Source organism: Kitasatospora sp. NPDC096077 (genome assembly GCF_040303245.1).
Classification (GTDB): domain Bacteria; phylum Actinomycetota; class Actinomycetes; order Streptomycetales; family Streptomycetaceae; genus Kitasatospora.
This window is the reverse complement of sequence record NZ_JBEOSV010000017.1, coordinates 1-111,120: the sequence shown is the minus strand read 5'-3', so window position 1 is coordinate 111,120 and position 111,120 is coordinate 1. Positions and strand designations below refer to the sequence as shown.

General features: G+C 74.2%; 110 protein-coding genes (1 of these 110 only partly in view). 65 read left to right on the top strand and 45 right to left on the bottom strand.

The genetic code is table 11. From position 1 onward, the window contains the following. Positions 1-187: the 3' portion of a helix-turn-helix transcriptional regulator gene (locus ABTZ03_RS17505; RefSeq protein WP_350513848.1), read on the top strand. It extends 788 nt beyond the left edge of the window; 187 of the gene's 975 nt are visible here — the last part of the coding sequence; the start codon falls outside the window, past its left edge; it ends in the stop codon at positions 185-187. Between the two features lie 61 nt (positions 188-248). Here the strand turns inward: ABTZ03_RS17505 and ABTZ03_RS17500 are convergent, their stop codons facing one another. After that, the gene (locus ABTZ03_RS17500) at positions 249-620 is read right to left on the bottom strand and encodes a cupin domain-containing protein (protein WP_350513847.1); all 372 of its coding nucleotides are present in this window, start codon (positions 618-620) and stop codon (positions 249-251) included. Between the two features lie 71 nt (positions 621-691). Between ABTZ03_RS17500 and ABTZ03_RS17495 the strand changes: the two genes are divergently transcribed. Next, on the top strand, positions 692-1,678 hold the full coding sequence (locus ABTZ03_RS17495) for a helix-turn-helix domain-containing protein (RefSeq protein WP_350513846.1): 987 nt from the start codon (positions 692-694) through the stop codon (positions 1,676-1,678). Here the strand turns inward: ABTZ03_RS17495 and ABTZ03_RS17490 are convergent. Next, the gene (locus ABTZ03_RS17490; protein ID WP_350513845.1) at positions 1,675-2,310 is read right to left on the bottom strand and encodes a TetR/AcrR family transcriptional regulator C-terminal domain-containing protein; all 636 of its coding nucleotides are present in this window, start codon (positions 2,308-2,310) and stop codon (positions 1,675-1,677) included. The two genes, ABTZ03_RS17495 and ABTZ03_RS17490, sit on opposite strands and share 4 nt — an antisense overlap. A gap of 63 nt (positions 2,311-2,373) precedes the next feature. Here ABTZ03_RS17490 and ABTZ03_RS17485 point away from each other — a divergent pair, with 63 nt between their 5' ends. Next, entirely contained in the window at positions 2,374-3,861 is a 1,488-nt protein-coding gene (locus ABTZ03_RS17485; protein WP_350513844.1) for an FAD-dependent monooxygenase, read from the top strand. 30 nt (positions 3,862-3,891) lie between these two features. Here ABTZ03_RS17485 and ABTZ03_RS17480 read toward each other — a convergent pair whose 3' ends face one another. Next, on the bottom strand, positions 3,892-4,539 hold the full coding sequence (locus tag ABTZ03_RS17480; protein WP_350513843.1) for a D-alanyl-D-alanine carboxypeptidase family protein: 648 nt from the start codon (positions 4,537-4,539) through the stop codon (positions 3,892-3,894). A gap of 178 nt (positions 4,540-4,717) precedes the next feature. Between ABTZ03_RS17480 and ABTZ03_RS17475 the strand changes: the two genes are divergently transcribed. After that, the gene (locus ABTZ03_RS17475) at positions 4,718-5,389 is read left to right on the top strand and encodes a response regulator transcription factor (RefSeq protein WP_350513842.1); all 672 of its coding nucleotides are present in this window, start codon (positions 4,718-4,720) and stop codon (positions 5,387-5,389) included. Then, positions 5,386-6,507 (top strand): sensor histidine kinase, encoded by a 1,122-nt coding sequence (locus tag ABTZ03_RS17470; protein WP_350513841.1) that lies wholly within the window; start codon positions 5,386-5,388, stop codon positions 6,505-6,507. The genes ABTZ03_RS17475 and ABTZ03_RS17470 overlap by 4 nt, the downstream gene beginning before the upstream one ends. A gap of 61 nt (positions 6,508-6,568) precedes the next feature. Here ABTZ03_RS17470 and ABTZ03_RS17465 read toward each other — a convergent pair whose 3' ends face one another. After that, positions 6,569-7,528, bottom strand: coding sequence for an ADP-ribosylglycohydrolase family protein (locus tag ABTZ03_RS17465; protein WP_350513840.1), 960 nt, complete (start codon positions 7,526-7,528; stop codon positions 6,569-6,571). Between the two features lie 116 nt (positions 7,529-7,644). On the opposite strand from ABTZ03_RS17465, the gene ABTZ03_RS17460 reads away from it, so the two are divergent. Beyond that, positions 7,645-8,478, top strand: coding sequence for a hypothetical protein (locus ABTZ03_RS17460; RefSeq protein WP_350513839.1), 834 nt, complete (start codon positions 7,645-7,647; stop codon positions 8,476-8,478). Positions 8,479-8,499: 21 nt separating this feature from the next. Here the strand turns inward: ABTZ03_RS17460 and ABTZ03_RS17455 are convergent, their stop codons facing one another. Beyond that, on the bottom strand, positions 8,500-8,946 hold the full coding sequence (locus tag ABTZ03_RS17455) for a carboxymuconolactone decarboxylase family protein (RefSeq protein WP_350513838.1): 447 nt from the start codon (positions 8,944-8,946) through the stop codon (positions 8,500-8,502). A 385-nt stretch (positions 8,947-9,331) separates the two neighbouring features. On the opposite strand from ABTZ03_RS17455, the gene ABTZ03_RS17450 reads away from it, so the two are divergent. From ABTZ03_RS17450 to ABTZ03_RS17430, 5 genes are all read left to right on the top strand, one after another. Next, complete coding sequence (locus ABTZ03_RS17450) at positions 9,332-10,588, top strand: RNA-guided endonuclease InsQ/TnpB family protein (RefSeq protein WP_350513837.1); 1,257 nt, start codon at positions 9,332-9,334, stop codon at positions 10,586-10,588. A gap of 124 nt (positions 10,589-10,712) precedes the next feature. Continuing rightward, positions 10,713-11,606, top strand: coding sequence for a hypothetical protein (locus tag ABTZ03_RS17445; RefSeq protein WP_350513836.1), 894 nt, complete (start codon positions 10,713-10,715; stop codon positions 11,604-11,606). A 55-nt stretch (positions 11,607-11,661) separates the two neighbouring features. Beyond that, complete coding sequence (locus ABTZ03_RS17440) at positions 11,662-12,537, top strand: hypothetical protein (RefSeq protein WP_350513835.1); 876 nt, start codon at positions 11,662-11,664, stop codon at positions 12,535-12,537. Next, positions 12,534-13,421, top strand: a complete 888-nt coding sequence (locus ABTZ03_RS17435; RefSeq protein WP_350513834.1) for a hypothetical protein — start codon at positions 12,534-12,536, stop codon at positions 13,419-13,421. Before ABTZ03_RS17440 ends, ABTZ03_RS17435 begins: the two co-directional genes overlap by 4 nt. Then, complete coding sequence (locus tag ABTZ03_RS17430) at positions 13,418-14,530, top strand: hypothetical protein (RefSeq protein ID WP_350513833.1); 1,113 nt, start codon at positions 13,418-13,420, stop codon at positions 14,528-14,530. The genes ABTZ03_RS17435 and ABTZ03_RS17430 overlap by 4 nt, the downstream gene beginning before the upstream one ends. Positions 14,531-14,610: 80 nt before the next feature. On the opposite strand, the gene ABTZ03_RS17425 is transcribed toward ABTZ03_RS17430, so the two are convergent. Both ABTZ03_RS17425 and ABTZ03_RS17420 read right to left on the bottom strand, forming a co-directional pair. After that, a complete protein-coding gene (locus tag ABTZ03_RS17425; protein WP_350513832.1) occupies positions 14,611-15,858 on the bottom strand; it encodes a cytochrome P450 family protein in 1,248 nt (415 codons plus the stop codon). Positions 15,859-16,036: 178 nt separating this feature from the next. Beyond that, positions 16,037-17,293: an RNA-guided endonuclease InsQ/TnpB family protein gene (locus tag ABTZ03_RS17420; protein ID WP_350513831.1), complete on the bottom strand. Its 1,257-nt coding sequence runs from the start codon at positions 17,291-17,293 to the stop codon at positions 16,037-16,039. A 235-nt stretch (positions 17,294-17,528) separates the two neighbouring features. On the opposite strand from ABTZ03_RS17420, the gene ABTZ03_RS17415 reads away from it, so the two are divergent. Together ABTZ03_RS17415 and ABTZ03_RS17410 are read left to right on the top strand one after the other, a co-directional pair. After that, a complete protein-coding gene (locus ABTZ03_RS17415) occupies positions 17,529-17,840 on the top strand; it encodes a hypothetical protein (RefSeq protein ID WP_350513830.1) in 312 nt (103 codons plus the stop codon). A 2-nt stretch (positions 17,841-17,842) separates the two neighbouring features. Continuing rightward, complete coding sequence (locus ABTZ03_RS17410) at positions 17,843-20,041, top strand: DUF6571 family protein (RefSeq protein WP_350513829.1); 2,199 nt, start codon at positions 17,843-17,845, stop codon at positions 20,039-20,041. A gap of 84 nt (positions 20,042-20,125) precedes the next feature. Here the strand turns inward: ABTZ03_RS17410 and ABTZ03_RS17405 are convergent, their stop codons facing one another. Together ABTZ03_RS17405 and ABTZ03_RS17400 are read right to left on the bottom strand one after the other, a co-directional pair. Then, on the bottom strand, positions 20,126-21,229 hold the full coding sequence (locus tag ABTZ03_RS17405; protein WP_350513828.1) for an NADH:flavin oxidoreductase/NADH oxidase: 1,104 nt from the start codon (positions 21,227-21,229) through the stop codon (positions 20,126-20,128). Between the two features lie 201 nt (positions 21,230-21,430). Continuing rightward, positions 21,431-24,187, bottom strand: coding sequence for an ATP-binding protein (locus ABTZ03_RS17400; protein ID WP_350513827.1), 2,757 nt, complete (start codon positions 24,185-24,187; stop codon positions 21,431-21,433). Positions 24,188-24,404: 217 nt separating this feature from the next. Between ABTZ03_RS17400 and ABTZ03_RS17395 the strand changes: the two genes are divergently transcribed. Further along, positions 24,405-25,352 carry a hypothetical protein gene (locus ABTZ03_RS17395; RefSeq protein WP_350513826.1) on the top strand — a complete coding sequence of 316 codons (948 nt, stop codon included), beginning with the start codon at positions 24,405-24,407 and terminating at the stop codon, positions 25,350-25,352. A gap of 66 nt (positions 25,353-25,418) precedes the next feature. On the opposite strand, the gene ABTZ03_RS17390 is transcribed toward ABTZ03_RS17395, so the two are convergent. Both ABTZ03_RS17390 and ABTZ03_RS17385 read right to left on the bottom strand, forming a co-directional pair. Continuing rightward, the gene (locus ABTZ03_RS17390; protein WP_350513825.1) at positions 25,419-26,807 is read right to left on the bottom strand and encodes an MFS transporter; all 1,389 of its coding nucleotides are present in this window, start codon (positions 26,805-26,807) and stop codon (positions 25,419-25,421) included. Between the two features lie 400 nt (positions 26,808-27,207). Then, complete coding sequence (locus tag ABTZ03_RS17385) at positions 27,208-27,807, bottom strand: TetR/AcrR family transcriptional regulator (protein WP_350513824.1); 600 nt, start codon at positions 27,805-27,807, stop codon at positions 27,208-27,210. A gap of 151 nt (positions 27,808-27,958) precedes the next feature. Between ABTZ03_RS17385 and ABTZ03_RS17380 the strand changes: the two genes are divergently transcribed. After that, complete coding sequence (locus tag ABTZ03_RS17380) at positions 27,959-28,642, top strand: TetR/AcrR family transcriptional regulator (protein ID WP_350513823.1); 684 nt, start codon at positions 27,959-27,961, stop codon at positions 28,640-28,642. 10 nt (positions 28,643-28,652) lie between these two features. Here the strand turns inward: ABTZ03_RS17380 and ABTZ03_RS17375 are convergent, their stop codons facing one another. The 9 genes from ABTZ03_RS17375 to ABTZ03_RS17335 form a co-directional block, all read right to left on the bottom strand. Continuing rightward, positions 28,653-29,615: a quinone oxidoreductase family protein gene (locus ABTZ03_RS17375; RefSeq protein WP_350513822.1), complete on the bottom strand. Its 963-nt coding sequence runs from the start codon at positions 29,613-29,615 to the stop codon at positions 28,653-28,655. Between the two features lie 182 nt (positions 29,616-29,797). Continuing rightward, the gene (locus ABTZ03_RS17370) at positions 29,798-30,244 is read right to left on the bottom strand and encodes a hypothetical protein (RefSeq protein ID WP_350513821.1); all 447 of its coding nucleotides are present in this window, start codon (positions 30,242-30,244) and stop codon (positions 29,798-29,800) included. Positions 30,245-30,258: 14 nt separating this feature from the next. Then, positions 30,259-32,712 (bottom strand): putative T7SS-secreted protein, encoded by a 2,454-nt coding sequence (locus tag ABTZ03_RS17365; protein WP_350513820.1) that lies wholly within the window; start codon positions 32,710-32,712, stop codon positions 30,259-30,261. A 4-nt stretch (positions 32,713-32,716) separates the two neighbouring features. Beyond that, complete coding sequence (locus ABTZ03_RS17360; RefSeq protein ID WP_350513819.1) at positions 32,717-33,289, bottom strand: hypothetical protein; 573 nt, start codon at positions 33,287-33,289, stop codon at positions 32,717-32,719. Next, the gene (locus ABTZ03_RS17355) at positions 33,282-33,707 is read right to left on the bottom strand and encodes a hypothetical protein (protein WP_350513892.1); all 426 of its coding nucleotides are present in this window, start codon (positions 33,705-33,707) and stop codon (positions 33,282-33,284) included. The genes ABTZ03_RS17360 and ABTZ03_RS17355 overlap by 8 nt, the downstream gene beginning before the upstream one ends. An 88-nt stretch (positions 33,708-33,795) precedes the next feature. Continuing rightward, positions 33,796-34,758, bottom strand: coding sequence for a quinone oxidoreductase family protein (locus tag ABTZ03_RS17350; protein WP_350513818.1), 963 nt, complete (start codon positions 34,756-34,758; stop codon positions 33,796-33,798). 128 nt (positions 34,759-34,886) lie between these two features. Further along, complete coding sequence (locus tag ABTZ03_RS17345) at positions 34,887-36,332, bottom strand: TolB family protein (RefSeq protein ID WP_350513817.1); 1,446 nt, start codon at positions 36,330-36,332, stop codon at positions 34,887-34,889. A 243-nt stretch (positions 36,333-36,575) separates the two neighbouring features. Continuing rightward, positions 36,576-37,064 carry an NUDIX domain-containing protein gene (locus ABTZ03_RS17340; protein WP_350513816.1) on the bottom strand — a complete coding sequence of 163 codons (489 nt, stop codon included), beginning with the start codon at positions 37,062-37,064 and terminating at the stop codon, positions 36,576-36,578. A 53-nt stretch (positions 37,065-37,117) separates the two neighbouring features. Further along, positions 37,118-37,363: a hypothetical protein gene (locus ABTZ03_RS17335; RefSeq protein WP_350513815.1), complete on the bottom strand. Its 246-nt coding sequence runs from the start codon at positions 37,361-37,363 to the stop codon at positions 37,118-37,120. A gap of 138 nt (positions 37,364-37,501) precedes the next feature. Here ABTZ03_RS17335 and ABTZ03_RS17330 point away from each other — a divergent pair, with 138 nt between their 5' ends. Genes ABTZ03_RS17330 through ABTZ03_RS17305 form a run of 6 tightly spaced genes read left to right on the top strand, consistent with a single transcriptional unit; the run spans position 37,502 to position 39,436 of the window. Further along, positions 37,502-38,317 (top strand): helix-turn-helix domain-containing protein, encoded by an 816-nt coding sequence (locus ABTZ03_RS17330; protein ID WP_350513814.1) that lies wholly within the window; start codon positions 37,502-37,504, stop codon positions 38,315-38,317. A gap of 14 nt (positions 38,318-38,331) precedes the next feature. After that, a complete protein-coding gene (locus ABTZ03_RS17325) occupies positions 38,332-38,544 on the top strand; it encodes a DUF397 domain-containing protein (RefSeq protein WP_350513813.1) in 213 nt (70 codons plus the stop codon). 10 nt (positions 38,545-38,554) lie between these two features. Then, entirely contained in the window at positions 38,555-38,767 is a 213-nt protein-coding gene (locus ABTZ03_RS17320) for a DUF397 domain-containing protein (RefSeq protein WP_350513812.1), read from the top strand. A 25-nt stretch (positions 38,768-38,792) separates the two neighbouring features. Continuing rightward, on the top strand, positions 38,793-38,990 hold the full coding sequence (locus ABTZ03_RS17315; RefSeq protein WP_350513811.1) for a DUF397 domain-containing protein: 198 nt from the start codon (positions 38,793-38,795) through the stop codon (positions 38,988-38,990). A 10-nt stretch (positions 38,991-39,000) separates the two neighbouring features. Then, positions 39,001-39,213 carry a DUF397 domain-containing protein gene (locus ABTZ03_RS17310; RefSeq protein WP_350513810.1) on the top strand — a complete coding sequence of 71 codons (213 nt, stop codon included), beginning with the start codon at positions 39,001-39,003 and terminating at the stop codon, positions 39,211-39,213. A gap of 10 nt (positions 39,214-39,223) precedes the next feature. Further along, positions 39,224-39,436, top strand: a complete 213-nt coding sequence (locus tag ABTZ03_RS17305) for a DUF397 domain-containing protein (RefSeq protein WP_350513809.1) — start codon at positions 39,224-39,226, stop codon at positions 39,434-39,436. 59 nt (positions 39,437-39,495) lie between these two features. Here ABTZ03_RS17305 and ABTZ03_RS17300 read toward each other — a convergent pair whose 3' ends face one another. The 3 genes from ABTZ03_RS17300 to ABTZ03_RS17290 all read right to left on the bottom strand — a co-directional run bounded on the left by ABTZ03_RS17300 (position 39,496) and on the right by ABTZ03_RS17290 (position 42,570). Next, entirely contained in the window at positions 39,496-40,254 is a 759-nt protein-coding gene (locus ABTZ03_RS17300) for a heparin lyase I family protein (protein ID WP_350513808.1), read from the bottom strand. Positions 40,255-40,393: 139 nt separating this feature from the next. Continuing rightward, the gene (locus ABTZ03_RS17295) at positions 40,394-41,797 is read right to left on the bottom strand and encodes a uracil-xanthine permease family protein (RefSeq protein ID WP_350513807.1); all 1,404 of its coding nucleotides are present in this window, start codon (positions 41,795-41,797) and stop codon (positions 40,394-40,396) included. 152 nt (positions 41,798-41,949) lie between these two features. Continuing rightward, the gene (locus tag ABTZ03_RS17290) at positions 41,950-42,570 is read right to left on the bottom strand and encodes an SRPBCC family protein (protein ID WP_350513806.1); all 621 of its coding nucleotides are present in this window, start codon (positions 42,568-42,570) and stop codon (positions 41,950-41,952) included. Between the two features lie 156 nt (positions 42,571-42,726). Here ABTZ03_RS17290 and ABTZ03_RS17285 point away from each other — a divergent pair, with 156 nt between their 5' ends. Beyond that, positions 42,727-43,395: a TetR/AcrR family transcriptional regulator gene (locus ABTZ03_RS17285; protein WP_350513805.1), complete on the top strand. Its 669-nt coding sequence runs from the start codon at positions 42,727-42,729 to the stop codon at positions 43,393-43,395. Positions 43,396-43,398: 3 nt separating this feature from the next. Here the strand turns inward: ABTZ03_RS17285 and ABTZ03_RS17280 are convergent, their stop codons facing one another. Beyond that, entirely contained in the window at positions 43,399-44,352 is a 954-nt protein-coding gene (locus ABTZ03_RS17280) for a LuxR C-terminal-related transcriptional regulator (protein WP_350513804.1), read from the bottom strand. Positions 44,353-44,546: 194 nt separating this feature from the next. On the opposite strand from ABTZ03_RS17280, the gene ABTZ03_RS17275 reads away from it, so the two are divergent. Further along, positions 44,547-45,251 (top strand): G1 family glutamic endopeptidase, encoded by a 705-nt coding sequence (locus ABTZ03_RS17275; RefSeq protein ID WP_350513803.1) that lies wholly within the window; start codon positions 44,547-44,549, stop codon positions 45,249-45,251. Between the two features lie 308 nt (positions 45,252-45,559). Further along, positions 45,560-46,873, top strand: a complete 1,314-nt coding sequence (locus tag ABTZ03_RS17270; protein WP_350513802.1) for a cation:proton antiporter — start codon at positions 45,560-45,562, stop codon at positions 46,871-46,873. A 53-nt stretch (positions 46,874-46,926) separates the two neighbouring features. Here ABTZ03_RS17270 and ABTZ03_RS17265 read toward each other — a convergent pair whose 3' ends face one another. Further along, entirely contained in the window at positions 46,927-47,805 is an 879-nt protein-coding gene (locus ABTZ03_RS17265) for a PIG-L family deacetylase (RefSeq protein WP_350513801.1), read from the bottom strand. A gap of 68 nt (positions 47,806-47,873) precedes the next feature. After that, a complete protein-coding gene (locus ABTZ03_RS17260) occupies positions 47,874-48,551 on the bottom strand; it encodes a TetR/AcrR family transcriptional regulator (RefSeq protein WP_350513800.1) in 678 nt (225 codons plus the stop codon). A 95-nt stretch (positions 48,552-48,646) separates the two neighbouring features. Between ABTZ03_RS17260 and ABTZ03_RS17255 the strand changes: the two genes are divergently transcribed. From ABTZ03_RS17255 to ABTZ03_RS17205, 11 genes are all read left to right on the top strand, one after another. After that, positions 48,647-49,954, top strand: a complete 1,308-nt coding sequence (locus tag ABTZ03_RS17255; protein WP_350513799.1) for a CaiB/BaiF CoA transferase family protein — start codon at positions 48,647-48,649, stop codon at positions 49,952-49,954. After that, positions 49,955-50,848, top strand: a complete 894-nt coding sequence (locus ABTZ03_RS17250; RefSeq protein ID WP_350513798.1) for an HpcH/HpaI aldolase/citrate lyase family protein — start codon at positions 49,955-49,957, stop codon at positions 50,846-50,848. Positions 50,849-50,862: 14 nt separating this feature from the next. Then, the gene (locus ABTZ03_RS17245; protein ID WP_350513797.1) at positions 50,863-51,663 is read left to right on the top strand and encodes a cyclase family protein; all 801 of its coding nucleotides are present in this window, start codon (positions 50,863-50,865) and stop codon (positions 51,661-51,663) included. Position 51,664: 1 nt separating this feature from the next. Further along, a complete protein-coding gene (locus tag ABTZ03_RS17240; protein ID WP_350513796.1) occupies positions 51,665-53,074 on the top strand; it encodes an MmgE/PrpD family protein in 1,410 nt (469 codons plus the stop codon). A 124-nt stretch (positions 53,075-53,198) separates the two neighbouring features. Beyond that, positions 53,199-53,918, top strand: coding sequence for a ricin-type beta-trefoil lectin domain protein (locus ABTZ03_RS17235; RefSeq protein WP_350513795.1), 720 nt, complete (start codon positions 53,199-53,201; stop codon positions 53,916-53,918). A 161-nt stretch (positions 53,919-54,079) separates the two neighbouring features. After that, a complete protein-coding gene (locus tag ABTZ03_RS17230; protein WP_350513794.1) occupies positions 54,080-55,093 on the top strand; it encodes a 3-oxoacyl-ACP synthase III family protein in 1,014 nt (337 codons plus the stop codon). Further along, positions 55,090-55,830, top strand: coding sequence for a glycosyltransferase family A protein (locus ABTZ03_RS17225; protein ID WP_350513793.1), 741 nt, complete (start codon positions 55,090-55,092; stop codon positions 55,828-55,830). The genes ABTZ03_RS17230 and ABTZ03_RS17225 overlap by 4 nt, the downstream gene beginning before the upstream one ends. Positions 55,831-55,868: 38 nt before the next feature. Continuing rightward, complete coding sequence (locus tag ABTZ03_RS17220; protein ID WP_350513792.1) at positions 55,869-57,338, top strand: class I adenylate-forming enzyme family protein; 1,470 nt, start codon at positions 55,869-55,871, stop codon at positions 57,336-57,338. Next, complete coding sequence (locus ABTZ03_RS17215) at positions 57,335-58,414, top strand: cytochrome P450 family protein (protein ID WP_350513791.1); 1,080 nt, start codon at positions 57,335-57,337, stop codon at positions 58,412-58,414. Before ABTZ03_RS17220 ends, ABTZ03_RS17215 begins: the two co-directional genes overlap by 4 nt. After that, positions 58,411-59,304 (top strand): NAD-dependent epimerase/dehydratase family protein, encoded by an 894-nt coding sequence (locus tag ABTZ03_RS17210; protein WP_350513790.1) that lies wholly within the window; start codon positions 58,411-58,413, stop codon positions 59,302-59,304. The genes ABTZ03_RS17215 and ABTZ03_RS17210 overlap by 4 nt, the downstream gene beginning before the upstream one ends. Before the next feature lie 82 nt (positions 59,305-59,386). After that, positions 59,387-59,797, top strand: coding sequence for a hypothetical protein (locus tag ABTZ03_RS17205; RefSeq protein WP_350513789.1), 411 nt, complete (start codon positions 59,387-59,389; stop codon positions 59,795-59,797). On the opposite strand, the gene ABTZ03_RS17200 is transcribed toward ABTZ03_RS17205, so the two are convergent. Beyond that, positions 59,788-62,541: an AfsR/SARP family transcriptional regulator gene (locus ABTZ03_RS17200; protein ID WP_350513788.1), complete on the bottom strand. Its 2,754-nt coding sequence runs from the start codon at positions 62,539-62,541 to the stop codon at positions 59,788-59,790. The two genes, ABTZ03_RS17205 and ABTZ03_RS17200, sit on opposite strands and share 10 nt — an antisense overlap. 252 nt (positions 62,542-62,793) lie before the next feature. Here ABTZ03_RS17200 and ABTZ03_RS17195 point away from each other — a divergent pair, with 252 nt between their 5' ends. Beyond that, positions 62,794-64,140, top strand: a complete 1,347-nt coding sequence (locus tag ABTZ03_RS17195) for a M14 family zinc carboxypeptidase (RefSeq protein ID WP_350513787.1) — start codon at positions 62,794-62,796, stop codon at positions 64,138-64,140. A gap of 173 nt (positions 64,141-64,313) precedes the next feature. Here the strand turns inward: ABTZ03_RS17195 and ABTZ03_RS17190 are convergent, their stop codons facing one another. After that, the gene (locus tag ABTZ03_RS17190) at positions 64,314-64,931 is read right to left on the bottom strand and encodes a MarR family winged helix-turn-helix transcriptional regulator (RefSeq protein ID WP_350513786.1); all 618 of its coding nucleotides are present in this window, start codon (positions 64,929-64,931) and stop codon (positions 64,314-64,316) included. Between the two features lie 262 nt (positions 64,932-65,193). On the opposite strand from ABTZ03_RS17190, the gene ABTZ03_RS17185 reads away from it, so the two are divergent. The 3 genes from ABTZ03_RS17185 (at position 65,194) to ABTZ03_RS17175 (ending at position 67,965) form a co-directional block, all read left to right on the top strand. Further along, positions 65,194-66,396 (top strand): cytochrome P450, encoded by a 1,203-nt coding sequence (locus tag ABTZ03_RS17185; protein ID WP_350513785.1) that lies wholly within the window; start codon positions 65,194-65,196, stop codon positions 66,394-66,396. Between the two features lie 148 nt (positions 66,397-66,544). Further along, positions 66,545-66,742, top strand: a complete 198-nt coding sequence (locus ABTZ03_RS17180; RefSeq protein ID WP_350513784.1) for a ferredoxin — start codon at positions 66,545-66,547, stop codon at positions 66,740-66,742. Then, positions 66,739-67,965 (top strand): NAD(P)/FAD-dependent oxidoreductase, encoded by a 1,227-nt coding sequence (locus tag ABTZ03_RS17175; protein ID WP_350513783.1) that lies wholly within the window; start codon positions 66,739-66,741, stop codon positions 67,963-67,965. The genes ABTZ03_RS17180 and ABTZ03_RS17175 overlap by 4 nt, the downstream gene beginning before the upstream one ends. Here ABTZ03_RS17175 and ABTZ03_RS17170 read toward each other — a convergent pair. Next, positions 67,958-68,416, bottom strand: a complete 459-nt coding sequence (locus tag ABTZ03_RS17170) for a tautomerase family protein (protein ID WP_350513782.1) — start codon at positions 68,414-68,416, stop codon at positions 67,958-67,960. The two genes, ABTZ03_RS17175 and ABTZ03_RS17170, sit on opposite strands and share 8 nt — an antisense overlap. 182 nt (positions 68,417-68,598) lie before the next feature. Here ABTZ03_RS17170 and ABTZ03_RS17165 point away from each other — a divergent pair, with 182 nt between their 5' ends. After that, complete coding sequence (locus ABTZ03_RS17165; RefSeq protein WP_350513781.1) at positions 68,599-69,696, top strand: baeRF3 domain-containing protein; 1,098 nt, start codon at positions 68,599-68,601, stop codon at positions 69,694-69,696. A gap of 39 nt (positions 69,697-69,735) precedes the next feature. Here the strand turns inward: ABTZ03_RS17165 and ABTZ03_RS17160 are convergent, their stop codons facing one another. Continuing rightward, positions 69,736-70,380 (bottom strand): CatB-related O-acetyltransferase, encoded by a 645-nt coding sequence (locus tag ABTZ03_RS17160; protein ID WP_350513780.1) that lies wholly within the window; start codon positions 70,378-70,380, stop codon positions 69,736-69,738. Between the two features lie 125 nt (positions 70,381-70,505). Between ABTZ03_RS17160 and ABTZ03_RS17155 the strand changes: the two genes are divergently transcribed. The 3 genes from ABTZ03_RS17155 (at position 70,506) to infA (ending at position 72,388) form a co-directional block, all read left to right on the top strand. Further along, positions 70,506-71,108 carry a TlpA family protein disulfide reductase gene (locus ABTZ03_RS17155; RefSeq protein ID WP_350513779.1) on the top strand — a complete coding sequence of 201 codons (603 nt, stop codon included), beginning with the start codon at positions 70,506-70,508 and terminating at the stop codon, positions 71,106-71,108. Positions 71,109-71,288: 180 nt separating this feature from the next. Next, a complete protein-coding gene (locus ABTZ03_RS17150) occupies positions 71,289-72,080 on the top strand; it encodes a GNAT family N-acetyltransferase (RefSeq protein WP_350513778.1) in 792 nt (263 codons plus the stop codon). Between the two features lie 83 nt (positions 72,081-72,163). Then, positions 72,164-72,388, top strand: a complete 225-nt coding sequence (gene infA / locus ABTZ03_RS17145; protein ID WP_350513777.1) for a translation initiation factor IF-1 — start codon at positions 72,164-72,166, stop codon at positions 72,386-72,388. Positions 72,389-72,575: 187 nt separating this feature from the next. Here infA and ABTZ03_RS17140 read toward each other — a convergent pair whose 3' ends face one another. Then, a complete protein-coding gene (locus ABTZ03_RS17140) occupies positions 72,576-73,589 on the bottom strand; it encodes an AraC family transcriptional regulator (RefSeq protein ID WP_502894496.1) in 1,014 nt (337 codons plus the stop codon). Positions 73,590-73,809: 220 nt separating this feature from the next. On the opposite strand from ABTZ03_RS17140, the gene ABTZ03_RS17135 reads away from it, so the two are divergent. Next, positions 73,810-74,346, top strand: a complete 537-nt coding sequence (locus ABTZ03_RS17135; protein WP_350513775.1) for a YcxB family protein — start codon at positions 73,810-73,812, stop codon at positions 74,344-74,346. A 10-nt stretch (positions 74,347-74,356) separates the two neighbouring features. Here ABTZ03_RS17135 and ABTZ03_RS17130 read toward each other — a convergent pair whose 3' ends face one another. Continuing rightward, the gene (locus tag ABTZ03_RS17130) at positions 74,357-76,525 is read right to left on the bottom strand and encodes an MMPL family transporter (RefSeq protein WP_350513891.1); all 2,169 of its coding nucleotides are present in this window, start codon (positions 76,523-76,525) and stop codon (positions 74,357-74,359) included. Between the two features lie 215 nt (positions 76,526-76,740). Continuing rightward, positions 76,741-78,780, bottom strand: a complete 2,040-nt coding sequence (locus ABTZ03_RS17125) for an NHL repeat-containing protein (protein ID WP_350513774.1) — start codon at positions 78,778-78,780, stop codon at positions 76,741-76,743. A gap of 275 nt (positions 78,781-79,055) precedes the next feature. On the opposite strand from ABTZ03_RS17125, the gene ABTZ03_RS17120 reads away from it, so the two are divergent. After that, positions 79,056-79,904, top strand: coding sequence for an SAM-dependent methyltransferase (locus ABTZ03_RS17120; protein WP_350513890.1), 849 nt, complete (start codon positions 79,056-79,058; stop codon positions 79,902-79,904). 158 nt (positions 79,905-80,062) lie between these two features. Next, complete coding sequence (locus ABTZ03_RS17115; protein ID WP_350513773.1) at positions 80,063-80,602, top strand: hypothetical protein; 540 nt, start codon at positions 80,063-80,065, stop codon at positions 80,600-80,602. A 7-nt stretch (positions 80,603-80,609) separates the two neighbouring features. Here ABTZ03_RS17115 and ABTZ03_RS17110 read toward each other — a convergent pair whose 3' ends face one another. After that, the gene (locus ABTZ03_RS17110; protein ID WP_350513772.1) at positions 80,610-81,305 is read right to left on the bottom strand and encodes a hypothetical protein; all 696 of its coding nucleotides are present in this window, start codon (positions 81,303-81,305) and stop codon (positions 80,610-80,612) included. Between the two features lie 236 nt (positions 81,306-81,541). Here ABTZ03_RS17110 and ABTZ03_RS17105 point away from each other — a divergent pair, with 236 nt between their 5' ends. Continuing rightward, positions 81,542-82,633, top strand: a complete 1,092-nt coding sequence (locus ABTZ03_RS17105; protein WP_350513771.1) for a vWA domain-containing protein — start codon at positions 81,542-81,544, stop codon at positions 82,631-82,633. Positions 82,634-82,657: 24 nt separating this feature from the next. Here the strand turns inward: ABTZ03_RS17105 and ABTZ03_RS17100 are convergent, their stop codons facing one another. The 4 genes from ABTZ03_RS17100 to ABTZ03_RS17085 form a co-directional block, all read right to left on the bottom strand. Further along, on the bottom strand, positions 82,658-82,930 hold the full coding sequence (locus ABTZ03_RS17100; RefSeq protein WP_350513770.1) for a hypothetical protein: 273 nt from the start codon (positions 82,928-82,930) through the stop codon (positions 82,658-82,660). Between the two features lie 92 nt (positions 82,931-83,022). Further along, the gene (locus ABTZ03_RS17095) at positions 83,023-83,940 is read right to left on the bottom strand and encodes a hypothetical protein (RefSeq protein WP_350513769.1); all 918 of its coding nucleotides are present in this window, start codon (positions 83,938-83,940) and stop codon (positions 83,023-83,025) included. A 46-nt stretch (positions 83,941-83,986) separates the two neighbouring features. After that, the gene (locus tag ABTZ03_RS17090) at positions 83,987-84,313 is read right to left on the bottom strand and encodes a hypothetical protein (RefSeq protein ID WP_350513768.1); all 327 of its coding nucleotides are present in this window, start codon (positions 84,311-84,313) and stop codon (positions 83,987-83,989) included. A gap of 217 nt (positions 84,314-84,530) precedes the next feature. Further along, positions 84,531-84,938 (bottom strand): hypothetical protein, encoded by a 408-nt coding sequence (locus tag ABTZ03_RS17085; protein ID WP_350513767.1) that lies wholly within the window; start codon positions 84,936-84,938, stop codon positions 84,531-84,533. Between the two features lie 491 nt (positions 84,939-85,429). On the opposite strand from ABTZ03_RS17085, the gene ABTZ03_RS17080 reads away from it, so the two are divergent. The 4 genes from ABTZ03_RS17080 (at position 85,430) to ABTZ03_RS17065 (ending at position 88,679) form a co-directional block, all read left to right on the top strand. Next, positions 85,430-86,716, top strand: coding sequence for an RNA-guided endonuclease InsQ/TnpB family protein (locus ABTZ03_RS17080; protein WP_350513766.1), 1,287 nt, complete (start codon positions 85,430-85,432; stop codon positions 86,714-86,716). Between the two features lie 170 nt (positions 86,717-86,886). Continuing rightward, complete coding sequence (locus ABTZ03_RS17075) at positions 86,887-87,363, top strand: YncE family protein (RefSeq protein ID WP_350513765.1); 477 nt, start codon at positions 86,887-86,889, stop codon at positions 87,361-87,363. 118 nt (positions 87,364-87,481) lie between these two features. Further along, positions 87,482-88,300, top strand: coding sequence for a maleylpyruvate isomerase family mycothiol-dependent enzyme (locus ABTZ03_RS17070; protein WP_350513764.1), 819 nt, complete (start codon positions 87,482-87,484; stop codon positions 88,298-88,300). A gap of 73 nt (positions 88,301-88,373) precedes the next feature. Then, a complete protein-coding gene (locus ABTZ03_RS17065; RefSeq protein WP_350513763.1) occupies positions 88,374-88,679 on the top strand; it encodes an antibiotic biosynthesis monooxygenase family protein in 306 nt (101 codons plus the stop codon). Positions 88,680-88,701: 22 nt separating this feature from the next. On the opposite strand, the gene ABTZ03_RS17060 is transcribed toward ABTZ03_RS17065, so the two are convergent. Further along, a complete protein-coding gene (locus tag ABTZ03_RS17060) occupies positions 88,702-89,895 on the bottom strand; it encodes a lanthionine synthetase LanC family protein (protein WP_350513762.1) in 1,194 nt (397 codons plus the stop codon). Next, on the bottom strand, positions 89,892-93,179 hold the full coding sequence (locus ABTZ03_RS17055) for a lantibiotic dehydratase (RefSeq protein WP_350513761.1): 3,288 nt from the start codon (positions 93,177-93,179) through the stop codon (positions 89,892-89,894). Before ABTZ03_RS17055 ends, ABTZ03_RS17060 begins: the two co-directional genes overlap by 4 nt. Positions 93,180-93,382: 203 nt before the next feature. Between ABTZ03_RS17055 and ABTZ03_RS17050 the strand changes: the two genes are divergently transcribed. Beyond that, positions 93,383-93,514: a hypothetical protein gene (locus ABTZ03_RS17050; RefSeq protein ID WP_350513760.1), complete on the top strand. Its 132-nt coding sequence runs from the start codon at positions 93,383-93,385 to the stop codon at positions 93,512-93,514. 150 nt (positions 93,515-93,664) lie between these two features. On the opposite strand, the gene ABTZ03_RS17045 is transcribed toward ABTZ03_RS17050, so the two are convergent. Continuing rightward, on the bottom strand, positions 93,665-94,570 hold the full coding sequence (locus ABTZ03_RS17045) for a JmjC domain-containing protein (protein ID WP_350513759.1): 906 nt from the start codon (positions 94,568-94,570) through the stop codon (positions 93,665-93,667). A 397-nt stretch (positions 94,571-94,967) separates the two neighbouring features. Between ABTZ03_RS17045 and ABTZ03_RS17040 the strand changes: the two genes are divergently transcribed. The 5 genes from ABTZ03_RS17040 to ABTZ03_RS17020 all read left to right on the top strand — a co-directional run bounded on the left by ABTZ03_RS17040 (position 94,968) and on the right by ABTZ03_RS17020 (position 98,254). After that, positions 94,968-95,177: a hypothetical protein gene (locus tag ABTZ03_RS17040; protein WP_350513758.1), complete on the top strand. Its 210-nt coding sequence runs from the start codon at positions 94,968-94,970 to the stop codon at positions 95,175-95,177. Between the two features lie 262 nt (positions 95,178-95,439). Beyond that, positions 95,440-95,886 carry a DUF4231 domain-containing protein gene (locus tag ABTZ03_RS17035; protein ID WP_350513757.1) on the top strand — a complete coding sequence of 149 codons (447 nt, stop codon included), beginning with the start codon at positions 95,440-95,442 and terminating at the stop codon, positions 95,884-95,886. An 82-nt stretch (positions 95,887-95,968) separates the two neighbouring features. Beyond that, entirely contained in the window at positions 95,969-96,625 is a 657-nt protein-coding gene (gene thpR, locus ABTZ03_RS17030) for an RNA 2',3'-cyclic phosphodiesterase (protein ID WP_350513756.1), read from the top strand. Between the two features lie 196 nt (positions 96,626-96,821). After that, positions 96,822-98,039, top strand: coding sequence for a cytochrome P450 (locus tag ABTZ03_RS17025; protein WP_350513755.1), 1,218 nt, complete (start codon positions 96,822-96,824; stop codon positions 98,037-98,039). Next, the gene (locus ABTZ03_RS17020; protein ID WP_350513754.1) at positions 98,030-98,254 is read left to right on the top strand and encodes a ferredoxin; all 225 of its coding nucleotides are present in this window, start codon (positions 98,030-98,032) and stop codon (positions 98,252-98,254) included. The genes ABTZ03_RS17025 and ABTZ03_RS17020 overlap by 10 nt, the downstream gene beginning before the upstream one ends. A 112-nt stretch (positions 98,255-98,366) precedes the next feature. On the opposite strand, the gene ABTZ03_RS17015 is transcribed toward ABTZ03_RS17020, so the two are convergent. Together ABTZ03_RS17015 and ABTZ03_RS17010 are read right to left on the bottom strand one after the other, a co-directional pair. Then, the gene (locus tag ABTZ03_RS17015; protein WP_350513753.1) at positions 98,367-100,220 is read right to left on the bottom strand and encodes a DUF7927 domain-containing protein; all 1,854 of its coding nucleotides are present in this window, start codon (positions 100,218-100,220) and stop codon (positions 98,367-98,369) included. Between the two features lie 262 nt (positions 100,221-100,482). Then, positions 100,483-101,097, bottom strand: coding sequence for a TetR/AcrR family transcriptional regulator (locus tag ABTZ03_RS17010; protein WP_350513752.1), 615 nt, complete (start codon positions 101,095-101,097; stop codon positions 100,483-100,485). Positions 101,098-101,262: 165 nt separating this feature from the next. Here ABTZ03_RS17010 and ABTZ03_RS17005 point away from each other — a divergent pair, with 165 nt between their 5' ends. The 8 genes from ABTZ03_RS17005 (at position 101,263) to ABTZ03_RS16970 (ending at position 108,503) form a co-directional block, all read left to right on the top strand. Beyond that, on the top strand, positions 101,263-102,237 hold the full coding sequence (locus tag ABTZ03_RS17005) for a hypothetical protein (protein WP_350513751.1): 975 nt from the start codon (positions 101,263-101,265) through the stop codon (positions 102,235-102,237). Positions 102,238-102,321: 84 nt separating this feature from the next. Further along, a complete protein-coding gene (locus tag ABTZ03_RS17000) occupies positions 102,322-103,293 on the top strand; it encodes a LysR family transcriptional regulator (RefSeq protein ID WP_350513750.1) in 972 nt (323 codons plus the stop codon). Positions 103,294-103,303: 10 nt separating this feature from the next. Beyond that, positions 103,304-103,882 carry a TetR/AcrR family transcriptional regulator gene (locus tag ABTZ03_RS16995; RefSeq protein ID WP_350513749.1) on the top strand — a complete coding sequence of 193 codons (579 nt, stop codon included), beginning with the start codon at positions 103,304-103,306 and terminating at the stop codon, positions 103,880-103,882. A gap of 83 nt (positions 103,883-103,965) precedes the next feature. Further along, a complete protein-coding gene (locus tag ABTZ03_RS16990; RefSeq protein ID WP_350513748.1) occupies positions 103,966-105,198 on the top strand; it encodes an MFS transporter in 1,233 nt (410 codons plus the stop codon). Positions 105,199-105,253: 55 nt separating this feature from the next. Continuing rightward, positions 105,254-106,192 carry an MBL fold metallo-hydrolase gene (locus ABTZ03_RS16985; protein WP_350513747.1) on the top strand — a complete coding sequence of 313 codons (939 nt, stop codon included), beginning with the start codon at positions 105,254-105,256 and terminating at the stop codon, positions 106,190-106,192. Between the two features lie 71 nt (positions 106,193-106,263). Then, a complete protein-coding gene (locus ABTZ03_RS16980) occupies positions 106,264-106,503 on the top strand; it encodes a hypothetical protein (protein WP_350513746.1) in 240 nt (79 codons plus the stop codon). After that, positions 106,490-107,881, top strand: a complete 1,392-nt coding sequence (locus ABTZ03_RS16975) for an amidase (protein WP_350513745.1) — start codon at positions 106,490-106,492, stop codon at positions 107,879-107,881. The genes ABTZ03_RS16980 and ABTZ03_RS16975 overlap by 14 nt, the downstream gene beginning before the upstream one ends. 64 nt (positions 107,882-107,945) lie before the next feature. Then, the gene (locus tag ABTZ03_RS16970) at positions 107,946-108,503 is read left to right on the top strand and encodes a DUF2165 domain-containing protein (RefSeq protein WP_350513744.1); all 558 of its coding nucleotides are present in this window, start codon (positions 107,946-107,948) and stop codon (positions 108,501-108,503) included. Positions 108,504-108,756: 253 nt separating this feature from the next. Here the strand turns inward: ABTZ03_RS16970 and ABTZ03_RS16965 are convergent, their stop codons facing one another. After that, positions 108,757-109,623, bottom strand: a complete 867-nt coding sequence (locus tag ABTZ03_RS16965) for an alpha/beta fold hydrolase (RefSeq protein WP_502894495.1) — start codon at positions 109,621-109,623, stop codon at positions 108,757-108,759. A gap of 10 nt (positions 109,624-109,633) precedes the next feature. Continuing rightward, complete coding sequence (locus ABTZ03_RS16960) at positions 109,634-110,275, bottom strand: dihydrofolate reductase family protein (RefSeq protein ID WP_350513743.1); 642 nt, start codon at positions 110,273-110,275, stop codon at positions 109,634-109,636. Positions 110,276-111,120: the final 845 nt, after the last annotated feature.

Sequence of the window (111,120 nt, the reverse complement as noted above, 5' to 3'; positions counted from 1 at the left end):
CATCGACGAACGCGACCGCCGCATCCTCGCCCTGATGGCCTCCGGCGCCACCGACGACGCCATCGCCCGCCGCCTGGGCCTGGGCCGGCGCACCGTGGTGCGCCGGGTCTCCGCGCTGCTCGCCCACCTCGGTGCCACCACCCGCTTCCAGGCCGGCGTCCAGGCCGCCCGCCGCGGCTGGCTCTGACCCGGGCGGCCACGGACGGGCGACGGCGGCGGGGACGGACGACGACGGCGGGGCCGCGCGGTCAGCCGCCGGACAGGGTGATCCCGAGCATCCGGGCGCCGCTCTCGGAGCGCGGCCGGTGCCGGCTGCCCGGCGCGAACACCACGTAACTGCCCGCCGGGTGGCGCTCCTCGCCCTCGATCACCTCGCCGCTGAGCACGTAGTAGCGCTCCTCGGCGTGGTGCAGGTCGACCTCCGGCCACCGGCTGCCCGGCGCGAAGTCGATCAGCCAGGCGCGGGCGTGCTCGGTGGAGGTCAGTCGGCGCCGCACGATCCCCAGGCCCACCGGGACCGGCTCCACGTCGTCCACCAGCAGGACCGTCTTCAGGGGGTCGCTCTTCAGGGGGTCGTTCTTCGGGGTGCCGCCGGCACCCAGCGTGTCGTCGTTGCTCATGGCCCCACTGTGGCCGCCCGGACCGGGGCCGCCCCAGTGTCCGGAAAGACATCCTCAGGTACATTCCTGCCATGGACGCCCCCGCCCCCGCCGAGGCCGTGAGCCCGCCCCGCCACCGGGTGGTCGCCCTGCTCGGCGCACCCCAGGCACCGTTCGAACTGGCCTGCGCCGCCGAGGCCTTCGGCACCGAGTGGCCCGGACTGCCCGCCCACTACGAGCTCATCCTGTGCACCGAGCACCCCGGCCCGCTCCCCACCACCCTGGGCGTCCCGCTGCTGCTGGAGCACGACCTGACGGCCCTGGAGCGGGCGGACACCGTGGTCGTCCCCGGCTGGCAGCCGCCCGGCTCCCCGGCGCCGCCCGCCGTCCTGGACGCGCTGCGCGCCGCCCACGCCCGCGGCGCCCGGATCGTCTCCATCTGCACCGGCGCCTTCGTCCTGGCCCAGGCCGGACTGCTGGACGGGCGCCGCGCCACCACCCACTGGGCCCGCACCGCCCAACTCGCCGCCCAGTACCCGGCCCTGGAGGTCGAGCGGGACGTCCTGTACGTCGACCACGGCGACGTCGCCACCAGCGCCGGCTCCGGCGCCGGCATCGACCTGTGCCTGCACCTGCTGCGCCGCGACCACGGCGCGGCCTACGCCGCCCAGGTCGCCCGGCACATGGTGCTGCCCCCGCACCGCGAGGGCAGCCAGCTGCAGTACGCCGCCGCCCCGGTGCCCGCCCGCGCCGACGAGTCGCTGGCCCCGCTGCTGGACTGGGCCGAGCGGCACCTGGGGGAGCGGCTCACCCTGGAGGGCCTGGCCGCCCGCGCCGGACTCTCCGCCCGCACCCTGGCCCGGCGCTTCGCCGAACAGCTCGGCACCAGCCCCGGCCAGTGGCTGCTGGCCCGGCGCATCGACGCCGCCCGGGCCCTGCTGGAGCGGACCGACCTGCCGGTGGAGGCCGTCGCCGCCCGGGTGGGCCTGGCCTCCGCCGTCAACCTGCGCCGCCGCTTCCACGCCGCCCTCGGCACCACCCCCGGCGCCTACCGCCGCACCTTCGGAGGCGTCGACTAGCCTTCCTGGGACGGCTGTTCGAGGAGCCGGTCGAGGGCGAAGGCGAACCGCCCGTCGAAGTCCTCGCCCTCCATGTGCCGCACCGCCCGGGCCAGCGCCGGGTAGGTGCCGTCGGCCAGCGCCCCGGCCAGGGAGTGCTCGCCGTCCTGGGCGGCCAGCGCCTGCTGCTCCTGGGTCAGGCCGAGCGCCAGGTACTGGATGCTCCAGAACGTCCAGGCCGCGCGCCGCTCGTCCAGCCCGCCCTCCAGCAGGGCCGCCAGGACGGTGTCGGCGTAGTGCAGGGTGGCCGGTTCGGCGGCGTACGTCCCGGCGACGATCAGCGCGCCGTCGCGGCGGGCCAGCAGGGCGCGGCGGTAGCGGTGGGCCAGCTCCTCCACCCGCTCGCGCCAGGGTCCGGGCAGCGCGTCCAGCCGGGCCCCGGCGACGATCTCGTCGGCCATCAGCTCCAGCAGCCGGCCCTTGGTCTTGGCGTGCCACAGCACGGTGTTCATCCGTACGCCCAGGCGTTCGGCGACGCCGCGCACCGACACCGCGCCGGCGCCCTTGTCGTCGAGCAGGTCGAGGGCCGCGCGCACCACGGTGGCGGTGTCGAGTCCGGCCGGTGCGGTCGGGGCCGCTTGCTTCTTGGTCACTGACCTAGTCTACTGGAGACAACACCATTGGTCAGTGACCAAGAACTTGTGGAGGGGACACCCATGCACCAGGTCGTCATCGCCGGCGCCGGACCCGTCGGACTCTGGCTCGCCGCCGAACTGCGCCTGCACGGCACCGAAGTGACCGTCCTGGAGGAGCGCACCGCCCCCGACCCGCACTCCCGGGCCACCTCCCTGCACCCGCGCACCCTGGAGATGTTCGACTCCCGCGGCGTGGCCGCCCCCTTCCTCGCCGAAGGCGTCCACATCCCCGGCGGCCACTTCGCCGCCCTGCCCGCCCGCCTCGACTACAGCCGCCTCGACACCCCCCACCGCCTCACCCTCGCCCTGCCCCAGGCCCGCACCGAGGAACTGCTCGCCGACCACGCCCGCGCCGCCGGCGCCGACCTGCGCCGCGGCCACCGCGTCACCGGCCTGACCCAGGACGACGAAGCCGTCACCGTCCACGTCGACGGCCCCGACGGCCCCTACCGGCTGCGCACCGCCTACCTGGTCGGCTGCGACGGCACCCGCAGCGCCGTGCGCCGGGCCGCCGGCATCGACTTCCCCGGCACCGGCGCCACCTTCTGGGCCTGGATGGGCGACGTCGTCCTCGACAACCCGCCCCGCACCCCCGCGCTCACCAACGAGCACGGCAGCCTGATGGTCTTCCCGCTGCCCGGCGGCATTCACCGCGTCGTCGGCAACGACACCGCCACCAACCGCACCCGCCCCGACGGCCCGCCCACCTTCGAGCAACTGCGCACCAAGGTCCGCCACATCGCCGGCACCGACTACGGCATGCGCGACCCCGGCTGGCTCTCCACCTTCGGCAACTCCGCCCGCCAGGCCGCCCACTACCGCCTGGGCCGGGTCCTGCTGGCCGGCGACGCCGCCCACACCCACTTCCCGGCCGGCGGCCCCGGCCTCAACGTCGGCCTCCAGGACGCCTTCAACCTCGGCTGGAAGCTCGCCCGCGTCCTGCACGGCACCGCCCCCGACACCCTCCTCGACAGCTACCACGCCGAACGCCACCCCGTCGGCACCGACCTGCTGCGCAGCACCCGCGCCCAGAGCGGCCTGATGACCGACCACAGCCGCGAGACCCTCGCCCTGCGCGACCTGCTCGCCGAACTCATCGACGGCGTCCCCGACTTCTGCGACGCCCTGGCCGCCCGCTCGGCCGGCCTCGCCGTCCGCTACCCCGCCGCCGACCCCGACGCCCACCCGCTCACCGGCACCCGCGCCCCCGACCTCCACCCGGCGGGCACCACCCTGTTCACCCTGCTGCGCCCCGGCCACCCCGTCCTGCTCGACCTCACCGGCTCCACCCGCCTGGACCACCTCGCCCGCCCCGGCCTCACCCTGCACAGCGCCCCGCTCACCCGCCCCCACCCCGGCTGGGACACCGCCACCGCCGCCCTGGTCCGCCCCGACGGCCACCTCGCCTGGCGCACCGACGCCGACACCGACACCGGCGACGGGCTCGGCGACGCGGCGGCCGCCGCCCTGGCCGCCTCGGGCCTGGTCGCCGCGGCCCTGGCGGCCTGAGCACACCCCCGCCCGGCCGGACGCGGCGTCCTACCCCGCCGCGTCCGGCAGCAGCGCCGGACACGTCCCGCCCGGCGTGGTGCGCAGTTCGAAGTGCCATATCTCGTTGCCGTACACCTGGCACAGCCCGTACTTCGCGCCGTGCTGGATCAGCCAGTAGTCGGCGTTCGTCGGGCCCAGGTCCACCGCCTTGCCCGCGACGTGCGCCGACTTCTCCGGGGTGTTCACGAACCGCCGGGCCTGCTCCAGGCTCCCGTACGTGCCCACCGCCTTGTCCAGCAGCTGCTGCTGGTAGGCCTTGCTGCGCCAGCCGGAGGTCACGTGCATCTCGATGCCCTGCGCCCGCGCGTCACCGGCCGCGCTGCGCACCGCCGCCAGCAGGGCCGGGTCCAGGTTGCGCACCGCCGGGGCCTCGGTGTCGAAGGGGCTGAGCGTCACGCCGTCGGGCACCCGGCCGTCCGCCTCGGAAACCCGGGACGGGGCGGGGGAGAGGCCGTCCGCCTCGGAAGCCCGGGACGGGGCGGGGGAGAGGGCGTCCGCCTCGGAAGCCCGGGACGGGGCGGGGGAGAGGGCGTCCGCCAGACCGGTCGGCGTGGCCGCGCCGGCCAGCGCCAGCACCACCACCGCCCCGGCGCCCACCGCCAGCCGCCACTTCGCCGTGCTGCTCAACCCGCTCATCCGCTTCACCACTGCCTCCCGGCGTCCGTCCTGCCTTGCCGGACCATTGGAGGAAAGACGGTGTTGCGAGGACGTCTGCGCAGGTCGATACGTTTTCGATAGGCCCCATCGGGTCCAATGGAGACGGTCGGCGGCGTCCGGCGACGGCACACACGGACAAGGACAGGGAGAACAGCGCGTGCGGGTCCTGGTGGTGGAGGACGAGATCTACCTCGCCGAGGCGGTCCAGGCCGGCCTGCGGCTGGAGGCGATCGCCAGCGACATCGTCACCGACGGCGACGCCGCCCTGGAACGCCTCGCCGTCCACGACTACGACGTCGTCGTCCTGGACCGCGACATCCCCGGCACCCACGGCGACGACGTCTGCCGCGCCATCGTCGAACAGCGCCTGGGCTGCCGCGTCCTGATGCTCACCGCCGCCGCCCGCCTGGGCGACAAGGTCGCCGGCTTCGAACTCGGCGCCGACGACTACCTCACCAAACCCTTCGACCTGCCCGAACTCGTCGTCCGGCTGCGCTCCCTGGCCCGCCGCCCCGCCCAGAGCACCCCGCCCGTCCTGGAGCACGCCGGACTGCGCCTGGACCCCTTCCGCCGCGAGGTCTACCGCGACGGCCGCTACGTCGCCCTCTCCCGCAAGCAGTTCGCCGTCCTGGAAGTCCTGATGACCGCCCGCGGCGGCGTCATCAGCGCCGAACAGCTCCTGGAACGCGCCTGGGACGAGAACGCCGACCCCTTCACCAACGCCGTCCGCATCACCATCTCCGGCCTGCGCAAACGCCTCGGCGACCCCTGGCTGATCCACACCGTGCCCGGCGTCGGCTACCGCCTCGGCGACGGGACGCCCCGATGAGCCGCACCCCGCGCCCGCGCCGCCTCACCGCCCGCTGGCGCCTCACCCTCAGCTACGCCCTCTTCGCCCTCGCCGCCGGCACCCTCTCCCTCGCCGTCGTCTACGCCGGCATGAAGTACGTCCCCAACTACCCGCTCACCTCCGCCAACCCCCGCTACCGCTCCGACGCCCCCTCCCGGCAGGAGATCCTCGACTCCCTGCTCACCGCCGGCGGCTACGCCCTCGCCCTGCTCACCGCCGTCGGCCTGGCCGGCGGCTGGCTGATCGCCGGACGCGTCCTGCGCCCCCTCCAGGACATCACCCGCGCCGCCCACCGCGCCGCCGACGGCGCCCTCGGACACCGCGTCGCCCTCACCGGGCCCCGCGACGAGTTCACCGACCTCTCCGACGCCTTCGACGAGATGCTCGAACGCCTCCAGCACTCCTTCGAGGCCCAGCAGCGCTTCGCCGCCAACGCCTCCCACGAACTGCGCACCCCGCTCACCATCACCCGCACCATGCTCCAGGTCGCCGCCGCCGACCCGGCCGGCCAGGACTGGGCCACACTCGTCACCCGCCTCCAGGACACCAACCAGCGCGGCATCGAGATCAGCGAAGCCCTCCTCCAACTCGCCGACCTCGGCCACACCCCGCCCGAGACCGGCCCCACCGACCTCGCCACCACCACCGCCCAGGCCCTGGCCGCCGTCCACGACGAGGCCCGCACCCACGGCATCACCCTCACCACCGACCTGCGGCCCGCCCCCACCACCGGCAACCCCGTCCTGCTGCGCCAGGCCGCCGTCAACCTGCTGCACAACGCGCTGCGCCACAACCTGCCCGCCGGCGGCCACGCCACCGTCACCACCGGCACCGACCCCGCCACCGGCGCCGCCCGGCTGACCGTCACCAACACCGGCGCGCCGCTCACCCCCGAGGCCGTCGCCACCTTCACCGAACCGTTCCTGCGCGGCCGCGGCCGCACCGCCCAGCGCGACCCCGCCCGCCGCGGCCACGGACTGGGCCTGGCCATCGTCGCCGCCGTCGCCGAGGCCCACCACGGCGACCTGCACCTCACCCCCGCCCCGTCCGGCGGCCTGCGCGCCACCCTCACCCTCCCGGGCCCGCCCGCGCACTGAACGGCGGCGGCCCGCCCCGACCCCGGTGCGGGCCGCCCACCTGCCGGACAGGGCCCTCCGGTCACGGCTGCTTCGCGTGCCCTGGCCGGGTAGGGGCCTCGTCCTCGGCGACGGCCACCCACTCGGGCAGTGGTTCGCGCTTGGCGAGCCAGGGCGCGGCCGTCCCGCCGATCCCGGTGCGGGCCGCGACCACGCCGCCGGTGATGGCGCAGGTGGTGTCCACGTCGCCGAGGCCCTCGGCGGTGGTCCACAGCGCGTCGGTGAGGCTGTCCAGGTGGTGCGCGGCCGACCACAGGGCGAACGGCACGGTGTCGCCCGCCCGGACCTGCTGGCCGTTGCCCAGCAGGTCCGCGGCCCGCCAGGGCTCGGTGTCGGCCGGCAGGTCGGCGGCCCGCTCCAGCCCGTCGCGCACCGGGCCGTCCGGCGTGCGCCCGGCCACCTCGGCCAGCAGCCCGGCCCCGGCCGGCGCCGCGGCGCCGGCGCGCCCGCGGGCGGCGAGCGCGGCCGCCAGGGCCACCGCCACCGCCCCGGCCACCCCCTCCGGGTGGGCGTGGGTCACCTCGGCCGACAGCGCGGCCTGCTCCGCCGTCTCGTCCAGGTCCGCGTGGAACCAGGCCCCCAGCGGCGCCACCCGCATCGCCGCACCGTTGCCCAGGCTCCCCTGGCCGCCGAACAGCCCGCGCGACTCCTCGCGCCAACTCGACCGCCGCTCGGCCAACTTGGGCAGCAGCAGGCTCATTCCGTTGCCGTAGCCGCGGTAGGCGTCGGCCAGGTACGTCGCCCCGAAGGCCTGCGCCAGCCGCTCCTGGTGCACCGCCTCGTACGCGGTGAGGATCCCGTACACCGACAGCGCCATCGCGGTGTCGTCGGTCCAGTGCCACGGCGCCTCCGGCGGCACCTGCCGGGCCCGGATCTGAGTGAACGCCAACTTCGGCCTGCGGAAGAGCGGGAACCACCTCTCCCCGAAACCGTCCCCGAGCGCCAGGCCCTCCAACGCGTCACGTGCAGCGGAAAACGTCATGGCCGCATACTCGCACCGGCCCCGCCCCGGCGGAGCGCCCGGGCCGCCACAAGTTGATCAAGATGTGATCGTTCACGGACCGGATGTGTCAGTCCTGTTCACTACCGTACGTCGGTATGCGAAACGACGATCCGGGCCGAGGCCGGGACAAGTCCGATGACGAGCAGTGGGACGAGCTCGTGAAGACCATGACCGCGGAGCGGGAGGCGCAGCTGCGGGCCGACGAGCCGCAGCCCAGGCGGGTCTGGCCGCGCAACGCCGCGCTGGCCCTGGGCGCCGCCGCCGTGACCCTGGTCGGCGCCGAGCTCCTGCAGCCCGCCCCGGACACCACCGCCGCGCCGGCCGCCCCGGCCGTCTCGACCGCCGCGGCCTCCGACGCCGCCCGTACCGCCCCCGTCCCGACCGCGGGCACCCCGACCGCCTACAATCCCGCCGCCGGCCGTCCGCAGATCCCGCTGGACCAGGTCTTCCCCGCCGAGGTGAAGTCCGCCGACGGCGCCGTCTACACCAAGGTCGCCTCCGCCGCCCTGCCCTCCTGCACCGAGGCGGACTCGGTCGGCCCCGGGCTGATCGCCATGATCAAGGCGGGCAAGGGCTGCGTGGGCGAGGAGGTCGCCCTCTACAAGGACGCCCGGAACAACCAGTACAACCTGGCCCTGTTCACCATGCAGGACCCCCTGGAAGCCCTCCACATGGTCACCCAACTCACCATGGACTACCAGAACTTCGAGGTCGGCGCGCAGGCCCCGCCGCCCGCCTCCGGACTGCCGACCCTCCCGCCGGACAGCGGCATGGTCCAGGGCTTCACCGGCACCGGCCGCGCGATGCTCGTCGGCCTCGGCCAGTGGTCCGACGGCCGCGCCACCGACCGCCAGCAGCTCGTCGACCTCCTGACCCCGCTGCAGCAGGCCGTCGGCAAGTCCGTCCTCGGGTACGAGTCCAAGCCCTGACGCCGGTCGCGGCGGGGCGCCTCAGGCCGGCGTGACCGGGAGCAGGCCGCGCTCGGCGAAGACCTTCTTGGCGACGAAGGTCGCGTTCAGCGCCTTGGGGAAGCCGCAGTACACGGCCGCGTGCAGCAGCGCCTCGGTGATCTCGACGGGGGTGAGGCCGACGTTGAGGGCGGCGTTGAGGTGGACCTCCAGCTGCGGCTCGCAGCCGCCCAGCGCGGTGAGCATCCCCAGGGTCACCAACTGGCGGTCGCGCGGGGCGAGTTCGGGGCGGCTGTAGACGTCGCCGAAGCCCCAGGCGACGACCTGGTGGGCCAGCTCGGGGTTGATGTCCGCCAGCGCCTCGACCACCCGCTGCCCGCCCTCGCCGTCGACCCGGGTGAGCGTCTCCATGCCCCGGTCGAACCGCTCCTGCCGCAGCGCGGCCTCGGTGGCGGCGGTCGTCGTCGTCGCGGTCATGGTCATGGTCATGGTGTCGGTCCTCTCCTGGTGCCCGTTCACGTACCGTGGCCCCGCCGCCCGGCGGTGGCCACGACGAGAACCGTAGGACTTGGAGTGCACTCCAACTCAAGCCCGGGCCGGAACACTCCGCCGCACGATCCCGCGCCGCTACCTCTTGCGGTTGGGTCACGGAGTGTCCGAATCATCGGGTATTGGCGGGAGTGCGGTGATTGTTTTCGTTGGTGTGAAGTCATCGGACTCTCGTCGGAGACCTCCGTGGATACTCCTGGCTTTAGCCGGGGGAGGAAACGGACTGCCCGCGGGGCAGGGCAAGTGGTCGCATTTTGCCGTCAGGGCGGGCCGCTGTGCAGGTGGGCCACATCTGATTGTCAGTGCCCGCCGGTAGGTTGATTCCGTGCATCTCAGATACTCCTGTCGCATCTATCCAACGAAGAGTCAGCAGCAAGCGCTGGCCCGTACGTTCGGGTGCGCGCGGGTGGTTTACAACGATGCGCTTGCCCTGCGGAAGGCCGCGTGGAAGGCGGACAGGTCGAAGATCCCGACCGGTGCCCTGGCCAAGTCGGTGATCACCGATGCAAAGAAGACGGATGCCCGGTCGTGGCTGGGGTCGGTGTCGGTGGACGCGTTGCAGTCCTCCCTCCGCGATCTGGATACCGCGTATCGGAACTACTTCGACTCGAAATCCGGCAAGCGGGCTGGTCACCCGGTCGGGCTGCCGGTGTTCAAGTCGAGGAAGGACAGTCGGCAGTCGTTGCGGTTCTCTCGCAACGGGTTCCGGTTGCGGGGCAATGGAAAGCTGAACCTGGCCAGGATCGGCGACGTGCGGGTGCGGTGGTCCAGGCCACTGCCCGCCGATCCGTCGTCGGTGACGATCGTGCTGGACCCGTCCGGCCGGTACCACGCCAGCTTCGTCGTGGACGTCGAACCCGGGTACTTGCCCGAGCTGGACACCGAGATCGGCATCGACCTCGGTCTGACCACCTACGCCGTCGTGTCGGACGGCACGGTGATCGACAACCCGCGCTTCCTGCGGAAGGCGGAGCGCCGGTTGAAGGCCGCACAGCGGGAACTGTCCCGGAAGGCAATGGGGTCGAAGAACCGGGCGAAGGCCCGGCGGAAGGTTGCCAGGGCGCACGCGAGGGTGGCCGACAGTCGCATGGACTGGATGCACAAGCAGACCACCAGGTTGATCGGCGAAAACCAAGCCGTCTACCTGGAGGATCTGAACGTGCGCGGTCTTGGCCGTGGCCGTTTGGCCAAGTCCGTCCACGACGCCGGCTGGGCCACCTTCCGGCGCCTGATTGAGTACAAGGCGGCCCGGTACGGGCGCACCGTCGGCATCGTGCCCCGCGCGTTCCCGTCCTCTCAGCTCTGCTCGGAGTGCGGGCATCGCGACGGACCCAAACCACTTGCGATCCGCGAGTGGGCCTGTAGCGCCTGCGGTGTACTCCATGACCGTGACCTCAACGCCGCTCGGAACATCCTGGCCGCCGGACGGGCGGACAGGCTAAACGCCTGCGGAGGGCCGGTAAGACCCGGTGTGGCAATCCCACGCCGGGCACAGCCCGTTGAAACAGGAACCCACCGGAACGCCAGCCGGCCAGGGCGCAAGCCCCGTGCCGCAAACGTGACCGGAATCCCTGTGCAATAGCGCGGGGAGGATGTCAAAATGCCTGCTGAGACACGTGATGGACGGTCCGGGAAGGCCGCAGGGGGAGCGGATTCCGACGGTGGCTCGCGTGCGAAATTCCGATCATTCCCATGGGGGGAGTCCTTTGTCCGCGCCCGAGAACGAGAGCGCCGCGTTCACCGAACCGCCGCCGGAGCCGGTTGTCGCACCCGCGCCGGTCGCCGCACCGGAGCCGGTTGCCGCACCCGCGCCCGCCGCTGCGCCCGAGCCCGCGGCCGACCCGGCCCCGCGCCGGCTGCCGCGCGCCGTCGGCATCGCGCTGGCCACCGCCGGACTGCTCGCGGTCACGGCCGCCAGCGCCGCGGTGACCGTCGCGGTCGGCAAGCCGGACGGCCACCCGGCCGCCGCACCCGCCCCGCGTGCCGCCGCCACCGCCGCCGCCTCGACCGGTGCGAGCGCCACGCCCTCCGCCACGCCCGTCCCGGTGCCGACCGTCGTCCCGACCACGCCCGCCCCGGCCAGCACCGTCAAGGGCACGGTCAGCGGAGGCAAGCACGAGGGCGACCTGCGCTACTTCCTGCTCCCCATCCCGGCCGGCGGCGAGTCCTACGGACCCGCGGACGGGATGCCGATGACCCGCGACGACGTCGCCGAGATCTTCGGCAAGCCGGACGACATCGACACCATCCTCAACCGGCTCGGCTACCGCGACGGCGCCGTGCGCACCTACCGGACCGCCGACGGCAAGGCCCAAGTGACCGTCACCCTGCTGCACTTCGGCTCCACCGACATGGCGAGCCGGTTCGTCCAGGGCTACACGGTCAAGTCGGCGGAGCCGATCGACATCGACGGGGACCCGGGCGCCCACGGCTTCCGCCAGAAGCCCAAGCACGAGGCCTACACCGGCTCGATGACCGGCGTCTCCAGCCAGGGCGACGTCCAGTACACCGTCGACGTCGAGGTCAAGGGCACGCCGGACGCGGCGCTGCTGAGCGACCTGATGAAGCGCCAGCGCGAGTGGCTCGCCTCCGGCGGCTGAGCCCGCGCCCGTCCCACGCCGTCGTCCTCCTCCCTCCTCCTCAGGAGCCACTTCTGTGACCACCGAACCCGAGCAGCCGCCGTCCGCGGCCGCCGAGCCACCGCCGCCCCCGGCCCCGCCGACCCCGCCCGTGCCGTCCGCACCCCCGGTGCCGCCGGTGCCGTTCGCAGCGGTCGAGCAGGACCCGACCGCCGGGCCGACGCCGTACCAGAACCCCTACGCCGACGTCCTGTCGGCCGGCCCCGAGGCCGCCCCGCGCGCCCCGCGCCGCCCCCGCCCGGTGCTGCTGTCCGTCTGCGCCCTGGTCGCGGGCGCCGTGGCCGGCGCCGGCGTCGGCTACGGGATCCAGGCCCAGCGCCCGCCCACGCCGCTGCCGCCGCTGCAGGTGGCGCTGCCGGCCTACCCGGCCGCCGTGGTCGACCCCACCGCCTTCGCCGCCGGCCAGCCCGCGCCGCCCGCCATCGAGGGCGACCTGACCAAGCTGCTGGTCAGCGCCCCCGCGGGCAGCGCCGGCTGGGGCGACTACCCGGACAAGCCGAGCTGGATGTCGATCGGCGAACTCGCCGAGCGCAAGAGCGACGCGGCGTACGTCTTCAAGAACCTGGCCAGGACCGGCTTCCGGCGCGCCGCCGAGGTGGACTGGATGAAGGACGACATCCGCTGGCGGGTGACGCTCACCCAGTACACGCCCGACCACATCGACAAGGCCGAGGCCGCCTTTGGGAAGCCCTTCGCCGACGACGCCAACGGCGGCTACTGGGTGGAGAGCGAGCCCAGCCACTGGTCCGACACCAACGAGCCGTACTACTACGGGAAGGCGTCCGCCCAGCGCGGCACGGTGCTGATGACGGTGGAGGTCTTCAGCCCCAACCCGGTGGACTCCGGGGGCCTCAAGTCCCTCGCCAAGCAGCAGTGGGAGCGGCTGGTATGACCGACGACTCCATGACCGCGACGCCGTCCACCCCGGACGCCCCCGAGCCGGTCACCTCCGAACTCACCCAGCCCGCACCGGAGTTCACCAACGAGACCGGGGCCGAAGCCGAAGTCGGAACCGAGGGCGCACCCGCCGCGCCGCGCCCCGCCCCCCGCCGCCTGCTGCGCGCGGGTGCCGCGACGGTCGCCGCCGCACTGGTGGGCGTCGTCATCGGCGTCGGCATCATCAAGACCCAGTACGACGACCCCGCCCCGGCCACCGCCGCCGGCCCGGCCGGCGCCCCCGCCCCGAGCGCGACCCCCACGCCGTTCGGCGCCAAGTCCAACGGCAGCCACTTCGGCTCGCTGCGCGACCTGCTGCTGCCCGTCCCGGCCGGTTACGAACCCGGCCCCGACGAGGGCGGCTACGGCAACGACACCGAGCTCGGCGCCGGACAGATCTCCGACGAGCTGGACGCCGAACTCCAGCAGATCCCCAAGGACAAGCGCGACAAGCTGCGCTCCTACTGGGAGGGCATGCACGTCAAGGGCACCGGCGTGCGGACCTATCGCAACAGCGAGAACAACGTGGTGGTCGGGCTGCGGCTGCGCCAGTTCAACCAGCAGGAGGTGCAGCGGATCAACGAGTACACGGCGGTGTTCACCGGCGACACCGGCATCTTCCGCTCCGGCCCGCAGATCCCCAACCACCCCGAGGCGCACTGCTACCTGATGCCCGCGCCGCCGTCCGCGCCGATCGACTACCTGGAGTGCTCGGCCGCCGAGGGCGACCTCCTGGTGATCATGAGCGTCGAGGGCGTGGCCCCGCTGCCCAAGGACAAGATCGTCGCCCTCTACGCCATGCAGCTCGACCGCCTCGCCAGCCCCGGAGCGTCCGTATGACCGACCACGCCGCCGCGCCCCAGCCGCACGACCCGGCAGCCGGACCCGCACCCGACGAGGCTCCCGCGCCCGCCGGTGCTTCCGCGCCCGCCGCCGCGGAAGCCCCGGCCGCCCCGGCCGCCGACAGCCCCTGGGCCGCCGACGCCGCCGCGGAAGCCCCGGCCGCCCAGGCCGCCGTCCCGGCCGAGACCGAGGAGGAGCGGGCCGCCCGCCGCACCCGCCGCCGCAAGGCCGCGGTGCGCTGGAGCTGCGCCGTCCTGGTGTTCGCCCTGGCCGGCACCGGCACCGCGCTGGCCGTCACCGCCCCCGACCGCACCGACATCCCCGGCCTGGCCACCGCGAGCGACGGCCGCTACACCTTCCCGCCGCTGGCGCTGCCGCCGCTGCCCTCGGGCAAGGCCGCGCCGGACCTGAAGGACAAGAGCACGGACAAGGGCGCGGACCAGGGCAAGCACTCCCACCAGGCGGACCTGCGTCACCTGCTGCTGCCCGCCCCCAAGGAGGCCGGCGGCTCGCTCAACCCGCCGGTCTTCCCGGCCCCCACCGCGTCGGCCTCGGCCTCGGCGTCCGCCACGGCCGCGCCCTCCGACACCCCTTCGGCCGGCCCGACGGCCTCGGCCTCCGCCAGCGCCCCGGCGTCCGCCGCCCCGGCCGGGGCGGTCCCGGCCGACTGGGTGCCCTGCGACGCGATGACGGGGGAGCTGCAGAACCCGGCCCGGCTGCGCGAACTGCTGCTGCAGTACGTGTGCCGGGGCGCCACCGTCCGGGAGTGGACGGCCTCCGACGGCACCAGCACCCGGATCCGGCTGCTGCGCTTCGCTTCGTCGAGCGAGGCCTGGAGCACCTTCTCCCGGGTGCGCTCGGAGGTGCAGCTCAAGGTCGCGCCGGACGCCAGGACCGTGCAGTACGGCGACTGGGGCATCCCCGAGGGCGTCGAGCTGACCAGCAAGGAGTCCCGGGAGACCGTCGGCAAGGACGTGCCGACCACCCGGGTGGCGTATGTGTCGGCCTCCGACGTGATCGCGGTCGTCACCATGACCAACCCCCACGGCGTGCCCGCCGCGGCCTTCCGGCAGGTCGTCACCCTCCAGTCCGACCTGCTCGGCTGACCCCGCCCCACCCGGGCCCCTCACCCCCCACCGGAACTCGCGCCGGGGGTGAGGGGCCCTTGTCACGCCCTCCCGGACGTTCACGCCCTCCCGGACGCCGGGGCGGGCGTCGGGACGATCCAGAGCTCGGCGGGGCCGTTTATGATCACGGACTCCAGCCGGGCCGGCGGTGGGCCGTCGGGGTCCAGGGCGGTGTCGGGGTGGGCGCCGAAGAGGCAGGCCAGGGCGACCTCGGCCTCCAGCCGGGCCAGCGGCGCGCCGAGGCAGAAGTGCGGGCCGTGGCCGAAGGCGAGGTGGTCCTTGTCGGGGCGGGTCGGGTCGAAGTCGTCGGGGTGGTCGGGGTGGGCCTCGGGGTCGCGGCCGGCCGCGCCGAAGCCCATCAGGATCGGCTCGCCGCGTCGGATGACCACGCCCTCGCCGAGGTCGATGTCCTCCAGCGGGTAGCGCAGCGGGATGTGCATCACCGGGCTCTCGTGGCGCAGGGTCTCCTCGACGACGTCCGTCCAGCGCAGGGTGCCGGCGCGGACGGCGGCCAGGTGGTGGGGGTGGGTGAGCAGGGCGAGGACGGCGCTGGTGATGAGGTTGACGGCGGTCTCGTAGCCGGCGCCGAGCATCAGGAAGAGGATGTCGCGGGACTCCTGCTCGGTGCGGCCGCCGTCCCGGCCGGTGGGCAGGGCGGCCACGTCGCTGGCGAGGTCGGGGCCGGGCTCGTGGCGTTTGAGGGCCAGCAGTTCGGCCAGCACCGCGTCCATCTCCGTCCGGGAGGCCACCATCTGCTCGTTGGCCGCGGTGGTGGTCAGCAGGGCGTCCATCGCGGTGCCGATCCGGGGCCGCAGGCCGGCCGGGACGCCGAACAGGTCGCAGATCACCGTCATGGTCAGCGGGAGGGACAGGGCCCGGCGGACGTCGACGGCCTCGCCGGGGGCGAGCGTGCGGAAGGCGCCGACGAGGGCGGCGGCGGTCGCCTCGATCCCGGGGCGCAGCGCCAGGACCCGGCGGGGCGAGAACGAGGGCGCCATCAGCCGCCGGGCCGAGCGGTGCTCCTCGCCGTAGAGGTTGAAGAAGTTCTGCTGGAAGGCGATCGGGCCCATCGGCCAGCCGTCGGGCACCTCGGCGAGGCCGGGCCAGTGCTTGCGCGGGTCGCGGGAGACGCGGGGGTCGCCGGTGAGGGCGCGGATCACCGAGCTGCGGGTGACGGACCAGGCGAGGATGCCGTCGGGCAGTTCGACCCGGACGGCGGGTCCGGCGCAGCGCAGGTGGGCGTTCTGCTGGTGGAGGGTGCGGGCGGTCACGTCGAGCACGGGGCAGCGGGGTTCGTCCGGAGCCATGGGATTGCTCCTCGGGGTTCTCGGGGGCTCCGTTGTAAGACGGGGCCGGGGAGGGCGTCAACGGCGCACCAGTGCGTCCGCCGCGCGGCAGCCCGGATGGCCCACCAGCTTGCGCCGTACCCGAACGGCCTTTCGGGTTTCGGGCGGTGACGAATCCCTGTTGACATCCTCCCCGTGCTCAGAGCGCGGGAATCCCGGCCCTGCCGGCGGCACAGGGCTTGCGCCCGGCGCGGTCGACGTTGCGGTGGGTTCCTGTTTCGACGGGCCGTGCCCGGCGTGGGATTGCCACGCCCGGTCTCACCGGCCCTCCGCAGGCGTTTAGCCTGTCCGCCTGCCCGGCGGCCAGGATGTTCCGAGCGGCGTTGAGGTCGCGGTCATGGAGGACACCACAAGCGCCACAGGCCCACTCGCGTACCGCGAGAGGTTTGGGTCCGTCGCGGTGTCCGCACCCCGAGCAGAGCTGGGAGGACGGGAACGTGCGGTGGACGATGCCGACGTGCCGCCCGTACCGGGCCGCTTTTTCTTCGAGCAGGCGCCGGAAGGTGGACCATCCGGCGTCGTGGACGGACTTGGCCAGGCGGCCTCGGGCGAGGCCGCGCACGTTCAGGTCCTCCAGGTACACCGCTTGGGTTTCACGGATGATCCTGGTGGTCTGCTTGTGCAGCCAGTCCATGCGGGTGTCGGTCACCTTGGCGTGCGCCTTGGCGACCCTGTGTCGGGCCTTGGCCCGGTTCCTGCTGCCCTTGGCCTTGCGGGACAGCTCCCGCTGCGCGGCCTTGACCCGCCTCTCCGCCTTGCGGAGGAAGCGTGGGTTGTCGATCGCACTGCCATCGGACAGGACGGCGTAGGTGGTCAGCCCGAGGTCGATGCCGACCTCGGTGTCCAGCTCGGGCAGGTGGCTCGGTTCGATGTCCACCACGAACGAAGCGTGGTACCGCCCCGACGGGTCCAGCACGATCGTCACCGACGACGGATCGGCGGGCAGCGGCCTGGACCACTTCACCCGCACATTGCCGATCCTGGCCAGGTTGAGCTTCCCGTTGCCTCGCAGCCGGAACCCGTTGCGGGAGAACCGCAGTGACTGACGGCTGTCCTTGCGCGACTTGAAGACCGGCCGCCCCACCGAGTGACCGGCCCGCTTTCCGGACATCGAGTCGAAGAAGTTGCGGTACGCGGTGTCCAGGTCGCGCAGCGATGACTGCAACGCGTCCACCGAGACCGATCCCAGCCATGACCTGGCATCCGTCTTCTTCGCCTCCGTGATCACCGACTTGGCGAGGGCGCCGATCGGGATCCTCGACCCGTCCGCCCTCCACGCGGCCTCACGCAGGGCGAGCGCATCGTTGTACACCACTCGCGCGCATCCGAACGCACGTGCCAGCGAGCGTCGCTGGCCCTCCGTCGGATAGATGCGAAACGAGTACCTGAGATGCACGAAATCAACTTACCGGTCGGCACTGACAACCGGACGCGGTCAGTTCAACAGCGGTCCGTCTGGCGACGAACCGCCGCCAGACGGACCGCTGCTTAACAGGCAGTCCGTTTCTCCCCCGGCCGAAGCCGGGGGTATCCACTGATGAATCCTTGCGCAAACCGCGCTCTGCGGACTTACGATCATCGGCGCGCCCGGTGACCACACCATCGGGTCACCACACGTGAGGGATCGACGGATGAGCACACCGGCACCAGGCGGGTTCGGGGTCAACCATGACGCGCTGGACAAGGCCCACACCACGCTGACCAACCTGGCCCACGACTGTCCGGGCGCGGGCGGGGTCGCCAACGACGCCACCGGGACGGCCGTCGGCGCGCTCAAGGGCTGGGACAGCTCGGGGGCGCTGAAGGAGTCGCTGGACGAGTGGCACCAGCAGGTCCAGGCGCTGACCGGGCGGCTGAACGCCAACGCCGCCGCGATGCAGGGCACCGGCGCCAACTACCGCAGTACCAACCTGTCCGTCGTCCAGTCCCTCCAGGTGCCGTGACCATGCTCGGATACGAAGACGTCATCAACGCCAATCCGGACGCGCTGACCGCCGCCGCCACCCAGTGGCGGGCGATGGCCACCCGCTTCCACACGATGCAGACCACCATGGAGCAGGACGTCCTGGGCGGCAGCGGCACCACCACCGGCATCGGCGGCAACGGCCTGTTCCCGCCCGGCAACGGTCTGGGCGGCAACGGTCTGGGCGGCGGCCCCTGGTGGACCGGCACCACGGCGAACCTGGCGAACGCGGCGCTGCTGGGCACCAAGGGCCAGATCGTCGACGCCCAGACCGAGGCCAACGCGATGGCCTCGCTGCTGGACGAGGCGCACACCGACTTCGCGGCCGCGCAGAAGCAGACCCGGGACGCCGCCGACGGAGCGGTCAAGGACGGCTTCAAGGTCACCGGCACCGGCACCGCCGTCTTCGACGAGACCACCCTGGACCCGGCGACCCGCCAGGCGCTGCACCACGACCCGGAGGCCCGTCAGTCCTACCAGGACGCGGCCGACAAGTGGACCAAGGCGATCGCCGCGGGCGTCCAGGCCGCCACCCGCGCCGACCAGCGCATCGCCGCCGCCCTGCGCGGCGCCTCCAAGGCCGGCACCCCGCTGGACACCACCTTCAACGGCCAGGCCGTGGGCGGCGGTGACGGCGGGGACGCCCGGCGCGCCGCCGACCTGGCGCTCCACCTGGACGACCTCACCCCGGACCAGCTCACCCAGCTGCGGGACCTGATGACGGACAAGGCCGACCACCCGGCCTTCTCCCAGGCCATGCTGGACCGGCTCGGCCCGGACGGCCTGCTCAAACTCTCCCAGAAGCTCAGCAGCCCCGGCGACGACAAGAAGGCCGCCTACACCGACCTCCAGGGCGGCCTCACCCACGCCCTGGCCTCGGCGACCCAGGACACCAACACCGACTTCTACCGCAACTGGCGCAAGCGCGTGCAGGACGTCGGCTACAACAACTACGGCTCCAACACCGACCCGGTGTACGGCTACCAGGTCCTCACCACCCTGATGACCAAGGGCGACGCCAAGTACTCGGCCCCGATGCTCGGCGACCTCGCCGACGACATCACCAAGACCGAGCACGACCACCCCGACGCGTGGAGCTACAAGGCCGGCCACAACGGCGGCGCGCTGGGCGCCGACCCGCTGGACAACGTGCTCGCGATCATGGGCCGGGAGCCCGACGCCGCCACCGCCTACCTGGACCCGAACTCCGGCGGCGGCAACCAGCACCTGCACTACCTGCTCAAGGACCGCAAGTGGCCCGACGGTTGGATCGCCAACCCCTACGCCGGCGTGGTGAAGATGCCCGACCCGCTGTCCCAGAGCGGCCTGGGCGCCGCCCTGGAGGCCGCGACCACCGGCCAGCCGGCCGGCGCCCCGCACAGCGGCCACCACACCGAGGCCCAGGCCCGGATCATGCACGACACCGTCACCACCCTGGACGAGGGCCAGGGCGGCAACAAGATCAACGCCAATCTGCGCCAGCCGCTGGCCAACGCCCTGGCCGACTACACCGACGACAGCCACGAGATCTTCAACGGCCGCAACTCCCAGTACCTGGACCACGGCAGCGCGGTGTGGACGGACGCGGGCGGCACCGTGCACATGGGCGTCGGCGAGGACAGCCTGGTGCGGGTGATGCGCGGACTGTCCGACAACCCCGACGCCTACGCCACCCTGCACCAGGCGGAGAGCGCCAAGGTCGCCCAGGAGCTGTCCTCGCTGGGGCCCAACCCCTCGCAGAACGACATCCAGGACGTGATGAACAAGGGCGCCGCGGGCCTCGGCGTCTACGACGCGATCCGCGCCGACGTCTCGATGGACAAGCGCGACGACGCCAACACCCTGGCCGACTGGAAGTCCAAGGTCGCCGACCACATCATCGGCGCGCCGCTGACCCCCATCCCGTGGGTCGGCGACAGCGCCCAACGCCTGGTCGACACCTGGGCCTTCGACTGGGACAACCAGATGAAGAACGCCAACAACAGCGTCGCCAACGCCCAGATCTCCGACACCTACCTGGACGCCAACAACGAGATGACCCACCTGGTCAGCGGCTGGGCCAAGGACCGCGGCATGGACCCGGACAGCAGCATGATCCACGTCGTCGAGGACGGCTCGCACGACCGCCGCTCCACCAGCGCCACCACCGCCGGGCACTTCCTGGGCCGCGGCAATTCCTGACGTACCGTCAACAGCCGGACACCGCAGCCCTTTTACGGGGTGGCGGTGTCCGGCTGTCGCGGTTTCGGGGCGCCGTCAGGCGGCTCAGGCGCGGTGGTACTGGATCGGGGAGTGGACCTCGCCGCCCAGGGCGCCGGCCGCGTGGCGGGCCCAGAAGGGGTTGCGCAGCAGCTCGCGGCCGATCAGGACGGCGTCGGCGCGGCCGTCGGTGAGGATGGCCTGGGCCTGGGCGGGCTCGGTGATCAGGCCGACGGCCGCCACCGGCAGGCCGGCCTCGTTGCGCACGGCCTCGGCGAAGGGCACCTGGAAGCCGGGCGCGGCCTCGATCCGGGCGTCGGGCACCAGTCCGCCGGTGGAGACGTCCAGCAGGTCCACGCCGTGCGCCTGGAGCTCCTTGGCCAGCCGGACGGTGTCCTCGGAGGTCCAGCCCTCGCGGCCGTCCTCGGGGTTCTCGGTCAGCCAGTCGGTGGCCGAGACGCGGAAGAACAGCGGCAGCTCCTCGGGCCACACCGCGCGCACCGCGTCGACGACCTCCAGGGCGAAGCGGATCCGGCCCTCGAAGGAGCCGCCGTAGCCGTCGGTGCGGCGGTTGCTCTGCGGGGAGAGGAACTGGTGGATCAGGTAGCCGTGGGCGCCGTGCAGTTCGACGGCCTGGAAGCCCGCCTCCAGCGCCCGCCGGGCCGCGTCGGCGAACTGCCGCACGATGGACTGGATCTGATCGACCGTCAGCTCGTCCGGGGTGGTGTGGTCGGGGGAGAAGGCGACGGCGCTGGGGGAGACCGGGGTCCAGCCGTGCTCCTCCTCGGGGGCCAGGGCGCGCCCGCGCTCGACCCAGGGCCGCTCGGTGGAGGCCTTGCGACCGGCGTGGCCGAGCTGGATGGCGGGGACGGCGCCCTGCCCCTTGAGGAAGGCGGTGATCCGGCGGAAGGCGTCGCGCTGGGTGTCGTTCCACAGGCCGAGGTCGTACGGGCTGATCCGGCCCTCGGGGCTGACGGCGGTGGCCTCCACGATGATCAGCCCGGTGCCGCCGGCGGCCCGCGCCGCGAGGTGGGTGTAGTGCCACTCGTCGGGCACCCCGGCGTCCGGGCCGGCCGGCGCGGCGCTGTACTGGCACATCGGCGGCATCCAGACCCGGTTGGGGACGGTGAGCTCCCGCAGGGTGTACGGGGTGAAGAGGGTGGTGCTCATGTCGGACTCCCGTGGGTGGGCGGCGCCTGGGCGCAGGCGCTTGCTGATGCGCGTTATGTGTTCCCACAATAGTTGCACGGGACGATAAATTCAACGGGCGGGCGGTCGGGCGGGCGGTCGGGCGGCCGGTGGAGCGACGACGGCGCCGCCCGGGACACACCCCGGACGGCGCCGCCCTCACCTCGACCGGAAGCCGTCGCCTCAACCCGGCAGCGCATCCGCGCCCGGGCGCAGGAGGCCGCGGGCCCGGGCGGCCAGGCCGTCGGCGCCGCAGCGGACGGCCAGCTCCAGGCCCTCGGCGAGCACGGCGCGCGCCCGCGGGGCGCGGTCCAGCGCCGTGCCGAGATCGACCAGGGCCAAGGCGTGCTCATAACGGGCCGGTGAGCGCTCCAGGCGCTGGACCGCCTCCGTCAGCAGCCCGACCGCGCGCCCAGGCCCGTGCACCGCGGCGCACAGCCGCAAGGCGCTGCCGACCCCCGAGTCCGTCCGGGACTCCCGGGCCCGGCGCACCCCCTCCTCGGCGAGGTCACGGGCCCGCTCGGGGCGGTCGCCGGCCACCGCGCGGGCCAGGTGGCCCAGCCACGGCGCCCACACCGTGTTGCGCCACCCGCGCGCGTCCAGGGCCGCACCGGCGGCGGTCAGCACCTGCGCCGCGCCCGGCGCGTCGCCCCGGGCCAGCAGCAGACGGCCGTACAGCGTGGGGGCGTCGGGCAGCACCATCACCGTCGGGAACGGCGGGCCGAAGGCGTGCTCGCGGGCGAGTTCCAGGGCCTCCTCCAGCCGGCCGCGCGCGGCCAGGGTCTCCGCCAGCGCCCCGACCGCGTCCCAGTGCAGCGGATTGCCCGGGCCTATCCGCACCGCGCTGCGCAGGGCGCGGCGCAGGTAGTCCTCCGCCTCGACGAGCGCGCCGCAGCGGAACCGCAGCATGCCGGTCAGCAGGTAGGCGAAGCCGAGGTGGCCGCCGCTCCACCCGGCGACCTCGTAGGCGCGCACCGCCTCGGTGAACAACTCCTCCGCCCGGTCGACGCGGTCCGCGTAGAGGTAGCTGAGGCCCAGGACCCCCGGCAGCTCGAAGCCCCAGGTGGTGTTGGTCCAGCCGAGGCTGCGGGGCAGCCGGCCGTCCGGCAGCGCGGATTCGGCCAGCGCGAGCGCCGACGCGTGGTCGGCGCCGCGCAGCGTGAGGTCCCAGCAGCGCAGCACGGCCACCGCGTGGGCCAGGCCGTCGTGTTCGAACACGGCCCCGCCCGGAGCCCCCGCGTCCGCGTCGACGTCGGTGAAGGCCAGCCCCACGGTGTCCAGCATCCGGTGGAACTCCGCGAGCCGCCGGGAGCGGCCCGGGCCGTCCGCGTCCTCGGACTGGAACGTGGCGAACATGAAGTGGGCGACCTCCAGCCGCAGCCGCCCCGGACCGGGCACGGTGAGCGCGGCCTCCTCGGCGCACAGCGCGGCGGCCTCGCCCAGCCGGTTGCTGTGGGCGAGGGCCTGGGCGAGCCGGAAGGTCGCGTCCACCCGCAGCCCGGGATCCAGCCCGTACGGGTCGGCGAGCGCCAGGCGCAGCTGGTTGACGGTGGTCGCCGGGTCGGTGAGCAGGGCCGAGCAGCCGAGCTCGTAGAGCAACGAGGCCCGGTCCTCGTCGGCGGGCGGTTCGCTGATGGCCCGGCGCAGGCAGCGCTGCGCCGCCTCGGGTGCGCCGATGGCCAGGTGTTCGCGGGCCGCCAGGCGCAGCTTGGCGACGATGCGGCCGTCCCCTTCGGGCAGGATCTCCAGCAGGTGCCGGGAGGCCGCGAGCAGGCCGAGGCCGGCGTTCTCGATCTCCACGGCGGCCACTCCGTGCATCCCGGTGCGGGTGGCGGGCGGCATCGACTGGTAGACCGAGGTGGCGATCAGCGGGTGGACGAACTCCAGCCGGCCCGCCGGGGTGCCGGTCAGCACCCGGTGCCGGCGCAGTTCCCGGACCGACTGGGCGGCGGCCTCCGGTCCCTGCGCGCAGATGACGGCGGCGAGTTCGGGGCGGATGTCGGTGTCCAGCACCGACGCCGCCCAGGCGAAGCGCAGCGTGGTGGGCCCGAGCCGGTCCAGCCAGTGCCGCAGCGTCATCCCCCGGGCGGTGGCGGCGATCTCGCGCAGCAGGCCGGTGCTCTCCTCGACCGGGTCGAGCCGCTGGTCGGCCACCTCGCGCAGCAGGGCGGCGGTCTCGTACGGGTTCCCGGCGGTGACCGCCCAGACGTGACGGCAGAAGGCGTCCTCGGCCTGCGCGCCCAGCGCCGCGCGGACCAGGTGCGCGACCGAGTCGGGCTGGAGCGGGCGCAGTTCGTGCCGGCGGTCGGCCCGCTCGGTGAGGCCGCGCTGCAGGGCCAGCGCGTCGTCGGGGAACTCGTCGCGGCAGGCGAGCACCAGCAGGGCCGGCAGCTCCCGGGCGCGCACCGCGAAGCCGGCCAGCCAGCCGAGCGACTCCGGGTCGGCCCAGTGCAGGTCGTCGACCAGCACGGCCAGTGGCGAACGCAGCTGCACGAGACGGGTGAGGACGAAGTCCAGCCCGTCGCGCACCCCTTGCGGGTCCAGCTGTCCGCCGGGCGGCAGCAGGCCCGCCGCGGGGCCGACGACGTCCGCCCACGGCCCGAAGACCCACGCCCGCTCGTCGTCGGACAGCGCCGACAGCACCGGCCGCACCAACTGGCGCACCACGTGGAACGACTCGTGGCACTGCCGCTGCCCGCCCCGGGCGAACAGCACCGTGCAGCCCGCGCGCTTCGCCGCCCGCCGCACCTCGGTCAGCATCGCGGTCTTGCCCAGCCCGGCCGCGCCGGTGTAGAGCAGCAGTTCCCCCACGCCGGTGCCGGCGGGCCGGGTGAGTGCCCCGACCGCCCGCGCCGCGGAACGGAGTTCGGCCTCGCGTTCGTGCAGTGGCTCCCCGTCCCGCCCGGCCCCACCGCCGCTCCCGGCCTTCCCCTCGGCCACCGCCGCCTCCCGTTCGCCCGCCAGGGCCGTCGTTGCAGAGGGCCCGAGGCTACTGCCGATCAGCCGGTCCCGGTACGGACTTGACAACACCGCCCGGCAGCCCCGGGCGGGCGGGGCGGGCCGGGGGCGGCCCGGCCCGGAAAACCCGTTGGCCGCGGCCCCCGCGGACGGCGATACTCGCCGGTCGGCGGTGCGGACGAAGGGGGAACGGGCGGGCGTGGAGGTCTTCGAGTGCAGGGGGTGCGGCACGGCCCTCACCGCGCCGCTGTCGCGGGTCGCGTTCCCGCTCTACGCCGGCCTGCAGTACGGCAACGGGGTGGCCATGCCCGTCCTGATGGCCTCGGGCACCTACGGCGTCGACGAGGACCCCGACGGGCGGGCGCGCTCGATCGTGATCGCCCCCGGTGACGCCCACGGCACCGACCTGGTCCAGCGGCGTGAACTCGGCGCCTGCTGCGGCATCGACGGCCGCTACGGCCCGAACGTCACCTGCGCCGGCTGCGGCGGGAAGGTGGCCACCAGGATCGACGACTGCTCCCTGTGGCAGGCCACCTGGCTGGTGCCCGCGGCCGTGCGCCCCGTCCCGGCGGGCCCGGCCCGCCCGGTCGAGGACTGGGCCACCGTCACCGACCGCCGGCGCGCCGCCGGCCTGTCGGAAGCGGACGGACGCCGGAGCATCCGCTGGGACGTGGAGGCCGCCGTGACGCTGGCCCACCTGGTCTTCGCCGCCGGCGACGCACCCCTCGCCCCCGCGGCGGGCCCGCTCGCACAGGCCTTCCGTCCGCTCCTCGGCCAGCTGCCGCCCCCGGCGACCCTCCCGAGCGCGCCGGCCCGGCGCGCGGTCCTGGCCGGACCGGGCCGGCCGCTGTCCGACCCCCTGCCCGACATCGCCGTGGTCCCGCGCCACCCCCGCACCGGCGAGTCCTGGCCCACGCCCCCGGGCGTGGCGGTCGCGCCGCTGGCCGCCGAGTTCTGGACCTCCCTCGCCTTCCGCGACCAACGCGAACTCGCGCCCGCCACCGGCGGACTGCCCCCGGGCGTCGAACGCGACGACCCCCTCCCGCCCCACTCCCGGTACGCGCCGTACCTCGACCGATGGGTCTTCCGGTCCGTCCTGAACCGCCTGAACGGCGTCGCCGGCACCGCGGACGACTGCTGGTGGTGAGAAACGACGGCGGCGCCGCCCGGGAGTGGTCCCGGACGGCGCCGCCGTTCACGCGCCGGCCGTCGGTCAGCGCACCGCCTGCGGGACGCGCTGCGTCGGAACGCCCGGGCCCTGGGCGGCGCGGGGCGCGGCCGGGGCGGCGCCCAGCGCGGTGCCGCGGGTCTCCTCCGCCCACAGCACGCACACCAGCAGGCCCAGCGCCGTCACACCGGCGGCGATCAGCATGGTCGGGCCGGTGCCCAGGCCGGTCAGGGACAGCGGCAGCAGGTAGGTGCCGATGGCCGCGCCGATGCGGCTTACCGAGGTGGCCACCCCCACGGCGGTGGCCCGGATCTCGGTGGGGAACAGCTCGTTGGGGTAGGTCCAGTCGAGCACGTTCGGCCCGCCGCACAGGAAGGCGTACGCGCACAGCGCGGTCAGCGCGATCGCGGCCGGGGCGGTGGGCCACACGCCCAGCAGCGCCAGCGGGACGGTCATCAGCGCGAAGGACCAGATGATGACGGGCCGCCGGCCCCTGGTGTCGATCAGGCGCAGTGCCGGGTAGCAGCCGAGCAGGAAGACCAGGCTGATCAGGCCGGTGCCCAGGGTCTCCATCATGGTGCCGCCGGGCATGCCGAAGGAGGAGAGGATCTGCGGGCCGAAGGTGAGCATCGCGAACAGCGGGCCGACCTGGCAGAGGAAGAACAGGCCGCAGAACAGGGTGCGGCGCCGGTAGGGCGGGGTCATCAGCAGGCGCAGCCCGCCCGCGCTGCGGGCGCGTGCGGCCGGGTCGGGCATCAGCTCGCGGCCGTCGACCCGCACCCCGAGGTGCTTCTCCACCACGCGCACCGCGTCGCCGACCCGCCCGTTGGCGGCCAGCCAGCGCGGCGACTCCGGGGAGCCGCGGCGGATCACCAGGAACACCACGCACAGCACCGTCGAACTGGCCAGCATCCACCGCCAGCTGCCCGGTCCGGCCAGCTCCAGGAACAGGTAGCCCACGATGTAGGCGAGCACCGAGCCGGCGTACCAGGCGACGATCTGCTGACCGAGCAGCCGCCCGCGGTGCTTGGCGGGCAGCCACTCGGCGAGCAGGGAGGTGGCGATCGGGTAGTCGGCGGCGACGGCCATGCCGAGCACGAAGCGCAGCACGGTGATCGCCCACACCGAGTCGACCCAGAACGAGAGCACCGAGCAGGCGACCATCACCAGCAGGTCGGCGGTGTACATCACCTCCCGGCCGATCTTGTCGGTCAGCACGCCGAACAGGGCGCCGCCGACGAACATGCCCACCAGGGCGGCGGCGCCGATCAGGCTGACCTCCGCGGTGGACAGGCCGAGGTCGGGGCGCATCCCGATCAGCGCGACGCCGACGATGCTCAGGATGTAGCCGTCGAGCAGCGGGCCGCCGGAACAGGCGAGCGCCAGCCGGCGGTGGAAGGCGGTATACGGGGCGTTGTCGATCGTTTGGGACATGGGCTTCGGGGTCCTCCGGAGCGTACGGCCTCGCGCTCTTCACGCGCGCCGTGCGCCGGGTAGACGGCAGGGAACGACGCCGCCCACGCTGAGCGGCGCCATCGCCCGGTCACACCGGGCGACCGTCCACGGTTGCCCGGGGTCGAGGGGGTGGCCACGGGGGCGAAAGTCAGCCGGATTCATGACCAAGGTCCCGAAGCGGACAGGACCTCGGCCCGTGCCCGTCGGCGCCCTTCCCAGTTCTCACAGGCCGGGTCGCCGTTCGCCGCCGCGCGGGGCCGCCGGGGGTGACCCTGGTCACGTTCGGGGCTTTCGGGTGTGTGTCCCGCCACGTTTCGGCGTGCCGGTCCGGACCGCCGGCCCCGGTCCGGGGCGCCGGGTCAGGAGGCGGGCGGCGGGTTCAGGAGGTGGGGCGGGCCTCGTGCAGCCGGGCGATGCCCAGGTCCAGGGCGGCCTCCAGATGGGCGGTGGAGCCCGTGACCAGCAGGATCATCACACCGCCCTGGATGCCGGCCAGCAGCGCCGCGGCCTCCCGGTCGGCGTCCAGCTCCGGGGCGGTCAGGCCGGTGGCCTGCAGATGGCGGACACCCGCGGCGAGCTGCTCCTGCCACCGCTCCATCAACCGGACCGCCACCGTCCGCGCCGCGTCGGTGGCCGGGCTCAGCTGGGACAGCGCCGTCTGCAACGGGCAGTGCACCCCCTGGGCGCGGTAGCGGGCGACGACCGTGTCGCGCCACTGCCGCCAGGCCTCCCAGGAGGTCAGCGAGCCCAGCTCGGGCTGCTGGTCGGCGAGGATCCGGTCCGCCTCGTGCTGGGCCACGGCCAGCAGCAACTCGTCCTTGCCGCCGGGGAAGTAGTGGAACAGCTGGCTCTTGCTGGTCGCGGTGCGGGCCATGACGTCCTCCAGCCGCAGCGCGAAGACGCCCTCGTCGCGGATCTGTCCGGCCGTGCCCTCGACGATGCGCAGCCTGGTCGCGGCGCCCTTGCGGGTCAGCGTCATGAGTCCCTCCCCGGTACGGCTGACGGTGTCCGCCGACGCTACCCGGTGTCCGTGCGGCGGGTCGGCGGGGTACTTCCGGAGTGCTTCTGGCATGCTTCCGGCGAAACACTGTTGTGATAATAACGCAACTTGGTTGCGCTAGAATGGGCCGGTGACCCAGCCGAAGTTCGAACGCGCCCGCAGTGCCGAGGCCAAGCGCATCCGCGAGACCGCGATCCTTGAGGCCGCCGCCCGCCTGGCCACCGAGCACGGCGTCCGCGCGGTGACCCTCACCGACATCGCCGCCGCCGTCGGCATGCACAAATCGGCGATGCTGCGCTACTTCGAGACGCGGGAGGAGATCTTCCTGCGACTGGCCGCCAGTGGCTGGCAGGAGTGGTCCCGGGAGGCCCGCGACCGGCTCGGCCGACTGACGGAAGAGAGCGCGGACGACCCGGAAGGCCGGTTCGCCGCGGCCGCCGGCGTCCTCGCCGGGACCCTGGCCGCCCGCCCGCTCTTCTGCGACCTGCTCGCCCACACCCCCCTCAACCTCGAACGCGGCGTCTCCTTCGACGCCGTCCGCGCCTTCAAGGTCATCGCCGTGGCCGAGGTCGCCGCCGTCGCCGCCGCCCTGGGCGAGGCCCTCCCGCTCACCCCCCACCAGGGCGGCGACACCGTCGCCACCGCCACCGCCATGGCCGGCGCCCTGTGGCAGATGGCCGCGCCCGGCACCGAGCTGCGCCGCTTCTACCAGTCCACCCCCGAGCTCGCCCACGCCGTCGTCGACGTCGAACCCCGCCTCACCGGCATCCTGACCGCACTCCTGCGCGGCTACGCCGTCCGCGCCGAGGCCTGAGCGGCTCCGGTCACGGCAGGAGGAGCAGTTTGCCGGTGCTGCGGCGGGACTCCAGGTCGGCGTGTGCCCGGGCGGCCTCGGCGAGCGGGTAGCGGCCGGTGATCCGCGGGGTCAGCCGCCCGGCCAGGATCAGGTCGAACAGCTCGCCGGTGCGCCGCAGCAGGGCCTCGCGGGTGGGGACGTGGTGGTGGACCAGCGGGAAGGTCAGCAGGATGCTGTTGGGCAGGTCGGTGGGCCGCAGCGTCGGGACCCCGAGGACGGGGCCGTAGTAGGCGTGCACGCCGTGCGGGCGCAGGGCCAGCTGGGAGGAGGCGAAGGTCTCGGAACCACTGCCGTCGTAGACGACGTCGGCCCCGCGGCCGCCGGTCAACTCCCGTACCCGTTCCTCGAATCCGGGGCCGGAGTGGACCAGGACGTGGTCGGCGCCGGCCTCCTTCGCGGCGGCGGCCTTCTCCTCGCGCGAGACCAGGCCGATCACGCTGCCGCCGCGGGCCTTGACGAACTGGGTGAGCAGCAGGCCCACCCCGCCGGCCGCGGCGTGCACCACGGCGGTGTCACCCGGGCCGACCGGGTAGGTCTCGATGCTCAGATGACTGGCGGTCAGCCCCTGGAGCAGCACGGCGGCCGCCGTCCCGTCGTCGATCCCGTCGGGGACCGGCACCAGCTTCTCGGCCGGGATCGCCAGCAACTCGGTGTAGCTGCCCTGGTGGTAGAACCAGGCCACCCGGTCGCCCACCGCCAGGCCCGTCACCCCCGCGCCGAGGGCGGTGACCCGGCCGGCGCCCTCGACGCCCAGGACCGTGGGCGCCGCCCAGCCGAACCCGCCCCGCGCGCGGGCGCCGATGTCCAGGAAGTTCACCCCGGCCGCCGCCACCCGCACCACGGCCTCGCCGGGGCCGGGGACGGGGTCGGGCAGTTCGGTCCAGCGCATGACCTCGGGGCCGCCGTGCTCCTCGATCCGGATCGCGTGCATGTCGGATGCCACCTTCCTGCTGTACGGGCGGGGTTCGTTCGGAGGGAACGTCCAGCACGCTAGGCAGCCGAAAATGGACCCACAAGTCCAGAAATCCGCGGGCGACGCGGAAGCTGGATGGGAACGCGGCGGTGGCCGCCACCCCGCTCCTGGGGGTGGCGGCCACCGGGTGCACGCGGAACTCAGCGGCGACGACCACGAGGCGGTTCCGGTTGCGGGGGGGACGGCTCCCACCCTTCGAGACCCTTGTCCTGTAGTTCCTGAAGGCTCGCCGCAGTGCGTCGTGAAGCGGGAACAACCTGCCCGGCTCGTCCGCCGTCGGCGTCGGCGGACAACTCTTCAAGAGCCTGACTCGGAGGCACCGCACGAGACTTCGCACTTCGCATCTTCATAAGCCAATATCCGGCGGCCTGGGCTGCTGCGGGGCCAGCCGCACGGTGCTCCACCCAGCCGGCCGCGTCATCGGCATCAGATGCCCAGAGGTATCCGAGTACGCCACCGTCCCCTCCGGCCACCGAGACGTATACGACCGGCTTGTCTGTCGAATAGTTGTAGTCGACCGGACCGCCCTCCAGGAGACGCAACTGCATGTCCTCGGCGAGGCGCGGATTATCCTTGCTGCTGGCCATTAAACCAATCTCCCTCACGGCAGAATCTCGCCATAGATATCATACTTTCCATTATCGCGTACGACGACGCGATCAACGCGCCAATTGGTGCCACGCCCAAGCAGGATTTCTCGCTCGCCGTTCTCGTACTCCCCGACCTTCTCCACCCATAGTCCAGGCGTGCCCTCGGGAACCTTGAGATGCAGCATGGCATCCTTGTACGAGAAAGGGCTTTCGCCTAGCGACGCCGAAGTGAACCCATCCTCGGCAAATATCTTCCCAACCATCTGTGGAGGGCTCATTCCGATGTATCCAAGGTTGGTTCCGCGGCTTACCATGACAGTTTCGGGTATGGGGCGGCCGGCCAGGGCTGCGTCAATCTCCGAAATGCGATCCATATTTGCTGGACTGATGTATCCGCCGGATCGCAGGTAACCGTTTATGGGGGTGAAGTAATCTCCGGTGTAAGCATTCACTGCCTCCTTCTGGGATTCGGGGAGGCCCTCGACGTAGTGATTCCAGTAGTCGGCTCCGTAGCGTTCGGCTTCAAGGTTGTCCTTGAAAGTCTTCGCTCCTTGTGAGGTTTCGGACCAGGCAACCGTCATCTGATCTTCCGGTGCCAGTCGGCTGAAATCCTCCTGGGACATATGCGGTCCGGGAGTGCGATCGGCGGCGCCGTGAATGTCCTTGGTCGCAGAGGGATCGCCCGTGGATCCCGCATGATCGGAAGCCTGGCCGTCGTGCGAGCCTGCATCAGTTTCGGCGCCCGCGTGATCCTCGGGATGGGTGTGCTTCGGCGATTCGGTCGGTGTCGCATCACCCCCATGGCCAGCACCGGGCTCTGCGGGCGGATCAACCGACGGATGTGCGCCTTCGGGTTTTACCGGGCCCGTTGCGAAGTCGGAGTTCGGCGACGAGCCTGGCGTCTTCGAGGCTCCACCTGAATGGCTGTCGACATAGGTTTGCTTCGGCGATTCAGAGGGTGTCACATCGGTCTTGTGGACAGCGTCGGGCGCTGTGGCCTTTTCGAGCGGCGGGGGCGTGTTCTTCGGCTTGACCGGCCCCGTCGCAAAATCGGAGCGCGGGGACGGTTCCGATAGATGATTCGGTACAGGCTGAACCGGATGCGGGACCTTCTGGGAAGGAATATTCGCGGCGTGGCCAGCCGTCGCGTCGACTGTTTCCGGAGTGTAATTTTTGACCGGTGCGGCCTCAGCTGCGCCAGTCGGAGTAGTCGGTGAGGTGACAGGTGCTTTCGAAGATTTCTCGGCAGCTTCTTTCGCGGCGTTCTCGGCTGCTTCCTTGGCAGTGTTCCTGGCCGCGTTCTCGGCGACGGCCGTGGCTTCGCGTTCGGCGGCTCCGGCGGCGACGCTGCCGCCGCCGGTCTCGGGGGCGAGCAGCAGGTTGCCGAAGAGTCTGCCGCCTGCTTCGGCCGGGTCGGAGCCCCAGCCGCTGCCGACGAGACCCTTGACGGCTTCGGCCGGGTTATTGGCGGATCCCGACAGGCCGGCGAGGAGTCCGGACAGGCCTGTGGCGTACTCGGCGGGGTGGGTGGCGTTGTAGGGGTCGAGCGGGTTGACGCTGCGCAGGAGCTTGTTCAGGTCCACGGCGCTCTTGACGACGCCGCCGCCGAAGTGGACGGCGAACTGCGGGACGGAAGTGGCGGTGTCCATCAGGTCGGCTTTGAGGATCTCGGTGCGGCTCGGCATCGCCGGGGCGGACGCCACGAGGGTTTTGACAGCGGCCAGTGCCGTGCGGGCGGCCGCGTTCCGCTGGGTGCGGGCGGCGTTCAGCTTGCCCTCGGCCTCCTTGAACTGGGCGACCGCGTCCGCAGGCGGGGCGAACTCACCGGGCTTGGCCGGCGGGTTGCCCTGGCGCTGGTCGGCCGGCGTCGCGTTGTACGCCTTCAGCCGCAGGTCGTAGGTCATCGCGTCGCTCATGAAGGTCTTGGCGGCGGCGTCCGTCTTCTTCTGCGCCTCCTTCCAGATCCTGACGGCGTCCTTGGCCTGATCCTGCGCCCAGCCGACGGTGTGGGCGTAGGTGGTCAGGGCGGCGGACGCCTTCGCGAAGGCGTCCGCCGCCGCCAGCCACTGCTTGGGCTGGGGGTCGAAGTCCCGGCGGAAGTGGTCGGCTGCCTCGCCCTTCCAGTGGTCGGTGTCCAGGCGGGTCAGGCCCTGGCCCGCCTTCTCGAACGCGTCGTGGAACTTCTGCAAGTGTCCGGCGACTTCGTTCAGCCGCTTGGCGTCGCCGTGCAGCAGTTCCTTCGGGTCGTCGCTCTCATCGAGGTTGCGTTCAGCGACCTTGACGCCTGCGTCGTCGGCGATGTCGTCGCCCCAGCCGCTGACGGTTTGTCCGGCACCGTGCAGGCCGGCCGCGTCGAGCGCTTCCCCGGCCAGGTGGCCGCCCTTGCGCAAGCCCTTGGCGACGAACTTCGTCCCGCTGTCGACGGCATCGTCGACGAAGTCCAGGGCGTCCCCGAGGAATCCCATGCCGTCACTTCTCCGGGGTCGACGGGACGGGGCCGACCGTCGCGTTGATCGTCATGTTGACGAAGCCGGGCTTCTGGACCGCGTCCTGCGCTGCCTTCTGCCACTGCTGTTTGATGTCGGCTTCGGCCTTGTCGAACGACTCGCCGGAGTAGTCGGGATGCATGACGTCGTTGACCGGGTTGTCGGCCCACACCTGCGACCACGACTCGTGCTCGACCTGTTCCTCGGTCAGGTGGGGATTGCCGATGACACCGGACACGACGTCCTTCGTCAGCCCGCTCGCGTACTGCTCCTGCTCGTGGTAGGTGCCGGCCGCCAGACCGACCTTGTTCGCCAGGTCTGAGCCCTTCACCACCAGCGACCTGACCGCCCAACTCCACCGCTCGCAGAACTCCTTGAACGACTCCGACAGATCGAAGTCGCCGGCGTCCGTCCCGCCCAGCTCCAACTCGGTGAAACCGCGCCCGCCCTCCGCGATCCCGGCGACCCCGATCGACTTCAGCTCGGCGATCACCCCGTTGAGGCCGTCCGCCACCAGTTCCAACGCCTCCGGATCCGCTTGGTAGCCCTCACCCAACGCCCATGCCCCCCGTCATCCCCGGCCCATCCAGAGCCACCTCGTCCGGCACGATCCCCCGCAGCGGGGGAAGGAGCATCGGCTCCTTCCCAGCCGTATCCAGTGCGATCCCCCCGGGAACGCCCAGACCCGGCACGGCCACATCCAGCAAGCGGCTCCCCAGGACCGTCATGTACCGGAACCCGTCCAGTGGCAGCCCCTTCGACCGCACGAACGCGGCCAACTCCTGCTCGGACGAGAACGCGAAGATCCACCGCAGACCCCCCTGGTCCGCCGACCACACCGCTTCATCGCCCCACCGTGGCACCAGCACCGCACTCAAACGGAACTGAGCCAGCATCACCAACGGATCCCCGGCCCCCGCCCGCAACATCCGTACGTGGTGCACTAAGCCTGCGTTACGCACCGTGACCCCCATCTCACGCACCGATCGACACCTTAGCGCACGCACTTTCGAACAGAGCGTTACCGGCCCGAGAGGTCGTTCGTGAGGGGCGTGCGAGGGCTCAGGGAAGGAGGAGCAGCTTGCCGGTGGTGCGGCGGGACTCCAGGTCGGCGTGCGCCCGGGCGGCCTCGGCGAGCGGGTAGCGGCCGGTGATCCGCTGGGTCAGCCGCCCGGACCGGACCAGGTCGAACACCTCGGCGCCGCGCCGCAGCAGGGCCTCGCGGGTGGGGACGTGGTGGTGCACCACCGGGTAGGTCAGCAGGATGCTGTTGGGCAGGTCGATGGGCCGCAGCGTCGGCACGCCCATGAACGGGCCGTAGTAGGCGTGCACGCCGTGCGGGCGCAGGGCCAGCTGGGAGGACGTGAAGGTCTCCGCGCCGCCGCCGTCGTAGACGACGTCGGCCCCGCAGCCGCCGGTCAACTCCCGTACCTGTGCCTCGAATCCGGGCCCGGAGTGGACGAGCACGTGGTCGGCACCGGCCTCCTTCGCGGCGGCGGCCTTCTCCTCGCGCGAGACCAGGCCGATCACGCTGCCGCCGCGGGCCTTGACCAGCTGGGTGAGCAGCAGGCCCACCCCGCCGGCCGCGGCGTGCACCACGGCGGTGTCACCCGGGCCGACCGGGTAGGTCTCGGTGCTCAGGTGGTTGGCGGTCAGACCCTGCATCAGCACGGCGCCGGCCGTCTCGTCGTCCACGCCGTCCGGGACCGGGACCAGCTCGGCTGCCGGGATCGCCAGCAACTCGGCGTAGCTGCCGGGGTGGTAGAACCAGGCCACCCGGTCGCCGACGGCCAGGCCGGTCACCCCCGCGCCGAGGGCGGCGACGTACCCCATGCCCTCGGCGCCGAGCACGGTGGGCGCCGCCCAGCCGCCGCCGCCCTGCGAACGGGCGCCGACGTCCATGTAGTTGACGCCAGCCGCGCCGAGCCGCACCAGCGCCTCGCCGGGGCCGGGGACGGGGTCGGGCAGTTCGGTCCAGCGCATGACCTCGGGGCCGCCGTGCTCCTCGATCCGGATCGCGTGCATGGGGGTGCCACCTTCCTGCCGTACGGGCGGGGTTCGTTCGGAGGGAACGTCCAGCACGCTAGGCAGCCGAAAATGGACCCACAAGTCCAGAACCCGGGGGTGCGGATCGGGCGCGGGCGGAGCATGGGTCAGTGCGCCGGGACCCTGGCGAAGACCTGGTGGTCCGCCGGCTCGGGCGGGCCGCTCCGGCCCGCCACCAGGTTGCGGCTGGAGGACTCGAACAAGGCGGTCCGGCCGTGCGCGTCCACGTGCGGGATCATGGAGTCGCCGTTGCCGGGCGAGCCGTCCGCGGCGTCGGTGATCCGCTCGATCCGGCCGGTGTGCAGGTCGTAGCGGTACACGTCCCAGAGCGGGTGCTGGGCGCCGGGCACCAGGTTGGCGGCGGAGGAGTCGAAGTACACCCAGTGGTCGTCGCCGGTCACCTGGGGGTCGCCGGAGGTGGCGGTGGAGACCGTGCCGGGCAGGCCGGCGGTGAGCGGGAGCAGGGTGCCCTTGTGCAGGTCCCGGGCGAAGATCTGGTCCTGGTACTGGTTGCCGCCGGGGGCGCCGACGGGCACCGTCAACTCGTAGACCGCGTACCGCCCGCTCGGGCTGAGCGTCGCGTCCAGGCTCGCGTCGAAGGTGACGTGCCCGGTGAGGTCGTAGCTGACCGGGACGATGGTGCCGGAGCGCACGTCGTAGGTGTAGTAGGTGCCCGCGCGCATCTTCCCGCCGGGCAGCGGCGGGGCCGCGTCGGCCCGCTGCCCGGGGGTGTAGGTGACGCCCAGGTTGCTGGCGTCGGAGCTGAAGCCGACGGTGCGGCCGTCCGCGCTGATCGTCGGGTTGACGGACTGGCCCTGGGAGGCGGTGCCGTCGAAGGTGGCGGACACCACCCGGGTGGTGTGCGTCCACAGGTCGGTGAGGTAGATGTTCGAGTCGAAGTTCGGGCGGCTGAGCTGCTCGCCGCTGTTGGTGTCGTTGGCGGCGGGCGTGGCGGGTGCGACGAGGTCGGTGCGGTTGGAGATGTAGGCGATGTACCGGCCGTCGGCGCTCATGGACGGCGCCGAGGTGCTGTGGCTGGTGACGGGGTCGGGGGTGCCCTGCGGGGCGCTGACCAGCCGGGTGTGCCCGGTCAGGCGGTCACGGACGTAGATGTTCGCCCGGCCCGGGGCTGGGCCGCCGGGGACGACGTTCGCGGCGGTGCTGTCGAAGGCGACGTAGCGGCCGTCGGCGCTGACCGCCACGCCGACGGTGACGCCGTCGAGCGCGGAGCCGTCGTCGGCGAGGTCGACCCGTTCGGTGCGGCCGTCGCGGAGGTCCCGCAGGAACGCGTCGTAGCCCCCCTTCGAGGGCTGGGCGACCAGGTTGGTCGCCGGAGAGGTGAACACCGCGTAGCGGCCGTCGGCGCTGACGGCCCCGGACTGGGACTGGCTGTTCGCCTCGGCGCCGTTCGGTGCGAAGCTGACCGGGACGGTCTCGAAACGGCGGGCGTCCGGGCCGGCTTGGGCCTGCGCGGGGGCGGCGGTCAGGGCCAGCGCGGCGGCGGCCGCGAGGGCGGTGGCGGGGCCGGCGAAGCGGCGTTTGGCGGGATGCATGACGGAGTGTCCTCCCCGGGACGACCGCCCGCCGCTTCCGGACGGCGGGCACCGGGGAGAGCCAATCGCCGGGCGGTGCGGGCGGTCAACCGAGGGCCTGGGGAGGGGCGTAAATTACGCCAACTTCCTTGTTTTGCAAGGAAGTTGGATCTCGTTAGGGAGGGAATGACTCCCGTGCCGAGGGCCGGGGAACGCGGCGGAAAACCTTGGTGAGGGTGTTGTCGCCGCCCAGCGGTCAGGCCGTCAGCCGATTGGCACCGGGACGCCCCGGATGAGGAGCGGGAGGCCGGCGCCGTGCTCCCAGGCGTCCCAGGCGTCCTCGGCGCGGTGGTACTGGTCCTCCGCCATGACCTCGCGCAGCCCGGACCGGGGGATCCAGCGAAGGCCTCGGATGTCCGGCGGAGGCTGGTGGCGGTCGACGGCGTCGGCCTGGCGGTGGGTGAGCAGGCCGCCCGCGTAGACGAAGTTGACGCCCTCGGGGAACTCGGCGGCGGGGACGTAGTCGACGGTGAGGATCGTGCGCAGGGCGAGCACGAGCCCGGTCTCCGTTTCGAGGTGGCGCCGCGCGGCGAGGTGGGGGAGTTCGTCCTGCTCGGCGCTGCCGCCGGGCAGGGTCAGGCCCTCCCGGTAGGCGGGGTCGACCAGGAGGACGGCGAAGTCGTCCGCCCGGTCGGGGTCCTGGCGCAGGACGAGGGCTTGATGGCCCGAACGGCGGGCGGGGGGACGGGCCATGAGGCGGGTCCTGCTCAACTCTGCTCCTGGGGTGGGGGAGTGGGGACGGTCGGTCACAGCGGCCGCCGACGCGGCTGCCCGCAGGTGCCGGGCGCGGTCTCCCTCGGGTCGAGGGCTCGGAGGCGGGCCGGGTCGGCCCGCCACTCGGGCCCGGTCTCCCCGAGCGGCCGGAGTACCACCTTCCCGAGCATCAGCTCGACGAAGACACCTTCGCGGGGTTTCCCGTCCTCCAGGTGGCCGAAGTCACGGACGACTTCGTGGAGTTGGAAGGGGGGGAGGGGGGTCGGCGCGTCGGGCATGGGGTCTCCGCAGGTTGCGCTGTGCGTCTGGTGGATTACCAGGTGTAGCCATGGTGGGGCCGAAGGCCCTAGGATCGGAAGGCTTTCCCACTTGACAGTTTCCCTGAGTGGGATTCGTGTAGCGGCGGAGGTCTGACGATGCGTGAGACGCAGCTGGATCCATCGGCATCACCCCTCAAGGCATTCGGTGCCCAACTGCGCAGGCTGCGCAAGGCGGCAGGCCTGACGCAGATCGAACTCGGCGAGCGGACGCAGTTGAGTGACAGTCAGATTTCTAACCTCGAAAGAGGGACCCGCAATCCCACGCTTGACTGGGTTCGCAGCGCCGACAAGGCGCTCGATACCGGCGGGACGCTGGAGCTGACGTACTGGAGCCTCAGCGGCTCTTCCTTCTTGCCGGGTTACCCGGAGTACGTGGCCAAGGAGCGGGAGGCCAGGGTCATTCGACTCTTCGAGTTGGGTGTCATCCCTGGCCTGGTGCAGACTCGTGCTTATGCCGAAGCTCTGGAAGCCGGTTCTGTCGCACGAGGAAGCGTCACCGTCGAGCAGGGCGCCGAGCGGGTCCGGCTTCTCCTGAACCGCCAGGAACGAATCAACATGAATCCGGCTCCACTGATCCATGTGATCCTTGATGAAAGCTGCATTCGAACCGCCGTCGGGGACGACGGTGCTGTCATGGCCCAACAGTTGGCGCATCTGGAGAAGTTGGCTCAACGACCCAACTATGTGGTCCAAGTTGCCCCCTTCGAGCTGGGCGCACTCCGTCCGTTCATGCGGTCAATGTCGCTTCTCGAACTCGGAGATGGCACCTTGCTCGGGTACACCGAGACGCATCGACGGGGATACCTGGAGAACGACCGAGCAATCGTCTCTGCCTGGTCGAGGGAATACGATCTGCTCCAGGTGGAAGCGCTGCCGCAGGCGGCATCGCTCGCAAGGATCAGCAAGGCGTGAAGGGACTCTTCGGCATGAGCGAGAACATCGACCTTACGGGTGCTTCCTGGAGTAAGAGCAGCTACAGCGGCAACGGCGGACAGTGCGTCGAGGTGGCTCCCGACTTCCCCGGCCTGATGCCGGTGCGCGACTCGAAGGACCCTCAGGGTCCCGCGCTCGTCTTCCCGTCCGAGGCTTGGAAGTCGTTCGTCGTCGCTGTTCGCAGCGGCGAGTTCGGTGAGGTGTGAGAGGAGCATCATGGCTGACCGTGTAGACCTGGCTGACGCCCAGTGGTTCAAGTCCTCCCACAGCAATAACGGGGGCAACTGCGTCGAGGTGACAGCGGACTTCCCCGGCCTGGCGCCGGTGCGAGACTCGAAGGATCCTCAGGGGCCGGCTCTGGTCTTCTCGGTCGAGGCCTGGGGGGCGTTCGTCGCGGCAGTCCACGGCGGCGAGTTCGGCGAGGCCTGAGTCGAAGCCCGGAAGGAGCTGGACCATGGAGGGCCCGATGGGCGCGAAGTGGCGCAAGAGTAGCTATAGCAATGGTGGGGGCGGTTGCATCGAGGTCGATGATGCGCGCCCGGGCAAGGTCCGTGACTCCAAGGACCCCGGCGGCCCGGTCCTGATCTTTCCGCCCGAGGCTTGGAAGTCGTTCGTCGTCGCTGTCCGCGGTGGCGAGTTCGGTGAGGTGTGAGAGGAGCATCGTGGCTGAACATGTAGATCTGTCCGGCGCCCAGTGGTTCAAGTCCTCCTACAGCAACAACGGCGGTACTTGCGTCGAGGTGACAGCGGACTTCCCCGGCCTGGCGCCGGTGCGCGACTCGAAGGACCCCCAGGGCCCGGCTCTCGTCTTCTCGGTCGAGGCTTGGAGGTCGTTCGTTGCGGCTGTCCATGGTGGCGAGTTCGGTGAGGTGTGAGAGGAGCATCGTGGCTGATCACGTAGATCTGTCCGGCGCCCAGTGGTTCAAGTCCTCCCACAGCAACAACGGCGGGTCTTGCATCGAGGTGGCTCCTGACTTCCCCGGCCTGATGCCGGTGCGCGACTCGAAGGATCCTCAGGGTCCCGCGCTCGTCTTCCCGTCCGAGGCCTGGAAGTCGTTCGTCGCGGCCGTCCGCGGCGGGGAGTTCGGCGACGTCTGAGAACGCCAACAGGCCCGGACCGCAGTGGCTGCGGTCCGGGCCTGTTCTCATCCTGATCCCTACGAGCCGGCGGTGGCCGTTTCCAGGGTGGTCGCCATCACCGGGCTGGTGAACGTGTTGGTCGCGTCGCCCGGGTTCTGGTGGTAGGAGCCCCACTTGAGGTAGTCGGTGTCGCCGTCCCAGGTGGTGCCCTCGAAGGTGCCCTCACCCGTGTTGAACGTCTGCTTCTCGCCGTCGAACCAGAAGTCGATCGTCCCGTCGCTGCGCCCCAGGTGGATCTTCAGCGCGTACTTGTGCCACTCGCCGTTCTTCACCGGTGCCGTCCACAGCGGGTGCGCCACGTGGTCGGTGTCCCATTCCTGGAGCCGCACCCGTGCGTTGGTGATGTCGATCTCGATCGGGTGGTTCGCCGTGTCGGTGCTCGGCGAGCACTTGAGTTGGAAGACGTAGCGGTCCGCGTCGTCGCCGACCTCCACCTTCGACGACCAGCCCAGGTAGAACGTGTCGCCCTCGTCCAGCTCGGGGCCGACCGTCTCGCAGCGCTCCACCCCCGCCGCCTGGTACGCCTTCCACACGTCGCCCTTCACCGGGTCCTTGACGACGCCGAAGGTGCCGGGGGCGGCGCACTGGATGCCGCGGAAGGAGGAGGGGCCGGCCTTGGTGCTGGGGGTCCACAGCACCTTGCCCGCCTTCGCCGACGAGGCGGACGAGGCGGACGGGGTGTTGGTGCTGGCGGTGGCCGACGTGCAGGAGACCGAGGACAGGGCGAGGGCCAGGGTCACGAGGGCGAGCCTGCGGTGGTGGGGGAGGAGAGACATGCCGCTCCCAAATGAGAATCGGGTGGTCGGATCGCTGGGAGCGATTCGACCACCCGACGGTCTGTCTGGCCAGGCGGATCGACCGGCGGAAGTACCTTTAGGTCATGTGCAGGTCAAATCCGCCTGTTCTGAACCGTCCTCACGGAGCGGGCCGCTCCCCTTCGCCGGCCGACGGCTCGTCGTAGGAGGAGGTGCCCTCGTCCAGCAGCGGTTCCTGGGTCTTGAGGTGCTCGGGGGCCAGCGCGCGCAGCGTGTGGTAGCCGGTGATGACCACCAGCGTGCCCAGGGCGATGCCGCTGAGGCTGAAGGTGTCGGTGAACTTCAGCGTCACGTTGCCGATGCCGATGATGATGCCCGCGGCGGCCGGCACCAGGTTCAGCGGGTTGCGCAGGTCGACCCCGGACTTGATCCAGATCTGCGCGCCGAGCAGGCCGATCATGCCGTACAGGATGACGGTGATGCCGCCGAGCACCCCGCCGGGGATCGCCGCCACGACGGCGCCGAACTTCGGGCAGATGCCGAACAGCAGGGCGAAGCCGGCCGCGGCCCAGTAGGCGGCGGTGGAGTAGACCCGGGTGGCGGCCATGACGCCGATGTTCTCGGAGTAGGTGGTGTTGGGCGGGCCGCCGAGCGCGGTGGAGAGCATCGAGCCGACGCCGTCCGCCGAGATCGCGGTGCCCAGCTTGTCGTCCAGGTTCGCCCCGGTCATCTCGCCGACGGCCTTGACGTGGCCGGCGTTCTCCGCGACCAGCGCGATCACCACGGGCAGCGCGACCAGGATCGCGGACCACTGGAAGGACGGGCCGTGGAAGGCGGGCAGGCCGATCCAGTCCGCCTTGCCGACGCCGGACAGGTCCAGGCGCCAGTGGTCGGTCAGGTGCCCGCCGCCGTCCACCGAGTGGATCTTGCCGAAGACCCGGTCGAACAGGAAGGAGATCCCGTAGCCGAAGAGCAGGCCCAGGAAGATCGCCACCCGCGACCAGAACCCGCGCAGGCACACCACCGCGAGCCCGGTGAACAGCATCACCAGCAGCGCCGTCCACTGGTCCTGCGGCCAGTACGTCGAGGCGGTCACCGGGGCCAGGTTGAAGCCGATCAGCATGACGACGGCGCCGGTGACGATCGGGGGCATCGCCGCGTGGATGATCCGCGCCCCGAAGTACTGGACCGCCAGGCCCACCAGGAACAGCGCCGCGCCGACCACGAGCACCGCGCCGGTCACCGTCGCGCTGGTGCCGCCCTGGGCCCGGATCACCGCGGCGACCCCGACGAAGGACAGCGAGCAGCCGAGGTAGCTGGGGATCCGGCCGCGGGTGGCCAGCAGGAAGATCACGGTCGAGACGCCGGACATCATGATCGCCAGGTTGGGGTCCAGCCCCATCAGCACCGGGGCCACGAAGCTCGCCCCGAACATCGCGACCACGTGCTGGGCGCCGAGCCCCGCCGTCCGGGGCCAGGAGAGTCGTTCGTCGGGGCGGACGACCGCTCCCGGTGCGGGCGTCCGCCCGTCACCGTGCAGCTTCCAGCGCACGCCGAGATCCATGTGGGGGTTTCCTTCTTCTGAACTTTGGGGGGACTGTCCGCACCATTCTGGTGGTTTCAGGCCCTTGTATGCGCCACCGACCCCGCTCCTGACCTGCGCACTCGCGCGGGGGAACGGGGTCGGGGCGGGGCCCGACCGGGCCCGACGGACGGTCAGCCGCAGTCCTCGGCGGCGGCCTTGAGGTCGTGCAGCCACCCGTCCAGGCCCTGACGCAGGATCGCGGTCGCGGCCGGGACGTCCGCGTCGACCTGCGGCCCGCGGTGGGTCTCCTCGGTGCGCACCAGGACGCCGCCGGGCACCGGGGTGAAGGTCCACACGTGGACGCCGTCGATGTGCAGCCCCTCGGCCTCGGCGGGGCCGGTCCAGCGGATGCAGGAGCCCGGCTTGAGCTGCTGGACGGTTGAGGTGATGTCCAGGCTGGTGGCGGTGGTGGCGGGGTTGGGCGGCAGCGGGGTGGTCCAGTGGAAGGCCGAGCCGGCCCGCAGCGGGCCGTCGTCCAGGCGCTCGGCGCTCGCCACGGTGGCCTGCCAGGAGGGCCAGCGGGCCACGTCGGTCTGCAGCCGCCAGACGGTGGACAGCGGGGCGTGGATCACGGCCTCGGTGCGGTAGCGGATCTGGGCGGCGGGGTCGACGCCCTGGCCGCCGCAGGTCAGCGGGGCGGGGGAGTGGGATGCGGCCTGGGCGGGTGCGGCGACGGTGCCCAGCAGGGCGGCGGCGAGCGCGGCGGCGGACAGGGCGGTGCGGACGGCGCGGGTGCTGCGGATGCCGGACATGGTGGTCCCCTTCGACTCCGATGAAGAAAGCGCTAGATGCTCCTTCTTTCGTTAGAAGTTGTAACTCTTCGATCCGGTCCGGGTCAACAGGTTCAGTGATAGCCTCTAACTAATTCTTGAAGCTGTAGCCGAAGTGGTGCGGAAGGCGGTCGGAGCATGGCGCAGGCGGACGGCGGGACCCCGAGGGAGCGCTACCGCGCCCAGGTGCGGGAGGAGGTCAAGCGGCACGCCCGGGAGCAGATCGCCACGGCCGGGGCCTCCGCGCTCTCCCTCAACGCCATCGCCAAGCAGATGGGCCTGAGCGGGCCCGCGCTCTACCGCTACTACGCCGGCCGCGACGAGCTGATCACCGAACTCGTCCGGGACGCCTACCGCAGCCTCGCCGACGTCCTGGCGGTGGGCGCCGAGGGCGGCGCCGACCTGCCCGCCCTGGCCCACGCCCTGCGCCGGTGGGCCCTGGCCGACCCCCAGCGGTACTTCCTGATCTACGGCACCCCGGTGCCCGGCTACCACGCACCACCGGACACCACCGCGATCTCCGCCGAGATCATGACGATCCTGCTCGACGCCTGCGCCGCCGCCCTCGCCGACCGTCCCGCGCGGGAGCCGGCCCCCACAGCGCTCGCCGCCCACCTGGCCGACCACCGCGACTGGGCCTTCGGCAACCCCGCCCCGCCCGAGGCGCTGCACCTCTTCCTGACCCTGTGGACCCGTCTGCACGGCGTGCTGTCCCTGGAACTGGCCGGCCACTTCACCGGGATGGGCTTCGACCCCGCCCGGCTCTACGAAGCCGAGGTCGCCGACCTCACCACCCCGCGCGGCTAGGGGTCAGAGCAGCTCCGCCCGGGCCGCCTGGATGCCCGCCTGGAACCGGGTCCGGGCGCCGAAGCGGTCCATCAGCTCCCGCACCCAGCGCTGCACCGTACGCGTCGACACCCCCAGCTGCCGGGCGATCGACTCGTCCGTCAGCCCGGCGGCCAGCAGTGTCAGCAGCTGCCGGTGCCGGTCCTCCGGCGGCTCCTCGGACGGCTCCGGCAGCCGCATCGCGTGCGCCCAGTACAGCTCGAACAGTCCGGCCAGCGCGTCCAGCAGGGTCGAGGGCCGGATCAGCAGCACGCTCTCCAGCTCGGTGCCCGCGCTGACCGGCAGCAGCGCCCACCGGTCGTCCAGCAGGGCCAGCTTCAGCGGCACCTCGGTGTGCACCCGGGCCTGCTCCCCGGCCGCCGTGAAGGTGCGGATCTCCGCCAGCCGCTCCGGATCGCGCAGCACCCGGCTGTGGTACACCACCCGGGTCGTCACCCCCCGCCCCAGCAGCGCCAGTTCGGTCTGCGGGTCGGAACGCTGGACGTACGGCGGCCGGTCCAGCACCCGCAGCCGCTCGCGCACCCCCAGCTGCAGGGTGCGCCACAGGTCGGCGATCGAGCGGCGCCCGCTGATCACCTCCACCGGCCCGGCCGCCTCCGGGTCCGGGCGGCCCTGCCGGTAGGTGCGCATCAGCTCCCCGATCCGGCCCCGGGCGCGGCGCAGTTCCACCTCGCGCCGCAGCAGCAGCTCCTCCAGCGCCACGTCCGGCGGCACCGCCGTCCAGGCACCCGCCGCGCACGCCTCCACCAGCCCCAGTTCGGCCAGCACCGCCAGCGCGGCCACCACGATCGAGGCCCGCAGGTTCAACTGGCTCGCCAGCAGCTGCGGATCGGCCGCCGGGAGGCCCAGCAGCCGCAGGTAGAGCTGCTCCTCCAGCGCGCCGAGCCCGAGCCCGCCGAGCATGCCCGTCCCCGGCACGACACCCTCCTCGCGTCCCGCACCGGCAGCGGAACAGAGCGACTGTGCGCCACCGGGTGGCCGAAATCAAGGGGTTGACGCCTTGACATGTTTACGCCATGTCGGGTTCCTGCCCCCACGCTTCCCTTCCCGGCCCGGCCACGGCGCCCCCAAGCTGGGCGGCACCCCCACAACGCCCAACCAAGGAGCCCCCCATGGCCCTTTCCCGCACCGGCCGCCTCGTGCTCGCCGCCGTGCTGGCCCTGCCGGCCGCCGCGGTCGCCGCCCCCGCGGCCAGCGCCGCCCCCACCCACGCCACCCACGTCTACGGCGCCCACCACTACGGCCACGGCGCCCGCTACGACGGCGGCGTCTGGGGCGGCTACGTCGCCCAGGGCAACGGCTTCCAGAGCGTCTCCGGCTCCTGGACCATGCCCACCGTCCAGTGCAACACCTCCAACGACCTGTTCGCCCCCTGGGTCGGCATCGACGGCTACGGCTCGCAGACCGTCGAGCAGACCGGCGTCCAGGTCGACTGCTCCAGCGGCTCCCCGGTCTACTCCGCCTGGTACGAGATGTACCCGGCCCCGCCGCAGTACTTCAACGACCCGGTCGACGCCGGCGACAGCTTCACCGCCTCGGTGGTCAACAGCGGCGGCTCCAACTACACCCTGCAGATCACCGACACCACCAAGGGCTGGAGCGAGAACACCGTCCAGCAGCTCAACGGGCAGAACGTCAGCGCCGAGGCCGTCATAGAGTCCCCGAGCCAGAGCTACCCGTCCTTCAGCCGGCTGGACTTCTCCGGCGTCACCGTCAACGGCCAGGTCTTCGACAGCTACTCGCCGCAGTCCATCAACAGCGGCCCGTACACCCAGACCCCGCTCAGCAACGGCGCCTTCGCCATCGTCCCCGCCTGATCCGGCGGCACCCGCTCCACCCGCTCCACCCGTTCCACCCGCTCCAACTGGTCAGTCCCACCTGGCCAGTCGAGTACCCATGCGTGTGAACACCGCCCGCCCCGGACCGTACCCGTACGGACCGGGGCGGGCGCACGCCGGGGGCGTACGACCCCCGCCCCACCCCGACCCGCCCGCGTCGAACCCCCGCCGCCCGCACCGCCGTTGCGCACAATGCAACGGACCGTGTACGTGCGACAAGCCGCCCGGGGCCCGTCGCGATCCCCCCGCGAGCGCACCGCCCCCGGCACCGGAAAGGGGACGGCGCCATGGAAGGCACCTCCGCCACGACCGTGCTCGCCGACGTCGCGGTGGTCCTGCTCGCCGGGGTCGCCCTGACCCCGCTGCGCACCCGGCTGCGCCAGCCCGTGGTGATCGGCGAGGTCGCCGTCGGCGTGCTGCTCGGCCACGGCGTCCTCGGCCTGCTGCCCGGCGACCCCACCGAACGGCTCTTCCCGCCCGCGGCCCGCGCCCACCTGTCGGTCATCGCCCAACTGGGCATCGCACTCTTCATGTTCGCCGCCGGCTGGGAACTGGACCTGCGCCGGCTGGCCGGCCGGGTGCGCACCGTCCTCGCCGTCACCACCGCCTCGGTCGCCCTGCCCTTCGCCCTGGCCGCCGCCGTCGCCGCCGTCCTGCTCGCCCGCCACCCCGCCCTCGCCGGACCGGCCGCCACCCCGGCCCTGTTCACCGTCTTCCTCGGCATCGCGCTGTCCGCCAGCGCCCTGACCGTCCTGACCCGCATCGTCGAGGAGAACCGGCTGCAGGCCGACGGCACCGGAGCACTGGCCGTCGCCTGCGGAGCCCTCACCGAAACCGCCCTGTGGTGCGCCGTCGCCGCGCTCAGCGCCGCCACCCACGGAGCCGCCGACGGCGGCCTGCCGCTCGCCCTCGCCCGCATCGCCGGCTACGCCGCCGCCCTGGCCCTGGTCGTCCGCCCGCTGCTGCGCCGCCTGCTGCGCGGCCCGGCCCAACGCGCCCTCGCCCACCACCCCTTGCTCGTCCTGCTCGCCGTCGCCAGCGGCGCCCTGCTCTCCGCCTGGGCCGCCTCCCTGCTGGGCCTGCACGCGGTGATCGGCGCCTTCGCCTTCGGCCTGGCCATGCCCCGCGACACGGGGGAGGAGCTGCGCCAGGCCGTCCGACTGCCGCTGCGCAACGCGGGCGCCCTGCTCGTGCCGGTGTTCTTCGCCCTCACCGGCCTGTCCGTCGACCTGCACGGCCTCGGCACCGGCGGCCTGCTCGCCGCCGTGGTCCTGCTCGGCATCGCCTGGGGCGGCAAGTTCGCCGGTGCCCTGTTCGCCGCCCGCCTCACCGGCGTCCCGCGCCGCGAGGCCGCCACCGTGGCGGTGCTGCTCAACACCAAGGGCCTGGGGGAGGTGCTGATCCTGACCCTCGGCCGGGACCTGGGCATCATCGGCGAACGGTTCTTCACCATCCTGCTGTTGACCGCGCTCGCCGCGACCCTCCCGGTCAACCCCCTGATCCACCGCCTCACCGGCCGCGCCCCGGTCCCGGCGCCCCGCCCCCTCCTGGAAGCCCCGGCCTCCGCCCCGGCCCCGGCCCCGGGCACGCCCGGCGGCTGACCCGACGGGCGGCCGGGCGGCCCGGGGCCCAGGGGCGGGGCGCCGGGGACGGCTCAGCGCAGGCCGGCGAAGAGGTCCTTCTCCGGCAGGTCCGCGCCCGTGGTGTCGCGGACGCGGACGAAGGTCTCCGTGCCCATCAGGTCGGTGAAGCGCTCCTTGCCCATGCGCAGGAAGAAGATGTTCTCGCCCTGGCTGGCGTGGGCGGCCAGGGCGTCGAACTTCTGGCTTCCGTAGGCGTGGGTGTCCACCCAGGTGGTGACCTGGTCGTCCGGCAGGCCGATCGGCGGCAGTTCGGGGGCCGCGGGGGCCTCGCCCTCCGGCGCGGCGGACGCGGCGGAGGCGGTGGAGTCGGAGGGCTCGTCCCAGTCGGCGCCGAACTCCCGCATGGCCTCGCCGAAGCGCCGCATCGCCGAGTGCGGCGCGGTGGTCCAGTACACCTTGGGCGTCAGGCCGGGGGCCAGCTCCAGGGCGGCCATGGTGATGCGGTTGGCCTGGATGTGGTCGGGGTGGCCGTAGAAGCCGTTCTCGTCGTAGGTGACGACGACGTCGGGCCGGTAGTGGTGCAGCAGTTCGGCCAGCCGGGCGGCGCCGTCGGCGACCGGGGTGCTCCAGAACGAGCCGGGGGCGTCGTTGGCGGCCCAGCCCATCATCCCGGAGTCGCCGTACTCGAGGAGTTCGAGGTGGTCGACGCCGAGGACCCGGCAGCTGGCCTCCAGCTCCTTGCGGCGCAGCGCGGCCACCGCCGCCGGGTCGTGCCCGTCCTCGCCGGGCTTGACGCCGCCGGGGCCGTCGCCGCAGGCGCCGTCGGTGCAGGTGACCAGGACGGTGCGGATGCCCTCGGCGGCATAGCGGGCGAGGACGCCGCCGGTGCCGGTGGCCTCGTCGTCGGGGTGGGCGTGCACTGCCATCAGGGTCAGGGGCCGCTCGGCCATGGAGTCCGTCCTCGGTTCGCTCGGGTGTCCGCCCCCAGTGTGCCCGGGGGGTCCGACAGCCGGGTCGGTCAGGGGGTGCCCAGGCCGTCCAGCAGGGCGGTCAGGCCGGTGCGGAACCGGCTGTCGGCGGGGGCGCGGCCGAGGTGGTCCCCGGCGGCGTGCAGCAGCGGGTAGTCGTCGGCGGGCAGGTCGGCGAGGGTGTGGCGCCACCAGGCGGCGTACTCGGCCCGCTGGTCGGCGCCGGTGCGCGGGAGTTCGTAGAGCACCGCGCCGAGGGTGTGGGTGAGGACCAGGCGGTAGGCGGTCACGGCCTGTTCGAGGGTGCGGCCGTCGACGGTGAGTTCGGCGAGCACCCACTCGACGAGGTCGGCGACCTCCGGGCTCCACAGCTTGCGCTGGGTCAGCAGGTGGGCCAGGGCGGGGTGCTGCAGCATCCGCCCGTGCAGGGCGAGGGCGAAGCGGGTGAGCGCCTCGCGGCCGCCGATGCCGTCGGCGCGTTCGGCCTCCAGGCCGCCGAGGACGCGCGAGCACAGCAGGCCGAGCAGCTGGTCGCGGCCGTCGAGGTGGCCGTAGATGGTCATCACGCCGCAGCCGAGGTGCCGGGCCAGGCGGGGCATGGAGAGCGCCTCCAGGCCGTCCTGCCGGGTGATCTCCAGGGCGGCGGTGACGATCAGGTCGGCGGTCAGGGCGCCGCGGGCCCGCCTGCCCCCGGTGCGGCCGGCGGTCGCCGGATCTGTGGAGGCCATCGCCCGTCAACTCCCTTGCGTCGAGTGCGGCGCCAGCCTACCGTAAGGGCGACCGTAAGGCTTACGGTAAATCTTACGGAGAGAGGGGGCGCACCATGCCCGACGAGGAGAACGGCCCTGCGGACGGCTCCACGAGCAGCCCTGCGGACGGCCCTGCGGACGGCCTTGAGGGTGACCCCGGGCAGGACCCGGCGAACAGTCCCGGGAACGGCCCCGGCGGCGACGCGCCGCTGGCCGGCCTGCGCGTGCTGGACGCGGCCACCCTGTTCGCCGGCCCGCTCGCCGCGAGCCTGCTCGGCGACTTCGGCGCCGACGTCGTCAAGATCGAGCACCCGCGCGGCGACCCGGCCCGCGGCAACGGCGCCCAGGTGGACGGCGTGTCGCTGTGGTGGAAGACCGTCGCCCGCAACAAACGCGCCGTCACCCTGAACCTCGCCGCCGACCAGGGCCGCGAGCTGTTCCTCCGACTCGCCCGCGAGGCCGACGTCGTGGTGGAGAACTTCCGCCCCGGCACCTTCGAACGCTGGGGCCTGGACCCCGCGACCCTCGCCGCGGCCAACCCGCGCCTGGTCCTGCTGCGGGTGACCGGCTTCGGCCAGGTCGGCCCGATGCGCGAACGGGCCGGCTTCGGCACCCTCGCCGAGGCGATGAGCGGCTTCGCCTACAGCACGGGGCAGCCCGACGGCCCGCCGACCCTGCCCCCGTTCGGCCTGGCCGACGGCATCGCGGGCATCGCCGGGGCGTTCGCCGTGCTCGCCGCGCTGCGCGCCCGCGAGCGCACCGGGCGCGGCCAGGTGATCGACCTGTCGCTGCTGGAGCCGATCCTGGCCGTCCTCGGGCCCCAGCTGACGGTCTTCCAGCAGCTCGGCCTGGTCCAGGAGCGGGTCGGCAACCGCTCCGTCAACAACGCCCCGCGCAACACCTACCGCTGCCGGGACGGCCGCTGGGTGGCGGTGTCCACCAGCGCCCAGAACATCGCGGAGCGCGTCCTGCACCTGGTCGGCCGCCCCGACCTGGCCGCCCGGCCCTGGTTCGCCGACGGCCACGGCCGCGCCGCCCACGTCGAGGAGCTGGACGCCGCCGTCGGCGCCTGGATCGCCGAGCGCGACGGCCCCGAGGTGATCGCCGCCTTCGAGCGGGCCCGGGCCGCCGTCGCCCCCGTCCAGCACGCCGGCGACCTGCTCGCCGACCCCCAACTGCGGGCCCTCGGCGCGATCGTCCACCTGGACGACCCCGAACTCGGCGACCTCGCCCTCCAGGGCCCGCTCGCCCGGCTGTCCGAGACCCCCGGCCGGCTGCGCTGGGCCGGGCGCCCCAGCGGCGCCGACAACGCCGAGGTGTACGGGGCACTGGGGGTCGGCGCCGAGCGGCTGGCCGAACTGCGCCGGCTCGGGGTGGTCTGAATGCCCGCCCCGACGCCCGCCCCGACGCCCGCCCCGCTGCTCGGGCCGCGCAGTTGGCTGTTCGTGCCCGGCGACCGGCCCGAGCGCTACCCCAAGGCCCTGGCCGCCGGCGCCGACGCCGTCGTCATCGACCTGGAGGACGCCGTCGCGCCCGCGCGCAAGGAGTACGCCCGCCGCAGCGCCGCCGCCTTCCTGCGCGAGCAGCGCCCGCACGGCGTCCACGTGCGGATCAACCCGCTGGCGGACGGCGGCCGCGAGGACCTCGCCGCGCTGGCCGGACTCGCCGGTGAAGGCCTGGCCGGCCTGCGCCTGCCCAAGGTCGAGTCCGCCCGGCAGGTGCGGGCCGTCGCCGGGGCCGCCCCCGGGGTGGGCCTGTGGCCGACCGTGGAGAGCGCCCTCGGCCTCGAACACGCCTACCGGATCGCCACCGCCCACCCCCGGGTGCGCGGCCTGCTGTACGGCACCGGCGACCTCGCCGCCGACCTGGCCACCACCGACCCGGACGTGCTGGCCGCCTGCGCCGTACGGGTCCTGGTCGCGGCCCGCGCCGCCGGACTGCCCCGCCCGCCGCTGAGCGTCCACCCCGACCTGCACGACTTGGCCGGCCTGGCCGCCGACACCCGCCGGGGGCGCGAGCGCGGCTTCCACGGCCGCTCGGTGATCCACCCCGCCCACGTGCCCGTCGTGCACGCCGTCTTCGCCCCCACCGCCGCCGAACTGGCCGCCGCCCGCGCGGTGGTGGCCGACGCCGAGGCCCGCGGCACCGGCGCCCGCACCGGCCCCGACGGGCGGTTCACCGACGCCGCCGTGGTGCGCCGCGCCCGGACCGTCCTGGCCGCGGCCGCCGAGGACCGCGCCGACCGCATCGGCCACGCCGAGCCCCCGACCCGCTGAGAGGACCCCCGACCGTGCGACTGCTCGACGCCCTGACCGCCGGCACCCGCGTCTACGACCTGGCCCAGCCGCTGGAGAACGGCATGCCCTGCTCGCCCAGCCACCCCGGCTTCCACTTCGCCCTGATCCGCCGCCACGGCGACCGCCCCACCCCCGACGGCGGCTCCGGCTCCAACGAACTGATCACCCTGGGCGGCCACGTCGGCACCCACATCGACGCCCTCGCCCACGCCGCCCACGACGGCCGGCTGCACGGCGGCCTGGACGCCGCCGCGAACACCGTCGGCGGCCGGCACCGCGCGCTCGGCGTCGACACCGTCGCCCCGATGCTCTGCCGCGGCGTCCTGCTCGACATCCCCGCCCTGCACGGCGCCGGCCGCCTCGCACCCGGCTGCGGCATCACCCCCGACGACCTCGAAGCAGCCCTGGACGGAGGGGAGTTGAACCCCGGTGACGTCGCCCTGGTGCGCACCGGCTGGCCCCAGCTGTACGCCGACCCCGCCGCCTACGTCGGCCACACCACCGGCGTGCCCGGCCTCACCGGCGAGGCCGCCGACTGGCTCGCCGCCCGCGGCGTGCGCGCCGCCGGCACCGACACCATCGCCTTCGACCGCATCCTGCCGGGCCTGGGCCACACCCGGATGCCCGCCCACCGCAGCCTGCTGGTCGAGCACGGGGTGCACATCGTCGAGGTGCTCGACCTGGAGGAGCTGGCCGCCGACGGCGTGCGGGAGTTCCTCTTCGTCCTCGTCCCGCTGAAGATCCTCGGCGCCACCGGCTCCCCGGTCCGCCCGCTCGCCCTCGTGGAGGCGTGAAGTGCCCACCCTGGTCGCCGAGTTGGCGGACTTCGCGCACCACCAACACCACCGCGGCCTGCCCGCCGCAGTCGAGGGGCGCGCCGAGCTCGCCCTGCTCGACACCTACGGCTGCATCGTGGCCGGCGCGGCCACCGACCCCGCCCGGGCCGTCGCCGGCCACCTCGCCGAGCAGCACCCCGGCCGGCCCTTGCACGAACTGCCGCGCCAGGACGCCGCGTTGTGGCTGGGCACGGCCGCCCACGCACACGACTACGACGACGCCCAGCTGCCCACCATGGTCCACCCCAGCACCGTCGCCGTCCCCACCGCCCTCGCCAACTCCCGCTCCAACTCCCGCTCCAACTCCCTCTCCGCGGACTCCACTTCACTGCTGCGCGCGGCCGCCCTCGGCGCCGAGACCGCCCTGCGCACCGGCGCCGCCGCACTGGACGGCGCCGACTCCGCGCTCTTCGAACGCGGCCTGCACATGACCTCGCTGTGCGGGACGCTCGGCGCCGCCGTCACCGCCGGACTGCTGCGCGGCCTGGACCCCGAGCGCCTCGCCCACGCCCTGGCGATCGCCACCAGCCTGGCCTGCGGCCTGCTGGAGGCCAACCGCACCGGCGGCACCGTCAAGCCCGTGCACGCCGGCTGGGCCGCCGCCGCCGGAACCACCGCGGCCTCCCTCGCCGCCCACGGCCTGACCGGCGCCCCCACCGCCCTGGAGGGCCGCTTCGGCTACCTGGCCGCCTTCGTCGGCCCCACCGCCCGCCCCGAGGCGCTCACCGAGGGGCTCGGCGAGCGCTGGCACTACCTCGACACCGTCATCAAGCCCTACCCGACCAACGGCTTCACCCACCCCGCCGTCGAACTCGCCGTCCTGCTGCGGGCCGAGGGCATCGGCCCCGACCGGATCGACAGCATCCGCCTCGACCTGCCCGGACCGACCCTGCGCACCGTCGCCGAGCCGCCCGAGGCCAAGGCCGCGCCCCCCGGCGGCTACGCCGCCCGCTTCTCCGCCCCCTTCGCGGTGGCCGTCGCGCTGCGCGGCGGGGGAGGGCTCGGCGTCGCCCTGGAGGACTTCCCCGATGCCGCCGTCCACGACCCCGGCCTGCTCGCCCTCGCAGCCCGCGTCCACTGCCGCGCCGGCGCCCGGGAGAGCGCCGCCTTCCCCGGGCACCTCGGCGCCACCCTGCACGCCGTCCTGCGCGACGGCACCACCCGCACCCTGCACGTCGCCGACACCCTCGGCTCCCCGGCCCGCCCGCTGACCCGCGCCCAGGTCGAGGCCAAGTTCACCGCCAACACCGGCCTGCCGCCGCTGGCCCGGCCCGTCGACCCGGCCGCGCTGCTGGCCGCCCTGGAGCCCGCGTTCACGGCGGCCGCCGCCCCGGTCGCCGCCCCGACTGCCGGAGGTGAGCTGGTGTGAATTGTTTCAGGACAAGTCATTCACAACAGTTGACGTGTCCTCATATCATCACTCACGCTGGGCGACACCAACCACACCATCCACACATCCGGTTGGGCCCCGTCGATCCGAACGGACCCCTCGTATGCGCCTGCGACGAACCCTCGCCGCCCTCTTCACCGGCCTGATCGCCCTGGTGGGCGTCGCCGTCCTGCCCTCCGTCGCCCAGGCGGACTCCCCGGGCAACTGCTCCACCGGCCACGGCGGCCCGGTCGCCTCCGCCACCTGCAACAACGTGCCCAACGGCACCATCTGGCGCGCCCAGGCCGTCTGCTTCTACGCCATCGGCACCACGCCGGTGAACTACTGGGTCAACGGCAGCATCGTCACCGGCAACGGCACCTCCACCGCCTACTGCAACCCCGGGAACTACGCCACCAGCACCATCACCACGCAGGTCCTCGGCATGCAGGGCCAGCAGGGCCGCCTGGTCGGCTACGGCGGCAAGTGCGTGGACGTCGCCCACGGCAGCGACAACCGCGGCACCCCGGTGCAGATCTACGACTGCAACGGCACCGCCGCCCAGCAGTGGACCCTGGGCGTCGACAACTCCGTGCGCGCCCTCGGCGTGTGTCTCAACGTCACCTACGGCACCGCCGACAGCCCCAACGGCACCAAGGTCGAGGTCTACACCTGCGTCGGCAGCGCCGGCGAGCAGTGGCTGCCCCAGCCCGACGGCTCGCTGAAGAACGTGCTCACCGGCAAGTGCCTGGACGAGCTCGGCTTCGACACCTCCAACCGCGCCCAGCTGGGCATCTGGGACTGCAACGGCCTGGCCAACCAGAAGTGGGTCCTCACCCCCTGAGCGACCCCCGCGAGCAGGTGCCGGCCTCGACCCCCGTTCGGGACCGGCACCGTGGGACCCCGCACCGGGTGGCCCGCACCACCCGAACGGGTATCCGACCGGGGCCCACCTGAGTACCCGTACTCAGGTGGGCCCCGGCGTGCGCCCCGCAGCATGGGGCCATGCACCCAGCAGCGACCCCGAGGATCGGCATCACCGCCGTCGGCTCCCACCTGCCCGCCCGCCGCCTCACCTCCTGGCAACTCCAGGACGAGATCACCGCCGGCGCCGAACTCGCCCTGCCCGCACGGATGCTGGAGAAGGCCACCGGCATCCGCACCCGCCGCTTCGCCGCCGAGGACGAGTACGCCTCCACCCTCGCCGTCGGCGCCGCCCGCCGCGCCCTGGCCGCCGGTCGGCTGCACCCCGACGACATCGACCTGCTGCTCTTCGCCTCCGCCACCCGGGACCTCTGCGAACCCGCCACCGCCCACATCGTCCAGGCCGAACTCGGCACCCGCGCCCACGCGCTGGACGTCAGCAACGCCTGCAACAGCTTCCTCAACGGCATCGACCTGGCCCGCTCGATGATCCTGGCCGGCCGCGCCCGGCGCGCCCTGGTCGTCACCGGCGAGACCCCCAGCCGCGCCATGCGCCGCGACCCCGCCGACACCGCCGCCCTGCGCGAGGGCTTCGCCGGCTACACCTTCGGCGACGCGGGCGCCGCCGTCGTCGTCGAAGCGGTCGAACGCGGCGGCATCCTCGACATCGCCGCCCGCACCGCCTCCGAACACTGGCAGGCCGGCGGCATCCCCGGCGGCGGCTCCCGCCACCCGCGCGGCGACGAGTACAGCTACTTCCGCGGCGGCGGCAAGGAGTTGCGCGGCATCTTCGAACAGATCGGCCCCGCCGCACTGGCCGACCTCGCCCACCGCACCGGCCTCGGCTGGGACGACTACGCCCGGGTGCTGGTGCACCAGGTCACCGTCCCCTACCTGGAACGCTTCGTCGAACTCACCGGCGCCCCCGCCGACAAACTGGTGCTCACCGTGCCCGAACTCGGCAACATCGCCAGCGCCACCCTCGGCGTCCAACTCGACCGCGTGAAGCCGCAGCTGAGCCCGGGGGAGCGGGTCCTCATGATCGGCCTGGGCGGCGGCGTCAGCCTGATGACCATGGTCTGGGAGGCCTCATGACCGCGCTGTGGGTGATCATCCCCGCCTACCAGGAGGAAGCCCGCATCGACGGCGCCCTCAACGCCCTCGCCGCCCAGCACGACCGCGACTTCACCCTCCTGGTCGCCGACAACGGCTCCACCGACGCCACCCTCGCCACCGTCCACGCCTTCGCCGCCCGCGCCCCCTTCCCCGTCCACACCCTCACCGAACCCGAGAAGGGCGTCGGCAGCGCCGTCGACACCGCCTTCCGCCACGCCATCGCCCACGGTGCCACGCTGCTCGCCCGCACCGACGCCGACTGCCTGCCCGCACCCGGCTGGACCGCCGCCGCCCGCGCCGCCCTGCTCACCGGCGACGTACTGGTCTGCGGCCGCGTCACCGCCCGCCGCGACGAACACGGACCGGCCGGCCGCGCGCTCTTCCGTGCCCTGGTCGCCCTCGGCGCCCTCTTCGGCCGCATCCGCCCCGCCCACCACCGCCGCCACGGCTACCTCACCCCCTACCGGATGCACGCCGGAAACAACATGGCCATCACCGCCGCCCTCTACCAGGCCGTCGGCGGCATGCCCCGCCGCCCCTCACCCACCGACCGCGACTTCCTCAACCGGGTCCGCCGCCACACCACCGCCGTCGTGCGCAGCCCCGACATGGTCGTGCAGAACTCCACCCGCCGCATCCGCGCCTACGGCCTGCTCGGCACCGCCCGCTGGTACCTCGAACGCGGCCCCGGCCCCCGCCCCACCGACATCCGCTGACCCCCGCCCGTCACCGCGCCCCGGAAGGACGGCCCGCCGTGCTCGACCGCCTCACCCACGCCCTGCGCACCCACCACCCCGACCGCCCCGCCGTCCTGCACCACACCCGCACCGGCACCACCCGCACCCGCATCCGCCGCGGCGACCTCGCCGACCTCGCCGACGGCTACGCCGCCGCCCTGCACGCCCGCCGCCTCACCCCCGGCGCCACCCTCGGCCTCGCCCTGCGCCCCGGCCCCCGCGCCCTCGCCGCCCTGCTCGCCGCCCACCGCCTCGGCCTGCGCACCGCCGTCCTCGACCCCACCGTCGGCCCCGACGTCCTCGCCGCCCACCTCGCCCTCGCCCAACCCGCCCTGATCCTCGCCGACGCCACCGCCCAGGCCGCCGCCGGCTGGGCCGCCCCCCTCGCCCGCCGCGCCGACCTGCGCCTGCCCCCGCTGCGCACCCTCGGCCCGGTCGCCACCCTCGGCCCCCGCCTGCCCGGCTGCGCACCCCGCCTGCGTCCCGCCACCACCCCCGCACCCGCCCACCGCCCCGACCCCGACACCGACGCCGTCATCGTCTTCACCTCCGGCACCACCGCCCGCCCCCGCGCCGTCGTCCACACCCACGCCAGCCTCACCGCCGCCCTGCACACCGTCACCGAACTCGTCCGACCCCGACCCGACAGCACCGTCCTCGGCGGCACCTTCTTCGTCCTCGCCCCCGCCCTCGCCGCCGGCGCCACCGTCGCCCTGCCCGCCCGCACCCCCACCGCCCTCGCCCGCCAGCTCACCCGCCTCACCCCCGCCCACACCTACCTCACCCCACCCCAGCTGCGCGCCGCCCTCGCCGCCGGCGCCCACCTCACCGGCACCCTGTGGACCGGCTCCGCCCCCGCCGACGCCACCCTGCTGCGCCGCGCCAAAACCGCCGGCGCCCACCAGGCCTGGAGCGTCTACGCCCTCACCGAACTCTTCCCCGCCGCCGCCGTCGAAGAGGCCGACAAGAGCGCCCACACCGGCGACGGCGACCTCGTCGGCCACCCCCTGCCCGGCATCCGCACCCGCCTCGCCGACGACGGCGAACTCCACCTCACCGGCCCCGGCGCCCGCCACCGCTACCTCGGCCGCGAACCCGACCCCTGGATCCGCACCGGCGACCGCGCCACCCTCACCCCCGACGGCCGGATCGTCCTGGCCGGCCGCCTCAAGGACATGGTGCTGCGCGGCGCCCGCAACATCTACCCGGGCCTGTACGAACCCGCCCTGCACATCCCCGGCGTCGAACTCGCCCTGCTCGTCGGCGTCCCCGACGGCCACGGCGACGAACGCCTCGTCGCCCTCGTCCAACCCGCCGCCGGCACCGACCCGCACATCCTGCGCACCCGACTGGACGCCCCGCTGCAACGGATGGGCGCCGCCCGCCCCGACGCCCTGCTGTTCGGTACCGTCCCGCTCACCGGCCGCTCCCGCAAACCCGACCGGGCCGCCGCATCAGCCCACTGCGCCCGGGAGTTGACACGATGACCCCTCCGCCCGCCGCTTCGCTCGCCTCCTGCCGCCGGGCCCGGCGCCGCGACCGCACCGTCTACCTGCGCAGCCACCCCCTGCTGTTCGCCCTGCTCTGCGCCACCCGCCACCGCCCCGTACTGCGCCTGGGCCGCACCCTGCTCGTCCACCACCCCGACGCCTACCGCGAAGCCCTCACCCGCCTCCCGCTCGCCCGCACCGCACCCGGCACCACCGGCGGCACCGCCGCCCGACTCACCGGCGCCGGCCTGCTCTTCGACCAGGACGGCGACGAACACCGCACCGCCCGCCGCACCCTGGACCTCGGCACCACCGCCGTACGACGGCTGCGCCCGCACTGGCGGGCCCTGCTCGCCGAACGCGTCCCCGCCCTCGCCCACGGCCCGCTCGAACTCGTCGACCTCGCCACCGAGTTGGCCGGCACCGTGACAGCCGAGCTCACCGGCTGCACCGCCCCGCCGCGCCAACTCGCCCACGCCGCACGGCAAGCCGCCGCCGCCACCGCCCGCGACCACCTGCCCGGCCCGCACCGCCCCGCCCGCCCCGGCCGCACGGCGGCCGACGCCGTCGCCCGCCTCACCGCCCTGCTGCCCGACCCCGGCCAGGCCATGCTCGCCGTCGCCGCCGTCAACACCACCGTCGCCGCCCTGCCCAGAGCCGTCGCCTGGTGCGCCGACACCCGCGCCTGGCCCGCCGTCGACGAGGACTCCGCACCCGCCCTCGCCGCCGAACTCCTGCGCCTGACCGCCCCCTCCCCGCTGCTGCCCCGCGCGGCCGCCGCCGACGCCGTCCTCGCCGGACACCCCGTACGGGCCGGCGACCGGCTGATCCTGGTCGCCCGCCACGCCGCCCACGCCCACCGGCGCACCGCCCCCACCGACCCGGCCGCCACCCAGGCCGTCTTCGGCACCGGACCGCACGCCTGCCCCGGCGCCGCCCTCGCCCGCGCCCAACTCGCCGACCTGCTCCTCGCCTTGGCCCCGCACCACCCGCACGTCCTGCACTCCCGCGCGGACCGCCGCGCCGCCCTGCCCGGCTACGCCCACCTCACCCTGCGCCGAGGAACCCGGTGACCCCGCGCATCGCCGTCACCGGCGCCACCGGCTTCTGCGGCGCCCACCTCGCCCGCGCCGCCGCCCGGCTGGGCCTGGACGTCACCTGCCACGGCCGCCGCCCCGGCCCGGTCGGCCGCCACCTGCCCTGGGACGCCACCCGGGACGACCCCGACCTCACCGGCGCCGACCTCGTCGTCCACTGCGCCGCCGCCGTCACCGACCTGCCGCCCGGCCACCCCGCCGAGGCCCACCAGCACGCCGTCAACGTCACCGGCACCCGGCGCGTCCTGCGCGCCGCCGCCGGCCGCCCGCTCGTCCACGTCTCCAGCGCCAGCGTCTACGACCCGCGCACCACCGCCACCGTCCTCACCGAGGACCACCCCACCGACGCCGGCCACCTCAACGCCTACGGCCGCAGCAAAGCCGCCGCCGAACACCACGCCCTCGCCGCCGGCGCCGTCGTCCTGCGCCCCCGCGCCGTCTACGGCCCCGGCGACCCCCACCTGCTGCCGCCCCTGCTCGCCCGCGCCCGCCACGGCCTGCTGCCACTGCCCGGCCCGGACATCCCGCTCAGCCTCACCGCCGTCGCCAACCTCACCGACGCCTGCCTGGCCGCCCTCGGCCTCACCGGCACCCCGCCCTGGCCCCCCGGCGCCTACAACATCGCCGACCCCACCCCCTACCGCCGCGACACCGCCCTGCGCCACGTCCTCACCGCCCACCGCCTGCCCGCCCGCATCACCCACCTCCCCACCCCGCTCGCCCGCCTCGCCGCCCGCACCGGCCGCATCCCCGGCCTCACCCCGTACACGGTCGACCTGCTCACCCGCGGCGTCGTCCTCGACCTCACCCGCGCCCGCACCCAGGGCTTCCACCCCCGCCACACCCTGGCCGACTACCGCCCCTGAACCCGGCCCCGGTGCCGCGCCGGACGCCGGGACCCGGGAGGATGCGGGTAACCGGACGCAGTCCACGGGAGGGGAACCCGCCATGCTGATCGCCGACTTCGACCGGTACGGGCGGTGCGCCGACTTCGACCCGGCCACCGGGCGGCTCGGCCCCGGGCGGGCCGTCGCCCCCGGGGAGAGCACCCACGGCGAGTACGCACGGCTCGGCCGCACCCCGGTGGTGTTCTACCGGGGCGCGGACGGGCTGCGGCTGCGGGCGGGGGAGCACGACGTCCTACTGGACGCGGCCACCCCGGTCCGGCACCGGATCGCCGAACCGGAGTGCGTCCTGACCGTCGGCCAAGGCATCGAGCTGCGCTACCCGGTGCCGCCGGAGTGGTACGGCCTGGCCGACGACCCGACCCCGTTCGTCGAGCCCGACCACTTCGACCTCGGCCTCTTCGTCGCCAACGTCCTCGCCCACCCGGACCGGGGGGACCGGCTCTACCGCTGACGCCCGCCCGACGCCGCGCCCGCCCGCAGGGCGGCCAGGGCCGCGCGGGCCGCCGACTCGCCCTCGCCGTACTGGTGGAGGCGCGCCGCCCGCAGGGCCGCCTCCAGGTGGTGGGCGGCCTCCTCGGGCTGGCCGGTGGCGGCGAGGGCACGCCCGTAGAGGGTCTGGAGGACGACCCGGCGGGCGGCCGGGAACGGGGGTTCGGCGAGGGCGAGGCCGCGGGCCGCGTGCCGGGCGGCCTCCTCGGGGGCGCCGTCGGCCAGGCAGGAGTCGGCGAGGTGCTGGCGGGCGAGGGCGACCAGGTCGGCCCGGCCCGCCCGTTCGGCCAGGGCGAGCGCCCGGCCCAGCAGCTCCCGCGCCCGGGCCGGCGCACCGTCCCCGCCGTGCCGGGCGAGCGCGGCGGCCAGGTTGACCAGGGCGACGGCCTCGGCGCTGCGGTCACCGGCCAGGGCGGCCAGTCCGGGGGCCTGTTCCAGGTGGACCAGGGCCTCCTCCGGCCGGCCCTCCTCCAGCAGCACCCACCCCAGCAGCGCCCGGGCCCGGGACTGGGCACCGGGGGCGAGGTCGGCCTCGGCGGCCGCCAGCCCGTGCTCCAGCAGCGGCACCCAGCCGTCCCGAACCTGCCACACGATCAGCGGCCACTGCAGCAGCACCAGGCGCCACGCCCGGTCGTGCCGTCCGGCGGCGACCGCGGCCAGCGCCGCGCCGCGCAGGGTGTCGCGCTCGGCGGCGTACCAGGCCAGCGCGCCCGCCCGGTCCGGGAAGGGACGCACCCCGACCGGGCGCCGGGCGTCGGCGGGCAGCTCGCAGCAGGGCTCGCTGCCGGGCTCGGCGGCCGCGCTCGCGGCCAGCAGGGTGCGCAGCAGGTGGTCGAGCAGCCGCAGCAGCGCCTCGTCCCCGCCCGCCCCGGCGGGCAGGCTGCGGGCGTAGAGGCGGACCAGGTCGTGCAGGGTGTAGGCGTCCCGGCCGATCTCGACCACCAGGTGGGCCGTCGCCAACTGCTCCAACGCGCCCGCCGCCTGCGGCAGTGCGCAGTCGGCCAGCGCGGCGGCGGTACGGCTGTCCAGGGTGGTGCCGGTGTGGGTGCCCAGCTGGCGGAACAGCCGGCGGGCGGGCACGGACAGGTGCTGGACGGTCAGCGCCAGGGCCGCGGCGACACTGGTGTCCTCCACCTCCAGCAGACCCAACCGGCCCTGCTCGTCCGCGAGTTCGTCGGCCAGGGCGGCCAGGCCCAGGCTCGGGCAGGTGGCGATGCGGGCCGCCGCCAGCCGCAGGGCGAGCGGCAGCCCGTCGCACAGCCGGGCGAGCCGGGCCGCGGCCTCCGGTTCGGAACCGACCAGGTCGGGCCCCAGGTCCGGGCCCAGGGTGGTGGCGAGCAGGGTGACGGACTGCGGGGCGGACAGCTCGGCCAGCGGCACCGGCCGGGCGGCGTCCGTGGCGACCAGCCCGCCGAGCCGGTCGCGGCTGGTCACCAGGGTGACGCAGTCGTCCCCGTCGGGCAGCAGCGGACGGACCTGCTCGGACCGGCGGGCATTGTCCAGCACGATCAACATCCGCCGCCCGTACGTCAGTTCGCGGTAGCGGGCGGCCAGCGCCGCGGGGGAGGAGGGCATCTGCTCGGCGGGCAGGCCCAGGGCGAGCAGCAGCTCGCGCAGCACCGCACCGGTGGGGCGCTCGGGCAGCTGGCTGTGCCCGCACAGGTCGACGAACAGCTGGCCGTCGGGGAACTCCGCCCGGTGCAGGTGCGCCCAGTGCACGGCGAGGGCGGTCTTGCCGATCCCGGCCCCGCCGGTGACGACGGCGATCGCGCCGGGGGAGCGGGCGGCCCGGTCGAGCGCGGCCAGTTCGCCCTCCCGCCCGGAGAACCCGCGCGGCCGGCGCGGGAAGGGCCCCGGCGCGGGCGCCGCCACCGCCGGCCCGGCCGCCGTCGCCGGGGGCACCGGCGCCGACACCGGCGCCGACACCGGCGCCGGTACCGCTACCGGCCCGGCCTTCGGCGCCGTCTCGCTGCGCAGCAGCACCGCGTGGGCCTCGACCAGCTCCGCCCCGGGGTCGATCCCCAGCTGCTCGGCCAGCGTGCGGCGGGTGCGCCGGAACCACTCCAGCGCCTCCGAGCGCCGCCCGGCCCTCCCGAGCGCCAGCATCAGCGCGGCCACCAGCGACTCCCGCAACGGGTTCAGCGCGGCCTCGACCGCCAGCACCCCGGCGGCCGCCCCGTGGTCGCCGAGCCGGCCGTGGGCCCGGGCCAGCTCCTCCACGGCCGCCAGCCGCAGCTCCTCCAGCGACCGGGCGGCGCACAGCAGCGGCAGGCTGGGTTCCGTCCCGGCCAGCGCGGGCCCGTGCCACAGCGCGAGCGCCTCGCCCAGCGCCGCCACCGCGGCGCCCGGCTCCCGGGCGGCGCGGGCGGTGCGCAGGTACCGCTCGAACCGCCCGGCGTCCACCGCCGCCGCGGGCGCCCGCAGCAGGTAGCCGCTGCCGTCGGTGGCCAGTTCGACCCCGGCGGCGGCCGCCCCGTGCGCGGCGAGCAGCGCCCGCAGCCCGGAGACGTGGTTGTGGATGACGGTCCGGGCGTGCCGGGGCGGCCGCTCGTCCCACAGCGCCTCGGTCAGCCGGTCGACGCCCACCGGCAGGCCGGGGTGCAGCAGCAGCATCGCCAGCAGGCTCCGGCGCTTGGGCGATCCGACCGCGAGCTCCCGCCCGTCCGCGGCCACCACGGCCACCGAGCCCAACAACCGGAAATCCACCCGTTCCCCCACCCTGACCAGCCAATACGACAAGCATATGACAGTAGGCGACCTCTCCGTGACGCACGGTTCGCCCCCGCCGGGGAGCCCACCGGGAGCCCGCCCGGGAGTCCGTCGGGAGGCCCGCCAGGGACCCCGCCCGGGAACGTACCCCGCACCGCACCCCGGCGCGCACGCCGGAGCGGCCCCCTGGACGGACCCCCACCCGACCGGATCCAATACCACTTCCGGGCACCGAAGGAGGGAGAGCCGGTGCTGACCGACACCTCGACCAGTGCGGGCCGGGCGATCCTGCTCCACGACCGCTACCCCACCCTCGACGAACTCGCCGACACCGCCCGCCACCTGGCCGCCCGCCACCCCGACCGCTGCCGGCTGCGCACCCTCGGCACCTCCCGCGCCGGCCGCCCCCTGCAACTCCTGTCCATCGCCCCCGACGCCCGCACCCCCGACCCCCGCAACGTGCTGGTCGTCTCCGGCGCCCACGCCGACGAGTTCTCCGGCCGGGCCGGCATCGTCGAACTGGCCCACCGCGCCCTGGCCCGCCCCACCCCGTCGACCCCGGCCCCGCCCCGGCCGAGGACCTGGCACTTCCTGCTCTGCCTCGACCCCGACGGCGCCCACCTGGCCCGTGGCGGCCTGCTCGCCCGCACCCTGCCCGCCTACTTCGCCGGCTACTTCCGCCCCGCCGCCGACGAGCAGCCCGAATGGGCCCCGGCGATCGGCGGCCGCCTCCCGGAGAGCCGGATCCTGCTCGATCTGATCGACGAACTCCGCCCCTCCCTCCAACTCTCCCTGCACACCGCCGACGTGGGCGGCACCTTCCTCCAGGCCACCGCCGACCCGACCGCCCTGGCCGAGCCCTTCGCCCGCTCCGCCGCCGCCCTCGGCATCCCGATCGAGACCGGCTCCTTCGACACCCACCGGCTGCCCGCCGCCGGACCCGGCGTCTTCCTGATGGAACCGCACCACATCGACACCCAGGAGAACACCACCGGCATGCTCGACCCCGGGCGGCAGGCCCCGGCCGGCGCCCGGGCCGCCACCTGGTTCGCCCCCCGCCGCCACGGCGGCCGCACCGTCGTCGTCGAGGTGCCCGCCTGGACCAGCGACCGGCTCGGCGACCCCGCCCCCGCCGGCGACGACGCCCACCGGCACCTGCGCGCCGGCGCCGACCGGCTGCGCGAACGCGGCCGGCGGCTCGTCGACCTGACCGCCGCACTCCCGCCCCACGACACCCCGGTGCTGCGCGCCGTCCGCACCCAGCTGACCGCACTGCACCAACTCGCCGACGCCTGGGACCCGGCCGCCGCCGACCGGCCCCACCCGCCGCCGCCCCTGCCCACCCGCGCGCACCTGGCCGGCGTCGACCTGTGGTCCCACCGCATCCCGGTGCGCGCCGCCGCCCTGCTGCGCCGCGCGACCCCCGTCCCGGGCCCCGGCCCCACCGAGCTCCTGCACACCTGGTGCGCCCAGTACCGCCGCCGCTTCCGCCCCACCTGGCTCCCCGTCGCCCGCCAGGCCGCCCACCACGCCAACATCGCCGAGGCCGCGGTGGCGGTGGCGGTGGCGGCCGGGGTCGTCGACCGGCCCCGCTGACCCGTTCGGCCGGCCGGTGCTACGGCTACCGCGAACTCGTCGCCGCCCAGGTCATGTCGGCCCCCGCCCCGCTGCGCACCCCGCTGCCCGTCGGCTGACCGCCGCCCAGTCCCGCCCCGCACCGCCCCGTCCCGCGCGCCCCGCCCGCTCCGGCGACGGGGCGCGCGCGGGGTTCAGGACCCGCCGGCGGGCACCCGGCGCGCCGCGTCCGTCCTCACGCCCGCCGTCCCCTGCGCGCCCGCCGCCTCCGCCGGCCCGTCCGCCGCCGGGGGAGTGCCGTCCTCCGCGAGCATGGTGCTGCGCACCCGGTGGACGTACCGGTCGATCAGATGGTTCAGCACGCCGACCGTCGCGGCGACGTCCGGCTCCGGAACACCGTCCAACGCGCTGGAAAGACCGATGATGTTGGCCTGTTTGAATCGGTCGAGCATCGCCCGCCCGTCGGCCGTGAGCGCCACCTGACGGGCCCTGCGGTCCTGCGCGTCCGGGGTGCGCGCCACCAGCCGCTGGCTCTCCAGCCGGTCGATCTGCCGGGTGACGTGGGAGGGCTTGACCATCAGCCGGGCGGCCAGGTCGCCCACCCGGCTGGCCCCGTCCGCCTCGGCCAGCGCCCGCAGCAGGTACACGTCCGAGCGCGCGGCCGTGATGCCGGCCCGCGCGGTGCGGCGCTCGTGCTCCTGGGAGCGGGTCAGCAGGTAGGCCAGCGAGGCCAGGACGGCCTCCAGGTCTGCGGTGGCGGTCCGATCATCTGCGGTCCGATCGTCTGCGGAATCGTCTGCGGCGTCCGACATGGGGGAACTTTAGCGAGCCGGTGCGCACCGCCGCTGCGGGGCCGGGGGAGGGCCGGGTTTCGGACAGATTCGCCGTCCACCCGGTGGGGCCTTTCGCCGACACGGACCGAGAGTTAGCGTGACGGTGAGTTAGTTGCTTTTGGCACGTAAATTCCCCGGGCCTGCGCCACCACACCGCACGCCCGCACGGCACCGCACACCCGTACGGCACCCGGCAACCCCGGCACCGCCAGCACCCCCAGCTCCGCGAAGGGAGCCCCTGATGGCCACCGCCGCACAGACCCCCCGCTTCACCCACCCCGCCGACCGCGGCACCTGCCCGTTCGCCCCGCCGCCCGCCTACGAGCAGGCCCAGCGGGAGGAGCCGATCAGCCGCATCTCCCTCTGGGACGGCTCCACCACCTGGCTCCTCACCCGCCACCAGGACATCAAGGCCGTCCTGGCCGACCCCCGCTTCAGCTCCGACGCCACCCACCCCGGCTTCCCCTTCCTCAGCGCCGGCGCCCGCCAACTGGCCGCCGGTCAGCCCACCTTCATCCGGATGGACGACCCCGAGCACGCCCGGCTGCGCCGCATGCTCACCGGCGAATTCATGATCAAGAAGGTCGAGGCGCTGCGCCCCGAGATCCAGCGCATCGCCGACGAGCTGATCGACAAGATGACCGCCGACGGCCGCACCCACGCCGACCTGGTCCGCGACTTCGCCCTGCCGCTGCCCTCCCTGGTCATCTGCCTGCTGCTCGGCGTCCCCTACCAGGACCACGACTTCTTCCAGGAGTGCAGCCGCGTCCTGCTGCGCCGCGAGTCCCCGGCCGACGAGGTCGCCGCCGCGCAGGCCCGCCTGGTCGACTACCTGATCCGCCTCACCGAGACCAAGCGCACCCACCCCGACGACGGCATCCTCAGCCGCCTGGTCGAACGCGGCGAGCTCAACACCGAGGAGATCGGCGCGATGGGCCGGCTCCTGCTGGTCGCCGGACACGAGACCACCGCCAACATGACCGCGCTGTCCGTCCTCGCCCTGCTGCGCAACCCCGACCAGCTCGACCACCTGCGCCGCCACCCCGAGGCCGTCCCCGGCGCGGTCGAGGAACTGCTGCGCTACCTGACCATCATCCAGTCCGGCCTGACCCGGGTCGCCACCGAGGACCTCGACGTGGCCGGAACGACGATCCGGGCCGGCGAGGGCGTCATCTGCATGGTCAGCACCGCCAACCGGGACGAGAGCGAGTTCCCCGGCGGCGACGCACTCGACCTGACCCGCGACGCCCGCCGCCACCTGGCCTTCGGCTTCGGCGTCCACCAGTGCCTGGGCCAGCCCCTCGCCCGGCTGGAACTGCAGATCGCCCTCGACACCGTCCTGCGCCGACTGCCCGAACTGCGCCTGGCCGTACCGTTCGAGGAGATCCCCTTCCGCGGCGACATGCTCATCTACGGCGTCCACGAGCTGCCCCTCGCCTGGTGACCCCCGGGCCCGGCGCGGGCCCGCACCCGACCCACCACCGCGGGCCCGCGCCGCGCCCACCCCCCGGGCGTGCCCGACACGCCCCACCCGCCACCGGGTTCGCCCCACCACCGTCCGCCCCAACCGGCACCCTCCGAAGGGAACCCCCATGCTCGTCCGCATCGACCAGGACAAGTGCTGCGGCGCAGGATCCTGCGTGCTCGCCGCCCCCGACGTCTTCGACCAGCGCGACGAGGACGGCATCGTCGTCCTGCTCGACGCCCGCCCGCCCGCCGAACTCCACCAGGCCGTCCAGGACGCCGCCGCGGTCTGCCCCGCCGCCGCGATCACCCTGGAGCAGGTGTGACCGCTGTGCGCGAGGTCGCCGTCGTCGGCGCCGGCGCGGCCGGACTGCACGCCGCCGAGGCACTGCGCCGGGCCGGCTACGACGGCCGCCTCACCCTCATCGGCGCCGAGGACGAACTCCCGTACGACCGGCCGCCGTTGTCCAAGCAACTGCTCGACGGCCAGTGGCAGCCCGGGCAGCTGACGCTGCGCACCCCCGAGGCGCTCGCGGAGCTGCGGCTCGACCTGCGCCTGGGGGCGGCGGCCGAACGCCTGGACCGCGCCACCCGCACCGTGCACCTCGCCGACGGCGGCCGGGTGCGCTGCGAGGCCGTCGTCCTGGCCACCGGCGTCCGCCCGCGCCGGCTCCCCGGCGCCGAAACCCCCCTCCCCGGCGCCCACGTGCTGCGCACCCTGGCCGACGCCCTCGCCCTGCGCGCGGAACTGCGCCCCGGCGTACGGCTGTTGGTGGTCGGCGGCGGCCTGCTGGGCGCCGAGGCGGCGGCCACCGCCGTCGGCCTCGGGGCCGAGGTGACCTGGCTGGTCTCCGCCGCCCCGCTGGCCGCCGTGCTGGGCGCCGACACGGCCGCCCTGCTGACCGGCCTGCACCGCGACCACGGGGTCCGGATCCGCCGGGGCGCGGCCGCCGCGGTGGTCGAGCGGGGCGGCCGGGCGGTGGGCGTGCGGCTCGCCGACGGCTCCGAACTGGCCGCCGACGCCGTGCTGACGGCGATCGGCTCGCGGCCGGCCACCGAGTGGCTGGCCGGCAGCGGGGTGCCGCTGGAGGCGGACGGCGGCGTGGCCTGCGACGCCCACTGCGCCGCCGGCCCCGGCGTCTGGGCGGCCGGCGACGCGGCCGCCTGGCCCGACCCGCGCACCGGCCGCCGCCGGCGCCTGGAACAGCGCACCAACGCCACCGAGCAGGCCCTGTGCGCCGCCCGGAACCTGCTGGCCGGTCCGGACGGCGCCCGCCAGGTCTACGACCCGGTCCCGTACCTGTGGAGCGACCAGTACGGCCTGCGGGTGCAGGCCTTCGGCAGCCCCGGCGGCGCCGACCGGTTCGAGGTGGTCGACGGCAGCCTCGCCGAGCACCGCTTCGCCGCCGCCTGCGTACGGGAGGGCCGGGTCACCGGCGCGGTGGGCATCGCCGCCGCCCGGGCCCTGCGCGCCCTGCGCGCCCGGGTCGCGGCCCACGACCCGTGGCCGCCCGCCGACCGGCCGCAGCCCGCCGCGGCCCTCAGCTGACGGGCCGTACGCCCTCCCCGCCCCCGTCCGGGAGGGCGTACGACCCGTCCGGCCCGTCCGGCCCGTCGGCCGGGGCGTACTGGGCCAGTCCCTCGCCCAGCGACCAGTCCGCCGGGCCGTTCTCCGTCAGCACCACGAACACGTTGCGCGGCTCGGTGCCCGCGTACTCCTGCGCGAGCTCGGCGATCCGGCGGTACAGCGCCCGCTTCCGCGCGTCCGTGCGCCCGGCCCGCAGCGCGATCTGGACATAGACGATGCCCTCGTCGCGCCGCACCCCGAGGTAACCGCCGTAGCGCAGCGCGCCGTTGACGCCGTCGTGGTCGGTGAGCACCTGGAAGTGGTCGTCCGGCGGGATCCCGAGCGCCTCCACCAGGGCCTGGTGCACGGCGCGCCCCAGGGCGTCCAGCCGCCGCGGGCCGGCCCCCGACGTGTCGATGCGGACGAACGGCATGATCCGACTCCCTCCCGAGAACCCTGACTGTACCTACCAGTAGGTACAGTCTCGGGCGACCCCGGGGCAAGGGCTGGTCCGGCGAGCTGGTGTACAAATCGTTACATTGGGGACATTTGGCAGCTGTGCCAGGCACCGTGCGTCCACGCAAAGAAGGCCGACCGCCTTCGGAAAGGGTCCCCATGCACCCCGCCCTCAGCCCCGCCGTCCTCGCCGAACTGCGCCGGCCCCGGCCCTACCCGGCGGTGTCCATCCTGATGCCCACCCACCGCCGCGAACCGGACGACGCCCAGGACCCGGTGCGGCTGCGCAACCTGCTGGCCGAGGCGAAGGAGCGGATCCAGGCCGACCCCGAGGTCTCCCGTGCCGACCGGATCGACGTCGTCGGACAGCTCGACCGGGCCCTCGCGGAGGTCGACCTGGTGCACGCCGAGGACGGCCTCGCCATCCTCGCCGCGCCCGGCGAGCACCAGGTCTGGACCTTCGCCCGCACCGCCCCCGCCCGGGTGGTCCTGTCCGACACCTTCCTCACCCGCAACCTGGTCTCCGCCCAGGCCGCCGAACGCCCCTACTGGGTGCTCGCCGTCGCGGCCGACCGGGCCGTGCTGTGGGGCGGCAACCAGGAGCGGGTCACCGAGGAGAGGATCCACGGCTTCCCGCTGACGCGCACCTTCGACAACCCCGACCCCGAGCGCCGCGAGCGCATCGGCGACACCCCCAGCACCTTCCGCGACGAGGAGACCAAGACCTTCCTGCGCCAGGCAGACACCGCGATCGGCAAGGTGCTGGCCGCCGACCCCCGCCCGCTGTACGTGGTCGGCGAGGCGCCCGCCCTGGCCCTGCTGGACGCGGCCGGCCCGATCGCCAAGGAGGCCACCGCCCAGATCCCGCACGGCGGCCTCGCCCAGGCCGACGTCGAGACCGTCCGCAAGGTGGTCGACCCCGCCGTCCGCGCCCACGCCGAGCAGGAGGTCGCCGACACCCTCGCCCAGCTCGACAAGGCCCGCGGCCGCCAGGAGTTCGCGGCCGGCCTCGACGAGGTCTGGCAGGCCGTCGGCCAGGCCCGGATCGCCCGCCTGGTGGTCGAGGAGAACTTCCGCGCCACCGTCCGCGACGACGGCGAGCACCTCGTCCCCGCCGAGGCCGGCGAGACCGGCGCCCGGGAGGACATCGTCGACGAGGTCATCGAACGCGCCCTGGACACCGGCGCCAAGGTCACCTTCGTCCCCGACGGCACCCTCGCCGACACCCACGGCATCGCCGCCGTTCTGCGCCACTGACCCGACCCGCCCCGCTCCCGCCGTGCCCGGGCCGTCCGTTCACCGCCCGGGCGCGGCGGCCTCCAGCTCCGCGACGCTGCCGGACATCACGGTCCGCAGACGGCGCGTCAGGTGCTCCACCGGCCAGTCCCACCACGCGACGGCCAGCAGCCGCGCCACCTGCTCCCCGTCGTAGCGCATCCGGAGCACCCGGGCGGGGTTGCCGCCGACGATCGCGTAGTCGGGGACGTCGGAGGTGACGACCGACCCGGCCGCCACGATCGCCCCGTGGCCGATCCGCACCCCCGGCATCACCGTCGTCCGGTACCCCAGCCACACGTCGTGGCCCACCACCGTGTCCCCGCGCCCCGGCAGCCCGGTCAGCAGGTCGAGGTGCTCGGCCCAGGCGCCGCCCATGATCGGGAACGGGAAGGTCGACGGCCCGTCCATCCGGTGGTTGGCCCCGTTCATCACGAACCGCACCCCGGTGGCGAACGCGCAGAACTTCCCGATGACCAGCCGCTCCGGCCCGTAGTGGTAGAGCACGTTGCGGGTCTCGAACGCCGTCGGGTCGTCCGGGTCGTCGTAGTACGAGTACTCGCCCACCTCGATCAACGGGGAGGTCACCAGCGGCTTGAGCAGCACCACCCGCGGCTGCTCGGGAAACGGGTGCAGCACCCCCGGATCGGGCACGACGGGAACCACCGGGCCACCTCCTCCTGTGGGACGGGACGTCGGGACCGACGCCGGACCATGATCCACCATGCCCCGCGCGGAGCTTGACGGGCCCTCATGATCCACCGCTGCACCGCCCGTGCGAAGCTTCGTGCATGGCCGTCCACGAACCATGCCCCCGTCCCCGCCGCACCGCCCTGACCGCCGCCGTGCTCGCCGCCGCCGTGCTCCTCACGGGCTGCTCCACCGGCGGCTCCGCCGACACCGGCGCGCACTTCGTCACCGAGAAGGGCACCAGCATCGGGCGGGCCGGCGCCGCCGAGCGCCGGGGGGCGCCCGACGTGTCGGGGCGGACGCTGGGGGAGAGCCCGGCGAAGCTCTCCGACTACCGGGGCAAGGTCGTCGTCCTCAACATCTGGGGCTCCTGGTGCGGCCCGTGCCGTACCGAGGCGGGCTCCCTGGAACGGCTCTGGCAGAAGTACCAGGGCCAGGACGTGCAGTTCCTCGGCATCAACACCCGCGACCAGGACATCGTCAACGCCCAGCAGTTCGAACAGGAGCGGGGCGTGACCTTCCCCAGCATCTTCGACCCGGCCGGTACCCAGCTGCTGAAGTTCCCCCCGGGCACCCTCGACGCCCAGTTCCTCCCGACCACCCTGGTGGTCGACCGTCAGGGCCGCCTCGCGGCGCGCGCCTTCGGCGGCCAGAGCTACGACGCCCTGGAGTCCATGCTGCAGCCCGTCCTCGCCGAGCCGTAAACCGGTTGGGCCGGTGCGCCGGAGGCTGCTACGGTCTGCGCAGCCGTGAGAGAAACGCGAGGAGGTGAGACCCATGAAGGCTGGATCCGGGTGGGTGCTCCCCCTTGTCGTCACGGTGGGCGATTGACGTTGGTGTCGCCCGGGAGCGCCTCAGACAAGGCACTTCCGAAAGGCAACACCGTGAACTCCGCACATTCCCCCCGGGGCGACCACGCCCCCGCCGCCGTCACGCGCGTCTCGGACACCGAGTGGCGGGCCGTCGCGGACGGCCTGGTGGTCGGCCGCGGCGACGCGTCGCGCCGGCCCGACGGGCGGCTGTTCGTCAGCGTCGACGCATGGCAGGAGACGGTCTTCGACCGGCTCGCCGACGCGATGCGGGCCGACCTGCCCGAACCCCTGCACACCGTGGCCGACGAGGCCGACACCGAGGCGGTGTCCGCCTGGCGGCGGGCCGGCTTCACGGCCGCGCGCCGCGAGTGGGTCCACCTGGTGCCCACCGACCCGCAGGTCACCGGACTGGCCCGGACGCGGCCCCCGCAGGGCGTGGTGATCCTGCCCGCCGGCCTGGCCGAGGAGGGCCCGCTGCGGGAACTGGAGCGCGTCGTCCGGGCGGAGGTGGAGGCCGGCGCCGGCTGGCCGGCGATGCCGGCCCAGGTGCTGCCCCGCCCGGCCGGGGCCCTGGTGGCCGACCCCTCGAAGTACGCGGTGGCCCGTCAGGGCGGGCGCTACGTGGGCCTGATCCGGGTGTCACCGCCGCGCCGGCCGCGGATCGGCCTGCTCGCGGTGCGCGCCGAGCTGCACCGCCGCGGCATCGCCCGGGCGCTGCTGGCCCACGCGCTGGGGGAGCTGCACCGCGGCGGCACCGCGACGGCCTGGGCCGAGGCGGCGGAGTCCAACGGGGCCGCCCTGGCGCTCCTCGAAGGCATCCGCGCCCGCCGTACGGGCAGCATCCTGGAACTCGTCCGCCACTGACACCGGCCGCAGCCGACCGCCGCAACCGAGGCAACCGCAGCAACCGAAACAGCCGAAGCAACCGAACGAAGAGATTGAGGACCATGACCAAGACAGCGAACGGCATCGAAGTGGAGGGCACCGTCATCGAGTGCCTGCGCAACGCCAACTTCAAGGTGGAGCTCCCGAACGGGCACATCGTGCTCGCCCACATCAGCGGGAAGGTCCGCAAGAACCACATCAAGATCCTCCCGCACGACCGGGTGCTCGTGGAGCTCAGCCCCTACGACCTCAGCCGTGGCCGGATCCGCTACCGCTACCGCGGCTAGCGGTCGGCGGCTGACAGTCGGCCCGGTGGCCCGGCACGCTCCCCCGTGGCGTGCCGGGCCACCGGCATACCGCCGCGCCAGGTCGAACGGCCCGGGCGCATCGGTGTACCTCGTGGAGGATGCCAGGACGGCGACCCGCCGTGTTGGCACTGCGTCTCCGCTTCCTTGGCATTGCGTCCACGGCCCGTCACGCGCCGCCCGGACGGCCGCCGGCCAGGGCCTGTCGCCGGTGTTCGCGGGGTGAGAGGCCGTAGGCGGCGCGGAAGGCGCGGCTGAAGTCGTCGGCCCGGGCGAAGCCGCAGCGGGCGGCGACGGTCTGGACGGGGGTGGTGCGCCGGGCGGGGTCGGCGAGTTCGCGGTGGGCCTGTTCCAGGCGTCGTTCGCGGATCCAGGCGGCCAGGGTGCGGCCCTGCGACTGGCAGGTGAAGACCCGGTGCAGGTGGCTGACCGAGACGTGGTGGGCGGCGGCGATCACGGCCGGGGTCAGCTCGGGGTCGTGCAGGTTGCGGCGCACGAAGGCCCGGACCTCCTGGGCCAGGGCGAGGTGGCGGGCCTCCTCGGGCAGGACGGCCTCGGCCTCCAGCTCGCGGGCCAGCCAGGCGGCCACCAGGTCGACCGTCACCGCGCCCATCCGGGCCGCCTCGTCCGGCCCCAGCGCCGCGGCCTGCCGGTCCAGTCCGAGCAGGAACTGCGACAGCAGCGCCGCCGAGCCCGCCCGCACCGAGAACCCCAGACCCAGCACCTCGCGCAGCCGCTGCGGCGGCAGCGGCAGCAGCGCGGCGGGGAAGTCGATGCCCACGGCCTCGGTCCGGCGGTCCGGACGGCCCGGGGCCGGTACCCCGAGGGCCCGCACGTCGTACGGGGTCGAGCTGTCGACCAGGTACAGGTCGCCGCGCCCGAAGGTGCGGGTCCGGTCCCCGGCGCCGCGGGTCAGCGCCAGCCCGCCGTCCAGCGGCATCGTCAGGTGGTACACCTCCGGGTCCGTGCGCCGCACCAGGGCGGCGGTGCGCCGGAAGCGCGTCGGCGGGAACGAGGACCGCAGCAGGGTGACCGGCCCCAGTTCCAGGCGCCGCATCTCCGCCCGGAAGTCGTCGGCGTGGACGCTGGTCATGTCGCTGGCCCGGGTGCGCGCGAGCAGCTCCCGCCAGCAGTCGAACCGTTCCTTCACGGGCACGCCCTCGCCCCGGAACACGCTGCCGATCGTCGCGGCTCCCGTCGCTGCGGCCACCGTCCGGCCCTCCCTCGCACTGATCCCCTGCCCCGCCCCGGCACGGCCGGACCGTCGACCGTAACCGATCCCGCCGCGCGGCCCCCCGCCGGGCCCCCGGGGCGGGCCCGACGGCGGACGGGGGCCGACACGCCGCTTTGCGAACCCTTTGCTAGCATCCGCCGCACCGAAGAAGTGGATCAAGGGAGCAGCGGTGGAGCAGGACCGGACGGAGCTGGCGTACACGCCGACGGGGGAGGACTTCCGGGAGGCCTTCGCCGCCCAGGCGCGGCACACCACCGTGGGCCGCGCGGTGCGGATCGCCTGGTGGGCGGCGGCCGGCTTCGCCGTGCTCGGCTGCGCGACGGACCTGGCGGACGGCCGGGTGGAGGCGGCGAGCGCGCTGCCGGCGGTCGTACTGGTGACGCTCGCGGCGCTCGCCCCGCGGCTGCAGGTGCGGTCGGCGCAGCGGCGGGTCGCCCGGCGGGGGCCCCGCACGGTGCTGGTGGACGGCACCGGGGTGAGCGTCGTCGACGGGCGCGGCACCGTGGCCCTGCCCTGGGCCAGGGTGCCGCGCCTGCTGGAGACGGAGAACCTGTTCCTGGTGCTCAACCGCAGCGGCTCCTGCCTGATGGTGCTGCCCAAGCGCGCCGCCGCCGACCCCGACGCGCTGCGCGCCCTGCTCGCCCGGCACACGACCGCCGTCCGCCCGCCCGCGCACCCGGGTACGGACGGCGAGACGGTCCGCTGACACCGAGGGGCTACGCCCGCTCGCCGGTGCCCTCGGTGTCGATGTGCGGCAGGATCCGGTCCAGGAAGCGCGGGGTCCACCAGGCGGCCGGGCCGAGCAGCGTCAGCACCGCCGGGACCAGCAGCAGCCGCACGATCGTGGCGTCCACCAGGACGCTGACGGCCAGCCCCAGGCCCATCATCTTGATCACCACGTTGTCGCTGACGATGAACGCGGCGAACACGCTGACCATGATCAGCGCGGCGCAGGTGATCACCCGGGCGGTGATCTCCAGGGCGTGCGCCACGGAGTCCTGGCTGTGGCCGGTGCGCAGCCAGGCTTCGTGGACCCGCGAGAGCAGGAAGATCTCGTAGTCCATGCTCAGCCCGAAGACGATCGCGAACATCATCATCGGCACGTAGCTCTCGATCGGGACGGTGCCCGCCACGCCGAGCGCCGGCCCGCCCCAGCCCCACTGGAAGACCGCGACCACGACCCCGTACGAGGCCGCGATCGACAGCAGGTTGAGCACCGCGGCCTTGACGGCGACCAGCAGGCCGCGGAAGACCACGAGGATGATCAGGAACGCCAGCGCGACGACCACCGCGATGATCAGGACCAGCCGGCCGGAGACGATGTCCAGGAAGTCGACCTGGGCCGCGGTGGTGCCGGTGACGTAGGTCTTCGCGTCGGTGCCGGCCACCGCGTCCGGCAGCACGGTGTCCGACAGGCGGTCCACCAGCTCGGTGGTGGACCGGTCCTGCGGGGCGCCCGCCGGGATGACGGTGGCGAACAGCACCGCGCCGTCCGGGCTGGTCTGCACCGGCGTGGTGGAGGCGGCACCGGGCAGGTGGGCGAGGGCCTGCTGCACCGCGCCCTGCACGCCCGCCCGCGCCCCGGCGGGCACCGCGCTCTGGTCGACGACCGCGGTCAGCGGCGCGTTGGCGCCCGGGCCGAAGGCCTGGGAGACCAGGTCGTAGGCGCGCCGGTCGGTGAAGCCGGTGGGGTCGGCGCCGTCGCCGATGTGGCCCAGCTGGATCGAGAACAGCGGGATCGACAGCACCCCGAGCGCCACCACCCCGGCGACCAGGTACCGCCACGGGCTCGCCTCGACCCGCCGGGCGTAGCGGTGCCAGCTGCCGCCGCCCTCCCCGCCGCCCCCGGCCTCGGCGATCGGACGGCGCACCGCGAAGCGGTCCATCCGCGTCCCGATCAGCCCCATCAGCGCGGGCAGCAGGGTCAGCGCGCCGAGCACCGCCGAGACCACGGTGACGGCCGCCGCCGCACCGAGCTTGGCGATGAAGGAGATGCCCGACACCGACAGCCCGGACAGCGCGATGATCACCGTGCAGCCGGAGACCAGCACCGCCCGCCCGCTGGTGGCCACCGCCCGGCCGGCGGAGGCGACCGGGTCCACGCCGTCCATCAGGTTCTGCCGGTGCCGGGTCAGCAGGAACAGCGCGTAGTCGATGCCCACCCCGATGCCGATCATGGTCGCCAGGGTCGGCGCCACGGTGGCGAAGGTGGACAGCGCCGCGACCAGCCCCAGCACCCCCAGCCCCACCACCGCCGCGATCAGCGCCGTCAGGAGCGGCAGCCCGGCCGCGATCGCGCTGCCGAAGCCCACCAGCAGCACCACCACCGCCACCGCGAAGCCGATCACCTCGCTGGAACGGTCGTCCGCCGGCGGACGCGCCAACTCGCCCAGCGGGCCCCCGTACTCCACCTGCACCCCGGCCGCGCGCAGCGGGGCGACGGCGGCGTCCACCCCGCCCAGGTAGTCACGGCCCAGCAGGGCGGGCATGGTGTCGAAGCGCACCGTGATGTACCCGGTCAGCCCGTCGGGAGCCAGCGGCCCGCCCGGCACGGCCCCCTGCCCGGGCGGCGGCAGCGGGCTCTGCACCGACAGCACGTGCGGCAACTGCTGGAGCGAGGCCACCGCCTGGGCGATCTGCGGCTGGAACCCGCTCAGCTGCGCGGCGTCGTGCAGCACCACCTGCGAACTGGTGCCCGCGGCGGCCGGCTCGTGCGCCAGCAGCACGTCCCGGCCCTGCTGCGCCTGGGTGCCGGGCAGCGAGAAGTCGTCGGAGTAGGCGCCGCCGAAGGCCCGGTTCGCGGCCTGGACGCCGGCCAGGGCGACGATCCACAGCACGACGACGACCAGGCCGTGGCGCGCGCACCACTCGCCCAGCCGGCGCAGGCCCGAGCGCCGGGCGGGCGGCGGCGCGGAAGCCGGGGGACGCGGCGGGCGGACGGCGGCATGGACGGCTCCCGGGGTCTCCTGCGCGGCGGTGCGCCGAACCGGCGCAGTGTTCCCGCGGGCACGGGCCCGCCCGGCCGTACCGGCGGGTAGTCGCCCCGACGGCCCCGGACGCCGTCCCCGCCTCCGGGACGGGTCAGCCCCCCCGGGACGGGTCAGCCCCCGCCGAGCCGGGGCGCGGCCACCGGCGCGGCCGCCCCGACCAGGACGACCAGCTCGTGCCCGCCCGGATTGGCGGGAACGGGGACGGTGCGCCAGTTGTTGGCCAGCCAGACGTTGCCCGAAGGGTCGATCTGCACACCGGTGTTGCGTTCCAGCCCGTCGCTCGTGTACCCGGTGCCGGGCGGCGAGATCGGCTCACCGGTGCGCACCCCGGGCGGACACGCGGACAGGTCCACCCCGCACAGCCGGGCGACGCGGTGGCCGCCGAAGTTGGCCACCCACACGGTGTCGTCCCCGTCGACGGCCACGCCCCAGGGCAGGAACAGGCCGCCGCCGGTGAAGGGTTCGGCGGGCGTGCTCCCGTCCGGCCCGATCATGGTCACCGAGGCCCCCGGACGCGGGCCGTCCTCGCCGGCCAGCGCGGCCGCGAGGTCCGCCGCGGTGCTGTCGCCGCAGGGCACCGGCAGGATGCCGCTGTTGCCCACCCAGGCGTTGCCCCGGCTGTCGGTGGCCACCGCGAGCGGGCGGCGCAGACCGGCGCCGGTGACGGTGCGCTCCACGGTCCCGTCGGGGGCGAGGACCTGGACGCTGTCGCTGCCGTTGCCGGTGACCCACAGCCGCCCGGCCGGGTCGACGGCGGCGCCGAAGGGCTTGTGCAGCCCGGGAGTCGCGATCTCCCGGGCCCGGGCCGGGTCGCCGTCCGGGATCCGGGCCACGCCGTCCGTACCGCAGTTGGCGACCCACACGGTGCCCGCCCGGTCGGCGGCCATCCCCTGGGGCTGGACGATCCCGGCGCCGCGCCAGCCCCCGGGCGGGGACAACGGGGTGCCGTCCGGGGCGAACTGCGAGACGCTGCGCTCCAGCGGCTTCGGGTCGACCGGGCAACCCATGCCCTGGAAACCGAAGTTGGCGACCCAGGCGGTGCCCCGGGCGTCCACGGTGACGCCGAATCCGGCGCCGTACAGGCCGCCGCCCCGGTAGGGGGCGCCGGGGGCGTCCCGCCCGTCGGGGGTGAACCTGAGCACGGCGTCGCCGCCGCAGACCGGGACGCCCGGGTCCGGGCCGTAGCGGTAGTTGTTGCTGACCCAGGCGTTGCCGTCGGCGTCGAAGGCCAGGTTGCCGGGGCCGTCCAGCTCGTGGCCGTCGCCGTCGTAGCGCAGCGCCACCGTCCAGGCGTCGGGGGCGGCGGACAGCGCCGGCCGGTAGCGCTCGGCGGTGCCGGCCAGCGCGAACAGCGCGGCCACGTCGTGGCCCGGGTCGCGGGCGATGTCCACGGCGGCCCGCAGGGTGTCGCGCGGCCGCTCCCGGCCGGGGCGCCGGGCCAGGTCCAGCAGCCGGTCGCAGGAGTCGCCGGTGGTGTCGTCGACACAGGAGGCCAGCAGGTTCGCCAGGGTGTTGAACTCGGCCAGGGTGGAGGTGAGTCCACCGTTGGGCGGGGCGGCGAGCAGCGCGGCGACGCCGCCGGTGCCGGTGTCGGCCAGGTTGTGCGCGACGGCTGCCGCGTTCGGCAGCCCGGGGGAGGGGCCGGCCACCCCGTCCGGGCCGGTGAACCGGGCCAGGGCGTAGGCCGCGGCCACGGTGGTGCGCTCGTTGACGACGAGTTCGGGCGGGGCCCCGGCACCGCTGAGCACCGCCGCGAGCACCACCGGCCCGTCGGCCTCCCGCCCGCCCGCCCCGTCCGGAGTCCGCCGGTCGCCGCTCGCCCCGGCGCCGACGCCGCCCGCCCCAGGGCCGACGCCGGCCAGCACGTACAGCACCGTCTGCGGGTCGCGCGGACGCCGGTAGTCCAGGACGAACCGCCCGTCCGCCCCGCCGCGCGCCCGGGCCAGCACCCGCGGCCGCCCGCCCTCGCCCCGCCCGGCCTGGTACAGCGTCACCTCCGCCCCGCCGAGCGGGACCTCACCGCTGCGCACCACCCCGCACTGCCCCTGCGCCTCCCACCCGGCGGGGAGCGCCGGGGCGGCGCGCGAGGGCCCGGCGACGGGCAGGGCCAGCAGGGCGGCGGTCAGCAGGACACCGCGGCGTCGGCGCACGGGGACTCCGTTCGGCGAGGGGGGACCGAGGGGGAACTCCTGACTGCCACATCCCCGCGCCACCCGCACGCGACCTGCCGCCCGACGCGACGGAAGATGCCCGGTACGGCCGAGCCCCGCCCCCGTCCCCGGCCCCCGCCCCCGTCCCCCGTCCCGGAGGGGACCTCGGCCGTCTTCCCGCGCGCCACCGACGAGTTGGCTAGACTGCCCCGGTCCGATGATCTGATCACGAAGGGGCGCGGATGAGCACGGAAGATGCCGGGGCGCAGACCTGGATGACCGCGACCGGGCCCGACCCCGACGAGCCGCCCGCGCCGCAGATACGCCAGGACATCCCGCACAGCGCCCGGATGTACGACTACTTCCTCGGCGGCAAGGACAACTTCGCCGTCGACCGCGAAGCCGCCGAGCGGGTCCTGACCGTCTTCCCCACCATGCGCACCGCCGTGCGGGCCAACCGCACCTTCATGCACCGCGCCACCCGCGCCCTCGCCCGGCGCGGCCTGCGCCAGTGGCTGGACATCGGCACCGGCATCCCCACCTCGCCCAACCTCCACGAGGTCGCCCAGAGCGTCGAACCACGCGCCCGGGTCGTCTACGCCGACAACGACCCCGTCGTCCTGGCCCACTCCCGCGCCCTGATGACCAGCACCCCCCAGGGCCGCACCGCCTACGTCCACGGCGACGTCCGCGACCCCGCCTCGATCCTGGCCACCCCCCAGGTCGCCCGGACCCTCGACCTCACCCGCCCGGTCGTGCTGTCGATGGTCGCCCTGCTCCACTTCGTCCCGGACCTCGACGACGCCCACGCCATCGTCAAGCAGCTCCTGGACCCGCTGCCGGCCGGCTCCGCCCTGGTCCTCTCCCACGCCACCGCCGAACTCGACCCGCCCGGCGCCACCAAGGTCCAGGAGATCTACAACCAGGCCGGCACCTCCCTGAAGCTGCGCCACCAGGCCGAGTTCGCCACCTTCTTCGAAGGCCTCGACCTCCTCGACCCGGGCATCGTCCCCGCCCACCGCTGGCACCCGGACGGCACCGCCGACGACACCACCGGCCTGCTGCCGGACAGCGTCACCGACGCCCAGGTCTCCTTCTACGCCGGGGTCGCCCACAAACGCTGACCCGGCCACGGCACCCGGCCCCGCGTCAACACCCCGGCCGGCCCGGCCTCCCGTCCGGGTGACACGGGGGCGGTTCCGCCCCCGGACCCGGCCCCCGTCCGCTCTCCTGGAACGGCCGACGGAACCCGCCGTCGCCACGCCCCGGAGAAGGAGCCCCCGTGTCCTCGCCCTGCGACCCCCGGTACGCTCCCGCCGGCGACGTGAGCGCCGCGCTCATGGTCATCGACTCCCGGCTCAAGGCCCTCTACGACGGCCGCACCGGGACCGACCCCGAACACCGCGAGATGGTCGACCACCTCGTCGCGGCCACCGGCCCGGAGGAGTTCGCCGCCCTGCTGGAAGGCGCCTGCACCCTCGTCTACCTGTACATGAACTGGCTGCGGGCCGCCCACGAGGAACACGGCAAGGACGTCATCGAGTACGTGGTCCCCACCCTGGTCGCCACCATGCGGATGATGCCCAGGACCTTCCGCCCCGAGGTCGTCCCCACCATGGCCGGCCTGCTCGTCGCCGCCGGCACCGGCCTGAGCCCCAGCCTGTGGCGCGCCCAGTACGGGCCCTGGACCGAGGAGGAGATGAACCCCCTGGAAGCCACCGCCACCCTGGTCGCGGAGTACGTCAACCGGGTCGCCGGCGGCGACCAGGAGTTCGCCACCCGCCTGGTCACCGACGCCCTCTCCCTGGCCGACGAGCAGTGACCCCCGCTCAGCCCGCCGAGGGGTGAACCGCCCGGTACGCCGTCACGGCGGCGGGCAGGACGGCCTCCACACCGGCCAGCGGCTTCTGGTCGACCACCTTGTGGACCGTCAGGATCACATCGCCCTCCCGGACGAAGGCCACCTCACTGACGAACGGATCCGTACCGCCGGGGAAGAGTGAGGCGACCCGCAGCACCAGGCCCTCGTCCCCCGGCAGCCCCGGATCCTCCGTGGACAGGGTGCCCTGCTCCGAGGTGCCGTCCGGGAAATCCGTGGTGTAGGTGGGGCAGCGCCGCACCGCACCGCGCAGGTCGGCCATCGCGGCGGCCGCCTTGCCGGGGCCGTACCGGTCCAGTGTCTCCTCACCGAACCAGTCGATGCCGTCGGCGTCGGCGGCGGGGCCCTTCAGGCCGACCGACACGTGCTCCAGGCTCGGGGTGTGTGTCGGCAGCAACTGCGTCACCGTGAGCTCCGTGCACGGCATCGACGCGATCGGCTCGCCGGGCGCGCGGCGGCGGGGCGCGGGGGAGACGTCGGGCAGCAGCTCGAAGCCGGCCGGCAACCGGGCGGCCGTCAGCAGCGCATCGTGCAGCGTCGGCGCCGCACCCGCCGGACCGCCGCCCGCCGGAGCGCCGCCGGAACACCCCGCCAGGGCCGACCCCACCGCAAGACCCACCACCAGCGCGACAGCACGAAGACGCACCGGACACCCCCCTCGACCGTTCGTGAACCCGCGCATCCTCCCACACCGCGCACCGCCCGCCGTCGCCGGACGACCACCCGGTACGGACCGCCGCCCCGACGCATTGTCAGTGCCCGCCCGTAGAGTGGAAACACGCTGAAGGGAACGCCGAAAGGCGCCGCGGAATTACGCCGGGAAAGGCACCGCGAAATCAGCGTGGAATCACCGCGAATTGATGCCGGAACCAGGGGAGAGCCATGTCCGTGAACAGGATCAAGCACAAGGTCAACCACGTCTCCCTCGTGGTCGACAAGTCCGGCTCGATGCGCCAGCACCAGTCCCAACTCATCCGTGTCGTCGACGAGTTCGTCAAGGGACTGCAGGAGGAGTCGGACCGCCTCGGCCACGAGACCCGGATCAGCCTCTACGCGTTCGACCACGAAGTGCAGAACCTGGTTTGGGACATGGACGTCAAGCACCTGCCCTCGCTGCGCGGCCTCTACCAGGTCGACAACGGCGCCACCGCCCTCATCGAGGCGGCCGTCAAATCCGTCGACGACCTCAAGAACATCTGGGAGGGCTACGGAGAGCACTCCTTCCTCCAGGTCGTCGTCACCGACGGCGAGGAGAACGCCTCCGGCTTCTCCCAGACCGGCCAGATGCACACCCGGATGAACGGCGGCCGGGGCGCCACCGCCCTGCGCGGCTGGATCGACCGCATCCACGGCGCCATGGACGCCCTGCCCGACCACTGGACCTCCGCCATCCTGGTCCCCAACTCCCTGGCCAAGCGCACCGCCCAGGAGTACGGCTTCCCCGCCGGCAACATCGCGATCTGGGACGCCGACTCCAGCAAGGGCGTCGAAGAGGCCATCGGCACCGTCAAGTCCGCCGCCACCAGCTTCCTGCGCGGCCGCGAACAGGGCGTGCGCGGCACCAGGAACCTCTTCGCCATGGGTCAGGACCTCAGCACCGCCGACGTCAGCGCCAACCTCGACGCCCTCGACGCCGGCAAGTACATCCTGGTCCCGGTCGACCAGGCCACCCCCATCCGCGAGTTCGTCACCAGCGCCGGCCACCCCTACAAGACCGGCTGCGCCTTCTACGAGCTCTCCAAGCGGGAGAAGATCCAGGGCAACAAGCAACTCGCCGTCGCCGAGAAGGACCCGGCCACCGGCCGGATGACCGGCCGGGTCTACTCCGGGCCCGCCGCCCGCCGGCTCCTCGGCCTGCCCGCCGCCGAGGCCACCGTCAAGCCCGGCGACAACGCCGCCTACACCGTCTTCGTCCAGTCCACGTCCGTCAACCGCAAGCTCGTCCCCGGCACCAAGCTCCTCGTCATGCTGTGACCCGCGGTTGCGCCCGCGCGGCCCTCACCCGAGGTCCCGGCGCACCGCCGCCAGGACTTCGGGCGGCAGATGCGGCCCGCCCTCGGCGACCAGCCACCGTTCCAGGACCCGTCCCGGGTCGCGGAGACGGCGCGGCGGGCCGTCCGGGCGGCGGACGCTCACCAGTCCGCCGGCGACGGTGATCGCGGCGTCGGCCTCGTCCGGCGAGGTCCGCACCAGCAGCCCGCGGTAGCCGAGCCCGCCGTCCGCCGGCCCGCCGCCCGGCGCCGGGGCCAGGGAGGCGATCCGGCGCCCCAACTCCCGGGCCGCGGCGGGTGTCAGCGGGTAGCGGGGGTTGGGGCGCCCGCTGTAGAGGTCGACCTCGACGGTCGCGGCGGGCCGGCGGGCCGTCAGCGGATCCGCCGGCGCTGGCTGTCGCAGCCGTAGAAGTAGCCGCAGAAGATGGTGTACGGCCCCCGGTCGGCCTTCTCCGGGTCGTAGATCACGTGCCCGCTGTTGTCGACGTTGCGGGCCGGTGTCGAGCCCGGCTTGTGGCCCCAGAAGCCCTCCTTCTGCTTCCGGTACCAGTGGAAGTCCCCGCCGCCGGGGATCACCACCAGCGCGGTGAGGTAGCGCGGCTTCGCGGTGTCGGGGAAGCAGTCGAAGCGGTGGTGCATCCCGTCGCACAGCGAGGCGCGGGTCATCTCCTCGCAGGTGATCCGGCTGTACATGTGGCCGCAGCCGCGGCCGGGCTGGGCGAAGGTGTTGGTGCGCCAGTTGCTGGCGTAGTTGTAGCAGTTGTTGTGGGCGCGGACGTTGGCGTCGTCGTTCCAGAAGCCGGGGTTGAACGCCCCGAACTCGATCTGGCAGGTGATCTCGGGCTGTTCGGCCGCGGTCCCGCCCGCCGGCTCGGCCCGGTCCGCGGCCGAGACCTGGCCGCCGCCCGCCAGCTGCCCGAGCAGGAAGTCCCGGAAGGACTCCTCGACCGGCGGCGTCTGCCCGGCGAACCCCTCCTCGGGGGCTGCCCGCCAGGGCGCGAGGGTGATCAGCCGCTCGGCGACCTCGGCGGTGCGCCCGGCGGGCGCCTGCGCGCCCGCCGGGAGGTAGAGGCGGGAGCCCAGGCCGAAGTCGCGCGCGAGCTCGTCGTCGAAGGCCTCCAGCCAGAACCCGCGCAGGCCCAGTCCGCCCGTCGGCGCCTCGGCGGGGACGGTGAACAGCTCGCGGTCCCGGGTCAGTTCGCGCAGGGCCGCGCGGGCCCGGGCCTCGTCGGTGAGGTCCGCGACGGGGTCGGGCCGGCCGGAGAAGACGTCCGCGGTGATCCTCAGCATGGGTCCCGTTCTCCTTGTCTACCGGTACTGGTTCACGGCAACTCGCTTACAGGAACTCGACGAAGAACGGCCCGCCGTTGGTGGGGTAGCTCTTCGTCGTGTGGGGCTCCATCGAGTCGAAGAGGACGTGGCACCCGAAGGAGCGGTACAGGAACGCGGGGGTGTCCGTGTCGTTGTCGATGAACTTGGCGCCGTTGAAGATCGGCAGGCAGCGGCCGTTGGGCGGGTCGAAGATCTCGCCGTTGGTCCCGTCCTGCGAGACGAAGGTGAAAGCTCCGGTGGCGGCCTGGGCGTTGGTCGCCGTGCCGGTGAGCAGCAGGAAGGCCGCGGTGACGGTCACCGCCGCCCGGCCCACGTGGGTGAGTGCGCGCATCGGGCACTCCTCTCCGCCGCCGCGGTGCCCCCGGTTCCGGGGGCGGAGGACCGCTGCGGCCACCCCATGCTGGCGGCGGCCGGGGGAGGAGGGGGTTCCCGAACCGGCGGAAGCAGCGCAGAACCGCCTGAACAGCCGCCTGAACGGCCTCCTGAGCAGTCGCCCGCCGGCCCGCCCGCAGGCGCGGCCGGGCCGGCAGGGCGCGGGTGGGCGCGGGTCAGCGCACGGTCACGGTGAACACGGGCGAGGCCGTGGCGCCGCTGACGATGCGCAGCTCGTTGAGGCCCTTGATGCCGAGCTTGACGCGCAGCGCGTAGGAGCCGTTGTGGGCGGTGCGCACGGAGGCGGGCAGGCTGACCCACTTGCCGTGCTGTTTCTGCTGCAGGGTCACCGTGCTGCCGGCCTTGAGGCCGGTGGTGGTGCCGGTGACGTGGAAGTCCTGCCAGGCCCGGACGGAGGTGACCGAGGGCTTGGCGGTGATGGTGGCGTGCGCGGCGGCCTGCTGCCCGGCGGACGCGGAGACGGTGGGGGTGGCGGCCACGGCGGTGCCCGCCAGGCCGAGGGAGAGCACGCCGAGGGTGGCCACGGCGGCCAGACGCAGGGAGTTCCGCTTGGAGACGATCACAGGAGTACCTCTTCCACGGGGAGGTGCCTGCCCACGCGGCCCGGCCGGTGCCGTGTGGGCGCTGTCCCTCTCAAGGACGTTCTCATCCCGCCCTCAGGTTGTGGACGGATCGTCACCATCCTGTAACAGCAGGCGATCATCATACGGTCACCTGTTCGTCGATCGGATTGTCACCGGCGTCGGCTAGCCTGCCCCCCGCACCACACCCCGACGCCACAGCACGCGTTCCACCAAAGAGTCCGGAGGGTGCCCCGGCCTTCAGGCCGGGGGTGAATCCGGCTTCCCGCGGAGCGGGTCAGGGGTAGCTGAATCGCTGTCAAGGCGATCCGGCGTTCGGGAGTAACGATGGTGAGAGTGGCCTCAAGCAGGTGCGGCAGCTCTGAGTTGAGGTACCGCCTCTCGTGGCATCCTGCGCGGTCAGCGGGTAGCGGAGGTCCGGGATGCGTAGCGTGAACTTGCTTATGCCGTCGCGGTGCCGCCAGCATGGCGGCATGTCACGCTTCCGGATGTGCCCGACGCCCGCGCAGGAAGATCAGATGCTCGTGCACTGCGCGCACGCCCGGTACGTCTGGAACCTGGCTGTCGAGCAGCGCGCGCACTGGCGTCCGGGCCGGCAGTCCGCACCCGGCTTTGCCGAACAGAGCCGCCAGCTCACCGAGGCGCGCTGGGCCAGCGAATGGCTCGGCGCGGGCAACGCGGACGTGCAGCAGCAGGCGCTCAGGGACTTCGCCAAAGCCGTCGCTGCCCGGTACTCGTCCGGATTCGGCGAACCGACGTGGCGCAAGCGGTACCGGCATGAGGGCTTCCGCGTGATCGGCACCGACCGCGTCCCGGAACTCAACGCGGACGGCACGGCGAAGCTGAACCCGAAGACCGGCAAGCAGGTCATGGGCCGGTCGGTGGTCGTGCAAAAGCTCAACCGCAAGTGGGCTCAGGTCAAGGTGCCGGGCTGCGGCTGGGTTCGCTTCCGCAACACACGCCACGATCTACCGGACGCGAAGACGTTCCGCGTCACCTGGCGCAACGGCCGGTGGCACATCGCGTTCGCCGTCATCCCCGAGCCGATCGAGGCCCCCGGTGCCGGAAAGGTCATCGGTATCGACCGAGGCGTGACCGTCACCGCCGCGCTCTCGGACGGTCGAATCCTGAACTGCCCGAAACTGACCGTCAAGGAGCGGGCGCAAATCCGTAAGCACCAGCGCCGTGCCGCCCGCGCTCCCAAGGGCAGTGACCAGAAGACGGCCGAATACGCCAAGGTCGCCCGTCTCAAGGCCCGCGAGGCCGACAGGCGCAAGGACTGGTGCGATAAGACCAGCACCATGCTCGCCAGCTCCTACGACCTGGTGCGGTTCGAGAAACCGAACATCAAGAACATGACCGCCTCCGCGAAGGGAACGGCCGAACAGCCCGGCCGCAACGTCCGGGCCAAGGCTGGATTGAACCGGGCGATCCTCGCTCAGGGATGGGGACTTCTCCGGCAGCGCACCGAGCACAAGGCCCCCGGGCGGGTCGAAGACGTCCCCGCCCCGTACACCTCCCTGCGCTGTTCGCAGTGCGGCTGGATCGACAAGAACTCGCGCAAGAGTCAAGCCGAGTTCGTCTGCACCACCTGCGGATTCACCTGCAACGCCGACACCAACGCAGCAACCAACGTCGCGGTAGGACAGGCCGCAAGGCCCCGGAAGACACCTTCCGGTACCGGAGGGGCAACACCGCGTCAGCGGTCGAGTGCCCGTGAACCTCAACACCCCACCGGTGTTGGAATCCCCCAGCTTTAGCCGGGGGAGGATGTCAACCTGTACGTCTCCCAGAACGGGGCGACCGCCTACCGGCAGAACGGCCAGAGCCGGATCCTGGCCTTCGCCACCGCGCAGCAGGCGTCCACCACCACGGTGCAGATCCCGGCCCCTACGTCGGCGCCCCCGCGGCCCGCCCGGGCACCGGGGACGTGTACGTCGGCACCAGCCAGGGCGTGGTGCACGTGACCACGGCCGGCGCCGCGCCCGCCGTGGCCGCCACCGTCCGGGGCACCGCCACCAACCTGGACTACAACCTGGCGTTCACCCCCGACGGCAGGCGCCTGTTCGGCCTCGCCGAACTCGGCACCGGCGCCAGCACGATCATCGACCCGGCCACCGACACCGTCACCTCCACCTTCCAGGCCGCGGGCAGCGGCGACACCCTGGAGAACCCGCAGGTCAGCGCCGACGGCACCCGGCTCTACCTCGCCGACAGCAACTACGGCACGACCACCGCCTCGGTGCTCGCCCTCGACACCGCCACCGGCGCCCCCGTCCCCGCGGACGGCGCCGGCGACCTCGACGAGGACAGCCTCACCGGCCTGGCCCTGGGCCCCGACGGCCACACCTTCTACGTCGGCGGCACCGTCGGACAGACCGCCAACCTGCAGATCATCGCCCACTGACCGCCCCCCCGCCGGGCCCGCCCGCCCTCGCACGGGCGGGCCCGGCGGGGGCGGCCGCGACCCCCGGGCGTGCCGCAACCCTGGACAGCGGCGGGGGAGTCGGCCACTGTTCACCACCATGGACCTCCCCCTCCCGCAGCACCGGCCCGGCGCCCCGCGCACCGCGCTCCTCGAAGCGGTGACCGCGGTCGGCGACGAGGCCCTCGCCCTGCTCGCCGGCTGCCGCGGCGACACCCCGGTCCCCGGATCCGAGTGGACGGTCGCCGAGGCCGCCGCCCACCTGGCGATGGCCAACGAGCTGATGGCCGCCCTGGCCGCCGGCGAGCAACGGCCCTACGGGGACGGCACCCCGGCCTCGCTGGCCGCCGCGAACGCCGCCTCGCTGGCCGCCCGGCCCGAGCGCGACCCGGCCGTACTCGCCGCCCAGATCGCCGACCGGGCACGGGAGTTCACGACGGCGTCCGCCCGGCGCGAGGGCACCGAAGCGGTCCGGACCCCGCTCGGCCCGATGGACCTGGACACCCTCGGCGCCTACCTGCTCACCCACATGCTGGCCCACCTCTACGACATCGCCCGCGCCCTCGGCCGGCCGCACCCGCTGGACCGGCACCGGGTCGCGCTGACGACGCCGTTCCTGCGCACGGCCATGCCCTGGGTGGTCGACGCCCGCGCCGCGGCCGGCCACAACGCCTGCTACCGGGTGCGGCTGCGCGGCCTGGAGGAGTTCGCGGTGACCTTCACGGACGGCGCCGCCACGGTGGACCGGGAGCCGCCGCGCCGCCCGGACTGCACGATCCTGCTGGAGCCGGTGGCCTTCTTCCTCATCGCGCTGGGCCGCTTTGGCGCCACCGAGGCCCTGCTGCGCGGCAAGGTGCTCGCCTGGGGCCGCCGCCCCTGGCTGGCCCCGGCCTTCCCCAGGCTGTTCGTCGCCCCCTGACCCCGGCCCCGGCCCCTGACCCCGCCTCCGGGCCGCCCGCCCGCGCCGGCACCCGCCCCTAGGATGCGGTGCCATGATCCTTGAAAGCGCTCTGCTGGACGTCCGGCCCGGGCGGGAGGACGAGTTCCTCGCCGCCTTCGCGCGGGCCAGGCCGCTGATCTCGGTCCAGAAGGGCTTCCGCTCACTGGAGTTGCGCCGGTGCGTGGACGAGGGGGAGGGCTCCCGCTTCCTGCTGCAGGTGGCGTGGGAGACGCTGGCCGACCACACCGAGGGCTTCCGCCGCTCCGCCGAGTACGAGCGGTGGCGGGCGCTGCTGCACCACTTCTACGCGCCGTTCCCCACGGTCGAGCACTACGGGGAACCGCTCCTGACGGCGTGAGCGCCTTTCCCCTCGGCCGGGCTCAGCCGAGGAGCAGGAAGGCGTCCCAGTCCGGGGCGGTGGCGTCGGGGTGGAGGTGGGCGTGCAGGGCCAGGGCCGCGCCGGCGGTGCCCTCCAGGAGGGTGGCGGGCTCGTCGGCGGCGAGGGCGGCGGCGAGGTCGCGGGCGGTGGCCTCGGCGAGAGCGGGCAGGTGGGCGGCCAGGGCGGCGGAGCCGGAGTCCTCGGCGGTGCGCTGGACGATCCGCAGCAGGCCGCCGGTGCCGTGGCAGAGTCCGGGGCCGGCCAGGTGCCAGCCGGCGGGCTCGGCCAGGGCGTCGGCGAGCGCGGTGACGGCGGTGGCGCGCCAGTCCTGGCGGCCGAGCGCGGTGCCGGCCAGGAACAGGGCCCGGGCCGCGCCCGGGGTGCCGTAGCACCAGGCCGCCCGGGTCGGTGCGTCGGCGGGCGGGCGGCCCGCCTCCACGTCCTCGACGCGCAGGGTCATCGGCCAGCCGCCGCGGGGCAGCCGGTGGGTGGCGAGCCAGTGGGCCAGCGCCTCGATCGCCCCGTCCTGGCCGGGCACCCGTACGCCCTGCAGCCGGGCCAGGGCCAGCAGTGCGAGCGGGCCCGGGAACCCGTGCGCCAGACCGAGGTTGACGTGACCGCGGGGGTGGTCCGGGGCCGCGCCGGGCAGCCCCGGCCCGCCCGCCGTCCACCAGCGCGGCAGCGCCCCGCCGCCGGGTGCGGCCAGTTCCACCAGGGCGGCCAGCAGGTCGGCCAGCGCCGCTCCCCCCGGCTCCAGGGCCAGCAGGAGCCGGCCCAGGCCGGCGGCCCCCGAGACCGCGTCGAAGGTGTGGGCCCGCAGTCCGGCGCCGGCCGCCAGATCGGCCCGCAGCGCGGCCGTGCGCCCGGCGGCGGCCTCGCCCACCCGGGGCGTCAGCGCGTCCAGCAGCCCGCGGTACTCGCCGGGGGCCCGCGCCATGGTGCGGGCGGCGAAGGCCACCGCGGCGGCGCCGGAGTGGAGGCCGCCGGTGCGCATCGCGCCGGGGGCGCGGACGGCGGCGGCGAGCCGGGCGTGGGCGGCCCGGCGCGGCTCCGGGTCCGGCCCGGCCAGCACGGCGAGGGTGAGCGCGGTGCCGCTGAGTCCGGCGCCGAGCCCGGGGGAGGGGGCGGCGGCGGGGTCGGCCTCGGGCCGGGTGAGGCGGGCGGTGACGGCCAGGAGGGCTTCGGTGGGGGTCATCGGCCCTCGCTCGGGGTGGTGGGGCGGGTGCGGTGGGCTTCCACGGTGCGGTGGGCTGCCAGGGCGCGGTGGGCTTCGAGGGCGCCGCGGGCGAGGGCGTAGGCGCGGCGTTCGGACTCGCGGTCGATGCCGATGAGGCGGTTGTGGCCCATGTGGAGGACGGAGGCCAGGGCCGGACCGGCCGAGGGCGCGGTGAGGTGGGGCGCGTAGTCGGCGAGCCGGGCGGCGCGCCGGTGCCAGGCGGCGGTGAGGGCGGGGTCGGCGGGCAGCAGGCCGCCGGCGGGGGTGGTGGGGCCGTCGGGGCCGATGGCGCGCAGCGCGGCGGCGCGGTGGGTGCGGAAGGCCTGGTGGTGGGGTTCGGACTTGGGGTAGGCGGCGGCGATCCAGGCGCCGACGGTCGGCGGGGCGGGGCGGGCGGTGAGGAAGGCCCGGGCGGTGGCGGTGAGGTTGACGGCGGCGAGCAGGTCACCGGGCGCGGTGCGGGCGGCCCGGGCCAGCCGCAGGGCGGCGAGGGCGACCAGGCTGTCGGCGTGGAAGACGCGTTCGGCGTGGGCGAGCGCGTCCGGGCCGCCGTAGCGGTCGGTCTCGGGGAGGTAGCCGTCCAGCCGCAGGTCGGCGGCGAGCCCGGCCCGGCGCAGCTCGTGGGCCCAGTCGTGGAGGAGGGGCAGCAGGTCGGTGGCGAGGACGGACGGGGTGCCGTGGAAGCGCAGCCGCAGGTGCGGGGCGGGGTCGCGGTAGCGGATGAAGAACCAGCGGTCGACGTCGCCGGGCAGGGCGGCGAGCAGCCGGGGCAGGTGGTCGGCGAGGATCTCGTCGTGGCGGGCCTCGGTGGCGGCGAGGCGGGCGAACAGCCAGGGGCCGCCGGGGAGTTCGGGGGTGCGGGGGTGCGCGGCGGGCAGCGGCCGGCGCACCGCCGGGGCGGCCGGGGCGGCCGGGTGGGCGGCGCGGCGCAGCGGGACGACGATCTCGGTGGCGTGGGCGCCGCCGGGGCCGTGCAGCCAGCCGCCGTCGCCGTCCCCGTCGCCGGTGAGGTCCTCCTGGAGCACGGCGGGCCGCTCGGAGCGGGAGCGGCTGTGCAGCAGGCGGCGGTGCCAGGGGTCGTCCAGGTCGAGGCTGATCCGCTGGTCGCCGCTGAGCAGTTGCACGGCGGCGGGGACGCCCCAGCGGCGGCGCCAGCGGTCGAGGCCCTCGGCCCACTGCCCGTACGGGGCGTCGGCGCCGGGGACGGGGGCGGTGAGCCGCCAGGTGGCGGGGGCGAGGACGACCCGGCCGCGGCGGACCCGGGGCAGGGCGGGGGCGCTGCCGGCGGCGCCCCAGTCCCAGGGCTGCCAGGGGCGCCGTCCGGTGAGCGCGACCTCCTGGAGGAAGCGGGCCGCGTTGGGGGCGCCGGTGCGCAGGTTGAGCGCGTGGTGGGCGGTGGCGCGGACCTCGCGGCCGAGGCTGCGGGAGTGGACGCTGAGGCGCTCGGCGTCGGCGAGGACGACGAGGTCCTCCAGCGGGAGGGCGGCGGGGCCGCCGGGGTCGGGGAAGGCGCTGACGGCGACGCGGTGGCCGAGCCAGCGGGGGGTGAGGGCGATGTTGGCGTGGCGGGGGCGGTAGGGGGTGAACTCCAGGTGGGCGTCCAGGACTTCACCGTCGCCGAACCCCTCGCCGGCGCCGGTGGCGGCGGCGAGCAGGGCCCCGCCGTCCGGCCCGGCGAGGTGGGCGGCGAAGCGGCCGAAGGTGGCGCCGGCGCGGTCGCTGCCGTTGGTGGGGGAGAGCACGAGGCGGAACCGCCCGGCGTCCAGGGCCTCGACGGAGTCGGCGGCGAGTTCGGCGTACAGCTCCAGGGAGTCGGGCGGGGTGTCGGCGGCGTCACCGAACCCCTCCCGCGCCTCCCGCGGTTCCTGCGCCGGGACCAGGCGGGCGAGCAGCTCGTCGTCCAGGACGACCTCGGGCAGCGGGGCGCCGGGTTCGCGGTCGGCGAGGGCGCCGGCGGCGAGTTCGGCCAGCACCCGGTCGCGGGCAGCCTCGGCGTCGGTGCGGGCCCGGGCGGGCTGGGGGTTGGCCGCGCCGCGGGGACCGGCCGGGCGCCGGTAGCCGGCCGGCGGGCCGAGGCCGGTGTCGGGGTCGAGCAGTTCGGCGAGCGGGACGGGGCTGTCGGTGCCGTACCGTTCGAGGAACTCCAGGTGGTAGGCGCGCAGGTGCTCGGGGGCGGTGGCCGGCGGGGAGAGCCGCCACAGCAGGGTGGCGGTGTGCTCCAGCTCGGTGCGGACCTGTTCGGGCAGGACCACCTCGGCCGTCAGCGCGAGGTCGGCGTGCAGCGGGCGGTCGGCGGGCGCCAGGCGGGTCATCCGGCGGCGGGTCTCGCCCAGCACGGCGGTGGCCCGCCCGCGCGGCAGGGCGGCGGCCTGCGCCAACAGGTCCCGTACGGTGGCGAGTTCGGCCCGTACCGGGTGGCCGTCGGGCAGCCGGTCCAGGACGTGGCCGAGCAGGTCGGTGCTGTCCGGCGGGGGCGTCAGGTCGGTGAGCAGGAAGCCCTGGGCGACCAGCGTGCGCACGAGCGCGGCGATCGCCTCGGCCGGGGCGGCGGGGAAGTCGGCGGCCAGGGCGGCGAGCAACTCGGCGTGGCGCAGCGGGCGCTCGGCGTGCCGGACGGCGGCGCGGACCACGGCGGTGGCGCGGACGGTCCGCTCGGTGACGGGCTGCGCGCCCGCCTCCCCGGCGCCGGTCCCGGGGCCGGCCGGGGCGGTGCGCGGTTCGGGCAGGTAGGGCAGGACCAGCCGGTCGCCGCGCGGCACGATCTGCTGGTCGGCGGCCAGCCGCAGGGCGGGCAGCACCCGCGGGTCGGTGCGCAGCCGCTCCAGCAGCGGGAGGAGCCAGCCGAGGTCGGGGCGCAGGGCGCGGCGTTCGCCGCCGTCCCAGCGGACCTCGGCCCGGGGGCCGAAGCGGGCCGGTGCGACGGCGGCCATCAGGCCGAAGGGGGTGGGGCGGGTGGCCATCCGCAGCCGGTAGCGGCCGACGGCCTCGACCGCGCGGCGCAGCGCGGCCGGGCGGGGGGCGTCGCCGGCGGCGGCCGCGGCCACGGCCTGGTCGAGCTGGTCGGCCAGCGAGGGGCTGGAGACCTCGATCGCCTCGCGCAGGACCGGATCGGCGGCGGCCCCGGCGAGGTAGGCCAGGGGATCGCCGCTCCCTGGCCCGTCGGCGTGGCGCTCCTTGCGGGCCAGCGCGGGTGCGCGCAGCAGGACGGGGCCGGTCGCGGTGAAGAGCGCCTCCCGGTGTGCCGCGTGCGTCTTCTTCCCCACCGTGCCCCCCGTGCCGCCGTGTCGCCGTGTCGGGTCGTTCTATCCCGGTGACCGAAAGCTGTCCATGTTTGATCAGAAGTCATCAATAGTTGGCCGAATCCGTCTATCCGTCCGCGCACAGTCGTTGTCGGGCCCCGAGCGGGTGCCTAACCCTTGCAGCAGTCCGCCGCGGCCAGTCGCGGCACCGACGAAAGGAGGCCCCCATGGCCACCGACATGCAGGAGCTGTTCGACCTCGACGTGCAGGACCTCGTCGCCGCCGAGACCGGCGAGCAGGAGGACGCCGCGTTCAGCATCTCGTGCGAGGGGTCCTGCACCCGTCCGTGGTGCATCTGACCGTAGGGCCGGACCGGCCGCTCGGATCGTTCTGATCCGGCACCGGTACGGGTACGACCGGGCGCGGTTGCCCGGACCGTGTGAACGGTCCGGGCAACCGCGCCCGCTGTGCGTCCGCCCCGCCGCCCCGCCGCCCTGCCGCTCGGCTGTTCAGCCGCCCAGCGGCCCCGGCCCCGGCGGGGTCCCCGGCGCGGGTTCGGGCAGCGGCCCCCGCGCCAGGCGCAGCAGTTCCTGCGGGGTCAGTGCGGCCAGGCGCTCGCGGCCGACCCGCAGCACCTCCGCGGCCGCGGCCAGCAACTCGGCGGCCGTCCCGGGGTGTTCGGGCAGGCCGTGGTCCAGGCCGGAGGCGGCCAGGAACTCGCCGACCGCCGCGTGCAGCTGACCGGTGCCGGCCTCCCGGACGGTGAACGACAGGTGCACCGACAGCCCCTGACGGCCGGTCGCGGCGTGCGGGGCGCCGCGCGGCACGTACAGCACCTCGCCCGGTGCGAGCACGGTGTGCAGCGCCACCGGCCCCGGCTCCGGGGCGGGTCCCGGGCGCCAGCGCCCGTCGGCGGGCGCCTCGTGGACCGTCCACTCCTTCTCCCCGGCGAGCTGGACGACCAGCACGTCCGCACCGTCGCGGTGCACGTCCAGGCCGCGCCGCCCGGCGCCGGTCGCGAAGCAGAACGCCTCGGTGCGGCGGCCCAGTTGGCGGGCGATGTCGGCGGCCAGCGCCCGTACCGGGGCGTGCCACTGGTCCAGCTGCGGCAGCAGCAGGGTGGCGCCCCCGGCCAGCAGCGCGCCGATCCGCGCGGGGTCGGCCCAGCCGTCCTCGCGGCGCCCGGCCACCGTGCGGGTGGTGCAGAAGCGCTCGGGTGCCACGACCGCGCCGTCCTGCACCATCTCCACGTACGGCACCCGCAGCAGGCCTCCGTGCAGCACGGCGTCCAGCTCGTCCGGCCGGGGCAGCCCGGCGGGCCACTCCCCGGTGCGGAAGACCTGCGGCCGCTGCTCCTCCAGCGTCCTGGTGAAGGCGTCCGCGTCCCCCACCAGGCGGGCCAGTGCTCGTCCCATCGGCTGTCCCCTCTCGTCCGGTCCCGGCCGGCGCCCACGCTCCGGCGTCCGGCCCGGTACTGCGGTCGGCGGCTCACCGGCAGCCGACCGTCCCATGACAAACGGATGAACGGGGGAGACCGGTTGAATCACGACTTCCGCCGGAGCGGGGAACCGGCCAGCTTGCCCAGCCCGGCCCCCGCCCACCGGACGCGCCACGACCGCGCAGGTCACCGCGGTCCCCGACCGGCCGTCACCCCGCCCGCCCCGGGCCGGGGGAGGGGCCGCGGCGGGCGGAATCCGGCGGGTGTGGGATGGATCACACCCGCCCCGCCGGCCCGTCCACCGCCGGCCCCGATTGGGCCGTTCGGGTGAGCGCGGGGTTCGGCGGTGCGGCACGGTGGGCAGAGCCAGCGACATGACGACACCCGTGACCAGGCGCCGCCACCGCGGCCGTTCCGCCACGCCCGCCTCCGCCGCCCAGGCCCGGACGGCGCGGCAGCCGGGCCCGGCCGCGCCGGGCGGCCGCTGCTGCCGGACCTGGTCCAGCGAGCACCTCACCCGCAGCGGCGCGGCCGTCCGCACCACCTGGCACGAGCCCGCCTGCCCGGCCCGGGCCCGCCAGTGACCCCCGCCGGCCGGCCGGCCGACGCCGTCACCGCCCGGCACTGATCCCGCACCGGACGCCCGCCGTGGCCTCCACCCCCTCCGCAGGGGCCGAGGCCACCGCCGCCCGGCCGGACATGCGAGAGGATGCGCGGGTGGCCCGGGCACCGGGCCCGGCAGCCGCGGGAACCCGCACCGCTGCCGACGGACGCACGGCCGCCCGATCCGCGGGCGGGGCAGGCGTGGAGGCGGGGGCCGGGATGCAAGCGAACGGTGGGCCGGGCGTGGGACTCGCCCCGGCGGAGACGGCCGCCCTCCTGCTGGGGCGGATCCGCCGGGGCAACGACTACGCCCGCACGAGGAAGCAGCGCTTCCGCCGCCGCGCCTCGGCGATCAAACTGCTGACCCTGGCGCTGTCCGCGGCCTCCACCATCCTCCTGGGGCTGCGCCTGTGGGCGAACCTGGCCTTCGCGCTGGTCGCCCTGGTGACCACACTGGGCGCCGTCGAACCCTTCTTCAACTGGCGCTCCCGATGGGTGCTGATGGAGGAGACGCAGTACCGCTTCCAACGCCTCGCCGACGACCTGGAGTACCTCCTCGCCTCCACACCCGCAGCCGAGCTGACGCACAGCCGGCTCGACGCCGTCTTCGCCAGGTACCAGGCCGTCTGGGACGACCTGGGCTGCACCTGGCTGGAGCACCGCCGCGACCCGGCGCCGTCCCCGAACTAGGGCGTATCCGACAATTCGCACCGGATCAGCACGCGGCGCCCGTCCCCGGGGCCACCGACGGCCGGGATGCTAGAAAACCCCCGTGGACGATCACCCCGAACCCTCGACCCGGCGCGTCTTCGTGGCGCTCGCCCCGCCCGACGACGCCAAGGACGAACTCGCCCGGGCCCTGCGCTCCGCCTACGCCGACCACCCCCGGCTGCGCTGGAACCGCATCGAGGACTGGCACATCACCCTGGCCTTCCTCGGCGAACTGCCCGTCGCCGCGATCCCGTCGCTGCGCCCCGCCCTGGCCGCCCTGGCCGCCGCGCACCCCGCCCCGCGACTGGTCCTGCGCGGCGGCGACCACTTCGACGACCGGCTGCTGTGGACCGGCGTCGACGGCGACCTCGACGGCCTCCACCACCTCGCCGCCGACGTCCGCGACCTCGCCCGCTCCTGCGGCATCGCGTTCCGCGACCGCCCGCTGCGCCCCCACCTGACCCTGGCCCGCGCCCGCCGCGACGACCCCATCAGCGTGCCGCTCGCCGCGGACGGGCTGGCCGCCTTCGCGGGCCGCCCGTGGCGGGCCGAGCGCCTCCACCTGGTCGGCAGCAACACCGGCCGCGGTCCCGGGCCGATCCACTACCGGGACATCGAGTCCTGGCGGCTCGGCACCGCGGTCCCGGCGGGCGGCGCCGCCGGGGCACCGCCGCCCCACCCCGGCCCCGGTGCCGAACGGGCCGACGGCGCCCGGTAGCTGACGGTGCGTGCCGACGGTGTTACGCTCGCAGAAAGGAGAGTCAGCTCTCACTTGTCGGCCGGGACGGGCACACCGTCCGCCACGGGCGGCCCGCGAACGCGGCCGCCCACGGCCGCGGCCCGGACGGCCGGGAGGGGGAGCGGCTCCGCCGAGCGCGCACCGCCCCGTGGCCTTCGGCCGGTGAGGAGAGACCATGACCGCCCCCGCCCCCGCCCCCCGGTTACCCTTCGAGCGCCCCAACGCCCTGGACCTGGCGCCCCTGCTCGCGCGGCTGCGCGAACAGGGCCCGATCACGAGGGTGACGACCCCCGCCGGCGACCCGGCCTGGCTGGTGACCCGCTACGAGGAGGCCCGGGAGGTCCTGAGCGACACCCGCTTCTCCCGGCAGCGCCCCGACACCGAGGACGGGCCGCGGATCTCCACCTCGGCCCTGCACACCCGCCCGGCCGGCACCCCCGAGGAGGAGGACCGCGAACACGCGCGGATGCGGCGGATGCTGGCGCCCGCGTTCAGCGCGCCGCGGATGCGCCGCCTGGGCGAGCGGATCGGCGAACTCGCCGAGTCCTGCCTGGACTCGATGGAGGCGGAGCACGCGCGGCACCCGGACCGCGCCGTCGACCTGCACGAGCACCTGTCGTTCCGGCTGCCGGTGATGGTGATCTGCGAACTGCTGGGCGTGCCGATCGCCGACCGGGACCTGCTGCGCGGCTGGTCGGAGCGGATCGCCGCCCTGTACGGCGGGGAGGACGCGGCGGCGGCGATGGCTGAGTTCGAGGCCTACGTGGCCGCCGTCGCCGAGGACAAGCGCGGGCGGCCGGGGCAGGACGTGTTCAGCGACATCCTGGCCGTGCAGGCGCAGGACCCCTCGTTCACCGAACAGGAGATGACCCGCCTGGCGGTGGGCCTGCTGTTCGCGGGCCACGAGACCACCTCGGCCCGGATCGACCTGGGCGTGCTGTTCCTGCTGGGCGACACCGCCCGGCGGGACCGCTTCGCCGCCGACCCGCAGGGGACGGCCCGCGCGACCGTGGAGGAGATCCTGCGGATGGCCGCGCCCGGCGGGCTGGGCCTGACCCGCTTCGCCCGCGAGGACCTCACCGTCGCCGGGACGGCGATCGCCCGGGGCGAGGCGGTGCTGGTGGCGATCAACGCCGCGAACCGGGACGCCCGGGCCTTCGAGGAGCCGGACGCCTTCGACCCGTCGCGTTCCCCCAACGCCCACCTCGCCTTCGGCCACGGCGGCCACTACTGCATCGGCAACTCGCTGGCCCGCACCGAGCTGCAGACCGCGCTGACCGCGCTGTTCCGCCGCTTCCCCGGCCTGCGGACGGCGGTGGACCCGCACAGCCTGCGCGACCACTCCGAACGGCTGGCGGGCGGCCTCGGCGAGGTCCCGGTCCGGTGGTGGTGAACGGGGGACGGCGCCACGAGCGGGTGGAGGCGGACGCCGCGCGCTGCGTGGCCTCGGGGCAGTGCGCGGTGACCGCGCCGCTGGTGTTCGACCAGGACGAGGACGGGCAGGTCGTGGTGCTCACCGCCGAGCCCGTCGGGGCGGCCGCGCAGCAGGCCCGCGAGGCGGCCGCCAGGTGCCCGGTCTCGGCGCTGCGGCTGCGCCCGGCGGGCTGACGGGGACGCCCGTACCGCAACGGCGGCGGCCGGACCCCCGGTGAGCAGTGGGGGTCCGGCCGTCATCGTGGTGCTGTCGGGTCATGCCCGGGAGGGTGTCCCGGGTCGGGGGTCAGTGCTTGCCGTGACGCCGGGAGAGCCAGAAGAGCCCGCCACCGGCGGCCAGCAGGAGCGTCACCAGGGCGATCTCGCCGATGGTGCCGGCACCGGTGTGCGGCAGCACGCCTCCGGGCGGGCGACCGTGTCCCGGGTGCCCGCCCGAGGGGCTCGGGCTGCCACCGGGCGACGGCGAGCCGCTGGGGCTACCGCTCGGGCTGCCGCTGGGGCTGCCGCTCGGGGAGGGCGACCCGCTGGGGGACGGCGAGCCGCTCGGAGAGGGCGAACCGCTGGGCGAGGGCGAACCACTGGGGGACGGCGAGCCGCTCGGCAGGATGATGACGACGTGCGCGCGGCACCGGGCGTCGGTGGAACCCGCCTGGCAGTCGGTCGACTTGGCCGAGACGATCGGGTTGTCCAGGAACTGGTCGCCCGAGTACGGGCTGTTGACCTTCACCTGGTAGGTGAAGCTGCCGTGCTGCCCCGAGGTGAGCTGTCCGGTCCAGGTGATCGTCCTGGCCACCGGGTCGAAGGTCGCCGTGGGCACCGTCGAGCTCAGCGAGCCGTCCACGAAGCTGCTGTGCTGCAGCACCTGGCTCAGGTCGTCGGTGACCGAGGGGAGTTCACCGTCCGGGAACTGGTCGTTGCCGGTGTTGGCGTAGGAGACCGTGTAGGTGACGACGTCGCCCGGGCTGGCCGTGGCGCGGTCCACCGACTTGGCGACCACGAAGCTGGGCTCGTCGGCGTCGACGAAGCAGGCGTCGGTCGCCGGGTCGATGGTGCAGGCCGTGATCTGCCCGTTGCCGGCCCGGTGCCGCGCCACGTCGGGGCGGGGCAGGTCGCGCAGGTAGGAGTCCGGGATCAGCGCGGAGCGGTTCGCCGGGGGCAGCGGGTTGCTCAGGTCGGTGCCGCCGTGGTGCGGGTAGAGCGCCCGGACGATGTTCACCAGCTCGGTGTTGCCGGGCTTGAGGCCCTCGGCGGTGATCGACAGGTGGATGGTCACCGTCGCGCCGGCCGGCAGGTCGCCGCGCCAGACCACGAAGGAGGGCGCCACGTAGCTGATGGTGCCGATGTCCGCCTGCGCGTCCGCGTCGTACTTGGACTCGCCGACGATCTGGGACATGTCGTCCTCGAGGCCGGCCTGGCGGGCGCCGACGAAGTCGACCGTGCCGTCGTTGGTCGCGGTGATCGTGTAGTGGATGGTGTCGCCGATCTCGACGTCACTGCGGTCCTCGACCTTGGAGACCGTCCAGTGCGGCGAGCCGAGCTCGACGTGGCAGCCCGGCTCGGTGCCGGTCGGGCAGTTGCTGAACTTCGGGCCGGTGACCGCGTCGCGCAGCATCTTCGGGCCGTTGTCGGGGTCGTTGGCCGTCAGGGTGTAGACGATCTTCGTGCTGTCGCCGGGGTTCAGGTCGCCGACCCAGGTCAGGATGGGCTGGACGTAGGACAGCTTGCCGGTGCCGACCGTCGCGTCGTTGTCGTAGACGGCGTCGGCGAGGTCGCCGCCCAGGTCGTCGGTCACCACCGCGCCGGTGATCGGCACGTTGCCGTCGTTGGTGAGGGTGATCGTGTAGGTGATCTTCTGGCCCGGGAGGTAGTAGTCCCGGTCCGCGGTCTTGACGATCTGCAGGTGGCAGTACTGCGGATCGTTGTTGTCGCCCCTGGGGGCGGCGAGGGCCTTCGTGGCCGGGCGCGCCGGCGCGGGCGCCGCGGCCGGGGCGGCGGGCGCCACGGCGGCGGGCGGGTTCGCGGCCGCCGCGCGGGCGGGCGGGTCCACCTGCGCGCTGGACGGCAGCGCGGCGGCCAGCAGGCCGCCGCCCGACAGACAGAGTGCGATGAGCGGGACGACCCAGCGGCGTGCGCCTCTCATCGGCGTACCTCGCCGGTCGGGGCGGGCACTCCCAAGGTTCTGGTCACTGCATCTCCTTCGTGATGCCGGGTGGTTAGGCCGAGAATAAATAAGGGAATGCCGAAAGAATTGGACCAACGCGAAGTCGCTGGCCATTCTGATTAAAACTCAGTTTTTATACAGATCGGCCTTTTGTGGCAGGTCGGGGGCCGTGAAATCGAACCGGTCGTCACCATGGGAAAACCCGTTCGCATTCGCCCCCGCATCGCGGTGCGGCAGTGCGTCAGGGCGTGCGGGTGCGCAGCGCGGGGGCGGGGCAGGGCAGCGGGCGGGCCCCGGCGGGGGAGAGGCCGTCCAGGACCAGGGCCAGGTACCGGCGCCAGCCGTCCTCGCGCGGGTCCATCGTCCACAGCACCGAGATCAGCATGACGACGACGCGGTGCAGGTCGTCGGGGACCAGGTCGGCGCGGAGCACGCCCGCCTCCTGGCCGCGCGCCAGCAGGTCGTCGAGGGCGGCGAAGAACTCCTCGCCGGTCGCCGGGGTCAGCACCCCGGCGGCCCGGGCGGCGGCCAGCACGTTGTGGTCGCCGGCCACCGACTCCAGGGCCGTCCCCAGCACCCGGGCCAGCGCGGCCGCGGGGTCGGGGTCCAGGGCGGCCGCCTCGATGACGGGCCGGACGTTCTCGGCGAAGCGGGCGTCCAGCACGGCCCGCAGCAGCGCGGCCTTGTCGGGGAAGCGGCGGAACAGCGTGGCGGCCCCGACACCGGCCCGGCGCGCCACGTCGTCCAGGTGGGCGTCGGGCCCCTGCTCGGTGAAGACCTCCCAGGCGGCCCGGATGATCTTCTCCGCGTTGCGGGCGGCGTCGGCGCGCAGCAGCCGGGGGGAGTCGGTGGCCATCCCGGCAGCCTATCCAAGCGCCGCCGCGGCGGGCCTGCGGACCGTCAGCCGGGGGAGGGTCAGAGGCCCGGGCTATGACCCCATAGGGGGCCGCCCACTACCCGGAGTTGGTGGGTGCACGGAGGATTCCCTGCGTACCCACTCAGCAACGGACGAGGGAAACACGTGCAGTTGAGAAGAATGGCCGCCGCCACCGTCGTCACCGCCGGGGTCACCGGAATCGTCGCGGTGGCGCCCGCCCCCGCCGCGCCGGCCACGGCGGGGGAGCGTCGCCCGTCGCCCTCCGCCCCGCGCGCGTCCGGCCCGGCGGCGGAGCCGTCCCCGAGCGCCACCCCGACCGCCTCCCGGAAGCCGGCCGCGGCGGATGCGGCGCTGGAACTGCGCGGCCTGCCCGGCGAGTTCGTCCCCGGCGCCGACTGGCGGGAGTTCACCGCCGTCCTGCACTACGCGGATCCGGCCGAGCAGTTCAGCCGCATCTTCTTCCAGGTGCACGACACCCAGGGGGCGGGGCTCAAGGTCGACCAGATCGAGGTCAAGTACTTCCTGGACGGCCACTGGCGGTCCGCCAGGTCCTTCAACGATCCGACGGACGACTGGCAGGACTTCCCGATCCCGGAGGAAGAGGACCCGCTCCCGGCGGACGTCACCGAGATACCGATCCAGCTGAGGTTCGGCGCGGGCGCCCCGCTCACCGACCGGATCGACATCGGCCTCATCGGCTACTACGGCCCCACCCGGATCGTGAAGATCCAGCCCCTGAAGGTCATCCGGCTGGTCCGCGGCACCCCCACCCCGACCGCCACCCCCACAATCACTCCCACCCCGACCGGCACTCCCACCCCGACCGGCACTCCCACCCCGACCGGAACCCCCACTGCCACCCCCACCGCCACCGGCAGCCCGGAGCCGTCCCCCACCGCCACCGCCACCGGCAGCCCGGGAACCCCCGGCCCCTCCGAAACCCCGGGCCCCGGGCCCGCCGACCCCGAACCCGCCACCCCGGCGCCGGGCGGCGAACTGGCCCGCACCGGTGCGGACTCCGTCGGCACGCCACTGAAGGCCGGCCTCGTCGCGCTCGGCGCGGGCGCGGCACTGGCCCTCGCCGCCCGGGCCGCCCGCGCGCGACGACGACGGCACTGACGGTCCCGCCGACGCCCGAACCCGCCCGGACGGCAGGGCACTCGGCCCACCCGTCCCAACCGCCACGACGTCTGCGAAGCCACCATGCCGCTGTCCCACCGTGTGCCCGACCTGTCCAGCCTGGAGATGCTGCTCGCGGTCGCCCGGCTCGGCAGCCTCGGCAAGGCCGCCGGGGAGGCCGGCATCAGCCAGCCGGCCGCCTCCGCCCGGATCCGGGTCATGGAGACGCAGATCGGGGCCGCTCTGCTGGAGCGTTCGCCCAACGGCTCCCGTCTCACGGCGGCCGGAGCCCTGGTCGCCGGCTGGGCGGCCCGGGTGCTGGAGGCCGCGGAGGCCCTGGACACGGGCATCGAGGTGCTGCGCGGCGAGCGCGAGGACCGGCTTCGGGTCGCGGCGGGCCAGACGGTGGCCGAGTGCCTGCTGCCCGGCTGGCTGGTCGGACTGCGGGCCGAACGCCCGGACACCTTCGTCTCGTTGAGCGCCGACAACTCCCGCGCCGTGGCCGAGAAGGTGCTCCGCGGCGAGGTCGACCTCGGGTTCGTCGAGAGCGCCACCGTCCCGCCGGGGCTGGCCGCGGCCGTGGTGGCCCGGGACGAACTGGTGGTGGTGGCCGCCCCGCAGCACGCCTGGGCGCGCCGCAGCCGGGTCCGTCCCGCGGAGCTGGCGGCCGCCCGGCTGGTCCTGCGGGAGCCGGGGTCGGGCGCCCGGCAGGTCCTGGCCGGCGTCCTGGCGCCGTACGGCGGCCTGGCCGGCCCGCTGCTGGAGCTGTCCTCCTCGACGGCGGTGAAGGCCGCCGCGGTCTGCGGGGCCGGGCCGGCGGTGCTCAGCCGGCTCGTGGTCGAGGAGGAACTGCGGGCCCGGCGGCTGGTGGCCGTCGACATCGCCGGGGTCGACCTGGGCCGGGCCCTGCGGGCGGTCTGGCCCACCGGCCACCGGCCCCGGGGCCCGGCCCGCGACCTGCTGTCGACGGCCCGCCGCGCGGCCCGCGCCGATCCCGGCCGCCCGGCACGGGCGCTCCGGGCCGGCACCCGGCCAGACGCAACTCCTTCGCGTTAAGCTGTGGTCCATGAGTGCCAAACCGACCACACGCCCCGGCGGGCGCAGCGCCCGCGTCCAGCAGTCCGTGCACCAGGCCGTCCGCGATCTGGAGGCGGAGGCGGGGCGGGACGCGCTCACCGTGCCGCTGATCGCCGCCCGCGCCGGGGTGACGCCCTCCACCGTCTACCGGCGCTGGGGCGACCTGCGGGAGCTGCTGTCCGACGTGGCCGTGGAGCGGCTGCGCCCCGACGCCCCGCCGGCCGACCACGGCAGCCTGAGGGAGGACCTGGAGGCCTGGGCCCTGCAGTTCGCGGAGGAGATGGACTCGACGGCGGGCCGCACGTACATCCGCGACGCCCTGCTGGGCGACCCCGAGCAGGGCAACGCGGTGCGCTGCTCCGACTACGCCGCCGATCAGCTGAAGGCCCTCGGGGTGCGGGCGGCCGGGCGCGGGGAGGCCGTGCCGGGGGTGGAGACCCTGCTGGACGCCGTCGTCGCCCCGCTGATGTACCGGATCCTGTTCCGCCCCTCCGACCTGTCCCAGGCCTACGTCGACCGCCTGGTCGCGGCGGCGCTCGGCAGCACCCCGCCCCCACCGGCCGCCTAAAAGCTAAATATTTGCGTCATGGGAGCCCGAGTGCCTAGAGTGCTTAATGCAAAGCATTCGCCTTAACGGTTCGAGGTGCTCCCATGACCAGCGTCACCGCCCTACCCACCCACCCCCACCCGCGTTCCCGCCGGCTGCCCCTGCTGAGCCGTCAGGGCGCCTTCCGGCTGCACGCCTCGGTCCTGGTGACCCTGCTCGCCGCCTCCAGCGCACCGACCCCCCTCTACGCCCTCTACCAGAGCGCCTGGCACTTCTCCGCCCTCACCCTCACCGTCGTCTTCAGCGCCTACGCACTCGCCCTGCTCGCGGCCCTGCTGACCGCCGGCACGCTCTCCGACCACCTGGGCCGACGCCCCGTCCTCGCCGGAGCACTGCTGGCCGAAGCCACCGCGATGGCCCTCTTCGCCACCGCCCAGTCAGTACCCGCGCTGATCGCCGCCCGGATCCTCCAGGGCCTGGCCACCGGCGTGGCCACCAGCGCCGCCGGAGCCGCCCTGCTCGACTTCGAGGACCCCGACCGCCCCGGCCGGGCCACCCTCGTCAACGGCATCACCCCCGTCGCCGGCATGGCGGCCGGCGTCCTGGCCGCCACCGCCCTCACCCAGTACGCCCCCGCCCCCACCCACACCGTCTACCTCCTCCTGCTCCTGCTCCTCACCACCCAGGCCGCCGCCGTCCTGCGCACCCCCGAAACAGCCCACCCCCACCCCGGCGCCCGACGCTCACTGCGCCCCACCATCACCCTCGCCCCCGCCTCCCGCCCGGCCCTGGCCCTCGCCGCACCCGGCATCGTCGCCGCCTGGGCACTCGGCGGCTTCTACTCTTCCCTCGGCCCCTCACTCGCCCGCCTCATCGACCCGCACACCACCCCCGCCACCGGCGGACTGATTTTTTTCACCCTGACCGCCGCAGCCGGCCTGGCCGGCCACGCCGCCCGGGCACTGCCCGCCCGCACCGTGACCGCGGCCGGCACCGCGCTCCTGATCCCGGGCACCCTGCTCACCCTGAGCGCCCCCCAACTGCACAGCCTCCCCGCGCTGTTCACCGGCACCGCGCTGGCCGGCGCGGGCTTCGGCACCGTCACCCAGGGCGCCCTACGACTCCTGCTGACCCCGGCCGCCCCACAGGAACGCGCCGCCACCCTCGCCGCCTACTACGTCCTCAGCTACCTGGCCATGAGCCTCCCCGCCGTCCTGGCCGGCCTGCTGACCACCCGGTACGGCCTGCGGACCGCCCTCTCGCCCTACGCCGCGACCGTCCTCCTGCTGGCCCTGACCGGCCTCACCCGCACCCTCCACCGGCCGCGCACCGCCTGAGCACGCCCCACCCCCCCCGCACCACGGCACCCAGCACCACCGAAAGGACCCACCGATGACCAGCACCGCCACCTCCCACCCGGCCGCCCCCCACACCAGCACGGGCTGGAACCTCGGCGACATCACCGTCCACCGCATCGACGAGATCGAACTACCCCGACAGACCGGCCCCTGGCTGCTCCCGGCCGCCACCCCGGAGGTCCTCGACCAGGCACCCTGGCTGCGCCCCGACTTCGCCGACGCCGAGGTCCCCCGCCTGGCCAGCCACGCCTTCGCGATCGAGGCCGGCGGACTGCGGATCATCGTGGACACCGGCATCGGCAACGACAAGCCCCGCGCGAACCCGGCCTGGAACGGCCTGGACACCGACTTCCCGCAGCGCCTGGCGGCGGCCGGCTTCGCGCCCGAGTCCGTGGACCTGGTGATCACCACCCACCTGCACACCGACCACGTCGGCTGGAACACCCGCCTCACCGACGGCAACTGGGTCCCCACCTTCCCCAACGCCCGCTACCTCACCAGCCGCACCGAGTGGGACCACTGGGCCGCCGCCGAACTCGACGAGGCCCGCGCCCAGATGTTCCGCGACTCCGTCCACCCCGTCCGCGACGCCGGACTGTACGCCCGGGTGCCCGTACCCGACCAGGGCCGCGGGTACGAGGTCGCCCCCGGCATCCTGCTGGTCCCCGCCCCCGGCCACACCCCGGGCCAGGTCGCCGTCGAACTGCTCGGCAGTGACCGCCGGGCGCTGATCACCGGCGACAGCATCCACCACCCCGTCCAGCTGTCCCACCCCCACGTGCACAGCTGCGTCGACGTCGACCCCGCCGAGGCGGTCCGCACCCGCGCCCGACTCCTGGAGCACCTGGCCGACACCGACGCCCTGCTCATGGGCACCCACTTCCCGCACCCCACCGCCGGCACCGTCCGCCGGGAGAACGGCCACTACCGGCTGCACGCCGAACCGGGCACCGAACTCCCCGCAGCCGTCTGAAGCGAACACCCGGCCTCCATCACCCCGGGCCACCCCACCCCACCCACCCCCGACCAAGAAGGAGCACCCCCGTGCCCACCCCACCCACCCCACCCACCGCACTCACCCCACCCGAAGCCGCCCGCTGGGCCGCCCGCACCGGACTCCTCCTGCCCACCGAACGCCACGCCGCAGTGGCCGCGGTCGCCGACCACATCCACGGCGTCCTCGCCGTCCTGCACGAGCTGGACCTCGCGGACACCCCACCCGCCACCGCCTACCACGCGACCACCCACCCCACCGCCCAGGAGCAGCACCATGCAACCGTATGAACTGACCCTCACCGCCGCCGCCGAGGAGATCCGCACCCGCCGACTGTCCCCGGTCGAACTGGTCGACTCCGTCCTCGACCGCATCGAAACAACGGACCCGCACCTCGGCGCCTACGTCACCGTCACCACCGACCAGGCCCGCCGAGCCGCCCGCGAAGCCGAACACCACATCACGCACGGCCACCACCGCGGACCCCTGCACGGCATCCCGATGGGCCTCAAGGACCTGATCGACGTCGCCGGGATCCCCACCACAGCCAGCTCCCGGGTCCGCGCCGACCACCGCGCCACCACGGACAGCACGGTCGCCGCACGCCTGAACCAGGCCGGCGCGGTCCTGCTCGGCAAGACCCACACCCACGAGTTCGCCTTCGGCCTCACCACCCCGCAGACCCGTAACGCCTGGCACACCGACCGGGTCGCCGGCGGCTCCAGCGGCGGCTCCGCGGTCGCCGTCGCCGCCGGCAGCGCCACCTTCGCCCTGGGCACCGACACCGGCGGATCGATCCGGGTACCCGCCGCACTCAACGGCGTCGTCGGCCTCAAACCGACCTACGGCCTGGTCTCCCGACACGGCGTCACCCCCCTGTCCTGGTCCCTGGACCACGTCGGCCCCCTCACCCGCACCGTCGAGGACGCCGCCCTGGTCCTGACCGCACTGGCCGGACACGACCCACGCGACCCCGCCTCACTACCCGGACCCACCCCCCACTACCGCACCGACACCCCAACAGACCTGACCGGACTGCGCATCGGCATCCCCCGCACCTACTACTTCCACCACGTCCACCCCGACGTCGAGAACGCCGTCCGCGACGCCATCGGACACCTCGAAACCCTCGGGGCACAGCTCATCGACATCGACATCCCGATGACCCGCTACATCCAGGCCACCCAGTGGGGCCTGATGGTCCCCGAAGCCGGCGCCTACCACGCACAGAACCTGCGCACCGCCCCCGAGCTGTACCAGGAGGACGTCCGCATCCTCCTGGAAGCCGGCCAACTCATCGGCGCCGGCGACCACATCCGCGCCCAGCGCGCCCGCACCCTGATGCGCGCCGCCTGGGCACAGACACTCCAACACGTCGACCTCATCGCCGCCCCCAGCACCCCGATCACCGCCGCCCCCACCGACCAGACGACCATCACCTGGCCGGACGGCACCACCGAGGGCGTCTCCGACGCCTACGTACGCCTCAGCGCCCCCGCCAACATCACCGGACTGCCCGCCCTGACCCTCCCGGTCGGCCACGACCCGGCAGGCCTGCCGATCGGCATGCAACTGCTCGGCCACCCCCTCGGCGAACCCACCCTCCTACACGTCGGCCACGCCTACGAGCAGACCCAGCCCACCCGCCCCTTCCCCACCACAACCTGACCCACCCCCACCCACCCAACCCCCACCCACCCACCCAACCCCCACCACCCACTAGCCTCACCACATGCTGACCACCCGCACCACAACCCCACACCCCACCACCCGCGACCGCCTACTCGCCCTCGGCACCCCATCCACCGCCGCAGCCGCACTCACCGGCACCAACGCCCTCTACCTCCTGCTTGTGGCCTTCGGAAACATCACCGACTTCGCCACCAACCAAAAGTTCGTCCAACACGTCCTCGCCATGGACACCACCTTCCAGGACCAGAACCTGATGTGGCGCTCCATCACCTCCCCGGTCCTGCAGAACACCGCCTACATCGCGATCATCACCTGGGAGACACTCACCGCCCTGATCCTGACCGCAGGCACCCTCGCCTGGTGGCTACGCCCCCACCTGGCCCGCCGCCTCAGCACCCTCGGCCTGCTCCTCATGCTGCTGCTCTTCGGCGCCGGCTTCATCGCCATCGGCGGCGAGTGGTTCGCCATGTGGCAGTCCAAGACCTGGAACGGCCTGGACGCCGCGATCCGCAACGTCACCCTCGCCGGCCTGGCCCTCCTGGCGGTCAACCTGCCGCCCCGCACCCCCGCAACCACCACCCCCACCCCACCACAGTGACCCCCCCCACCCCCACCCCACCGGAACGACCGACTACCGACCAACCGCCCCCAACACCCAGGCGACCAGCCCAACACCGGCCCCAGCAACCACGATCACGCGCTGCTCACCACCCAGCCGGGCCGTCTTCGAACGCGGGAGTCCGCTGCCCGGACGGCGACAGACGGAACGGCCCCGCAAGCGCGACGGTCCCACCCGTGCGCCGGTCCCACCCGCGCGCCGGTCGCGCCACGTCACCCCGTCGGAGCGTGGGCTACCCGAGGGCGAGCATCGCCCCAGCCACCTCACCGACCGCCCCAGCAGGGATCGCAGTGGCAGCCTCCTCCAGAACGAGCAACCGCGCCCCGGGAATCTCCCGCGCCAACGCCTCACCGTTGCCGAGCGGGAAGAACCGGTTTCCACGCCCATGAACCACCAGCACGGGCACCTCGATCCCCGGCAGCCGCTCACGCCAGCGGGGCGTACAGTCCAGCCTGCCGAACACCGACCCCAGCTGATTGGCCAACTGAACCGGGGGAGCGGTGCCCGGAGTGCGGTCCCAGACCCGCCCGGCGACGGCACGCGCAACCACCGGATCGTCACCGAGGACCTCCGCCCCGGCCGCGGCGAACTCCGCAACCGCCGCACGGTCACCCCAATCCGGCACCGCACGCGCGAACAACCGACTCATCACCACCTCGTCATGATCGGGAAGATCCCCGTCCGGCGGTCCGGGGGCAACCGGACGGGTACCGACCAAGGTGAGCGCCGAGAACACACCGGGATGGTCGAGCACAGCCACCTGGGCGACCATCCCACCGACACCGATCCCCGCGAGGTGCGCAGTCACCCCGCCGAGCGCACCGACCAGCGCCGCCGCATCGGCCGCGAGATCACGCAAGTTGTAACGCGGCGCCTGCGGATCCCCCGTCGTCGACTCCCCACTGTCACGCAGGTCGTAACGCACCACCCACCGCCCACCCGCCGCCAGACGCTCACACAGCGCATCAGGCCAGGACAGCATCGTCGGCGCACCCACCAACAGAACCAGCGGCCCCCCACCAACACCGAACGACTCAACCCCCAAAACAACCCCGTCCCCGGCCCCGTCCCCGGCTCCGTCCCGTCCCACTTCCACCACGGCCACCGGATCACCGAACCCCATCACGCCCGAGCCCCCGGTCCGGCAGAGTCATGTCCCCCGTCCGCGGCACGCCCTCGGCAAGCCCGTACCGCAGGAACACCGTCCCCTGCGGCCCGGCCACCGGCGGCTCCAGAAGCGCCACGTTCATCGGCACCACACCGTCCTCGAACACCTTCTTCCCGACACCGAGCACGATCGGATGCACCCACAGATCGAGCCGGTCGAACAGCCGCTCCCGCAACAGGGACTGCACCAGATCCAGACTCCCGACGACCTTCACGTGCTCGTGCCGCTCACGCACCTCACGCACCGCCCCCGCCAGATCCGGCCCCAACAGCGTGGACCCGGCCCACGGCAGCTCCGGCGTGCCACGCGAGGCCACATACTTCGGCACCCTGTTGAAAAGCTCGGCGATCTCCCCCTCCCGCTGCCCCGGCCAGTAGGCCGCGAAGATGTCATAGGTCCGCCGCCCGAGCAGAAGGGCATCCATCCCCTCGTACGCCGCCAGAATCTGCGCCCCGGTGACCTCATTCAGCAACGGCGCCTGCCAGCCGCCGAACGGAAAACCCACCGGATCCTCGTCAGGCCCGCCGGGCGCCTGCCCGACCAGGTCAAGCGTCGCGAACAGCTCGATGTGGATCAGTCCCATGTCCGTACTCCCGATCAGTTGGTCGTCCCCGTCGAGATGTAGACCCACCACACTCGCAAAAGTCATCGCCACGCCGACACCCGATTCCCCCAACCCACCCTCGGGCGCAACCCCCCGCCCCACCGCGCCAACAGAACGCCCCCCGAACACCCGGCGACACCCCCACCGCCCGCGCGAAGCCACAAGCCCGAGCCGCACCCCAACCAGGCCAGTACCCGCCGCCCAGCCGCGTCCAGCAGTACCTTGGCATCCGCCTGCAGAGCACCGCCCTCGTGCCGGGGGCGATGGCTGCGCCATTGCCAGTACGGGAGAAGAGCGGCGTTGTCCAGGCCGTAGCCGGCCGAGACACGGCTAAGGAATGAGTAGGTCGTCTCCCCAGCGAACGGAGACACCCGGAAGATCCGTGTAACCATGACCTCAGCCTCGTGGGCATCGGCAGGACCTGGAGGCAGTTCCTTCTTCCGCAAGCTGTGCGATGCCTCGTCGAGGTGGAGTTGCCTGGTTTGCCTGCGCGATACGACATTCCGTGCCATGTGCCGGAGGCGGGGTAGCCCTGGGGCGGTGCCCCGGTAGCTCCCAGGCTTGCCCGCGCTACCCGGCTGCTTGGGGCAGCCAGAGCAGGCTGCCCCAAGCAACGGAAAATCAGCTGTGCAGCCGGATCCACAGCCGATCGCGCGGCGCTGATCACGGAGATTGGCCGGTACGGCGGCGGACGGGCGCGGTGAGGTGGTGCACCGAGAGGTGTTCGTCCGTCCTGACCACACCTGACCGGTCGCCACCCGACAGCACGGAGGCCCTTGCTCCTGCTCGGCGAGACACGGAAAGCGCTGGAATCGTGACGACAT

Excerpts from the sequence above, each read along its gene's own strand:
- ABTZ03_RS17500 (WP_350513847.1), bottom strand. The coding sequence starts at position 620 with ATGAGCAACGACGACACGCTGGGTGCCGGCGGCACCCCGAAGAACGAC.
- ABTZ03_RS17495 (WP_350513846.1), top strand. The coding sequence starts at position 692 with ATGGACGCCCCCGCCCCCGCCGAGGCCGTGAGCCCGCCCCGCCACCGG.
- ABTZ03_RS17485 (WP_350513844.1), top strand. The coding sequence starts at position 2,374 with ATGCACCAGGTCGTCATCGCCGGCGCCGGACCCGTCGGACTCTGGCTC.
- ABTZ03_RS17480 (WP_350513843.1), bottom strand. The coding sequence starts at position 4,539 with ATGAGCGGGTTGAGCAGCACGGCGAAGTGGCGGCTGGCGGTGGGCGCC.
- ABTZ03_RS17470 (WP_350513841.1), top strand. The coding sequence starts at position 5,386 with ATGAGCCGCACCCCGCGCCCGCGCCGCCTCACCGCCCGCTGGCGCCTC.
- ABTZ03_RS17465 (WP_350513840.1), bottom strand. The coding sequence starts at position 7,528 with ATGACGTTTTCCGCTGCACGTGACGCGTTGGAGGGCCTGGCGCTCGGG.
- ABTZ03_RS17460 (WP_350513839.1), top strand. The coding sequence starts at position 7,645 with ATGCGAAACGACGATCCGGGCCGAGGCCGGGACAAGTCCGATGACGAG.
- ABTZ03_RS17455 (WP_350513838.1), bottom strand. The coding sequence starts at position 8,946 with ATGACCATGACCATGACCGCGACGACGACGACCGCCGCCACCGAGGCC.
- ABTZ03_RS17435 (WP_350513834.1), top strand. The coding sequence starts at position 12,534 with ATGACCGACGACTCCATGACCGCGACGCCGTCCACCCCGGACGCCCCC.
- ABTZ03_RS17430 (WP_350513833.1), top strand. The coding sequence starts at position 13,418 with ATGACCGACCACGCCGCCGCGCCCCAGCCGCACGACCCGGCAGCCGGA.
- ABTZ03_RS17425 (WP_350513832.1), bottom strand. The coding sequence starts at position 15,858 with ATGGCTCCGGACGAACCCCGCTGCCCCGTGCTCGACGTGACCGCCCGC.
- ABTZ03_RS17415 (WP_350513830.1), top strand. The coding sequence starts at position 17,529 with ATGAGCACACCGGCACCAGGCGGGTTCGGGGTCAACCATGACGCGCTG.
- ABTZ03_RS17410 (WP_350513829.1), top strand. The coding sequence starts at position 17,843 with ATGCTCGGATACGAAGACGTCATCAACGCCAATCCGGACGCGCTGACC.
- ABTZ03_RS17405 (WP_350513828.1), bottom strand. The coding sequence starts at position 21,229 with ATGAGCACCACCCTCTTCACCCCGTACACCCTGCGGGAGCTCACCGTC.
- ABTZ03_RS17390 (WP_350513825.1), bottom strand. The coding sequence starts at position 26,807 with ATGTCCCAAACGATCGACAACGCCCCGTATACCGCCTTCCACCGCCGG.
- ABTZ03_RS17385 (WP_350513824.1), bottom strand. The coding sequence starts at position 27,807 with ATGACGCTGACCCGCAAGGGCGCCGCGACCAGGCTGCGCATCGTCGAG.
- ABTZ03_RS17375 (WP_350513822.1), bottom strand. The coding sequence starts at position 29,615 with ATGCACGCGATCCGGATCGAGGAGCACGGCGGCCCCGAGGTCATGCGC.
- ABTZ03_RS17370 (WP_350513821.1), bottom strand. The coding sequence starts at position 30,244 with ATGGCCAGCAGCAAGGATAATCCGCGCCTCGCCGAGGACATGCAGTTG.
- ABTZ03_RS17365 (WP_350513820.1), bottom strand. The coding sequence starts at position 32,712 with ATGGGATTCCTCGGGGACGCCCTGGACTTCGTCGACGATGCCGTCGAC.
- ABTZ03_RS17355 (WP_350513892.1), bottom strand. The coding sequence starts at position 33,707 with ATGGGGGTCACGGTGCGTAACGCAGGCTTAGTGCACCACGTACGGATG.
- ABTZ03_RS17350 (WP_350513818.1), bottom strand. The coding sequence starts at position 34,758 with ATGCACGCGATCCGGATCGAGGAGCACGGCGGCCCCGAGGTCATGCGC.
- ABTZ03_RS17345 (WP_350513817.1), bottom strand. The coding sequence starts at position 36,332 with ATGCATCCCGCCAAACGCCGCTTCGCCGGCCCCGCCACCGCCCTCGCG.
- ABTZ03_RS17340 (WP_350513816.1), bottom strand. The coding sequence starts at position 37,064 with ATGGCCCGTCCCCCCGCCCGCCGTTCGGGCCATCAAGCCCTCGTCCTG.
- ABTZ03_RS17335 (WP_350513815.1), bottom strand. The coding sequence starts at position 37,363 with ATGCCCGACGCGCCGACCCCCCTCCCCCCCTTCCAACTCCACGAAGTC.
- ABTZ03_RS17330 (WP_350513814.1), top strand. The coding sequence starts at position 37,502 with ATGCGTGAGACGCAGCTGGATCCATCGGCATCACCCCTCAAGGCATTC.
- ABTZ03_RS17325 (WP_350513813.1), top strand. The coding sequence starts at position 38,332 with ATGAGCGAGAACATCGACCTTACGGGTGCTTCCTGGAGTAAGAGCAGC.
- ABTZ03_RS17320 (WP_350513812.1), top strand. The coding sequence starts at position 38,555 with ATGGCTGACCGTGTAGACCTGGCTGACGCCCAGTGGTTCAAGTCCTCC.
- ABTZ03_RS17315 (WP_350513811.1), top strand. The coding sequence starts at position 38,793 with ATGGAGGGCCCGATGGGCGCGAAGTGGCGCAAGAGTAGCTATAGCAAT.
- ABTZ03_RS17300 (WP_350513808.1), bottom strand. The coding sequence starts at position 40,254 with ATGTCTCTCCTCCCCCACCACCGCAGGCTCGCCCTCGTGACCCTGGCC.
- ABTZ03_RS17295 (WP_350513807.1), bottom strand. The coding sequence starts at position 41,797 with ATGGATCTCGGCGTGCGCTGGAAGCTGCACGGTGACGGGCGGACGCCC.
- ABTZ03_RS17290 (WP_350513806.1), bottom strand. The coding sequence starts at position 42,570 with ATGTCCGGCATCCGCAGCACCCGCGCCGTCCGCACCGCCCTGTCCGCC.
- ABTZ03_RS17285 (WP_350513805.1), top strand. The coding sequence starts at position 42,727 with ATGGCGCAGGCGGACGGCGGGACCCCGAGGGAGCGCTACCGCGCCCAG.
- ABTZ03_RS17275 (WP_350513803.1), top strand. The coding sequence starts at position 44,547 with ATGGCCCTTTCCCGCACCGGCCGCCTCGTGCTCGCCGCCGTGCTGGCC.
- ABTZ03_RS17270 (WP_350513802.1), top strand. The coding sequence starts at position 45,560 with ATGGAAGGCACCTCCGCCACGACCGTGCTCGCCGACGTCGCGGTGGTC.
- ABTZ03_RS17265 (WP_350513801.1), bottom strand. The coding sequence starts at position 47,805 with ATGGCCGAGCGGCCCCTGACCCTGATGGCAGTGCACGCCCACCCCGAC.
- ABTZ03_RS17260 (WP_350513800.1), bottom strand. The coding sequence starts at position 48,551 with ATGGCCTCCACAGATCCGGCGACCGCCGGCCGCACCGGGGGCAGGCGG.
- ABTZ03_RS17255 (WP_350513799.1), top strand. The coding sequence starts at position 48,647 with ATGCCCGACGAGGAGAACGGCCCTGCGGACGGCTCCACGAGCAGCCCT.
- ABTZ03_RS17250 (WP_350513798.1), top strand. The coding sequence starts at position 49,955 with ATGCCCGCCCCGACGCCCGCCCCGACGCCCGCCCCGCTGCTCGGGCCG.
- ABTZ03_RS17235 (WP_350513795.1), top strand. The coding sequence starts at position 53,199 with ATGCGCCTGCGACGAACCCTCGCCGCCCTCTTCACCGGCCTGATCGCC.
- ABTZ03_RS17230 (WP_350513794.1), top strand. The coding sequence starts at position 54,080 with ATGCACCCAGCAGCGACCCCGAGGATCGGCATCACCGCCGTCGGCTCC.
- ABTZ03_RS17225 (WP_350513793.1), top strand. The coding sequence starts at position 55,090 with ATGACCGCGCTGTGGGTGATCATCCCCGCCTACCAGGAGGAAGCCCGC.
- ABTZ03_RS17215 (WP_350513791.1), top strand. The coding sequence starts at position 57,335 with ATGACCCCTCCGCCCGCCGCTTCGCTCGCCTCCTGCCGCCGGGCCCGG.
- ABTZ03_RS17205 (WP_350513789.1), top strand. The coding sequence starts at position 59,387 with ATGCTGATCGCCGACTTCGACCGGTACGGGCGGTGCGCCGACTTCGAC.
- ABTZ03_RS17190 (WP_350513786.1), bottom strand. The coding sequence starts at position 64,931 with ATGTCGGACGCCGCAGACGATTCCGCAGACGATCGGACCGCAGATGAT.
- ABTZ03_RS17185 (WP_350513785.1), top strand. The coding sequence starts at position 65,194 with ATGGCCACCGCCGCACAGACCCCCCGCTTCACCCACCCCGCCGACCGC.
- ABTZ03_RS17180 (WP_350513784.1), top strand. The coding sequence starts at position 66,545 with ATGCTCGTCCGCATCGACCAGGACAAGTGCTGCGGCGCAGGATCCTGC.
- ABTZ03_RS17170 (WP_350513782.1), bottom strand. The coding sequence starts at position 68,416 with ATGCCGTTCGTCCGCATCGACACGTCGGGGGCCGGCCCGCGGCGGCTG.
- ABTZ03_RS17165 (WP_350513781.1), top strand. The coding sequence starts at position 68,599 with ATGCACCCCGCCCTCAGCCCCGCCGTCCTCGCCGAACTGCGCCGGCCC.
- ABTZ03_RS17155 (WP_350513779.1), top strand. The coding sequence starts at position 70,506 with ATGGCCGTCCACGAACCATGCCCCCGTCCCCGCCGCACCGCCCTGACC.
- infA (WP_350513777.1), top strand. The coding sequence starts at position 72,164 with ATGACCAAGACAGCGAACGGCATCGAAGTGGAGGGCACCGTCATCGAG.
- ABTZ03_RS17120 (WP_350513890.1), top strand. The coding sequence starts at position 79,056 with ATGACCGCGACCGGGCCCGACCCCGACGAGCCGCCCGCGCCGCAGATA.
- ABTZ03_RS17105 (WP_350513771.1), top strand. The coding sequence starts at position 81,542 with ATGTCCGTGAACAGGATCAAGCACAAGGTCAACCACGTCTCCCTCGTG.
- ABTZ03_RS17095 (WP_350513769.1), bottom strand. The coding sequence starts at position 83,940 with ATGCTGAGGATCACCGCGGACGTCTTCTCCGGCCGGCCCGACCCCGTC.
- ABTZ03_RS17090 (WP_350513768.1), bottom strand. The coding sequence starts at position 84,313 with ATGCGCGCACTCACCCACGTGGGCCGGGCGGCGGTGACCGTCACCGCG.
- ABTZ03_RS17080 (WP_350513766.1), top strand. The coding sequence starts at position 85,430 with ATGTCACGCTTCCGGATGTGCCCGACGCCCGCGCAGGAAGATCAGATG.
- ABTZ03_RS17070 (WP_350513764.1), top strand. The coding sequence starts at position 87,482 with ATGGACCTCCCCCTCCCGCAGCACCGGCCCGGCGCCCCGCGCACCGCG.
- ABTZ03_RS17065 (WP_350513763.1), top strand. The coding sequence starts at position 88,374 with ATGATCCTTGAAAGCGCTCTGCTGGACGTCCGGCCCGGGCGGGAGGAC.
- ABTZ03_RS17060 (WP_350513762.1), bottom strand. The coding sequence starts at position 89,895 with ATGACCCCCACCGAAGCCCTCCTGGCCGTCACCGCCCGCCTCACCCGG.
- ABTZ03_RS17050 (WP_350513760.1), top strand. The coding sequence starts at position 93,383 with ATGGCCACCGACATGCAGGAGCTGTTCGACCTCGACGTGCAGGACCTC.
- ABTZ03_RS17045 (WP_350513759.1), bottom strand. The coding sequence starts at position 94,570 with ATGGGACGAGCACTGGCCCGCCTGGTGGGGGACGCGGACGCCTTCACC.
- ABTZ03_RS17040 (WP_350513758.1), top strand. The coding sequence starts at position 94,968 with ATGACGACACCCGTGACCAGGCGCCGCCACCGCGGCCGTTCCGCCACG.
- ABTZ03_RS17025 (WP_350513755.1), top strand. The coding sequence starts at position 96,822 with ATGACCGCCCCCGCCCCCGCCCCCCGGTTACCCTTCGAGCGCCCCAAC.
- ABTZ03_RS17015 (WP_350513753.1), bottom strand. The coding sequence starts at position 100,220 with ATGAGAGGCGCACGCCGCTGGGTCGTCCCGCTCATCGCACTCTGTCTG.
- ABTZ03_RS17010 (WP_350513752.1), bottom strand. The coding sequence starts at position 101,097 with ATGGCCACCGACTCCCCCCGGCTGCTGCGCGCCGACGCCGCCCGCAAC.
- ABTZ03_RS17000 (WP_350513750.1), top strand. The coding sequence starts at position 102,322 with ATGCCGCTGTCCCACCGTGTGCCCGACCTGTCCAGCCTGGAGATGCTG.
- ABTZ03_RS16995 (WP_350513749.1), top strand. The coding sequence starts at position 103,304 with ATGAGTGCCAAACCGACCACACGCCCCGGCGGGCGCAGCGCCCGCGTC.
- ABTZ03_RS16990 (WP_350513748.1), top strand. The coding sequence starts at position 103,966 with ATGACCAGCGTCACCGCCCTACCCACCCACCCCCACCCGCGTTCCCGC.
- ABTZ03_RS16985 (WP_350513747.1), top strand. The coding sequence starts at position 105,254 with ATGACCAGCACCGCCACCTCCCACCCGGCCGCCCCCCACACCAGCACG.
- ABTZ03_RS16975 (WP_350513745.1), top strand. The coding sequence starts at position 106,490 with ATGCAACCGTATGAACTGACCCTCACCGCCGCCGCCGAGGAGATCCGC.
- ABTZ03_RS16970 (WP_350513744.1), top strand. The coding sequence starts at position 107,946 with ATGCTGACCACCCGCACCACAACCCCACACCCCACCACCCGCGACCGC.
- ABTZ03_RS16960 (WP_350513743.1), bottom strand. The coding sequence starts at position 110,275 with ATGGGACTGATCCACATCGAGCTGTTCGCGACGCTTGACCTGGTCGGG.